Below are 98073 nucleotides of genomic sequence, written 5' to 3'. Positions count from 1 at the left end.
TCGCCGGGTGCCTCGGCCGCGGCCTGCGCCACCGACTGGCTCCAGGCCTTGCCCGGTCCGGCCTGGCTGCTCAGCGAGGACACCGGCGCCTCGACCCGCCTGACCGATTTCAACGACGCGGCCGCGCAGATGATGGGCGGCTCGGAGGCGCGGGGCCAGCTCTGGCGCGCCTGCGAGGAACGCCTGCCCGAGGAACTGCGCCAGGCACTGGCCCAGCCCGACCTGCAATCGGGCAGCGCCTGCGGCGCGTGGTGGCTGTGCCTCACGGCGCTGCCGCATGGCGGCGGCACGCTGCTGAGCCTGTGGCCGCAGGGCGCGGCGGAGACGGTGCCGGCGGCGCTGGCGATGCAGGCGGCGGAGCAGGCGCGGGCGGACCAGGCTTCGTTCAGCTACACCGTGTCGCATGACCTGCGCGCGCCGCTGCGCGTGGTCGAGGGTTTCACCCGCATCCTCAAGGAAGACTACGGCCGGCTGCTGGATCGCGCCGGCAACGACCACCTCGATCGCGTGCTGGGCGCGTCGGCGCGGATGCACAGCATGATCGACTCGCTGCTGGCCCTGTCCCACCTGTCCTCGCAGGCGCTGCGGCATGAGACGGTGGACCTGTCGCTGCTGGCCGGCCAGGTCGTGGAGGAACTGCGCCGCGCGTCGCCGGCGCGCGAGGTCGAGGTCGAGGTGCAGCCCGGCCTGCGCGTGCAGGGTGATCCGACGCTGCTGCGCATGGTCCTGGAGAACCTGCTGGGCAACGCCTGGAAGTACAGCGGCAAGCGCGAGCACGCGGTGATCCGCTTCGAGGCCGAGCAGCGCCAGGGCGAGCGCGTTTTCGCCGTCAGCGACAACGGCGCCGGCTTCGACATGCGTTTCGCGGACCGCCTGTTCGGCGTCTTCCAGCGTCTGCACAGCGCGAGCGACTTCCAGGGCACCGGCGTGGGCCTGGCCTCGGCGCGGCGCATCGTGCGGCGGCACGGCGGCGACATCTGGGCCGAGTCCGAGGTCGGGCAGGGCGCCCGCTTCTACTTCACGCTGCCGAACTGAATCGGGGCCGCGTCCAGCCGCCACTGGGCTGGCAGGCCGGATAAGCGACGAGGGACGAACGCTGACTGAGCGCCGGATGAGCGCCGCGCCGCGGTGCCAAGGTCCTCAGCTGCCGAGCGCGAGCTGTTCGACCGCCTCGACGACGCGGCGCGCCTGCTCGCCGAGTTCGATGCGCTGCTCCGCCGCCATGCGTTCCAGGCGCGCCAGCGCCTGCGCCCGGGTCAGCGAATAGCGGTGCATCAGCACGCCAAGCGCCATCGCCTCGACCACGGCCAGCGACGAGGCCGGCTCCAGCGCGGGCGCGGGTGGCGCGGTGTCGGCGCGGGCCGGCCGGTTGGCGAAGGCGGCCTCGACGGCGGGAACGATCTGGTGGATGTCCAGCGGCTTGACCAGGTAGGCGAGCGCACCCAGTTCCTTGACCTTGGCGACGGTGGCCTCGTCCGCGAAGGCCGAGAGGAACATGAAGGGCAGCTGCAGGTAGTCGCGCAGGTAGCCGGCCACGTCGAAGCCGGTCATGCCTTCCATGCGGATGTCGAGCAGGGCGAGGTCGGGGCGGTGCTGCCGGGCGATCAGGATGGCGTCGTCGCCGTTGTCGGCGTCCAGGACCTCATAGCCGGCCTGGGCCAGGCCATGCGTCAGGGTGGCGAGCACCAGCCGGTCGTCGTCCACGACCAGGATGCGGCCCTTGCCGCTCGCGCCCACGTCCTTGCTCACGCTGTCCACGCTGCTCCCGAATCCAAGGCATCCCCGAGGGGTGACCGCGGATTGTCACCGAAATGCCGCGTGCGCAGCCGCAGGGCGGCGGGAGCGGTTTCGGGTGGTCACACCCGTCGCGGGAGGATCGGTGTCCCATCCGCTGCGAGATGAGTGTCCGGAATCCGCTGGACGCATTTCGCCAGCGAGGCGACCGCGGACCGTGTCAGGCCATGCTCACGACAGCATTGTTCCCACTGGTCGAGCGCCGCCGCCTCCACCTGATCGATCAGCGCGTTCGCGGTGGTGACGTCTAGATCGAAGCTTGCGGCGGAGGAGAGCATGTTCTCGCGCGTCGACCATGCGCCATGGTCGCCGACGCCGAGCGCCTGCTGGCGAATCCGCGGCGGATGCAGGGCCGGAACAAGGTCGTAGGCGGGCGCAAGCCGAAAGGCATCGGGACGCTCTTCATCCGCCAGCATGCCGTGATTGCGATCATGATCGTCGCCATTGCCGATGACCGCGTTGAAGACCATCCGCCGGAACAGTTCGTGGCGATCGGCCGCGGAGCGTGCAGACAGTCGTCCGAGTTCGCGCGCGAGGCGTGGGTAGGAACCGAAGAAGCTGTAGCGCTGGCCCGATTCGCCATTGCTGAGCAGCGTGCGTGCGCTGAGGAAGGCATCACGTGACCACCCCCCCTCGCGCGGCGCGCGATCGAAACGGCGCACGAGCAGCACGTCGGCGTCGCCGACCGAGACCACTTCATGGGTGACCGCGTCGATGCCGCAGCGGCTCGCCAGCGTCAACGCGGCAGCTTCCAGCCGTGCCATCGGCACATCCGGCGAGTCGCGGCGCGACGGGAATTTCACGAGCCACTGCCAATGGCCGTCCGCGATCGTGATCTTCGGTCGAGCCCCGCCGAGGCCGGTGTTGGGCAACAACTGACGTTCAAGTTCAGGTGGCAAGGGGCGATGCCGTTCCAGCGCCGAGATCGCGCGACAAGCGTCTTCGAGCCAGGAGCGGTCCCAGGGTTCGAGCCACTCGGGCAACTGTTCGGGCGACCGGCTGAACGCGAGATGTCCGACATGGTCCTGCTGCGACTTCAGCAGATAGTCCACCGGCGATGCTTGTTGACCGTAGGCCCGATCAATGACGTAGCGGCCCCAGTCGTCTGGCGTGGCGTCGGCGATCGCGCCGAAGAACCCGCCAAGCGCGGAGGTCGTTTTGACTGAATCGTTGAGCGGCAACGCAATGGCGTCGATCGGCAGCGCGTCGGTCCGCTCCAGGTAGCGGCGGCCATAGACGAAAGTCCCTTGGGACGCACCATTGGCCACCAGCGCGTGGGTGAATCGACCGCACAAGGTGGGCTGTGTGTCGCCGGGAAGAAAGCACCAGACGAATGCAGACCTAGAAGTCATTGTCGACCGCCTTCTTCACGCGCACGCGTCGACCCTGGGTGCTGAGCTCCAAGGTGAGTCCCGTCTGATCGAGACCAGCGTCCGCGACGATGTCGATGGGCTCATTCAGACCAAGTGCCCAGAGCACCCGTAGATAGGCGCCAAAACCGGTTCCGAGATCGCCACGCTCGATGGCGGCAATCGACTTGATCGACAGGTCGGCTCGCGCCGAGAGATCTTCCAGGCGCCACCCCCGCCGAACGCGCGCTGCTCGTACGCGCGCGCCGAGCGCGCTTGCTTGAGCGATCAGCGCGTCGGGATAGGGCTTGGCGACAGTTCTCAAGGCGAGGCTCCTTCGAAGTCATCATAATCGAATCCTTAATTATGGATCTTATGAGGACTTAAAAGCCTTTTTAATGCCTATATTCGGTCACAAGGCCTCGAGAAGCTGCACCCCTGGCGGCCACAGGCTGAGTTCGCAGACCACCTGCTCGCCGTCCTGCGTCAGGCCCAGCAGCGCACTGCGCCGCGGCAGCAGCGCCCGCACCAGGCCCAGGCCGGAGACGCCGCCGCGCACCTGCGCCAGGTCGAAGCCCGGCGGCAGCCGGCCCGCGTTGATGATGCGCAGCACCACCTGTTCCGGGTCGAAGCGCAGTTCGCAACGCACCGGCGCCTCGCCGCCATGCTTCACCGCGTTGGTGAACAGCTCATTGAGCGTCAGCGCGATCGGGATGGCTTCCGCCTCGGGCAGGCCCCAGCGGTGCGACTGCTCGGCCATCGTGCCGGCGACCTCGACCTGGATCTCCCGGCCCGACATCCGCTGCACCGAGCCCATCACCGCCTCGACCACCTTGCGCAGGCGCAGCGGGCCCGACATGCCCACCTGCAGTCCGTAGACCTGCGCGATCGCCTGCACCTGGCCGACCGCCTCGTTGATCACCGCCTTGACCTCCGGGCGCCGCGCGGCGATCTGCTGCAGCAGGCCGGCCACGCCCTGGAGGTTGTTCTTGATCCGGTGGTGGACCTCCCGCACCAGCAGCTCGCGCTGCGCGATCGCCGCCTCCAGGCGAGCCGCTTCCTGCGCGCGCTGCTGCGTCACGTCGCTGGCGACCAGCAGCAGTTGCTCCGGCTCGAGCTCGCCGCTGGCGTCGTTGACGCCGGCCAGGTGCAGCAGCCGCGCATCCCAGATCCGCGCCTGGCCGCGCACCGTCAGCCGGTACTCGCGCTGCAGCACCTCGCTGCTCTGCAGCGCGAACTCCATGTCGGCGCGGATCGCCTCGGCCTCGTCGCCACTGCCGAAGAGCGCCTCCAGGCTCGCGCCCAGCAGTTCCTCCTCGGGCCGGCCGGCCAGTGCCGCGGCCGCCTGGTTGATCTGGCGCACCTGCAGCGTGCGGGCGTCGTGCAGGCTGATGGCGATCGGCGCGGCCTCGATGATCCGGTGCAGCGAGGCTTGCGCCTGCAGGCTCTGCGCCTCGGCCTGTCGGCGGCGCTCGATGTCGAGCAGCGCATAGGTCAGCTGCCGCGAACCGTCCGGTCCCACGGTCGCCACCGCATTGCCGACCACCCAGAACTCCCGGCCGTCGCGGGCGACGACCCGGCACTCGAAGGTTTCGGCCTGGCCCTCGGGCAGGTCGTCCAGGTAATGCGTCTGGCGGAACGGATGGTCGGGCGCCTCGGTCGCGACGCTGCTGATCGGTTGACCGGCGAATTCCGGCAGGTCGCCGCCGAACATGCGCCGCGCCGAGCGGTTCATCCACTCGATGCCCTGCCGCCCCACCGTCACGATGCCGACCAGCACCGAGTCCAGCACCGCGCGCTCGCGCTCGGTCTGCAGCTGCAACGACTGCTGCAGCAACTCGTTGCGGGCCTGGGCCTGCTGGTGGTCGGTGATGTCGACGGTCAGCACCGAGGTCGTCTTCTGGCCCGATGCCAGCTGGCCGATCTCCACCCGCGTCATCAGCCAGCGCAAGCCGTGCTCGGGATGCCGCACCGCATAGCGGGCCACCGTCGGCGTCGCCTGCTTGAGGGCGAGCTGCAGCTTCTCGTATTCGGCCCGCGAGTCGGGCTCGACCATCTCGCGGTTGACGCCTTGCAGCGTGGGCGCCGGCTTCGGGGTGTCCGCGCCGGGCGCGGGCGATGGCGGCGGCGCGCCGGTCCCCGGCCGCGACCAGCCGGCTTCGGGCTGGAAGGTCGCCAGGCCGACACCGGCCGTGTCCATCAGCGTCTGCAGTTGCTGCTGCGCAAGTTCCAGGTCCTGTTCGGCGCTGCGATCCTCCAGCATCACCAGCGTGCGCGGGCGCGACCACGGGCCGCTGAGCCGCCGCGCGCGCACCCGGATCCAGCGCCGGCGGTCGCCGGGCGGCGCCAGCAGCGCATTGCGATGCGACTCCTGGCCGGAGTCCGGCGCCTTGGCATGCAGCAGGTCACGCCACTCGGGCGGCAGCTCGTGCAGGCTGATCGGCATCTGCGGGCTCAGGCGCCGGCACAGCGCGCTGAACGCGGTGTTGAAGCGCAGCAGCAGGCCCTGGTCGTCATGCATCAGCGCGGGCAGCGGGCACAGATCGAGCCACTGGTCGATCTCCGATTGCATCCGCTCGGCGCGTTCCCGCGCGGCCAGCTCGGTGCTGTGATCCTGCAGCAGGGCCAGGCCCAGGCCGCCTTCGAGCAGATGAACCCACGCCTGGAGCAGGTGCTCGCGGCCCCGGTCGTCGACCAGGCGCAACTCCTGCGCCTTGCCGCTGGGCAGCAGCCGCTGGCCCTTCAGGGAGACCTCGCCCATCAGGCCTTGCAGCCGGGCGTTGGTCAGCAAGACCTGGCCCTTCGCGTCCAGCACGAAGGCGGGCCAGGGGCCGTCCCACAGGCCGGCCAGCAGATCGGGAAGCGCCAGCGCGCGCGCTGTCATCAGGGCGCGCAGGGCGTCGAGGTCCGGAGAGGCGAGGGGGAGTTGGGGCGACACGGGGCGAGTTTAGAAGACCCTCACTCCCGCCACCCCGCAGCAGCGATCACTCGAGCTGCGCCGCCTTGTGCAGCGCGCGCAGCACGGCGTGATTCACTTCGTCCGGACCGAGCATCAACGTGTCGATCGCCGCCCGGATGTCGAAGACCGATTCGTTCTCGATCGCCTGCACCAGGTCCAGGTAGCCCTTGTACGGGCCGGTCTGCTCGACCAGCGCCTGCCGCACGCGCTCGGGCACCGGGATCGACTGCAGCAGCTTCTCGAACGGCTGCTTCAGCATGTGGTCCAGCAGCGAGAACAGGCCGCAGATGAACATCTCGTCCCGGACCTCGGAATCGGTCATGCCCTTGGCCAGTTCCTCCATCACCAGGCCGCGGCGCAGCGCGCCGAACATCACCGGGCGCATCGCATGGTCCTTGCTGGCCGTGGCCAGCAGCAGCGCCAGCCAGCGGCGCAGCCGCGCATACCCCAGCAGCATGATCGCGTGACGGAAGGACGACACCTCCACCGACAGGCCGAAAGCGGCCGAATTCATGTAGCGCAGGAGCTTGAAGGCCAGGCTCGGATCGCGCTTGAGCGTCTGCTCCAGCCGTTCGACATCCTCGCCCTGGTCGACCCGCGACATCAGCTCCACGATCACCTGCAGGTCGGCCTGTCCGTCGTTGCGGGTGGCCGGGACGGCCGGGGCCTCGAACTCGCCATGCACCGTCCAGCCCAGCACGCCGGCGGCGCCGCCGTCCAGCGCCTGCTTGAAGTCGGCCGCGCTGCGCGCGCCCGAGACCAGCACCGACTTGCCGGCCGGCAGCGGACCGCCGCCCAGCTCCTGCAGGTCCAGCACCAGCTGCTTGAAGCCGGCCGCGTCCGAGCGGCCCTTGAGCAGCGCGCCCCGCACCTGCGCCTGCGCGGCCAGGTCGGCGTCCGACAGCAGGAAGGCCGGCACCTCGATCTTCATGTTGCCCGGCAGCGCCGCGGCCAGCAGGCCCTTGAGCAGTCCCTCGTGCGCGACGTTCAGCAGCACCGGCTTGGCCGGGAAGGCCTCGGCCAGCGCCGCCAGCAGCGCGCCCGCGTCGGGCGTCGCTTCAGGACGAAGCGCGAAGACCGTGACGCGGGTGGCCTCGATCTCGAGGGACTTGGAAACCAGGGGCGCGTACCCCAGGGCCACTTGGCCCAGCACGGCGTGTGTCGAGTTCATGCAGATCGGCGCATCAGGAGTTGATGTACTGGAACAGCGACATGCGCTGCACCATCGAGTAGGTCTTCAGCGCCGCATCGTAGCCCGTCTGCTGGTTCTGGAAGTCCGAAATGCCCTGCGTCATGTCCAGATCCTCTGCGGCAGATTGCTCAGCCTTGTTGTAAACCTTCAGCGTCTGCAGCCGCGACTCGGAACCGTCCAGGTTGTTCATCTGCTCGCCGACCTGGCTGCGCACATTGGCCAGGTTGCCCATGACCGCGTCCACGTCGCGCAGGTTCATCAGGTTGGTCTGGGTGATCTCGGGCGCGGTGCGGCCGGTCGTCTTGAGCGACTCGATGGTCCGGTCCAGCACCTCGAACAGCTTCAGGTCGGCCGTCGACGGCTTGACCGAGAAGGTGTCGCCGTCGGACGGCGTGCCGGCGACCGTCATCGCCATGCCGTCGAACTTGATGGTGTTCCCGCCGCTGTAGTTGTCGCTGGCGACCGGCACATGGCCCTGCGTCTCGTTGAAGACGGTGTAGGTCTGCGAGGGCGCGGTGCCGCTGATGACGATGCTGTAGCTGTCGCCGGTGACCAGCGCCGGGTCGGTGACGCGGCCGGAATCGATGTAGCCGGTCGACGCCTTGCCGGTCAGCGCGTTGGGCGCGGGGCCGGTCTCGAAGGTGCCGTTGCCGCTGCGCGCCTGCTCCCAGGCGGCGCGGCCGTCCACGCTCAGCGGGTAGTTCTCGAGGTTGCCGGTGGTGACGCTGCCCGAGATGCCCTCGAAGCCGACGCCGCCGCCGATGCGGGCGCCGTTGGCGTCGCGCTGGACCGGGTTGTCCAGGAAGGGCGTGCCGGAGGTGCCCTGGCCCGAGAACAGGTAGCCGCCGGCGCCGTCGGTGCGGTTGGCGATGGCCAGCAGCTGGTCGCGCAGGCCCTGGATCTTGGTGGCCAGGCCCTTGCGCTCGGGATCGCTGTAGCTGGCGTTGCCGGCGGCGACCAGCGTCTCGCGGATCTGCTGCATCAGCTCGTTGGCATCGCCCAGCGCGCTCTCGGCCAGCGTCATGCTGTTGCGGCTGGCCTCCAGCGCCCGCTGGCTGGCGTCGACCTGGCCGATCGAGGTGCGCGCGCGCTCGGCCCGCGCCGCGCCGGTGGGATCGTCGCTGGCCTTCTCGACGCGCTTGCCGCTGGTCAGGCGCTGCTGCGCCTCCTGCATCTCCTGCTGGCGGCGCTGCAAGGTCGCGATGCTGGCGTCGAACATGTTGTTGGTGGCGAGTCGCATGGCGGCGTCCTTCTGGAATCGGGTCGTGCGCCGCGTCAGCGGCCGACGACGCTCAGCAATTGGTCGAACAGGCTCTGCGCGGCCTGCAGCATCTTGGCGGCGGCCTGGTAGCCCTGCTGGAACTGCATCAGCTTGGCGGCCTCCTCGTCGAGGTTGACGCCGGCCTGGCTGGAACGCGTCTGCTCCGCCGAGGAGGCCACCGTGGTGGACACCTGGGCCAGGTAGTCCGCGCCCTGCACCCGCGAGCCGATGTCGGCGATCGCCGACGCATAGGCCTCGTTGACCGTCTGGCCGCGCGAGAGCTTGCCGTCGGCCTGCAGCTGCTTGCCCAGGAAGGGCTCGCTCTGCATCGCGACGAAGGCCTTGGCGTTGCCGTTGTTGGTCGAGACCACCTGGTCGGAGACCTGCAGCGCGATCTTGTCGCCCTCGCGCGGCACGCCGTTGAGGCTCAGCTCGAAGCCCAGGTCGACGCCGGCCGCCGGATCGTTGCCGATCTTGCCGCCGGCCTTCCAGGTGCCGCTGACGCTGGTGTTGTCCGACAGCGTGATCGTGTAGTTGATGCTGTTGTCGGGGTTGACGGTGCCGAACTGGACGGTCGCCGGCTGCTTGCTCTTGTCGAACCTGTCGTTGACCGCGTACAGCGCGTCGACAGTGGCCGTGCCCTTGTTGTTGACGTCGGTGGTCGCGATGATCGGCGAGGCCGCGGCCAGGCCCGCCGGATCGTCGAGCGAGCGCTTGAAGCTGGCCGCCGCATTGGCCACCGGCTCCAGCAGGAAGCTGTCGCCGGGCTGCATCGTGCCGGCGGTCGACAGGCTGATGCCGTAGGCCGCCTTGATCTGGTCGTTGCTCATGATCGTGGGCTGGCCGCCGGGCCGCACCGCGATCTGGTAGCTGTCGGGCGTGCCGGTCGGGTCCGGCGTGACGGTGAAGGAGAGCGCCGGCACCAGCGCGCCGTCGGTGACGGTGGCGCTGACGGTGGCGTCGCCGCGGTTGGTCGACGCGGGCCGCACCGCCGGATCGGCGATCGTGAACAGCGGGCCGCCGGCCTGCGCCTTCAGGTCCAGGCCCAGGCTCTGCTGCTCGTTGACGCGGGTGGCGACCGCGGTCGCCATCTGGCCGAGCAGGTTGCGGGCGTCCTGCAGGTGGGTGTTCTGGTAACGCAGCAGCGCCGTCAGCGAGCCGCCGGTCAGCGTGCTGTCGTCCAGCGCGCGGGTGCCGCTGGTGTCGCTGATGGAGAGCTGCGCGCGCGCGCCGTCGTAGGGATCGGGCGTGACCGAGAGCTGCTGCGCCTGTCCGCCCAGCACCAGCACCTGGCCGCCGCCGATGAACACGCCCATCGTGCCGTCGCGGGCATTGGGCACGGTGCTGACCTGCACATACTGGCTGAGCTGCGAGATCAGCTGGTCGCGCTTGTCCAGCAGGTCGTTGGGCGTGTGGCTGTTGCCGGAGGCGCGGGCGATCTGGTCGTTGGCGGCGGCGATCTGCCGGGCCAGTTCGTTGACCTGCTTGACGTCGGCGTTCATGTCGCTGACGACGCCGGCCTGCAGGTCGGCCAGCTGCTGGCCGGCGCTCTGGAAGCGCGAGGCGAGCGCCTGCGCCTTGCCCAGCACCACCTGGCGGGCGGACGGGTCGGACGGGCGGCTGGCCACGTCGACCAGCGCGTTCAGGAAGTCGTTGGCCGACTGGCCCAGGCCGTCCGCGCCGGTGGGGAAGAGCTTCTCCAGCTGCGCCAGCTGGGACTGCATGGTCGTGTCGGCGAAGGCCTGCGACTTGGCGGCCGCGGCCTCGCGGGTCAGGAACTCGTTGTGCGAGCGCGTGACCGTCTGCACGTTCACGCCCTTGCCGAAGTAGCCGGCGCCGGTGAACTGGCCCTCGGGCGTGGTCAGCACCACTTCCTGGCGCGAATAGCCCGCGGTGTTGGCGTTGGCGATGTTCTGGCCGATGGTCTGCAAGGCCGCCTGGTTGGCGAACATGGCACGCATGCCCAGCGACAGCAGCGGGGAGGTACTCATCTCGGGCTCCTCGTTCCTTCGTCCTCAGCGACGCGCGATCAGGCCAGCGCGCGCTGCACGCGCATCGTGGTGTTGATCGTGCGCGCCAGCTTGGTCGCGTACTCGGGGTCGGTGGCGTAGCCGGCCTTCTGCAGGCCTTTGGCGAAGCCCTCGGCGCTGCCGGTGTTGGCCTTGGCCACCACGTCGCGGTAGCGGTCGTTGTTGCCGATCAGCCGGGCGTAGTCCTTGAACGCTTCCTCGTAGCTGCCGTAGGCGCGGAACTTGGCCGTCACCTTCATCGGCTTGCCGTCGACGTACTCGGTGGTCTGCACCTCGGCGACCTTGCCGGTCCAGTTGGCGCCGGCCTTGATGCCGAAGACGTTGAAGCTGCTCGAGCCGTCCTTGTTCAGGATCTCGCGCTTGCCCCAGCCGGACTCGTGCGCGGCCTGGGCGATCATGAAGCTCGCCGGGATGCCGGTGGAGGCCTGCGCTGACTTGGCCGCGGCGTCATGCTTCAGGATGAAATCCTGCACATGCGGCTGCACGTTCTTGACCGCCAGCTGCGGCAGCTGCTGGACCTTGGCGGCGCCCTTGGCGGTCGGCAGCTCGCCGTCCTTGACGCCGAGCTGGCGCTGCAGATGGCGCTCGATCGCCTGGGACAGGCCGCCGGGCAGGCCGGTCATCTTGGCGGCGTACTGCTGGTCCAGCATCTCGCCGCCCATCTGGGTCGCCGAGTTGTCCATCATCCCGCTGCTCATCGTGGCCTGGCGCATGCTCTTCATCACTTCCTGCATGAAGAGGGCCTCGAACTGGCGTGCGGTCTCCTTGACCGCGGCCTTGGGGTCGCGCGACGCGGTGGACTTGAGCTGCTCGACGGAGCGGGTGTCCGACGACAGGCCGTTGACGCCCATGCCCAGGGCGGTGCTCAGCGGGGTGGAGAGCGCCATGTCAGATCACCTCCAGCTCGGCGTTCAGCGCGCCGGCCGTCTTCATCGCCTGGAGGATCGCCAGCAGGTCCTGCGGCGTGGCGCCCAGCGTGTTCAGCGCCTTGACGACGTCGTTCAGCCGCGCGCCCGCGGGCAGCTGGATCAGCGAGCCGGGGTCCTGCTTGATCGAGATGTCGGTCTTCTGGGTGACCGTGGTCTGGCCGCCGGAGAGCGCATTGGGCTGGCTGACCTGCGGGGTGCTGGAGATGGTCACCGCCAGGTTGCCGTGCGCGACCGCGCAGGGCTGCAGCGTCACCGCCTGGTTCATGACCACCGAGCCGGTGCGGGCATTGATCACGATGCGCGCGGCCGGGATCTCCTGGTCGAAGCTCAGGTTCTCCATGTCGGCCAGGAACGCGACCCGGGCGTCCGGCGTCAGCGGCGCGCGCACCTTGACGACGCGGCCGTCCAGCGCCATCGCCGTGCCTTCGCCCTTGGCCCGGTTGATGGCCTTGGCGACGGCGCGCGCGGTGCCGAAGTCGGCGGCATTCAGGTCCAGCTGCAGCCACTCGTTCTGCTGCAGCGGCGTGGGCACGCTGCGCTCGACCAGCGCGCCACCGGGAATGCGGCCGGCGCTCAGGTGGTTGATCTGGACCTTGGAGCCGCCCGCCGAGGCGCCGGCGCCGCCGACCACCAGGTTGCCCTGCGCGATCGCGTAGACCTGGCCGTCGGCACCGCGCAGCGGCGTGGCGATCAGCGTGCCGCCGCGCAGGCTCTTGGCATTGCCCATGGACGACACGACGACGTCCAGCGGCTGGCCGGGCTGCGCGAAGGGGGGGAGCTGGGTGGTGATCATCACCGCCGCGACGTTGCGCGGCTGCATGGTCACGCCGGGCGGCAGCAGGACGCCGAACTGCTGCAGCATCGCCGTCATGCTCTGGCCGGTGAAGGGGGCCTGCGTGGTCTGATCGCCGGTGCCGTCCAGGCCCACCACCAGGCCGTAGCCGGTCAGCGGGTTCGAACGCACGCCCTGGACCGCGGCGACTTCCTTGATGCGCGTCGCCTCGGCGGGCGTCGCGATCGCGAGCAGCGCCATCAGCGCGAGCAGGCCGGAAGCCAGCAGGCGAGGGGAGCGGGAGAAGAAGCGGGGAAGGGTGTTGGGGTACATCTCGGTCACACGGTTGGCAGACTCGTGTGACCGATTGTGGGGAAACTTAAATCGGCGAAAGGTTCAAGAAGAAGCGGGATAGCCAGCCAATTCCATGCGCGTCCGCCACGGCGCCGCGACCGCGCTGCTCGACCCGGACGTTGGCGATCGCGGTCGAGGCGACCGTGTTGCCCTGGCGGATCGATTGGGGATCGACCTGGCCGTAGAAGCGCAGCACGTCGACGTTGCTGTTGACCCCGACCTGCTTCTCGCCCGAGATCAGCAGGTGGCCGTTGGGCAGCACGCCGGTCACGACGGCGGTGATCGTGCCGGAGAAGTCGTTGGTGTTCTCGTTCGTGCCCTTGCCGGTGCTCTTGTTGGACGAGGAACCGGTCAACTCGGCGCGGCCGCCGCCGAAGGAGTTGGCCGCGATGCCGGGGATGGCGCTGACGCTGGCGCCGATCGCGCCGTTCTTGTCCAGCTCGCTGCTGGATTTCTGCGTGGCGCTGACCCGCTCGACGATCTGCACGGTGACGATGTCGCCGACCAGGCGGGCGCGGTGATCCTCGAACAAGGGGCGGTAGTTGGCGTTCTGGTAGATGGCGCCGTTGTTGGCCGAGGCCGGGATCGGCTCGGGCATCTTCACCACCGGCGCGGGCTGCATGTCGACCCGCGGCTGCGGATACATCGTGGAGCAGGCGCTGAGCGCGAGCGCCGCGGCCGGGACGGCCAGGCGCAGCACCGGGCGCAGCGCGGCGTGGAGGAAGTGGGGCGAGGGCAGGAACGAAGGCATGACAACTCCTAGGATCGCGGCATGTCGGGACGCCGGCCGCGGCACCACGAAGGTGCGCCGCGCGAGGCCGGCGGATCGCAAGGATCGGCCCCGCATCGTCACCCGGGCGGCGCGCGCCCGGTCGGTCGATCAGCGGGGCCGCGCCCGGTCAGATCTGCGACAGCTTCTGGAGCATCTGGTCGGTGGTCTGGATCGCCTTGGAATTCATCTCGTAGGCGCGCTGGGTCTGGATCATCTGCACCAGTTCCTCGACGACGTTCACGTTCGAGGTCTCGACGAAACCCTGCTGCACCGTGCCCAGGCTGTTCTGGCCCGGGGCGCCGGTCTGCGGCGTGCCCGAGGCGACCGTCTCGGCGTACAGGTTGCCGCCCAGCGACTCCAGGCCCGGCGGGTTGATGAAGTTGGCCAGCTGCAGCTGGCCCAGCGTCGTCGGCGTGGCGTTGGCCGCGGTGGTGACGCTGACCGTGCCGTCGGCGCCGATCGAGATCGACTTGGCGTCGGCCGGCACGATGATGCCGGGCAGCACCGTGTTGCCGTTGTTGGTCACGATCTGGCCGTTGGGATCGAGCTGGAAGCTGCCGTCCCGGGTGTAGGCGGTGGTGCCGTCGGGCATCTGCACCTGGAAGAAGCCGTTGCCCTTGACCGCCACGTCCAGCGAGTTGGACGTCTGCGTCAGGCTGCCCTGCGAGTGGCTGCGCGAGGTCGCCACCGCGCGGGCGCCCAGGCCGACCTGCATGCCGGTGGGCAGCGTGGTCTGCTCGGTGTTGTTGGCGCCGGGCTGGCGCAGCGTCTGGTACATCAGGTCCTCGAAGACGGCGTGCGACTTCTTGTAGCCGTTGGTCGAGACGTTGGCCAGGTTGTGGGAAATGACGTCCAGCTGGGTCTGCTGGGCTTCCATGCCGGTCTTGGCGGTCCAGAGCGAACGAAGCATCGGGGACTCCTGATTCCTGTGCGGTGCGGGCGGATCCGTTCAGCGAACGGGTCAGCTGTCGGACAGCAGCTTGGACGCTGCCTGGCCGTGGGTCTGGGCGATCGAGAGCATCTTCATCTGCTGCTCGAACTGGCGGGCGGCGGCGATCATGCCGACCATGGTCTCGACCGGGCTCACGTTGGAGCCCTCGAGCGCGCCCGACTGCAGCCGGGCATTGGGATCGGCCGGCAGCGGGTCGCCGCCGTCGGCGATGAACAGCCCGTCGTCGCGGCGGGTGAAGCGGCCGTCCTCGGTGACCAGCTTGATGCGGCCGATGTTGACCGGCCGCTGGCCGTCGGACTTGGCCACCACGGTGCCGTCGTCGCCGATCGAGATCGTCGAGTTGGGCGGCACGGTGATCGGGCCGCCGTCGCCCAGGACCTGCAGGCCGTTGCGCATGCGCAGCACGCCGTCCTGGTCGACGTCCATCGAGCCGGCGCGGGTGTAGGCCTCGGTGCCGTCCAGCGCCTGCACCGCCATCCAGGAGCGGCCCTTCATCGCGACGTCCAGGTTGCGGTCGGTCGTGGTGATCGGGCCGGCGCTCAGGTCGTGGCCGGTGGTGGTCTCCAGCGCGAAGGCGCGGGTGGAGGCGCCGTCGCCGCGGATGGGCACCGCGCGGAAGGCCTGCAGCTCGGCCCGGAAGCCGTTGCTGTTGGCGTTGGCGAGGTTGTTGGAGAGCACGTCCTGGCGCGACATCGCCGCCTGGGCGCCGCTCATCGACAGGTAGATCATGCGGTCCATCGGAACTCCTCAGCGATCGGCGGTGGGGTGGTGCGCGCCGGGATCAGCGCAGGTTGACCAGGGTCTGCAGGACCTGGTCCTGCGTCTTGATGGTCTGCGAGTTGGCCTGGTAGACGCGCTGCGCGGTCATCATGTTCACCAGCTCGGAGGTCAGGTCGACGTTGGACTCCTCCAGCGCGCCGGGGGTCAGCGAGCCGAGGTTGCCGTCGCCGGGCACGCCCACGACCGGGTCGCCCGACGAGTTGGTGCGCGCCCAGACGTTGCCGCCCAGCGGCTGCAGACCTTGCGGGTTGCGGAAGTTGGCCAGTTCGACCTGGCCGGCCGGCTTCGATTCACCGTTCGAGTAGCGGGCGGTGACGATGCCGTTGTCTTCCAGCTTGATGCCGACCAGCTGGCCCGGCGCATAGCCGTCCTGGGTCAGGTCGGTGACCGCGAAGTTGGAGCCGTTCTCGGTGGCCGAGCGCAGGTCGAAGCTGATGCCCTGCACCGACGGGTCGGACGGGTCGGCCGGCGGCGCCGGGATCGGCAGCGTCGGGGCGCCCTGGGCATTCACGCCGGCGGGGATCTTCAGGTTCAGGAACTCGCTCGGGCCGGGCGAGACCGGCTTGCCGCCGGTGGGCAGGAAGGTCATCTGCGTGAACGGCGTCAGCGGGTTGCCGCCGGGCTGGCCGTTGTCGGTGTCGATCGGGTTGCCCTGGGCGTCGTACTGGATCGCGCTGCCGTTGGCGGTCAGGTAGACGTTCCAGACGGTGTTGCCGTTGGCGTCGGCATTGTTGGCGCGCTGGAAGTACATCGTCAGCGCGGTCGGCTGGCCCTTGGCGTCGTACACCGTCATCGAGGTGGCGTTGTTGTACGTCGTCGGGTCGTTCAGCGTGATGCCGGTCTTGTCGATCTTGGGCGAATTCGGGTCGGCCGGATCGGTCAGGTCGTAGGCGGCGGTCGGGCCGGCGCGGGAGTCCAGGTTGAACTCCATCTTGATGTCGCTGGTCACCTTGGGGTCGATGCCGCCGGTGGGCAGCTTCAGGCCCTGCGCCAGGCCCGGCTGGATCACGCCGTTGGCATCGGCGGGATAGCCCATCAGCTTGAGCTGGTCGTTGTTGACGATGTTGCCTTCCTTGTCGACCTTGAACTGGCCGTTGCGGGTGTACACCGTCGGGCTCTTGCCGTCGGACACCTGGAAGAAGCCGGCGCCGTTGATCGCCAGGTCCATCGGGTTCTCGGTGATCGAGATGTTGCCCTGCGTGAACTGCTGGGCCACGGTCTGGAGCTGCACGCCGATGCCGACGTCGCTGGTGCCGGCGCCGTTGAGCGAGGCCGCGTACATGTCGGCGAACTCGGCCCGCGACGACTTGGCGCCGTAGGTCTGCGAGTTGGCGATGTTGTTGCCGATCACTTCCAGGTTCTTGCTGGAGGCGTTCAGTCCGGAGAGGCCTTGTTGGAAGCTCATGGGGATGTCCTTGGGCGATTCAGGCGGGTGATGCGGGGAGGCGGGCTGGGGGATGCTGGGATCAGCCCAGCGCGCGGACCTTGTCGTAGTCGACCAGGCCGGAATTCTTCAGTTCGAGTTGCAGCGTGGAGCCGCTCGTGTTCACGGCGCGCACCGTGTCGCGCATCAGGGTGGTGGCGGTGACCGCGGTGCCGCCGCTGGTGGCGGTGACGCGGTAGCTCAGGCCGGTGGTCTCGGCGGCCTTGGACGCGTCCCAGGTGTAGGACTGCATGCCGCTCTTCATCTTGCCCAGGTCCTGCGTCGAGATCACCGCGCCGGCGCCGTTGAGCACCTCCAGCTTGACGTTGTCGGCGGCGCTGCCCAGGTCGAAGTTGAGCGTGGCCTTGCCGTCGGCGACGCTGACCTTGTCGCCGGGCACGGTGACCTCGCGGCCGACCAGGCTGACGCTCTGCAGCGCCTGCATCTGGCCGAACTGGCTGGCCAGGCCCTGGATGCTGGAGTTCAGCGTGCTGACGCCGGTGACCGTCTGGATCTGCGCCATCTGCGTCGTGACCGCGGCGTTGTCCATCGGATTCATCGGGTCCTGGTTCTGCAGCTGGGCGACCAGCAGCTTCAGGAAGCGGTCCGAGGTTTCCTGTGCGCTGGTGCCGGTGGGGCTGCTGGCGGCCGTGTTCGACGCGGCGCCGGTCTTGGTGTTGGCGTTCAGGGCGGTGAAGTCCATGGGAGGCTTTCCGTGCGGGAGGTCAGGCGGGGCTCAGGCTGGGCGGCGCTCAGCCCTGGCCCATCTGCAGGGTCTTGAGCAGCAGCGACTTGGCGGTGCCCATGACCTCGAGGTTGTTCTGGTACGAGCGCGAGGCCGAGATCATGTTGACCATCTCCTCGACGCTGTTGACATTGCTGTAGGTGACGTAGCCGTCGGCGTCGGCCAGCTGATGGCTCGGATCGTGGACGCGGCGGCCGGGGGTCTGGTTCTCCTGGACGCCCACGACCTGCACGCCGACGTCGGTCTGGTCGTTGCCGTTCTGGGCCAGCACGCTCTGGAAGACGACCTGGCGTGCCTTGTACGCCTGGCCGTCCGGGCCGGCGACGGTGTCCGCATTGGCCATGTTGCTGGCCACCGCGTTCAGGCGCTGGCTCTGCGCGCTGACCGCGCTGCCGCTGATGTGGAAGATGTTGAACATCGACATGACGGTCTCCTGTCCTGCGCGATCAGGCCGCGTTCGGCGACTTCATCGCGTCCAGCATCGTGCGGATGCTGCCGTTGAGGAAGCGCAGCGAGGCCTCGTACTTCACGGTGTTGTCGGCGAAGCTGGCGCGCTCGCGGTCCATGTCGACGGTGTTGCTGTCCATGCTGGTCATGGCGCTCAGGCTGCTCTGCAGCGCGTTCTGGGTGCGCTGGGTCAGCGTCTGATTGGTGTTCGCGGCGGCGGCGGGGGAGGTGGCCTCGCGCAGCGCCTTGGCGAAATCCATGTCCTTGGACTGATAGCCCGGGGTGTCGGCGTTGGCGATGTTGCTGGCGAGCAGGCGCTGACGCTCCGCCCGCAGGGTCAGCGCCTGGGCCTGGAAGTTCATCGCATCGGACAGTCGGTTCAGCATGGTCATCTCCTTCGGGACGGGTCGGGTGGCGTCGGGACGCGGGCCCGGTTTGTCACGTTCGGGCATTGTGGGCAGCGGGTCGGAAAACATGAGCGCGATAAGACGGGTGATCTCGGCGCATTTCGAGGCCATCTGCGCGCCCCGGATCCGTACAGTTCCGTCCCATGCCGCACCCCTGCACCTCCTCTCACGCCCGCCACGCGCAGGCGCTGCCCGCCCTGCTGGCGGGGGCGCTGATGTCCGTCTGGCTGATGTTCGGACTGGTGGACGAGGCGGACGCCCAGACGGCCACGGCCCAGACGGCGGCGGTGCCCCTCAGCGAACCTTCCGGCCTGGGCGCGCTCGACGCGACGCTGGAGGACCGCCTGCAGGCGCTGGCCATGGCCGGCGCCCGCCAGGTCGCGCCGAACCAGGCCCGGGTCGAGGTGGAACTCGGCCGGCTGGACCCTCGCCTGCGCCTGGCGCCTTGCGCGCAGATCCAGCCCTACCTGCCGCCGGGCACCCGGATGTGGGGGCGGACCCGCCTGGGCCTGCGCTGCCTGGCTGGCGCCACCAAGTGGAATGTGACACTGCCGCTGACGATCAAGGTGTATGGACAGGCCTTCGTCGCCGCTTCCGACCTGCCGGCCGGGACGGTGCTGACTCAAGAACATCTGCGGCTGGCCGAAGTCGACATTGCCGGCGAGGCCGGCGCCATCTATACACAAGCGGAAGGCTGGCTCGGTCGTCCCCTGTCCCGGCCGGTCGCCGCAGGCGAGGCGCTGCGTTCGGCCGACCTGAAACTCCGCCAATGGGTGCAGCCGGGCGACCGGGTGCAGGTCATGGCAACCGGCAACGGCTACGCGGTCGCGGGCGAAGGCCAGGCGATGGGCGTGGGCCTGGAAGGCCAGGATGTCCGTGTACGTTTCGACAATGGCCGCATGGTCACGGCACGTACGATCGGTGAACGCAGGGTGGAGGTGGTACTGTGACGCCCTTCACCGAGCGATCTGTCGATTTTGTGAAGCTCGCCCCTCAAGTTCCGCCCAGACGGGTCGAAATACCCGGTACTGGAAGGGGTCCGGAAGTCCTCGGGCCCATGGAGATTTGCCATGAAGATCGGTAACAACGCTGACCTGAACGCCTACTCGAAAGTCGGCGGGACCACCGCCGGGACCCCCGACGCCGGTGCGGCCAAGGCTGGAAAGGCCGGCGCCGCCGTGTCCGGCGAAGGGTCCAAGGTCGAGCTGTCGAGCACCGCGAGCAGCCTGATCGCGGGCGCCGCCGCCGACGACGGCAGCTTCGACGCGGAGAAGGTGGCCCGCATCGCCAGCGCGATCGAGAAGGGTGAGTTCAAGATCAACGCCGATGCGATCGCCGACAAGCTGATCGCCAACGCGGCCGAGATGCTGGGCCGTACCCAGCCCTCGCACTGACTCGCTCAATCGTAAAAAGCTGAGCTGAAGCGACCAAAGACCAAGCTTTTCCGGTGACGCCATGACCGCCACGCCTTTGAACTCGACCCCCGTCGACCTGGAGCAGCCGCTGCAGGACGTCGAAAGCTGCCTCAACCTGCTGGGCGAGGCGCTGCATCGACGTGACTCCCAGGCGATCGAGCTCCATGCGGCGTCGCTGCATGCGGCCCTGGCGCGCGCGATCGAGCAATTCAGCGCCGCCGCGCGCACCGGCACCGTGCCGGCAGGCCTGCGGACCCGGTTGATGCAGGCCGGCGGCCGCGTCGCTGCCCAGCGCGAATCGCTGGCCCGGGCCACCGCGGCGCTGGACCGCGCCATCGACGTGCTGATGCCGGGGGAGCCGAGCGGCCTGTACGGCGCGTCCGGGAAGAACGAGCGCAAGTCGGCGCTGGGTGGGTCGATCCAGGCCTGAACCCCCGCGATTCCGATGACGAAGGCCACGCGGATGCGTGGCCTTTTTTCATGTCAGGTCGGCGTGCGGGTCGCCTTGCGCCGCAGGCAGTCCAGGTAGGCGTGACCGTCCGGCGGCAGGCCGCTGCGCTGCGAGGTCCAGATCATTTCGCCCAGGCATTCCATCGCCTCGTGATGAGCCTCGTGCAAGGACTGGCGGCGCGCCGCCAGCAGGTCCAGCGCCTGGCGCACACCCGTGGGCTGGTCGATCTGGTGCTGTTCGATCAGGCTGAGGTGCATGGACAGGTGCAGGAACGGATTCGTGCGGCCGTCCTCGACCGTGTAGACCGCCGCCAGCGCGGCGTCCTCGTCGGCCAGCTCGTCGTGGTACTCGGGATGCTGGGCGATCCAGTCCGAGGCGATCGCCTCCATCGGCGTCAGCGGCAGGCCGTCGCGCTGCTTGCGGTAGGTCTGGCAGAAGAAGCGCCGGACCTCGAGTTGGGAAGGGGCAAACATAGGGGCGCGATTGTCGCCGCAGGCCTCAGGCCTTGCCCGGCTGGGGCTGATCGGACGAGCCGGCCGGCACCGGCGCCGTGCCCGGCGCCAGGTGCGGCTCCTGCCAGGGATTGCGGCCCTTGCCCTCCGCCAGCGCCTTGCGCTCGGCGGCCAGGCGCTCCTCCAGCTGCTCGCGGCCGCGCTTGGACATCGCGATCAGCGTGTCCAGGTCGCCACGGTGCGGTCGCATCGCCTCGGTCTGCTCGACCGAGTGGCGTCGGAAGCGCCAGGCCATCTGCCGCGCCGCATGCGGTTCCCAGCCCAGCTGCTGCAGCACGCTGCGCCCGCTCATCAGCGCGGAGTCCAGCGTCTCGCGCTCGATCAGCTCGACCCCCAGCTCGCGCAGCGCGTAGTAGTGCTGGACATTGCGCGCCCGGGCCACGATGGTCAGGTGCGGGAAGTGCTGGCGCGCGATCTCGGCAATCTTGACGCTGTGGTTGAAGTCGTCGACCGCCAGCACCAGGACGTGCGCGCGCTCGGCGCCGGCGATGCGCAGCAGCTCCAGCCGCGTCGCGTCGCCCCAGAAGACGCGCCAGCCGAAGCGCCGCAGCGACTCGACGGTGTCGGCGTCATGGTCCAGCACCGTCGCCGAGATGCCGTTGGCGAACAGCATCCGTCCGACGATCTGCCCGTAGCGGCCGAAGCCCGCGATGATCACCTGCGAGTCCTGCGGCTCGGTGAGCTCGTGCGGCGACTTGCGCTCCACCTGCCCGGCGCGCCGCTGCGCCCAGGCCAGCAGCGCCGGCGTGAGGGCCAGCGACAGGGCCACCGCCGCCACCAGCACCGAGCGCTGCGCCGCATCCAGCAGCGTGGCCTGCTCGGCGAGCTGGAAGACGACGAAGCCGAACTCGCCGCCCTGCGCCAGCAGGATCACGAAGACCGCCCGCTCCGGCTTGGGCAGGCCCATCGCCCGGCCCAGCACCGCGAGCACCAGGCCCTTGCACAGCCACAGCGCGGCCAGCAGGCCCAGCACCGCGAAGGGCTTCTGCCACAGCACCGTCAGGTCCAGGCCCATGCCGACCGCGATGAAGAACATGCCCAGCAGCAGGCCCTTGAAGGGCTCCAGGTCGGCCTCGAGCGCGCGGCGGTACTCGCTCTCCGCCAGCAGCACGCCGGCGGCGAAGGCGCCCAGCGCCATCGACAGGCCGACCTTCTGCATCAGCATCGCCGCCGCCAGCACCAGCAGCAGCGAGGCGGCGGTGAAGATCTCCGGCGTGCCGCTGCGCGCGATCCAGCGCAGCAGCGGTCGCAGCAGCAGCCGGCCGCCGAGCACGATCAGCACCAGCGCGCCCAGCGCCAGCCAGATCCGTCCGCCCGAATGCCCGGCCGCCGGCCGGCCCTGGCTGGCCAGCAGGGGCACCAGCGCCAGCACCGGGATCGCGGCGATGTCCTGCAGCAGCGCCACGCTGATGACGCTCTGCCCGGCGCGCGTGCCGCCCAGGTTCTTCTCGCTGAGCACCGCCAGCGCCACCGCCGTCGACGACATCGCCAGGCCGAGCGCCGCGATGACCGCGGCATGCCAGTCGGCGTCCAGGAAGAAGGAGGGGATCAGCAGCAGCGTCGCGCAGCCCAGCATCTGGGCCGAGCCCCAGCCGAAGATCGGCCGGCGCATCGCCCACAGCCGCTTGGGCTCGAGCTCCAGACCGACCAGGAACATCATCAGCACCACGCCGAACTCGCCGATCTCCAGCACCGTCGCGGGCTGGTTGATCAGCCCGAGCACCTGGGGGCCGAGCAGCACGCCGGCGACCAGGTAGCCCAGGATCGACCCCAGCTTCAGCCCGCGTGCCAGCGGCACCGCGAGCACCGCGGCGCTCAGCAGCACGAGCGGCGTCAGCAGCCAGTTGCCGTGCGCGCCGTGCACGGCCGCCTCGGTGGCGGTCACGGCGGCGGAGGCGGCGCCCATCGCGGCGGAGGCCGCGGCCATCGGGGAGGCGACGTCCATCAGACCGGCGCTCCTTCCTCGCGCACCGGGCGCTCGTCGTCGGGCACCGCCTCCTGGGCGGGCTCGGGCTGGCGCTCGCACCATTCGGGCAACGCGCGCAGGCCCTCGACGAAGGCCTGCACATGGGCCTGAACCTGCTCCGCGCTCGCCTTCTGAGCGCCGTGCAGGACCAGTGGCGGCAGGAAGCGCATGCCGCACAGCGCGGCCGTCTGGGCATAGGGCAGCAGGAAGTCGCCGACCGGATGGCGGTTGTAGCCGTCGGTGCTGTAGGAATGCGTGCTGCCGCCGGCCGAGGTCACCAGCCACAGGTCCTTGCCGTGGAGCGCGTGGCCGGTCTGGCCATAGGCAAAGCCGACGCTCAGCACCTCGTCCACCCAGAGCTTCATCAGCGCCGGCATGCCGTACCAGTGCAGCGGATGCAGCCAGACCAGCAGCTCGGCGTCGCGCAGCGCCTCCTGCTCGGCATGGGTGTCGATCGCGTAATCGGGATAGAGCGCGTAGAGGTCGCGCACACGGACATTGGACAGACCGTGGGCCGCGGACAGCATCGCCCGCGTGACGCGGGAGTGGGCCAGGTCCGGGTGCGCGGCCAGGAGGAGGATGGACGGAGGAGCGCTCATGGCGGCGGATTTTGCGGTATCGCATAACATCCCGCGCACCTCATCGAGGAGAGGAGAGGCCATGCCGGTGATCCTGGTCGCCAACCCCAAGGGCGGCGTTGGCAAGAGCACGCTCGCGAGCAACCTCGCGGGCTTCCTGGCCCATCGCGGCCATGCGGTCATGCTGGGCGACATCGACCGGCAGCAGTCCTCGGCGCGCTGGCTGGCGCAGCGGCCCGCGGCGCTGCCGGCGATCCGCGGCTGGGAACTGGCGTCCGCCGAGCAGTTGCGCACTCCCAAGGGCGTGTCGCACGCGGTGCTCGATACCCCGGCCGGGCTCCACGGGAAGAAGCTGGCGCAGGCGCTCAAGGTGGCCGACCGGGTGCTCGTGCCGCTGCAACCCAGCCTCTTTGACATCCAGGCGACATACGACTTCGTCCGCGAGCTGCAAGATGCGGCCCGGGATCGCGACGGGTCGGCCGGCCGGCCCGAGATCGGCCTGGTGGCGATGCGGGTGCGCGAAGGGACGCTGTCGCAGCAGCAGCTGCACCAGTTCATCGAGCAGCTCAAGCTGCCGCTGCTGGCCGAACTGCGCGACACCCAGAACTATGTGCAGCTGGCCGCTCGCGGCTTGACGCTCTGGGACATCGCCCCGGGCCGCGTCGCCCGCGATCTGGCGCAGTGGCACGGGCTGTGCGCCTGGCTGGAGCGGCCGGTCAAGGACGGCAAGGACTGACGCCGGCGTCCGTCCCGCACCCGCCGGCGCCAATCACGTCGGAACGAGAGGAGACCCGGATGCGGATGTTCGAGAAGCTGGAAGACCTGGCGCCCCTGGTGGGGCAGGAGATCGGCGTGTCCGACTGGATCGCGGTGGACCAGCCCCGCATCCAGGCCTTCGCCGACGCGACCGAGGACCAGCAGTGGATCCACACCGACCCGGCCCGCGCGGCCGCCGGCCCCTTCGGCACGACGATCGCGCATGGCTTCCTGACGCTCAGCCTGTTGCCGCGCTTCTATGAGACCGCCTTTCGGGTGAGGGAAGTCAGGATGGGCATCAACTACGGCATGGACCGGGTCCGCTTCCCGGCGCCCGTGCCGGTGGACAGCCGGCTGCGGGGACGTTTCGTGCTCAAGCGGCTGGAGCCGATCGAGGGCGGGGTGCAGATGATGGTCGAGGTTACCGTGGAGCGGGAAGCCGGCGGCAAGCCGGTCTGCATCGCCGAATCGCTGACCCGGCAGTACCGCTGAGGGCTACTTGTCGCTGTCGGAGTCCGTGCGATGGGCGCCCGGAGGGTGGCATTTCCATCATTTCCGACGCGCGCTTTTTCGGCTGTCACACTCGGTGTGACCGTGTCACGGGCTGACACCCGAATGGGCGAATATAAAATTTACGGTTTGCCAATAGAACTTTCTACTGGTAGCGATGCCACCGTAAGGGGGAGTGCCGGCCCAGGAGGGCGCGCCTATGATCGCGCCCTAGTTCGAAAGTCATTCGGGACGGCGGGCCAGGAAGCCTGTCGCCGCAGTCCGACCATCCAAGGAGACACGCCCGTGAGGGTTCTGCTGATCGACGATCACCCGCTGATCCTGGCCGCGCTCCAGACTGTGATTCAAGGTCTGGGCGAAGACGTTCAGGTGCTGGGCGCCGACAGCGCGGCTCAAGCCCGCGACACGCTCAAGGCCCGCCAGGACTTCGACCTGGTGCTGCTGGACCTGAACCTGGGCGATGCCAGCGGCTTCGACGTGCTGGAGGAGTTCCGCTCCCAGTACCCGGCACTGCCCGTGGTGGTGATTTCCGCCTCGGACCGCGCCAGCGACGTGATCCGCGCGATCGACCAGGGCGCGATGGGATTCATCCCCAAGCGCACCAGCAACGACGTGCTGGCCCAGGCGCTCAAGCTGGTGATGTCGGGCGGCATCTACGTGCCGCCGATGTCGCTGGGTTCGGACAGCGCGCCGGAGCCGGAACCTGTGGCCGTCGCCGAGAGCGCGGCGCCCGGCAACTCGAGGTTGCATCAGGTCCAGGCGCTGGCCAGCCAGGCCGGCTACCAGACCACCGCCGGACTCGAGAGCCTGCAGCTGACGCCGCGCCAGACCGACGTGCTGGCGCTGCTGCTCCAGGGCAAGCCGAACAAGATCATCGCGCGCGAACTGGGCGTCTCGGTCGAGACGATCAAGGACCACGTCGCCGCGGTGCTGAAGGCGCTGGGTGTCAGTTCGCGCACGCAGGCGGTGTTGGCGGTGGGGCAGATGGTGCAGCGCCAGCCGAACGCGGCGTTCACGACCTTCCGCTGACAGCGGCACGACCGCTTCCTCTGCGCAACGCCGGGCTTGTCCCGGCGTTTTGCATGGGGGATCGGCGCGGAGCGCCGGTGGGGAGCGCGGCCCCGTCCCTCACCGTCCAGGCGCGTCGAGCCCGCAGTCGGAGATCCGGCGGAGGGTCAGCTCGGCGAGTAGGCCAGCCGCACGTAGATCGGCGCGAAGGCTTCGGCTTGCGTGATCTCGACCAGCCGCTCCCGCGCCAGTTCAAGCATCGCGATGAAGGACACCACCAGCACCTGCGAGCCCTTGTCCAGCTCGAACAGGTCCTCGAACTCGACGAAGCGCTGCCCCTGCAGCTTGCGCAGCAAGTGCGACATGTATTCACGCACCGACAGCTGCTCACGGGAGATCTTGTGGTGCTGGTTCAGTTTGGCGCGACGCATCAACTCGGCCCAGGCCGCGCGCAGGTCGTCGACGTTGACCTCCGGCAGCCTCGGTGCCAGCGACTGTTCGATGTGGATCTGCGCTCGCAGGAAGTCCCGGCCCAGCACCGGCATCTGGTCCAGCCGCAGCGCGGCCTGCTTCATCTGCTCGTATTCGAGCAGGCGCCGCACCAGCTCGGCCCGCGGGTCCTCGGGCTCGGCGCCGTCCTCGGTCTTCTTGGGCGGCAACAGCATCCGCGACTTGATCTCGATCAGCATCGCGGCCATCAGCAGGTATTCGCTGGCCAGCTCCAGGTTGTGCATGCGCAGCTGCTCGACGTAGCTCAGGTACTGCTTCGTCACCTCGGCCAGCGGGATGTCGAGGATGTTGAAGTTCTGCTTGCGGATCAGGTACAGCAGCAGGTCCAGCGGCCCCTGGAAGGCCTCGAGGAACACCTCCAGCGCGTCCGGCGGGATGTAGAGGTCCTGCGGCAGGGCGAACAGGGGCTCGCCATACAGCCGCGCGACGGCCACATGATCCACCGCCTCGGGCGTGGAAGCGTCGCCGCCCTGATCCGCCGGGGGCTCCGGCAGCGTCAGGGCGGTGTCCAACGGATCGTCAGCGTGGCTCACGCGGGGAACGACGCTCGGCGCTCAGGGGCGACGGACCGGTCCGGCGGATTACTCGGACTTGGTCTGGTAGACGTAGGGCTGCTGGGACACGCGGGCCTGGTTGTAGCCGGCCTGGGCCTGACGGTCCTGCTCACGGTCCCACAGCAGCGCGCGGCCGGCGCGTTGCTCGGCTTCCAGCGTGGGCTTCTTGGCCTTCAGCTCATTGATGAACTGCGTGGCTTCGGATTCGTATTTCTTCCAGAACAGCGGCATGGTCGTCTCTTGATCGGGGATTCGAAAACTTGGGCGGATTCTAGGCGCTCGGTCGCGGCGGACGCCGTGCTCAACGCACGCGCATGCCGGGCTGGGCGCCGGGGAAGGGCTCCAGCACGAAGATGCCAGGATGGGCCTTCTCGTCGGCATGGCTGGCGGCCAGCACCATGCCCTCGGACACGCCGAACTTCATCTTGCGCGGCGCCAGGTTCGCGACCATGACGGTGAGCTTGCCCTCGAGCTGCTCCGGCTGGTAGGCGCTGCGGATGCCGCTGAAGACATTGCGCAAGCGACCCTCGCCGGCGTCCAGCGTCAGGCGCAGCAGCTTGTCCGAGCCCTCGACCAGCTCGGCCTTGACGATCCTGGCGATGCGCAGGTCGACCTTGGCGAAGTCGTCGATCTTGATCTCCGGCGCGAGTTCCTCGCCGCCGGGCACGACCTGGGGCGGCGCGGGTGGCTCGAACAGCGCCTCGAGCAGCTTCGGGTCGACGCGCTGCATCAGGTGCTCGTAGCCGCCGATGCGGTGGTCGCCAAGCGTGCGGTCGGCGTCGGCGAAGCTCATCGGCGCCACCTGCAGGAAGGCCTCCACCTTGGCCACCAGCGCCGGCAGCACCGGCTTCAGGTAGATCGACAGCAGGCGGAAGGCCTCGATGCAGACGGTGCAGACATCCTGCAGCACCTGGTCCTTGCCCTCGAGCTTGGCCAGCTCCCAAGGCTTGTTCTGGTCCACGTACTCGTTGACGCGGTCGGCCAGCAGCATGATCTCGCGCAGCGCCTTGCCGAACTCGCGGGTCTCGTAGAGCTCGACGATCGTGCCCTTGTGCGCGCGCAGGCCGTCCAGCAGCGCCAGGCCCTCGACGCCGACGTCGGCCGACAGCTGGCCGCCGAAGCGCTTGGACAGGAAGCCCGCCGCGCGGCTGGCGATGTTGATGTACTTGCCGACCAGGTCCGCGTTGACGCGGGCGACGAAGTCGTCGGGATTGAAGTCGACGTCCTCGACCTTGCTGTTGAGCTTGGCCGCCAGGTAGTAGCGCAGCCACTCGGGATTCATGCCCAGCGACAGGTACTTCAGCGGATCCAGGCCGGTGCCGCGGCTCTTGGACATCTTCTCGCCGCCGTTGACGGTCAGGAAGCCATGCACGTACACATGGTTCGGCGTCTTGCGGCCGCTGAAATGCAGCATCGCCGGCCAGAACAGCGTGTGGAAGTAGGTGATGTCCTTGCCGATGAAGTGGATCTGCTCGGTCGATTCGTCCTTCACGAACGCGTCGAAGTCACGGCCGGTCTTGGCGAAGTAGTTCTTCAGCGAGGCCAGGTAGCCGATCGGCGCGTCCAGCCAGACGTAGAAGTACTTGCCCGGCGCGTCCGGGATCTCGATGCCGAAGTAGGGCGCGTCGCGGCTGATGTCCCAGTCGCCCAGGCCGCCGTTGCCGTCCTCGTCCTTGGCGAACCACTCCTTGATCTTGTTGAGCACTTCCGGCTGCAGCCGGCCGGGCGCCTGCGTCCACTGCTCGAGGAACTCGACGCAGCGCGGGTCGGACAGCTTGAAGAAGTAGTGCTCCGAGCTCTTCATCACCGGCGTCGCGCCGGTCAGCACCGAGAACGGGTTCTTCAGCTCGGTCGGTGTGTAGACCGCGCCGCAGACCTCGCAGGAGTCGCCGTACTGGTCCTTGGCGCCGCACTTCGGGCATTCGCCCTTGATGAAGCGGTCGGGCAGGAACATCGACTTCTGCGGATCGAAGAACTGCTCGATGGTCTTCACCGAGATCAGTTCGTTCGCGCGCAGCGCCTTGTAGATCTCCTTGGAGAGCTCGTGGTTCTCGGCGCCGTCGGTCGAGTGCCAGTTGTCGAAACTGATGTGGAAGCCATCCAGGTACTTCTGCCGGCCCGAGGCGATGTCGGCCACGAACTGCTGTGGGCTCTTCCCCGCCTTCTCCGCGGCGATCATGATCGGCGCGCCGTGCGCGTCGTCCGCGCAGACGAAGTGCACCTCGCTGCCCTGCATCCGCTGGAAGCGCACCCAGATGTCGGCCTGGGTGTACTCCATGATGTGGCCAATGTGGAAGTTCGCATTGGCGTAGGGAAGGGCGGTGGTGACGAAGAGCTTGCGTGTCATGGCGCGATGGGGGCGATGGTCCCGCCGGGCGCAGTCGGGCGAAATGCCCAATCGGCGGCGTCCGGGGGAACCGGCGATTTTAGGCGCCGGAAGCGCGGGCCGCGTAGCGCTGGGCGAGCCATGAGCACAAGATCAGCTGCAGCTGGTGATAGAACATGATCGGCAGGACGATCACGCCCACCGCCGGATGCGCGCCGAACAGCAGCTTGGCCATCGGCACGCCCGAGGCCAGCGTCTTTTTCGAGCCGCAGAAGACCGCGGCGATCTCGTCCTCCACCGGCAGTCCCATCGCGCGCGCCGCCAGGCGGCTCAGCAGGACCACCGTCGCCAGGAACAGCGCCGCGCCGAGCGCCGCCTTGACCAGCAGCTCCGCGCCGTGGTCGCGCCACAGGCCCGACGCGACCGAGTCGCTGAAGGCCGACAGCACCAGCAGGATGATCACCCAGCGGTCGACCAGCGAGATGCGGGACTTGTGCCGCGTGTAGAAGCCCAGCAGCAGCGGACGCAGCAACTGGCCGGCCACCAGCGGCAACAGCAGCAGCTGGGTCAGCTTCCAGACCGCCTCGCCGAACGGCAGCGTGGCGCCGCTGGTGCCCGCCATCACCGCCACCAGCAGCGGTGTGAGCACGATGCCCAGCAGGCTGGAGACGCTCGCATTGAAGATCGCGGCCGGCACGTTGCCCTTGGCCAGCACCGTCATCGCGACCGAGGACGAGATCGTCGACGGCAATGCGCATAGGTAGGCGAAGCCCAGCGCCAGGTCGGGCGGTAGCCAGCGGCCGAACAGTGCGGTGAAGCCCCACCACAGCAGCGGGAACAGCGCATAGGTGCTCAGTTGCACCAGCACATGGACGCGCCACTTGAGCGCGCCGTCACGGAGCGCGGCGGCGGACAGTCCCAGGCCGGTGAGGAAGAACACCAGCGCGACGCCCCAATTGCTGACGACCTCCAGCCGCAACCAGCCGCCGCTGCGACCCAGCTCGGGCCAGGCGCTGGCGAGCGCCACCGCGCCGACCAGCGCCAGCAGAAACCATTCCTTTCGGACCCAGGACCGGATGCCCATCGCCAACCTTTCGCCGGCGCGAACCGGCCTGTCGCCCCAGTGGGGAAAGCAGGGACTCTAGCGGGACCGCGCCTTGCCCAGCTGTCTTCGGGCTGGCGCGATGGCCGATTTCCCGGTCTGCCTGAACGCTGGCCGCCCGGGACGTCGGATTCGTGACGCACGTCGGTGCATCCATGACGGCAATCGCACGGCTCGTTCGGCGGGCGCGCGGCATTGCCTGGCGGACTTGTAACGGCGCGACGCCCGTCGGCCCCCACGACGACCCCACAGGCCCCTCCCTGGTGGGGTGCCGGACCTCGCTCGTCGGTTCAACGATCCCCGCTAACGCCTTGATTTCAAAGACCCCGAGAAACTATCCACCGAGGCTGTGGATAACTTTGTGGGAAACCTGCCGAGGATCGCTCTAAACCCTTGATCGACGGTCGCCTGAGGTTCCGTGCCTCTTTTCTGGGCAAGCCGAAACGGTCCATATGAATCAACGAGTTAGCGACGTCCCGCAGGTGCTGCCTGCTGCGGCGCAGCAGCCCGGTTCGGCGACGACCGAGAGCGCCTGTATGGGGATAAGTCAAGCCCCGCATCCACGATTTTTGGGTTGACAACACGCCGGTGACGCTGGAAGAGGCGACCCTCCCGTCTCCTTCGGCCTCCGCCGGAAGAGGGATCTGTCCCCGGCTCCTGTGGACAAGCATGTGTGTCTCCTGGCGACGGCGCTTGCAAGTGCTTGTCACGAGCAGTGTTCCGCTGCCTTGCCTGATATTGAGGCAGCGTCGACCGGATGTGACAGGCCGCTCCGCCGCGCATGACGGCGCCCGGACGTCCGCATGACGGCCTGGAGGTCGATGCGGCCTGGGCAGGCCCCTAAAAGGAGGTCCTCGGCGCACCGCTAAAATCCGCGACTTTGCAAACGCATCCCCCAAACTTTTCATGACGCAGGCAGTGGCGGGCAATCTGTCGGGGCGGTCGGCCGCCGGCAAGACTCCGGAACTTTTTGAACTGAAGAGCGCCTCGCTGAGCCTGCTCGCCCTCGTCCTGAAGACGGCCGACCCGGCCGCCCTCGACCAGGAACTGATCGCGAAGCTCAGCGATACGCCCGACGCCTTCCATCACGACCCCTTGCTGCTGGACCTGAGCCAGCTGCCGGCGATCGATCCGGTCGAGGCCGGGTCCGAGGCGACGGCCGAGACCGAGGGGGCGACCGCCATGGCGCACGAGGCCCAAGGCCAGTTGAGCCTGGACGACGGGGCGACCGAATCCCTCGCCGAATCCGCCACCGAATCCGCTGCCGATGTTCCGGCCGCCGCGCCCGTCGCGCGCGTGGACATCGCCGCGTTGCTGCCGCTGCTGCGCCGTCACCGGCTGCAGCCGGTCGGCGTGGTCGGCGCCAATGCGGCGGAACTGGCGCAGGCGGCCGAGTTGGGCCTGGCCGAGGCGCCCGACGAGCCGGTGCGCGCCGAGCGCGAACCGCGGGTCCAGAAGGTGGTGCAGCAGGTCGTCAAGGAAGTGGTGGTCGAGCGCCAGGTCGAAGTGCCGGTGCCCGCGCAGGCCGCGCCCACCGTCTACGTCGACAAGCCGCTGCGCTCCGGCCAGCAGGTCTATGCCAAGGGCGCCGACCTGGTCGTGCTGGCGGCGGTGAACCACGGCGCCGAGGTCATCGCCGACGGCAGCATCCACGTCTATGCGCCGCTGCGCGGCAAGGCGATCGCGGGCGCGCGGGGCAATGCGCAGGCGCGGATCTTCGCGCAGCAGCTCGAGGCCGAGTTGATCGCCATCGCCGGCATCTACCGCACCAGCGAGAACCCGTTGCCCGACAACGTCCGCGGAAAGGCGGCGCAGGTCCGGCTCGACGGCGAAAAACTGCTGATGGAGCCGCTGGGCGCATGAAGCATCCCGGGCGCCTGCCGCTTCCGATCCCCCCGATTTCCCCCGACATGGGCGGCGGTTGCCTCGACCGCCGCGCCGATGAAGCTTGAGCTGCGACGACAGCGACCGACACACTGAAAGGACCTCGACCCATGACCAAGATCGTTGTGGTGACTTCCGGCAAGGGCGGCGTGGGCAAGACCACGACCAGCGCCAGCTTCGCCACCGGCCTCGCGATGCGCGGCTACAAGACCGCGGTGATCGACTTCGACGTCGGCTTGCGCAACCTCGACCTGATCATGGGTTGCGAGCGCCGCGTGGTCTACGACCTGATCAACGTGATCAATGAGGAGGTCAAGCTCGGCCAGGCGCTGATCAAGGACAAGCAGCTGGACAAGCTGTTCATCCTCGCGGCCTCGCAGACGCGCGACAAGGATGCGCTCAAGCAGGAAGGCGTCGAGCGCGTGCTGGAAGAGCTCAAGGCGATGGAGTTCGACTACATCGTCTGCGACTCGCCGGCCGGCATCGAGACCGGCGCGCTGATGGCCATGCACTACGCCGACGAGGCGCTGGTGGTGACCAATCCCGAGGTCTCCTCGGTGCGCGACAGCGATCGCATCCTGGGCATGCTCAACAGCAAGACCAAGCGCGCGATCGAGGGCAAGGAGCCCGTCAAGGAACACCTGCTGATCACGCGCTACAACCCCAACCGGGTCGAAGGCGGGCAGATGCTGTCGCTGGAGGACATCCACGAGATCCTGCGCACGCCGCTGATCGGCGTGATCCCGGAGAGCGAGGTGGTGCTGCAGGCGTCCAACCAGGGCCTGCCGGCGATCCACATGAAGGGCACCGACGTGGCCGAGGCCTACGCCGACGTCATCGCGCGCTTCCTCGGCGAGGACAAGCCGATGCGCTTCGTCGAGGCCGTCAAGCCGGGCTTCTTCAAGCGCCTGTTCAGCCGCTGACATCCACCGGGAGAAACCATGGGATTCATGTCCTTCTTCCTGGGCGAGAAGAAAAGCACCGCCAGCGTCGCCAAGGAGCGCCTGCAGCTGATCCTCGCCCATGAACGCAATGGTCGCGGCGCGAGCCCCGACTACCTGCCGCAGCTGCAGCGCGAGCTGCTGGCGGTGATCTCGAAGTACGTCTCCATCAATCCGGACGACATCAAGGTCCACATGGAGCGGCAGGACGACCTCGAGGTGCTCGAGGTCAAGATCGAGCTGCCGGAGATCCGCAAGCCCTGAGCGCCTGCCGCTCGACCTGCATGCCCGGCGGCGTGGACCGCCCGCCCCGGGCGGGTGGCGCCGTCTGATCGGATCCCGGGCGGCGCCCGTCAGAGCCTGAAGACGGCGACCGCCTGGTGCAGCTGCGTGGCCTGTTGCTTGAGGCTCTCGGCGGCGGCGGCCGATTCCTCGACCAGCGCGGCGTTCTGCTGCGTCACCTGGTCCAGTTGCGCGATCGCGTCGCCGATCTGGTCGATGCCCTGGCTCTGCTCGGCGCTCGCCGCGCTGATCTCGGCGATCAGGTCGGAGACCCGCTTCACCTGCTCGACGATCTGACCCATCGTCTCGCCCGCCGAGCCCGCGAGTCGCGATCCCGCCTCGACCCGGGCGCCGCTGTCGCCAATCAGCCCCTTGATCTCCTTGGCCGCCGCCGCGCTGCGCTGCGCCAGCGCGCGCACCTCGCTGGCCACCACGGCGAAGCCGCGCCCTTGCTCGCCCGCCCGCGCGGCCTCGACCGCCGCATTCAGGGCCAGGATGTTGGTCTGGAAGGCGATGCCGTCGATCGTGCCGATGATGTCGGTGATCCGGCGCGAGCTCTCGTCGATCTGCCGCATCACCGCGACCACCTCCTGCACCGCCTGGCCGCCCTCGGCCGCCACGGTCGACGCGGTCTGCGCCAGCTGCGTCGCCGTGCGCGCGGTCTCGGCGTTCTGCTTCACCGTCGCGGTGAGCTGCTCCATCGACGCGGCGGTCTGCTCGAGGTTGGCCGCCTGCTGCTCGGTGCGCTGCGACAGGTCGGCATTGCCGGTGGCGATCTCGCCGGTGCCGGTGGCGATCGAGTCGCTGCTCAGGCGCACCTGGCCGACGATGCCGGTGAGGCTCTGGTTCATCCGCTGCAACGCGCCCAGCAGCTGTCCGGTCTCGTCGCGGCTGTCGGGCTGGATGTCGGAGCGCAGGTCGCCGCCGGCCACCGCCTCGGCGACCCTGACCGCCTGGGCCATCGGCTGGACGATCGCGCGGATCAGCAGCCACGCAGTGAACAGGCCCACCGCCGCGATGACGAGCGCGCCGATCGCCGCCTGCCACCGCAGCGACGCGCGCGCAGCCGCCGCAGCCTCCCGCGCGGTGGCGGCACGCGCCTCCTGCATCGCGACGAACTGGCCGATCGCGTCGAGGTAGAGCTTCACCGCCGGCGCGTACTCGTTCTGCACGATGCGGCTGGTGGCGCTCCAGTCGCCGGCGGCACCGGCCTCGCGCGCCTTCTTGCTCGCCGCCAGCAGGGCCTGGCCCAGTCCGACGATCTCCTTGAGCTTGGCCTGGTCTTCCGGCCGCTGCGCCTGAGCGGCGATCTGCTCGCGCAGCTTGGCCACCTCGGGCGCGTCGTTGGCGATGTTGGCCTTGAAGAGCTCGCCCACCGCCGGGTCGGAACTGATGGCGCTGGCCATGCTGCGCGCCACCGCTGTCTGCGTCATGCCTTGCCACTGGACCGATTTGCGGATGAGGTCCTGCGCGTCGTCGGTCGCCGCGGTCGCTTCGCTCGCGATCCGGTCGTTGCGCCAGAGGGTGAGCGAGCCCACCACGAGCATCGCCAGGATCAGCAGCACGATCGCGCCATTGATCTTGCTGGCCAGGGGGAGGTCGTTGAGCCGCATCGATGTCTCCTTGTCGTGAGCTTCCGGTTTTTCGATGTGAGGGCCTGGACGCGCCGATTCTCAGCACGGCGCCCGGCCGCTGCCAAGGCCCCCCGGGCCGCGCGGTGGTCCCGTGTAATCCCCTATGCCGGAATCGCCGCCGCGTCACTAGGGTGACGCGAGGCGTCCGGGGCCGTCGATAGACTGACTCGAACAGCCGAAATCAAGGCGCCCGTGCGCCGTCGGAGCGCGTCCCGCGCGACCGGCGGCCCCAGAGGCACCGGAACAATATCCAGGAGACGACATGGCACTGATGGGCCAGATGATGTCGATGCCGCTGCTGATCTCGTCGGTGATCCAGCACGCGGCGCGGCATTCCGGGGATACCGAGATCGTCAGCAAGCGGGTCGAGGGCGACCTGCATCGCACCACCTGGGCGGCGGTCGAGTTCCGGGCCCGCCAGCTCGCGCAGGCCTTCGCGCGGCTGGGCCTGGCGCCCGGGGACCGCGTCGGCACGCTGGCCTGGAACGGCCACCGCCACCTCGAGCTCTACTACGGCACCTCCGGCTCGGGCCTTGTCTGCCACACGATCAATCCACGCCTGTTCCCCGAGCAGATCGCCTGGATCGCCAACGACGCCGCCGACCGCGCCCTGTGCTTCGACCTGAGCTTCCTGCCGCTGGTCGAGAAGCTCGCGCCGCAGCTGGGCCAGGTCCGTCACTTCATCCTGATGACGGACCGCGCCCACATGCCGGCCGAGTCGTCGATCCCGAATTTGCGCTGCTACGAGGAGCTGGTCGACGCCGAGGATGGCCGCTATGTCTGGCCCGAGTTCGATGAGAACACGGCCTCCAGCATCTGCTACACGAGCGGCACGACCGGCCATCCCAAGGGCGCGGTCTACAGCCACCGCAGCTCGGTGCTGCATGCCTACGGCGCGGCGCTGCCCGACGCGATGGCCTGCTCGCGCCGCGACGTGATCCTGCCGGTGGTGCCGATGTTCCACGTCAATGCCTGGGGGCTGCCCTACAGCACCGCGCTGGTGGGCTGCAAGCTGGTGCTGCCGGGACCGCATCTGGACGGCAAGTCGCTGTACGAGCTCTTCGAGTCCGAGCAGGTGACCTTCAGCGCCGGCGTGCCGACGGTGTGGCTGGGGCTGCTGAACTACGTCGGCGCGAACGGGCTGAAGTTCTCGAGCTTCAAGCGCACGGTGATCGGCGGCTCGGCCTGCCCGCCGGCGATGCTGCGCACGCTGATGGACGACTACGGCGTGGAGGTGATCCATGCCTGGGGCATGACCGAGATGTCGCCGCTGGGCACGCTCTCGCGGCTCAGCAGCAAGCAGCTGAAGCTGCCCCGGGAGCAGCAGCGCCACCTGCTGGAGAAGCAGGGCAAGGCCATCTATGGCGTGGACATGGCGGTCGTCGACGATGCCGGCAAGGCCTTGCCCTGGGACGGCAGGACCTCGGGCAACCTGGTGGTTCGCGGACCGTGGGTGATCGAGGGCTACTTCGGCCACGCCGGCTCGCCGCTGATCCGCGTCACCGGCGAGGACGGCCGCGACGCCGGCCTCTGGTTCCCGACCGGCGACGTCGCCGCGATCGATGCCGACGGCTTCATGCAGATCACCGACCGCAGCAAGGACGTCATCAAGTCCGGCGGCGAATGGATCAGCTCGATCGACGTCGAGAACATCGCGATGGCGCATCCGGCGATCCATGAGGCCGCCGTCATCGCCGTGCCGCATCCGAAATGGGACGAGCGCCCGCTGCTCGTGGTCGTGCGCAAGCCCGGCGAGGCCGGCGCGGCGCTGACGCGCGAGTCGGTGCTCGGCTTCTACGAAGGCCGGATCGCCAAGTGGCAGGTGCCCGACGACGTCGTCTTCGTCGACGAGATCCCGCACACGGCCACCGGCAAGATGCTCAAGCTCAAGTTGCGCGAGCAGTTCAAGGACCACAAGCTGCCGGGCGGCTGAGCGCGACCGCGACGCGCCCCGTTCCGGCGATCCGACCCCAGGCCATCGAGCTGCCGAGCTTTTGCTCCACTGACCGCGGTGACGAGGCCGCCGCGATCGATCCGCTTCCGCAGGAGTTCCACCGTCCGCATTGCCCTTCACCGCAGTCCCCAGCAGTCCGTCGCACCACGCCGCTACCGATCGCCTTGCACACACAACCACATCAGGAGACAAGCATGAGCAAGCACAGCACGCGTTCGATCCCCTCGCTGGCCCGGCCCCTGGCCGTCGCCGCATTCGCCTTGACGGCCGCCGCCGGCGCCTACGCGCAGAAGGGCGAGACGGTGAAGATCGCCTGGATCGACCCGCTGTCCGGCCTGATGGCGCCGGTGGGTCAGAACCAGGTCAAGTCCTTCCAGTTCTTCGCCGAGAAATTCAACGCCAACAACCCGGCGGGGGTGAAGTTCGAGATCATCCCGATCGACAACAAGCTCAGCCCCGCCGAGTCGCTGAACGCGCTGAAGTCCGCGATCGACCAGGGCGTGCGCTACGTGACGCAGGGCAACGGCTCGGGCGCGGCGCTGGCGATCATCGACGCGGTCAACAAGCACAACGAGCGCAATCCCGGCAAGGAGGTCGTGTACCTCAACCACTCCGCCGTGGATCCGGACCTCACCAACAGCAAGTGCAGCTACTGGCACTTCCGCTTCGATGCCGACACCTCGATGAAGATGGAGGCGCTGACCACCTTCATGAAGGACCAGCCCGACATCAAGAAGGTCTACCTGCTCAACCAGAACTACGCGCACGGCCATCAGGTCGCCAAGTACGCGAAGGAGGGCCTGGCCAAGAAGCGGCCGGACGTGCAGATCGTCGGCGAGGACCTGCACCCGCTCGCGCAGGTGCGCGACTTCGCGCCCTACGTCGCCAAGATCAAGGCCAGCGGCGCGGATTCGGTGATCACCGGCAATTGGGGCTCGGACCTGGCGCTGCTGGTCAAGGCCGCCAACGAGGCGGGCTACACCGGCAAGTTCTACACCTACTACGCCGGCGTGACCGGCACGCCGACGGCGATGGGCGCGGCGGGCGCGGGCCGGGTGTACCAGATCTCGTACAACCACAACAGCCTGGGCGGCGAACCGGAGAAGTGGGCCAACGAATACAAGGCCAAGTTCAACGACGACTTCTACACCGGCAGCGTCATCCACATCTACACCGCGCTGAGCACGGCGATGGCCAAGGCCAAGAGCACCGACCCGGTGAAGGTCGCGGCGGCGCTGGAAGGGCTCAAGTTCAAGTCCTTCAACGGCGACGTCGAGATGCGCAAGACCGACCACCAGCTGCAGCAGACGCTGTTCCTCACCGTCTGGCAGAAGGCCGATGCCAAGCGGACCTACAGCGTCGAGAACACCGGCTACAACTTCGCCCCGGTGAAAACCTTCGATCCCTTCGTCAGCAGTACCCCCACCAGCTGCCAAATGAAGCGCCCGGGTTGACGCGTCTCGCTGCTGCGCGGGCCGATCTCGGGCCTGCAGTGCTCGCCGTACGGGTGTACGGCTCCGCGCTTCGGCCCGACCTCGGCCCGCTCGCGACGCGATCCGCGTCAACCCGGCTCGTTGAACGAGGATGATGTCTTGGAACAGATACTGATCAATCTGCTGAACGGGCTGTCCTCCGGGCTGCTGCTGTTCATGCTCAGCTCCGGCCTCACGCTGATCTTCAGCATGATGGGCGTGCTGAACTTCGCGCATGCGAGCTTCTACATGCTGGGCGCGTACTTCGCATATTCCATCGCCGGATGGATCGGGTTCTGGCCTGCGCTTTTCCTGGCACCGCTGCTGGTGGGCGGCTGCGGGGCGCTGTTCGAGCGCGGCGCGCTGCGGCGCGTGCACAAGTTCGGCCACGTGCCGGAGCTGCTGATCACCTTCGGGCTGTCCTACGTCGTGCTCGAGGTGGTGCAGCTGATCTGGGGCCGCACCGCGGTGCCGTTCTCCCCGCCGCCGTCGCTGCAGGGCGCCGCCTTCACCCTGGTACATGCGCCGGGCCAGGCGCTGGAACTGGCCTGGGGCGACGCGCCCGCCGCGATGTGCGCCGCCGCCAGCTGCTCCAAGTTCCCGCTCACCCGCGCCTTCATGATGGTGGTGGCGCTGTTCATGCTGCTGTCGCTCTGGCTGCTGCTGACCCGCACCCGCATCGGCCTGGTCATCCAGGCGGCGCTCACGCATCCGGAGATGGTCGAGTCCCTCGGCCACAACGTGCCGCGGGTGTTCATGCTGGTGTTCGGCAGCGGCTGCGCCCTGGCCGCGCTGGCTGGCGTCATCGGCGGCATCACCTTCGTCACCGAGCCCGCGATGGCGGTGATCGTCGGCTCGATCATCTTCGTGGTGGTCGTGGTCGGCGGCATCGGCTCGCTGGCCGGCGCCTTCGTCGCCTCCCTCGTCATCGGGCTGCTGCAGACGCTGCCGCTGACCGTCGACGTGTCGCTCGCGCAGGCCTTCCAGCTCGGCCCCGACACCTTCGGCTACCCGCTGCTCAAGCTCACCCTGGCGCAGGTCGCGCCCATCCTGCCCTACCTCCTGATGGTCCTCATCCTGATCTTCCGGCCCAAGGGCCTGCTCGGCACGCGGGAGGGCTGAACGATGTCCGCCGTCATCCCTCCTTCCTCGACCGCCGCGGCGGCGACCGTGGCGGTCACCACCGCGGTCAATGCCGCCATCGCCGCGAATGCCTCCAACACCACAAATGCGGACGCTCCCGCCAGCGGCACGGGTACCGGCCGCCCGCCGCGCGCCCGGCGCGGCGAGACCTACCACTTCAAGCCGCACAACGTCGGCCGCTGGCTGATCTGGGGCGGCTACGCGCTGGTGCTGCTGGTGGCACCGCTGCTGTGGACCAGCAGCCTGGCGCAGACCATGCTGTCGCAGATGGGCATCGCGATCATCGCGTGCCTGTCCTACAACCTGCTGCTGGGGCAGGGCGGCATGCTCAGCTTCGGCCACGCGGTCTACAGCGGATTGGGCGCCTACCTGGCGATCCACACGCTCAACGTCGTCGGCGCGGGCCAGCTCGCCCTGCCGGTCAGCCTGGTGCCGCTGGTCGGCGGCCTGGCGGGGCTCTTCTTCGCGGCGCTGTTCGGCTACGTGTCGACGAAGAAGTCGGGCACACCCTTCGCGATGATCACCCTGGGCCTGGGCGAGCTGATCTGGTCGATGTCGCTGATGCTGCCGGAGTTCTTCGGCGGCGAGGGCGGCGTCTCCTCCAACCGCGTCGTCGGCAAGGCGGTCTGGGGCATCAGCTTCGGGCCGCAGATCCAGGTGTACTACCTGATCGCGGTCTACGCCTTCGTCTGCACCGCGCTGCTGTACGCGCTCACCCGCACGCCGCTGGGCCGCATGCTCAACGCGGTGCGCGACAACCCCGAGCGCGTCGAGTTCATCGGCTACGACACGCAGTGGGTGCGCTTCCTGGCCTTCCTGATCGCGGGCTTCTTCGCCGGCGTGTCGGGCGGCCTGTCGGCGCTGAACTTCGAGATCGTCACCGCCGAGGTCGTCGGCGCGGCCCGCTCGGGCGCCTACCTGCTGTTCACCTTCCTGGGCGGCGCGACCTTCTTCTTCGGCCCCATCATCGGCGCGGTGCTGATGGTGGTGGCGCTGGTGCTGCTGTCGGAGCTGACCAAGGCCTGGCTGCTCTACCTGGGCCTGGTGTTCCTGTTCATGGTGATGTACGCGCCCGGCGGCATCGCCTCGCTGATCATGATGAACCTGCGCCTGGCCGCCTTCGGCAAGCTGCGCGCGCTGTGGCCGTCCTACCTGGGCCTGGCCGGCGCGGCGGCGACGATGCTGCTGGGCGGCTCGGCGATGGTGGAGATGCTCTATCACCTGCAGCTCAACGAGGCGCTCGGTCCGCAGATGAAGTACCTGGGCCTGGCGCTCGATGCGAAGAGCGTCGAGTCCTGGTTCGGCGCCGGCTTCGTGCTGCTGACCGGGCTGGGGCTCTTCGAGCTGCTGCGCCGCCAGTTCCGCGCCGAGTGGGACCGGGCGCAGGAGGAGATCGAGAAAGAGATCAAGCGGAGGGAAAGCCTGTGAGCACCGCCAACATCCCCTATGCGCTGGAGCTCAAGGCCGTCCGCAAGAGCTTCGGCAAGAGCGAGATCATCCGCGGCGCGGAGCTCGCGGTGAAGCCCGGCGAGCGCGTCGCGATCATCGGGCCCAACGGCGCGGGCAAGTCCACGCTGTTCAACCTGATCAGCGGCCGCTTCGCGCCCACCAGCGGCGAGATCCGGCTCTTCGGCGAGCGCATCGACCAGCTGCCGCCTTACCGGATCAACCGCCGCGGGTTGTCGCGCAGCTTCCAGGTGTCCAACCTGTTCACCCGACTGTCGGTGTTCGAGAACATCCGCTGCGCGCTGCTCTGGTCGATGGGCCACAAGTACGCGTTCTGGAAGTTCCTGGCCGGCATGGACGACGTCAACGACCGGGTCGAGGAACTGCTGGAGATGCTGCACCTGGACAAGAAGCGCGACGTGCCGGCGATCAACCTGACCTATGCCGAGGCGCGCGCACTGGAGATCGGCATCACCATCGCCGGCGGGGCCCAGGTGATCCTGCTGGACGAGCCCACCGCGGGCATGAGCAAGAGCGAGACCAGGCGCTTCATCCAGCTGATCCGCCAGGTCACCGAGGGCCGCACGCTGCTGACGGTGGAGCACGACATGGGCGTGGTCTTCGGCCTGGCCGACAAGATCGCGGTGCTGGTCTACGGCGAGGTGATCGCCTTCGACACGCCCGATGCGGTGCGCGCCAACAAGCGCGTGCAGGAGGCTTACCTCGGGTCGGTGCTGGCCGAATCGCAGGCCGCGGGAGCACATGCATGAGCGTCGCCCTCAACGACACCAACGTCGGCGCGATGCGCGCCGCCGCTGCCGGATCCGCGGCGGCCGCCGGCACGCGGGCGCTGCGGCTGGACAACGTCCATGCGTTCTACGGCAAGAGCCATGTGCTGCATGGCGTGACGATGGAGGTGCGTCCCGGCGAGATCGTCAGCCTGCTGGGGCGCAACGGCTCGGGGCGCTCGACGACGGTCAAGACCATCATGGGCCAGGTCGACGGCACCGGCTCGGTCGCCTGGGGCGGCCAGGAACTGCTCGGCCGCAAGGCCTACGAGATCGCGCATCGCGGCATCGGCTACGTGCCCGAGAACCGCGACATCTTCCCCAAGCTCACGGTGCACCAGAACCTGATGCTCGGCGAGAAGGGCCGGCGCAAGGGCGCCGCGCCGCGCTGGGGCTTCGACGACATGTACGCGATGTTCCCGCGCCTGAAGGAACGCCAGCACACCGAGGCCGGCGTGCTGTCCGGCGGCGAGCAGCAGATGCTGACCCTGTGCCGCACGCTGATGGGCGACCCCGACCTGATCATGATCGACGAGCCGACCGAGGGCCTGGCGCCCAAGATCGTCGAACTGGTGGCGGAGTACCTCAAGGAGCTCAAGCGTCGGGGCGTGTCGGTGCTGCTGGTCGAGCAGAAGCTGGCCATCGCGCTGGAGATCTCCGAGCGCTGCTATGTGATGGGCCATGGCCGCATCGTCTTCGAGGGCACGCCTGCCGACCTGCGCGCCAATGCCTATGTCCGCAAGGAGTGGCTGGAGGTCTGAGGCCGCCCGACGGTTACAGCTCTCACGGCGCCTTGTCGGATCGCTGACGGTCCGGTCACCGGCGGCGATGCGGCCCGCGATCCGGTGAAAAACACCCGCTTCTGGTGAAGCCTTCGCACGCGTGTCGCCCTACAGTGGCAGCGCGAATCACATGAGCGGGATCCATCCATGAACTTGGTGCAGCCTTGGATGCTGGCGGCCGGCGCGCTGGCCGGCGCGGGAGCGGGGGCGGCGATCGCGAGCGCGTGGTGGGGACGCAAGCTGCGGCTGGCCCGGGCGCTGATCGACCAGCTGCAGGCCTCGCGCCGGCAGATCGAGGAACAGGTCGGCCATGCGCGCCGGCAGATCGAGCAGCTGCAGATCGAGATGCTGGAGCTGCGCCTGACGATGGAGCACATGCGGCGCAAGTCGCAGTTCGCTGCGGGCCGCGCGGCGACCACGGACTGGGGCGAATCGATGCTGTCGCCGATGAGCGCGCAGGCGCCGCTGGCCGCGAGCGCCGTGGCCCCTTCAAGCCCGGCGGTCGTGGAAGCGACCGTCGTCCCGGCCGCCCGGTCCGCGAATGCCGAGCGCCTCGAGCGCGCCCGGGAACGGGTCGCCGCCGGGGGCTTCAGCCCCACCGAGCCGATGGAGCGGCCGATGGAGAGGCGGGCAATGCCGCTGATGTCCGCGCCGACGCTGGCGCCGGTCCCGTTCGGCTTCCTGCCGACGCAGCCCCATCCCGAACCCTGAGCCCGACATGCGGCTCCCCCCGACGTAGGTGCCCCGCGCGGCGTTGCCGCGTCCCCTGATCCGGGTGGCTTCCGGCGCCACAGCGGCCAGAGGTCGCACTACATTGGCCGCCAGGAAACAAGAACGGGGAGCCGGCCATGAGTGCGGTGCAGCCTTGGATGGTCGTCGTCGGGACGCTGGCCGGAGTGGCCGTCGGGGGCGCGCTGGCGAGCGCCTGGTGGTGGAGCCGGCTCAAGCGCGCCCGCCGCCTGATCGACCGCATCGAGTCCTCGCGGCTGCTGCTCAATGAGCAGACCACGCAGGCGCGCCGCCAGATCGAGCGCCTGCAGATGGAGCTAGGCGAACTGCGCATGGTCGCCGAGCGCCTGCGCCGCAAGGCGGCGCAGGCGGCCACGTCCGGCGAGTCGGCCGACGGCCCGGAATCAATCCTGCCGCTGGAGGCCGGCGCGCCGGTCAGCGGCCCCACGCCGCTGGCGGCTTTCCGTCCGATCGAGAAGCCGCGCGCCCCCGCGCCGACCGTCGCCAGCGTCGACGCGGCGCTGGAACGCGAGGCGCGCGCCCGCGAGCGCGTCGCCGAGGGCGGCTTCGCCCGCACCGAGATCCAGGACGAGGACGAGCCGCATTCCCGCGGCTTCATGCCCACCCAGCTCGACAAGCCCTTCTGAGCACGCGCCATCCGAGCCGACGCCGTCGCCTGCGCCACCTGCGCCACCTGCGCCACCTGCGCCACCTGCGCGACACCCAGCCTCCGCACTTCTCCCGTAGCGCCCTGTCACAGCAGAGACAAGCGGTGCGCGTCGGCGCTGCCTAGAATCGAACGATCGTTCTTTTCGTCCCGGTGTCCGAGGAAATCTTCGACCGGCGGCGAGGCGTTTCCCCCCACTGGAAGGAACACACATGGGTGCCAGCTACGAAGTCCGCGGCCAGGTCGCGGTGATCACGCTCAACAATCCGCCGGTCAACGGCCTGGGCCATGCCACGCGGCTGGCGGTCGCCGAGGGCATCGAGCAGGCCGAGAACGATCCCGCCATCAAGGCCGTCGTGATCACCGGTGCCGGCAAGGCCTTTTCCGGTGGCGCCGACATCCGCGAGTTCGGCTCGCCCAAGGCGCTGGCCGAGCCCAACCTGGGATCGCTGATCACCCGTGTCGAGGCCTGCACCAAGCCGGTCGTCGCCGCGATCCACAGCGTCGCCATGGGCGGTGGCCTGGAGCTGGCGCTCGGCTGCCATTACCGCGTGACCGCGCCCGGCGCCAAGATCGCGTTGCCGGAAGTGAAGCTGGGCCTGCTGCCCGGTGCCGGCGGCACGCAGCGTCTGCCGCGCGCGCTGGGCGTGGAGCCCGCGCTCAACATGATCGTCAGCGGCGAGCCGGTCAACAGCGAACTGCTGGCCCAGGTGCCTGGCCAGGTGCTGTTCCAGAAGCTGATCGACGGCGACCTGATCGACGGCGCCGTCCAGTTCGCGATGGAGATCGCCGACAAGCGCCCGCTGCCGCGCGTGCGCGACATCAAGGCCCAGCATCCCGAGGCGCAGGCCTTCTTCCAGTTCGCGCGCAACACTGTCGGCGCGATGTCCAAGAACTTCCCGGCGCCGCTGCAGTGCGTGGAGACGGTGGCCAATGCGGTCTCGATGAAATTCGAGGACGGCATGCGCGCCGAGCGCGAAGCCTTCCAGCAGCTGATGCTGACGCCCGAGTCCAAGGCGCTGCGCCACGCGTTCTTCGCCGAGCGCGCCGCCTCCAAGATTCCCGACGTCCCCGAGGACACGCCGCTGCGCAAGGTCGAGCGCGTGGCCATCATCGGCGCCGGCACGATGGGCGGCGGCATCGCGATGAACTTCCTCAACGCCGGCATCCCGGTGACGATCCTCGAGATGAAGCAGGAGGCGCTGGACCGCGGCGTCGCCACCATCCGCAAGAACTACGAGGCGCAGGTCAAGAAGGGCAAGCTCAAGGAGGACCGCTACGCGCAGCGCATGGCCCTGCTGGACACCACGCTGAACTACGGCGACATCGGCGGCGCCGACCTGGTCATCGAGGCGGTCTTCGAGGACATCGGCGTCAAGGAGCAGGTGTTCAAGCAGCTCGACGAGGTGATGAAGCCCGGCGCGATCCTGGCCAGCAACACCTCGACCCTGGACGTCGACAAGATCGCGGCCTTCACCAAGCGTCCGCAGGACGTCATCGGCACCCACTTCTTCAGCCCGGCCAACGTGATGAAGCTGCTGGAGGTGGTGCGCGGCGCGGCCACCGCCAAGGACGTGCTGGCCACGGTGATGGCGCTGGGCAAGAAGATCCGCAAGACCTGCGTGGTCTCGGGCGTGTGCGACGGCTTCATCGGCAACCGCATGATCGAGCAGTACAGCCGCCAGGCCGGCTTCCTGCTGGAGGAGGGCTGCACACCGCAGCAGGTGGACAAGGCCGTCGAGCGCTTCGGCTTCGCGATGGGACCGTTCCGCATGGGCGACCTGGCCGGCAACGACGTGGGCTGGTACATCCGCAAGCGCCGCTACCAGGAGAAGCCGGACCTGCGCTACTCCAGGACCGCCGACCTGCTGTGCGAGATGGGCCGCTTCGGCCAGAAGACGGGCGCGGGCTGGTACGACTACCAGCCGGGCAAGCGCGACGCGATCCCGTCCAAGACGGTGCTGGAGATGATCGACATGCACCGCTCGGCGCTGGGCATCACGCCGCGCAAGATCAGCGACGAGGAGATCGTGCATCGCCTGGTCTTCGCGCTGGTCAACGAGGGCGCCCGCATCCTCGAGGAAGGCATCGCGCTGCGCGCCTCCGACATCGACATGGTCTACCTGACCGGCTACGGCTTCCCGCTGTGGCGCGGCGGCCCGATGTGCTACGCCGACACGGTCGGCCTCTACAACGTCGTGCAGGCGATGAAGCGTTTCGCGCGCAACCCGCATGACGACGCGAAGTTCTGGGAACCGGCTCCGCTGCTCAAGCGCCTGGCCGACCAGGGCAAGGGCTTCAACGACTGACCCCGCGGACGCGAACAGGAGCAACAGAATGAGCAAGGCATTGATCGTTTCCACGGCCCGCACCCCGCTCGCCAAGAGCTGGAAGGGGTCCTTCAACATGACCCACGGCGCGACCTTGGGCGGCCATGTGGTCCGCGCCGCGCTGGAGCGCGCCGGCATCGAGGGCGGCGAGGTCGAGGACGTGCTGATGGGCTGCGCCACGCCGGAAGGCGCCACCGGCGGCAACATCGCGCGCCAGATCGCGCTGCGCGCCGGCCTGCCGGTGACCGTGTCCGGACAGACCATCAACCGGTTCTGCTCCAGCGGCCTGCAGACCATCGCGACCGCGTCGCAGCGCATCATCGCGGGCGAGGGCGAGGTGTTCGTGGCCGGCGGCGTGGAGAGCATCTCCTGCGTGCAGAACGAGGCCAACCGCCACATGGGCCATGAGAGCTGGCTGTCGGCGCACAAGCCGGAGATCTACTGGTCGATGCTGCAGACGGCCGAGAACGTCGCGCAGCGCTACAAGATCCCGAAGGAGCGGATGGACCGCTACGGCGCGGCCAGCCAGCAGAAGGCCTGCGCGGCGCAGGCCGAAGGGCTGTTCAACGCCGAGATCGTGCCGATCACGGTGATGGCCGGCGTGGCCGACAAGGTGCGCGGGATGATGACCAAGGAGGTCACCGTCTCCGTCGACGAGGGCCTGCGCGTCGGCACCACCTACGAGAGCATCAAGGACATCCGTACCGCGCTGCCCGGCGGCGTGGTGACGGCGGGCAACGCCAGCCAGTTCAGCGATGGCGCGGGCGCCTGCGCGATCGTCAGCGAGTCCTATGCGTCGAAGAAGGGCCTCCAGCCGCTGGGCCGCTTCCTGGGCTTCGCGGTCGCCGGCTGCGAGCCCGACGAAATGGGCATCGGCCCGGTCTTCGCCGTGCCCAAGGTGCTGGCGCGCCTGGGCCTGAAGGTCTCCGACATCGACCTGTGGGAGCTCAACGAGGCCTTCGCGGTGCAGGTGCTGTATTGCGCCGACAAGCTGGGCATCCCGATGGACCGGTTGAACGTCAATGGCGGCGCGATCGCGATCGGCCATCCCTACGGCGTGTCGGGCCAGCGCCTGACCGGCCATGCGCTGATCGAGGGCAAGCGCCGCGGCGCCAAGCGCGTCTGCGTGACGATGTGCATCGGCGGCGGCATGGGCGCGGCGGGGGTCTTCGAAGTGCTCTGACGAGCACCCCTACCGGCTGACGCCGGCCCCCTCAGGGGGCGAGCCCGAGGGTCCGGCAAAGCCGGGTCCCCTGGCGCCGCTTGATATGTCGGCGGGCTGCGCCCCGCCTCCTTCGTGAGGTGCTCATGCGCCAGACCCTGGACTTCCTGCTGTATCACTGGCTGAAGGTCGACCGACTCTCGGCGCGCGAGCGCTTCTCGGAGCACTCGCGGGAGACCTTCGACGCGGTGCTCGATACCTGCGAGCGGATCGCGCGTGAGAAGTTCGCGCCGTTCAACCGCCTGGCCGACACCGAGGAGCCCCGCTTCGACGGCGAGCGCGTCCATCTGCCGCAGGCGACGCATGAGGCGCTTGCCGCCTATGTGGAGTCGGGCATGCTGGCCGCCGCTCAGGACGCCGAGCATGGCGGACTGCAGCTGCCGTGCGTGATCGAGATGGCCGCCAACTGCTTCTTCAGCAAGGCGAGCGTCGCCATGGGCGGCTACGCGATGCTGACCAACGGCAATGCCAACCTGCTGATGGCGCACGGCACGCCGGTTCAGCGCGAGGTCTTCGCGATGAACGAGTTCTCCGGCCGCTGGTTCGGCACGATGTGCCTGTCGGAGCCGCAGGCGGGGTCGTCGCTGTCGGATGTCGCGACGCGCGCCGAGCCCGATGGCGCCGACTTCGAGGCCGATCCGCTCGGCCCCCGCTACCGCCTCACCGGCAACAAGATGTGGATCTCCGGCGGCGAGCACGAGATCACCGAGAACATCGTCCACCTGGTGCTGGCCAAGATCCCCGGGCCCGACGGCAAGCCGCTGCCGGGCACCAAGGGCATCTCGCTGTTCATCGTGCCCAAGCACCTGGTGGACACCGACGGGCGCCTCACCGGCGAGCGCAACGACGTGGCGCTCGCGGGGCTCAACCACAAGCTCGGCTACCGCGGCACGACCAACTGCCTGCTCAACTTCGGCGAGGGCCGCCAGTTGCCGGGCGGCCGGCCCGGCGCGATCGGCTACCTGGTCGGCAAGCCGGGCGAGGGCCTGCGCTGCATGTTCCACATGATGAACGAGGCCCGCATCGGCGTCGGCCTCGGCGCGGTGATGCTGGGCTATGCCGGCTACGAGGCCAGCCTGGACTACGCGCGCCAGCGTCCGCAAGGCCGGCCGATGACCGCGGCCGGCAAGGACGCGTCGCAGCCGCAGCGGCCGATCATCGAGCACGCCGACGTCAAGCGCATGCTGCTGGCGCAGAAGAGCTACGTCGAGGGCGGTCTGGCGCTGGAGCTGTTCTGCGCCCGCCTCGTCGACGAGCAGCACACCGGCACGCCGGAGGAGGCCGCCGCTGCCCGGCTGCTGCTGGACGTGCTGATCCCGATCGCCAAGAGCTGGCCCAGCGAGTGGTGCCTGGAGGCCAACTCGCTGGCGATCCAGGTGCTGGGCGGCTATGGCTACACCCGCGACTTCCCGGTGGAGCAGTACTGGCGCGACAACCGCCTGAACATGATCCACGAGGGCACGCATGGCATCCAGGCGCTGGACCTGCTCGGCCGCAAGGTGGTGATGGACGGCGGCCAGGCGCTGATGGCGCTGGCCGGGCGCATCAGTGACACCGCGCAGCGCGCCGGCCAGGTGCCGGGGCTGGCCGAGGCCGCCAACGAGCTCGGCGCGGCGCTGGCCGCGGTGGGAGGCGCGACCAAGAAGGCCTGGTCCACCGGCGAGCCGGAGGAGGCGCTGGCCAACGCGACGCCGTATCTGCAGGCCTTCGGCCACACCGTGCTGGCGTGGATCTGGCTGGAGGTGGTGCTGGCGCTGGAAGGCACCGACCTCGAGAGCGACTTCGCCCAGGGCAAGCGGGCCGCGCAGCGCTACTTCTTCGCCTACGAGCTGCCCAAGATCCATGCCTGGCTGGGCGTGGTGGCGCGGCGCGAGGCGCTCACGCGCGAGATGCGCGACGCCTGGTTCTGAGGCCGCGGGCGGCCGCGCGCGATCGACGACGACATCAACGACATCAAGGAGACGACGATGAGCAGCAAGGTGCAGGATCTCTTCGACCTGACCGGCCAGGTGGCCCTGGTGACCGGCGGATCGCGCGGGCTGGGCCTGCAGATCGCCGAGGCGCTGGGCGAGGCCGGCGCGACGCTGATGCTGAGCTCGCGCAAGGCGGCCGACCTGGAGGAGGCGGTGGCGCATCTGAAGGCGCGCGGCATCGCGGCGCAATGGATCGCCGCCGACGCCTCCGACGAGGCGCAGGCGCGCGGCATCGTCGAGCAGACGATCGCCCGGCTCGGCCAGATCGACATCCTGGTCAACAACGCCGGCGCCACCTGGGGCGCGCCGGCCGAGGACCATCCGGTCGAGGCCTGGGACAAGGTCATGGACCTGAACATCCGCAGCCTGTTCGTGATGAGCCAGGAGGTCGCGCGCCGCAGCATGATCCCGCGCAAGTCGGGCCGCATCATCAACGTGGCCTCGATCGCCGGCCTGGGCGGCAACAGCGGGATGATGAAGACCATCGCCTACAACACCAGCAAGGGCGCGGCGGTGAACTTCACCCGCGCGCTGGCCGGCGAGTGGGGCGTGCATGGCATCACCGTCAATGCGCTGGCGCCGGGCTTCTTCCCCAGCAAGATGACCAAGGGCCTGATGGCCGCGATCGGCGAGGACAAGCTCGCCGAGCACGCGCCGCTCAAGCGCATCGGCGATGATGAGGACCTCAAGGGCGCCGCCCTGCTGTTCGCGAGCCGCGCCGGGAAGCACATCACCGGGCAGATCCTCGCGGTCGATGGCGGCGTGTCCGCCGTCCATGGCAGCTGATTGGCTCCGCCCCCTACGCGCTTCGCGCGCCCCCCCACCGGGGGGCAGCCCGAGAGGATCGGCGGAGCCGGTCCTCCGGGCTCTGCTGGGTTGGGGGCGCGATGCCGATGGGGGCGCGAATGTTCCTGATTCGAGGTTGTTGTGACTGAAGAACCGCCGCTGAAATTTCCCGTCCACATCCCCTTCGTCCAGCAACTGGGCTTCGAGCTGGTGCGCATCGACGAGGGCGAGGCCGAGCTGCGGGTCGACATCCGCGAGCTGCACCTGAACTCCTGGGAAGTCGCGCACGGCGGCGTGCTGATGACGCTGCTGGACGTGGCCATGGCCCATGCGGCGCGCAGCGTGCACCGCGACCAGCCCGGCTTCGGGCCGGGCGTGGTGACGGTGGAGATGAAGACCAGCTTCATGCGCCCCGGCGAAGGCGCGCTGCGCGCGGTGGGCCGGCTGCTGCACCGCTCCACGACGATGGCCTTCTGCGACGGCTCGGTCTATGGCGAGGACGGCCGGCTGTGCGCGCACTCGACCGGCACCTTCAAGTACCTCAAGGCGCTGCCCGGCAAGGGCCGCAGCCTCAAGGCGCTGCAGCGCACCGAGGGCTGAGCGCCCGACGGCCTGACGGCGATTCCCGTTCAACCGACCCCTTCCGATTTCCCGCTCACGAGGAGAGACGCATGAGCACGATGAACCGCCAGATCCTGCTGGCCTCCCGCCCCACCGGCGAACCCGGCACCGACAACTTCAAGCTGGTCAGCACGCCGGTGCCGGCAGTGGCCGACGGCCAGGTGCTGGTGCGCAACCACTACCTCAGCCTCGACCCCTACATGCGCGGCCGCATGAACGAAGGCAAGAGCTATGCGACGCCGCAGCCGCTGAACGAGGTGATGATCGGCGGCACCGTCGGCGAGGTGGTCGAGTCCCGCAACGCCCACTTCGCGGTGGGCGACAAGGTCGTCGGCATGGGCGGCTGGCAGGAGTACCAGCTGGTCGACGCCAGCCAGCGCGGCGTGCTGCAGAAGGTGGACACGACGCATGTGCCGCTGTCGGCCTACCTGGGCGCGGTCGGCATGCCCGGCGTCACCGGCTGGTACGGCCTGGCGAAGATCATCGATCCGAAGCCGGGCGAGACCGTCGTCGTCAGCGCCGCCAGCGGCGCGGTGGGCGGCGCGGTCGGCCAGCTGGCCAAGGTGCGCGGTGCGCGCGCGGTCGGCATCGCCGGCGGCGCCGACAAGTGCCGCTACGTCGTCGAGGAACTCGGCTTCGACGCCTGCATCGACTACAAGCAGCATGGCGACGTGAAGTCGCTGTCCGCCGCGCTGAAGGCCGAGTGCCCGGACGGCATCGACGGCTACTTCGAGAACGTCGGCGGCATGATCCTGGACGCCGTGATGCACCGCGCCAACCCGTTCAGCCGCGTCGCCATGTGCGGCATGATCGCCGGCTACAACGGCGAGCCGATCCCGATGAGCGCGCCGCAGCTGATCCTGGTGAACCGGATGAAGATCGAGGGCTTCATCGTCTCCGAGCACATGGCGGTGTGGCCCGAGGCGCTCAAGGAGCTCGGCACGCTGGTGGCCACCGGCAAGCTCAAGTACCGCGAGAGCGTGGCGCAGGGCCTGGAGAGCGCGCCCGAGGCCTTCCTGGGCCTGCTCAAGGGTCGCAACTTCGGCAAGCAGCTGGTGAAGCTGATCTGATGACCGGCCCGCGCTGGATCTGCCAGTCCTTCGACGAGCTGGGCACGCGCGGCCTGTACCGCGCGCTGCGCCTGCGCGCGCAGGTGTTCGTCATCGAGCAGAGCTGCCTCTACCTGGATCCGGACGGGCTCGACGAGCACGCCTGGCACCTGCAGGGGCTCGGGCCGGGCGCCGATGGCGCCGAGGCGCTCCTGGCCTATGCACGTCTGCTGCCGCCGGAGATCGGCGACGGGAGCGCGCGCATCGGTCGCGTGATCACCGCGCCGACGGCGCGTGGCGGAGGCCTGGGCCGTGCGCTGATGAGCCAGGCGGTGCGCGAATGCGAGCGCCTCTGGCCGGGCCAGGCGATCGAGCTGGGCGCGCAGGCGCATCTGCGCGCGTTCTATGGCAGCTTCGGCTTCCACCCGATCTCGGAGGTCTACGACGAGGACGGGATTCCCCATGTCGACATGCGACGCGACGCCGCGGCGTGATGCGCCGCCGCCCCCCGACCCAGGAGTGTTCCCATGAGCGATCTGATCCTGCATCACTACAGCAGCTCCCCGTTCGCCGAGAAGGCGCGGCTGATGCTGGGCCTCAAGGGCCTGGCCTGGCGGTCAGTGACGGTGCCGATGATGCTGCCCAAGCCCGATGTGGTGGCGCTGACCGGCGGCTACCGCCGCACGCCCTTCCTCCAGGTCGGCGCCGACATCTACTGCGACACCGCGCTGATCGCCGAGGTGCTGGAAGCGCGGCAGCCGTCGCCCAGCCTGTTCCCCGCCGCGGTGGCAGGCCAGGCGCGCATGCTGGCGCAGTGGGCCGACACCGACCTGTTCTGGACCGCGCTGCCCTATGCGATGCAGCCGGCCGGTGCGACGGCGCTGTTCGCCGGGGCGCCGCCGGACATGCTCAAGCTCTTCGTCGCCGACCGCAAGGCGATGAGCGAGGGCATGCCGCAGGTGCGCGGCCGCGATGCCGGCGCCGCGCTGACGCAGTACCTCGACTGGCTGTCGCAGATGCTGGCCGACGGTCGGCCGTGGCTGCTCGGCGACGCGCCGTGCATCGCCGACCTGAGCGTCTATCACCCGCTTTGGTTCATCACCCGGACCGGGCCGCTGGCCGAGATCCTGGCGCCGCATGAGGCCCTGCGGGCCTGGATGGCGCGGGTGGCCGCGATCGGCCATGGCGAGCGGGCCGGCAAGCTCGACGGCGCGGAGGCGATCGAACTGGCCCGGGCCTCGCAGCCGCGGCCGGCGCAGGTCGAGCCGGGCCAGGGCTTCGAAGCCGGCGAGCCGGTGACCGTCACGCCGTATGACTACGCCCGCGATGCCGTCGCCGGCACGCTGGTCGGGCTGAGCTGCCGCACGGTGACGGTGGCGCGCGAGGACGGGCGCGCGGGCCGGGTGCATGTGCACTTCCCGCGCATCCGCTACACGCTGAAGCAGGCATAGCCCGTCGGCCCATGACGCGGCCGCCGCGCGGCGGCCCCACAACCATCCCGAAGGAGACAAGCGCATGAAGGACTACCAAGGCAAGACGGCGGTGATCACCGGCGCGGGCTCGGGCTTCGGCCTCGAGGTCGCGCGCCTGGCGGCCGCCCGCGGCATGAACCTGGTGCTGTGCGATGTGCAGCAGGACGCGCTGGACCAGGCGGCCGCCGAGTTCGCGGCCCATCCGGTGCTGGCGCGGCGCGTGGACGTCGCGAAGGCGGACCAGATGGAGGCGCTCGCCACCGCGGTGCAGGAGCGCTTCGGCGCGCCGAACTTCGTGTTCAACAACGCCGGCGTAGGCTCCGGCGGGCTGATCTGGGAGAACGCGCTGTCGGACTGGGAATGGGTCCTGGGCGTCAACCTGATGGGCGTGGTGCACGGCGTGCGCCTGTTCACCCCGATGATGCTGGCGGCCGCTGCCAAGGATCCGGCGTGGCAGGGGCACATCGTCAACACCGCGTCGATGGCCGGCATGCTGAACCCGCCCAACATGGGCGTCTACAACGTGTCCAAGCACGCGGTGGTGTCGCTCAGCGAGACGCTGTACCAGGACCTCGCGCTGGTGACCGACCAGGTGCGGGCATCGGTCCTGTGTCCGTACTTCGTGCCGACCGGCATCACGCAGAGTCATCGCAACCGCCCGGGCGAACTGGGCGCCGACAAGCCCACCCGCAGCCAGCTGATCTCGCAGGCGATGACCGACAAGGCGGTCAGCGCCGGCAAGCTGACGGCGGCGGACGTGGCGCGGATGGTGTTCGAGGCCATGGACGAGGAGCGCTTCTACATCTTCAGCCACCCGCAGGCGCTCAAGGCCGTGCAGACGCGGCTGGAGGACGTGATGCAGCTGCGCAACCCGACCGACCCGTTCCAGGACAAGCCGGAGATCGGCGCGCGGCTGCGGGAGTCGCTGCGCGGCTGAGGCGGGCCGGCCGCCGATCGTCCGGACGGCCCTGGCAGTTCTGACAGGTACCACCCCCGGATGCGGGAGCGCCGGGGTCCTGCGGCGCAGGGGGCGGGCCCACAATCCGCCCGTGGTCCCGCATTTCCTTCCCCGATGCCTGCCCGCGCTGCCGCGGCTGCTGCCCCTGCTGGCGGCGGTGGTTGCGGCGTGGCTGGCGCTGGCGGGGCAGGGCCATGCCGATCCGCGCGACTGGCTCACCGCCGAGGAACGCGCCTGGGTGGCGCAGCATCCGGTGCTGCGGGTGGGGGGCTCGGCGAGCTATGGTCCCTTCACCTATGTCGATGAGGACGGGCGCATCACCGGCCTGTCGCTGGACTATGCGCGGCGCCTGTCGGAGCTGACCGGTCTGCGCTTCGAGTTCCAGCCGCCGCAGACCTTCGCCGAGAACCTGGACGACCTCGCCAGCGGCGAGCTCGACTTGCAGATGTCGATGCGCGAGACGCCCGAGCGGGCGCAGCGCTTCGGCTTCACGCGCCCCTACATCACGGTGCCGGCGGTGCTGCTGCGGCGCGCCGGCACGAGCGGCGACCCGCTGCGGCCCGGCGAGTCGGTCGCGGTGGCGCGCGGTTACGCGGTGGTGGAGTTCCTGCGGGACCGCTACGCGACCAACCCCTTGCAGGTGGAGGTGGACGATCGCACCGTGCTGCGCCGGCTGGCCGGCGGCGAGGTCGGCGCGGCGGTGATGGACCTGGCCGGCGCGACCTACCTGATGCGGCGCGACGGCATCGGCAACCTGCGCGTGGTGGAGGACATCGGCTTCGCCTACGGGCTGGGCATCGGCTACCGGCGCGACTGGCCGATGCTGGGCCGCATCCTGGACAAGGCGCTGACGCGCATCGGCGACGACGAGCGGCAGGCGATCGCGGACCGCTGGATCACGCAGGACACCGCGGCGATGCGCTGGCAGCGCCGGGCGCTGTGGGGCGTGGGCATCGCGCTCGCGCTGGTGCTGCTGGGCCTGGGCCTCGCGCTGCTCTGGAACCGCGCGCTGCAGCGCCAGGTGCGGCTGCGCGGCGAACTGCTGCAGCGCGAACTCGGCGAGCGCATGCGGCTGCAGGATGCGGACCGGGCCCGCGAGCTGGCCGAGGTGACCAGCCGCACCAAGAGCGAGTTCCTGTCCCAGGCGAGCCATGAGCTGCGCACGCCGCTCAATGCGGTGCTGGGCTTCAGCCAGCTGCTGGCGCACGATCCGCAGCGGCCGCTGGACGAGACGCAGCGCGCGCGGCTCCGGCACATCGACGAGGCGGCCAAGCACCTGCTGGTGCTGATCGAGGACATGATGACGCTGTCGCGGGCGGAGGCGAACACGCTGACCGTGCAGTCGCTGCCCCTGCAGGCCGGGCCGCTGCTGCGGCGCGTGGTGGCACTGTCGCAGCCGGCGGCGCAGGCCGCGGGCGTGGACCTCCGGATCGGCCTGACGCCGGAGGAGGACAGCACGCTGCCGCTGGTCCAGGCCGATCCGATCCGGCTCGAGCAGGTGCTGCACAACCTGATCTCCAACGCGATCAAGTACAACCGGCGCGGCGGATGGGTCCAGGTGCACGCCAGCGCGGAGTCGCGCGGCTTCCGCATCGAGGTGGTAGACAACGGCATCGGCCTGAGCGTCGAGCAGCGCTCGCAGCTCTTCCAACCCTTCAACCGGCTCGGCCGCGAGGAGCAGCCCGGGCATGGCATCGGGCTGGTCATCTGCAAGCAGCTGATGGAGCGGATGGGCGGACGGATCCTGGTCGACAGCGAGAGCGGGCACGGGTCCCGGTTCACGCTGGAGCTGCCGGCGGTGGCCGGCACGGCCTGACAGCCCCATCGCCGCACCGCTGCGGTCTGGCACACTGCGCGCCCTGCGCAGTACCCTCCCGACCATGCCCAACACTTCCTCTCCCCGCCGCGCCATCGTCATCGGCGGCGGCCCCGCCGGCCTGATGGCCGCGGAACGCCTGGCGCGCGCCGGCATGTCCGTCGACCTCTACGACGCCATGGCGTCCGTCGGACGCAAGTTCCTGCTCGCGGGCAAGGGCGGTCTCAACCTGACCCACTCGGAATCACGGCCCGATTTCGACACCCGTTACTACGAACGCCAGGCCGACGTCGCCGCCTGGCTCGACCGCTTCGACGGCGAGGCGCTGCGGGCCTGGGCTCAGGCACTCGGCGTCGAGACCTTCGTCGGCAGCTCGGGGCGCGTCTTCCCCAAGGACCTGAAGGCCGCGCCGATGCTGCGCGCCTGGCTCTCGCGGCTGCGCGGGCAGGGCGTGCGCTTCCACATGCGACACCGCTGGCTCGGCTGGGACGAGGCCGGCGGCCTGCGCCTGCGCTCGCCGGACGGCGAGTCGACCGCGACCGCCGATGCGGTCGTGCTCGCGCTGGGCGGCGCCTCCTGGCCGCAGCTGGGATCGGACGGTCAATGGGTGCCGCTGCTGGCGCAGGCCGGCGCAGGCGTGGCGCCGCTGCGTGCGGCCAACTGCGGCTTCGATCTCGGCGCGCCGCGCGAGGGCGCCGGGCCCGGCTGGTCGCCGTTCTTCGTCGACCGCTTCGCGGGTCAGCCGGTCAAGCCGGTCGCGCTGAGCGCCGAGGGCCCGGACGGCCGACGCTTCTCGCGCCAGGGCGAGTTCGTGGTGACCGCGTCCGGCATCGAAGGCTCGCTGGTCTATGCCGCGTCCGCGCTGCTGCGCGAGCGCATCGTGCGGGACGGCGAGGCGCTCGTCCACCTCGACCTGCTGCCCGGCCGCGACGCGGCCTGGGTCGCGGAGCAGGTCGCCCATCCGCGCGGATCGCGCTCGATGTCCTCGCACCTGAAGAGCCGGCTGAACATCGAAGGCCTGAAGGCCGGCCTGCTGCACGAGGTGTTGACCAAGGAGGCCTATGCCGACGCGGCGACGCTCGCGCGCACGCTGAAGGCGCTGCCGCTGCGCCTGGTGGCGCCGCGCCCGGTGGCCGAGGCGATCAGCACCGCGGGCGGCGTGACGCTGGAATCACTGGACGAGCGGCTGATGCTGAAGTCCCGTCCCGGCGTGTTCGTCGCGGGCGAGATGCTCGACTGGGAAGCGCCGACCGGCGGCTACCTGCTGACCGCGTCGATGGCCAGCGGCGTCGTTGCGGGCGACGGCGCCGCCGCGTTCCTGTCGAGCCGGGATTGATCGTTCGCGGCTCCGGATGTGAGCCGCGAATGTCGACATGCGGCGCACGGGGCGCCGACTCCCCCGGTCGCCCGGTCGCCCGGGCCCTCGCGCGGCGCGGGCAGCGATGGGGCCGTCGGGGTCCTCCAACGAAGGTGCCGGCCCTTGGCCGGGCTCAGCCCGCCTTGTTCTTCAGCTTGCCCTTGGGCATCACGGCCGTGACCGGCGCGACCGGACGGTCGGAGGACGTCTCCCGGGGGGCGCCGGTGTCCTTCTTGGGCTTCTTGTTGGCCTTGTCGTTGCGTTGCTCGCCTTTTGGCATGTCGTGGGCTCCTTCTTCTGCGGTCGTTGTCGTTCTGCGATCGTCGCCGCGCATCCGAGTGCGTCGTGCGGCGGCGACCGGCGCACTCTACTACCGCCATGGCGCTTCCGCGCGGGCCGCGGTGGCGTCAGCGCTTTGCGTTACCCTCTGCGCTCGGCGCGACCCGCAGACGCGGGCTGTCCAGGCGCCGTCAGGGAGGATGGGATGGACGCAGCACAAGCGACGGGCGGACGCACCGTCCTGCTCGTCGATGACGACAGCGCGCATCGATACGCGCTGCGGCGTCGGCTGGAACTGGCCGGCTTCGCCGTCGTCGAGGCCGCCGACGGGACCGAGGCGCTGCGGCAGGCAACCGGCGTGGACGCGGTCATCCTCGACGTCCTGCTGCCCGACATCAGCGGCTATGAGGTCTGTCGCCAACTCCGCGCGCTGGAGTCCGGCGCGGCCGTGCCCATCGTGCTGGTGTCCGGCGTCTACATCGCCGAGGACGACCAGGTCCGTGGCCTGAAGGGCGGGGCGGATGCGTACCTGACACGACCGGTGGACGACGAGGTGCTGGTCGCCAACCTGCACGCGCTGCTGCGCCAGCACGACACGCTGCGGGCCTTGTCCGAGGCGCTCGAGCAGAAGCGGCGCGACGAGGAGCGGGCCCGCGACCTGTTCCTCGCGATCCTCGGCCACGACCTGCGCAATCCGCTCGACGCGATCGCCATGAGCAGCGAACTGCTGGCACGCGCGCCGGTCGCGGCATCGACGACCCAGAAGATGGCCGCCCGGATCACCGCCGCGGCCCGGCGCATGGCGCACATGCTGGACGACATCCAGGACTACGCGCGCAGCCAGCTCGACGCGGAGTTGCTGCTGCGACGGGCGCCACAGCGCCTGGGCGCGCTGGCCTTGGCCGCGATCGACGAGGTGCGGGGCGCCTATCCCGGCATCACCGTCGATGCCGTCCATGAGGCACCGGACGAGGGTTGGTGGGATGGCGACCGCCTGGCGCGGGTCATTGCCAATCTGCTGCGCAATGCGGTGGAGCATGGCGCCGTGGGGCGGCCCATCGTCGTGCGCACCGAGGCCAGGGGCGCGTGGCGCCACCTGTCGGTGCGCAACGAAGGGGCGCCGATCCCGGACGCGGTCCGGGCGCGGCTGTTCGAGCCGCTGGTGCGCGGCGGGGCGCAGGCGCCGGCCGCCGGCAACATGGGTCTGGGACTTTTCGTGTGCCGGGTGATCGTCGAGGCACACGGCGGGCGCATCGTCGTCGAGACCGGTGCCGCAGGCACCGAGTTCCGCATCGAGCTGCCCGCGCAGCCGTCCTGAGGCAGGACGGCGCGGTCCGCTCAGACGACGCGGATGTTCGAGGCTTGCGGGCCCTTGGGGCCGTCCTTCGGCTCGAACTCGACCTTCGCGCCTTCGGCGAGGGTGCGGAAGCCGCCGGAGCTCTGGATCTCGCTGTGATGGGCGAACAGGTCCTTGGAGCCGTCGGTCGGGGTGATGAAGCCGAAGCCCTTGTCGTCGCTGAACCACTTCACGGTGCCGGTCTTGGTCGTCATGGTGTTTCCTTTTTGAAGAAGATGGATGGGAATACCCGGCACGCGGGCGCGCGCCGGGACAGAAACACTCAAGAACCGTCAGCGGGGGGATGCTGGGCAGGCCGCGCGAAGGGTCCGGAAGGACCGACGGGGGCTGCGGAAGAAGACCTCTGAAGAAAGGCCTTGCGCGAATCTATCGCGGGACTCTAGCACGCGCGGCTGACGGCCGGCCGGTGCAAAGTCGCACCGGCCGGCCCGGCGTGCCGCGATCTCGCCCGATCCCGGCGGGACCACCGCAGGCTCGCTGCGGGCTCACTGCGGCCGGTAGGTCACCTTCAGCTGGTAGTTCCCGGCGGCGTAGCCATAGAGCAGCACGTAGACATCGCCGTTGGCCGTCATCGTGACGCTGCACCCCTCGGTCGAGCTCGAGCCGTCCGACTTGCAGGTGTAGGTGGAGGTCGTCGGCGCCGCGCCCTTGCGCACATACAGGTCGATGTCGCCGGTGCCGGTGGTGCTGGCTGCGAGCGCGCCGCCACTGGCCACCTTGAACGGTCCGAAGGTCCGGCTCTGGCCGCGCGTCAGGCTGCCGCTGAAGTTCTCGGTCTTGTCCACCGGCGGCGGCGTGCCCGGCCCGTCGCTGCCCAGCTCCACCGCATAGGCCGCGGCCATGCGCGCGAACTTCAGCGCATGGTCGGCCTGGCTCCCCATGTTGGCGTAGGTGTCGTTGGCGGTGTGGATGTAGGGGTTGGAACTGCTCATGCCGGCCTCGAAGGGCATGCTCGCGAAATAGCCCTTGGCATTCCACGACGCATGGTCCGAGCAGGCGTAGCCGCAGCGATCGGTCCCCACCCGCAGCGTCGGCAGGTAGGTCGCGATCAGGTTGGACAGGAAGGTGTTCTGCGCGCTGTCGGTGTAATCGCTGAACAGGTAGATGTCGTTGGCCGCGCCCTTGTAGTTGGTCATGTCCAGCTGCAGCACGCCCACCACGTTGACATTGGCCGCGGCGAAGCTGTTGGCGATCTCCTGCGAGCCGCGCAGGCCGACCTCCTCGGCCGCATAGGCCATGAACTTGAGGGTGCGGCGCGGCTTGTAGTTGGCCTGCACCAGCGCCCGCAGCACCTCGGTCAGGCTGGCCACGCCGGAGGCGTCGTCATCGGCGCCAGGCGCGCGCATGGTCTCGCCCGAGCCGCCGGACTGGTTGATCGAGTCCAGGTGCGCGCCCATCACGATGACCTCGCTGCCGTTGTCGGTGCCCTGGATCGTCGCGATCACCGACTTCTGCGCCCAGTTCGGATGGCTGAACTGCTCGACGGTGATGTCGGCGCGGCCACCCGCCAGCGTCGTCCATTTCTGCCGCAGCCAGTTCGACGCGGCGACGCCGCTGCTGCTGGTGTAGTAGCGGTTGGTGTTGGCGGACAGGTCGACGATGGTCTGCCCGATATTGCTGGCCTGCATCTGGGACAGGATCGGCGTCACGACCGATTGCTGGTCGATCACGTAGCTCGGGCGCGAGGCCACCAGCGCCGCGGCCAGCCGCTGCGCACCCACCGGTGTGCTGTGACGCTGCAGCGAGGCCAGGCCCGCTTCGCGCGTCGGGTGGTACATGTAGCCGCCGCAGCGCTTGAGCTCCTCGTGGATCGAGTGGCTCAGCGAGGCCAGCACGTCCTCGTCGACCTCGACCAGATGGAGGCCTTCGTTGCGCACCGCCCGCGCGGACGCGGAGGCGCTGGCGGCTGCCAGGGCCGAGCCGTCCTGCGCGGCATCGGCCTGGACGCTGGCGACCGCGCGCGCGGCCGGACGGTGCTTCTGCAACTGGGCCAGCGCGGCGTCGCCGAGGCTGATCCAGACTTTCTCGCCCGCATGGGCCGGGCTGAGCGCGGCCATGCCGACGCACAGCGCGCTGAGGATGAAGAACTGACGCATGGATGGTTTCTCCGGGAATGGCGAAGCCGGCGCGCCGCGGGAGGGCGGCGCGCCGGAGTCGGTTCAGGCGGGGATCAGTAGGTGGCGACCAGCGAGGTGCTCGTCACCGTCGAGTACGCGCTCAGCAGCACGTAGTAGGTGCCCGAGGTCGGCGACGAGAAGGTGATGGTCTCGGCATTGGTCGAGCCGATCGAGCGCTTGTCGTAGCTGGTGGTGGTCGGCGCGGAGCCGCGCTTGACGTACAGGTCGCCGTCGCCCGATCCGCCCGAGAGCTTGATCGTCAGCGTCGTGCGGCCCGCCGGCACGGCGATGCTGTACAGCTTGGTCGCGCCCTTGGCCAGCGAGATGCCGGTCACCGGCACGCCGCTGGTCAGCGGCGTCGCGGTCGGCGGCGGCGTGGTGCCGCTGCAGCTCACGCCCACGGTGGCGAAGGCCGCCGTCACGTCGGCCATCGCGTAGCCGCGGTCGGTGGCCGCCTTCTCCACGCCGCAGGCGCCCTGGTTGAAGGTGCTGTTGGCGGTCCAGTAGAGGCGGTTGGCGTCGACCATCACCTCGAAGGCCTTGCGGGTGTTCCAGCCCGGCTTGTTGGCCAGCAGGTAGAACGCGCGGTTGTAGACGCCGCTGGAGTAGTGCACGTCCATGCCGCTGCGGTAGTTGGACGCATGGCCGATGGAGCTGCCGTCGCGCGTCGGATCGTCGAAGTAGCGCAGCGCGCCGCTGCCCTTGAAGATCTGCGCGCCCACCAGCCAGTCGTTGCTGCCGTTGTTGCGGTAGTACTCGGCGGCTTCGCCGGCCATGTCGGAGAAGGCCTCGTTCATGCCGCCGGACTGGCCGGAGTACACCAGGCCCGAGTTCTGCTCGGTGAAGCCGTGGCTCACCTCGTGCGCCGACACGTCCAGCGAGACCAGCGGGTAGAAGGTCGTGCGACCGTCGCCGAAGCTCATCGCGGTGCCGTCCCAGAACGCGTTCTCGTAGTTGGTGCCGTAGTGGACCCGCATGTACAGGGTGCCGGTCAGCGGCCGGAGGTTGAACCAGTCCCGGTACATGTTGAAGATCACGTTGCCGAAGAAGTGGGCATCGTTCAGCGGCGAGTAGGCGCCGTTGATCTGCTTGTACTCGTTGCGCGAGCAGGTGAACTGGAAAGGCGTGTTGCTGGCGCTGGTGCTGCCGTTGAGGTTGACGGTGACCACGTTGCCGGAATTCATCTGGCAGGTGTCGGTGACCTGCAGCGCCGGGTAGTCGGTGCCGTACTCGTAGCGGCCGGTCTTGGTGTTGCCGCCGGGGCCGGTGGCGTCACGGTGGGCCAGGCCTTCCCAGCGCTCCAGCACCGCGCCGGTGGTGGCGTCGATCATGAAGTGCGGACGGCTGGGCTGCTGGCGGTCGTGGCGCATGAACGACACGAGGTAGAACAGCTGCGCCTTGCCGTTGGCATTGAGCCGGACGTACAGCCGGGACTGCTCGTTCTCGGTCAGCGTCGCGTTGACGGCGCCCTTGGCCTGGGCCAGCGCGCCCTGGGCGGTCAGGCCCGGCTGCACCGTGTTCAGGTCCTGCTGGATGTTGGTCAGCAGGCTGCCGGAATAGCGCGAGGTGCCGGCGTTGGTGTCGCGGTGCTCCACGACGCCTTCGCCCCAGACGGGCACGCCCTGGTGGTACTGCTGGTGACGGGTGACGACCTTGCCGCCGGGATAGGTCTGGCTGCGCACGGCCTGCAGGTCGCTGGCCGCGAGTCCCAGCGCGGTGCCCGCGTTCTGGGGAGCGCTCGACGCACGCATCGTGGTGTTGACCGGGGACTGGTCGTCGAGCAGGACGCGATCCGCCGCCAGGGCCTGGCAGGCGGCGGTAGCCGCGGCGGCCATGATGCTGACGCGCAGGAAACGCTGGATGAATGCCTGTGTCATATCGCCTCTTTCTTACGTGATGGATCGGTGAGATCTCCCGAAGAAATGGCCGGACTCGCTCGGGTGGGAACGGGACGGCCTCCTCTGTTCGCGGCCCGTGGTGAGGCCGTGCCAGATGTTCTTGGAGGTGCGGCTGGCGCCGCGTCCCGAGGTGTCGCCGGCTGCCTCGGAGCGCCCGAGGTCGTGGTGTTGAGGTGGTGGGTCCGGACGACTGCGCGAATGTAGGGGCTCCGGCGCCCGCGTCGGCCTGTCAGGCCTGACATCCGGTGTAACCCTTGAAACGAGGCGAATGGGCATGCCGATGGCTGGCGTGCGCGCGATAGGCGAGGATCGACCCGGCCGCGACCCCGATCCAGAGGACACGCCAGGAACCGGCGACCGCGAAGCCTTCCCAGGAGACGCCCACCATGTCGACCATGGACACGACCCCCACCGACCCCACTGCCTCCACCGTGGAGGCGCCGGCCGCCGGCTGGCGCACCCACGCGGTCACCAACCAGGTCGACGAACTGGTCGGCCACTCGCCGCTGGCGATCGACCCGGCGCTGCGCGAGGCGCTCGCGCGCGCCGGCGCCGACGCCTTCCTGCCCGGCCTGGCCGACTACGCGACCTGGCTGGGTCGTCCGGAGACCCAGGCCATCGCCGAGCGCATCAACCGGGTGACGCCGACGCTGGAGAGCTTCGACAAGCGCGGTCGCCGCATCGACCGCGTCGAGTTCGACGGCGGCTGGCATGCGCTGCTCGCGGCCTACCGGCAGGCGGACCTCGTCGCGATGCCGTTCCGGGACGAACGCCCTGGCCGCTGGGCCGCCTGGGCCGCCGGCTTCTACCTGCACGGGCAGATCGAGGCCGGCACCCTGTGCCCGGCGACGATGACCCAGGCCAGCATCCCGGTCCTGCGACGTGAGCCGGCGTTGTGGGCGGCGCTGCGCGATCAGCTCTTCAGCACCGCCTACGACGGCCGTGACGTGCCGATCGCGGACAAGCGCTCGATCTGGCTGGGCATGGGCATGACCGAGAAGCAGGGCGGCTCCGACGTGCGCGCCAACACGACCCGCGCCGAGCCGGTGGGTGCCGGCGGCCGCGGCGGCGAGTACCGGCTCACCGGGCACAAGTGGTTCTTCTCCGCGCCGATGTGCGACGCCCACCTGGTCGTGGCCAAGACGCCGGACGGCGCGCCGGGCTGCTTCTTCGTGCCGCGCTGGCGCCCGGACGGGAGCCGCAACGCGGTCCACGTCCAGCGCCTCAAGGAGAAGGTCGGCAACCGCAGCAACAGCAGCTCCGAGGTCGAGTTCCAGGACGCCCACGGTGTGCTGATCGGCGAGGAGGGGCGCGGCATCCCGACCATCATCGAGATGGCGACCCACACGCGGCTGAACTGCGTCGTCGGCAGTGCGGCGATGCTGCGCCAGGCGCTGGTGCAGGCCTTGCACTATGCGCGCCACCGCAGCGCCTTCGGCAAGCGCCTGGCGGCGCAGCCGCTGATGCGGGCGGTGCTGGTCGACCTGGCGCTGGAGAGCGAGGCGGCGATGCAACTGAGCCTGCGGCTGGCGCAGGCCTTCGAGCGCCAGGACGACCCGGGCGAGCGCACCTGGATGCGCCTGGTGACGCCGGCGGCGAAGTTCTGGGTCTGCAAGCGCGCCGTCGAGCTGACCGGCGAGGCGATGGAGGTGCTCGGCGGCAACGGCTACATCGACGACGGCGTCATGGGCCGGCTCTACCGCGAGGCGCCGGTCAACTCGATCTGGGAAGGCTCGGGCAACGTGATGTGCCTGGACGTGATGCGCGCCGTCGCCCGGGATCCGCAGGCCTTCCTCACGCTGCTGGACGCGCTCGAGGCCGATGTCGGCGAGGACCGCGCGCTGCGGGCCGAGGTCGCCGGCCTGCGGGCGATGCTCGCGACGCCGCCGGATCAGCTGGAAGCCCTGGGGCGCCGTTTCGCGTCCCGCCTCGTGCTGCTGGCGCAGGCCGCGCTGCTGCGCCGGCACGCGCCGGACTTCGTCGCCGACGCCTTCGTCGCGTCCCGCCTCGATCCGCAGTGGGGCGCCGTCGTCGGGGCCCTCGACACGCGCCGGACGGACATCGACGCGATCCTCCTGCGCGCCTTTCCCGCCTGAGCGCCGCGCAGCGCCCGTCCTCGTTGTCGTTGTCGTTGTCGTTGTCGTTGTCGTTGTCGTTGTCGTTGTCGTTGTCGTTCCCGCGTCGCGTCGATGCGGGCATCCCCTAAACTCGCGCGCTTTCGTTGCTCTCTCGGGCCTGTCGGCCCCGTCGCTGTTTTGGACAAGATCCTCCTCCAGATTGCCGCCGAGCTGAAGGTTCGCCCGGCCCAGGTCAACGCCGCCGTGGAGCTGCTCGACGGCGGGGCCACCGTCCCGTTCATCGCCCGCTATCGCAAGGAAGCGACGGACGGCCTCGACGACATCCAGCTGCGCGAGCTGGAAGCCCGGTTGAGCTACCTGCGCGAGCTCGAGGACCGCCGCGAGGCGGTGCTCAAGAGCATCGAGGAGCAGGGCAAGCTGACGCCGGAGTTGGCCGCCGCCATCGCCGCCGCGCCGACCAAGCAGGAGCTCGAGGACCTCTACCTCCCCTACAAGCAGAAGCGCCGCACCAAGGGCCTGATCGCCCGCGAGGCCGGCCTGGAGCCGCTCGCCGACAAGCTCTTCGCCGATCCGACGCTGGATCCGATGACCGAGGCGGCGGCCTTCCTCAATCCCGATGCCGGCTTTGCCGACGCCTTCGCGGTGCTCGACGGCGTGCGCGACCTGCTGTCCGAACGCTGGGCCGAGGACGCCGTGCTGATCGGCAAGCTGCGCGAATGGCTGTGGGAAGAGGGCCTGTTCAAGTCCAGGCTGATGGACGGCAAGGACGAGAACAACCCCGACATCTCGAAGTTCCGCGACTACTTCGACTACGCCGAGCCGATCCGCACCGTGCCCTCGCACCGGGCGCTGGCGGTCTTCCGTGGCCGCACGCAGGAGTTCCTCGACGCCAAGCTGGCGCTGGACGAAGAAGTGGTGCCGGGCCAGCCCTCGCTCGCCGAAGGCCGCATCGCGCGCCATCTCGGCTGGAGCCATGCGAAGCGCGCCGGCGACGAACTGATCCGCAAGACCGTCGCCTGGACCTGGAAGGTCAAGCTGTCGCTGAGCCTGGAGCGCGACCTGTTCGCCCGCCTGCGCGAGGAAGCCGAGAAGGTCGCCACCAAGGTCTTCGCCGAGAACCTGCGCGACCTGCTGCTGGCCGCCCCGGCCGGCAAGCGCGTCGTCATGGGCCTGGACCCGGGCATCCGCACCGGCGTCAAGGTGGCCGTCGTCAGCGACACGGGTCGGGTGCTGGACACCTCCACCGTCTACCCGCACGAGCCCAAGCGCGACTGGGAAGGCTCGATCCACACGCTGGGCCGCCTGTGCGCGACCCATGGCGTGAACCTGATCGCGATCGGCAACGGCACCGCCTCGCGCGAGACCGACAAGCTCGCCGCCGACCTGATCAAGCGGATCCAGTCGATGGCGCCCGGCACGGTGATCGAGAAGGTGGTGGTCAGCGAGGCCGGCGCCTCGGTGTACTCCGCCTCGGAATTCGCCTCGAAGGAACTGCCCGACCTGGACGTGTCTCTGCGCGGCGCGGTCTCGATCGCCCGTCGCCTGCAGGATCCGCTGGCGGAGCTGGTGAAGATCGATCCGAAGTCGATCGGCGTCGGCCAGTACCAGCACGACGTCAACCAGAGCGAACTGGCGCGCACGCTGGACGCGGTCGTCGAGGACTGCGTGAACTCGGTCGGCGTTGACCTCAACACCGCCTCGGCGCCGCTGCTGTCGCGCGTGTCCGGCCTGTCGGCCGGCGTGGCCGCCTCCATCGTCCGCTGGCGCGACGCCAACGGTGCCTTCCGCAACCGCCAGCAGCTGCTGGACGTCACCGGCCTGGGACCGAAGACCTTCGAGCAGGCGGCCGGCTTCCTGCGCATCCGGGACGGCGACAACCCGCTGGACGTCAGCGGCGTCCACCCCGAGACCTATCCGGTCATCGAGCGCATCCTGGCGCAGGTGCAGCGTCCGATCGCCGAGGTGATGGGCAAGTCCGACGTGATCCGTGCCCTCAAGCCGGAGGCCTTCGCCGACGAGCGCTTCGGCGCGATCACGGTCAAGGACATCCTGGGCGAGCTGGAGAAGCCGGGCCGCGATCCGCGCCCGGACTTCAAGGTCGCGCGCTTCAACGACGGCGTCGAGGACATCAAGGACCTGAAGGAGGGCATGGTGCTGGAGGGCACGGTGTCCAACGTCGCCCAGTTCGGCGCCTTCGTCGACCTCGGCGTCCACCAGGACGGGCTGGTCCACGTCAGCCAGCTGGCCAACAAGTTCGTCAACGACGCCCGCGAGGTCGTCAAGACCGGCGACATCGTCAAGGTGAAGGTGCTGGAGGTCGACCTGGCCCGCAAGCGGATCTCGCTGACGATGAAGCTGGACGCGCAGGCCCCGCGCGGCGGCGCCAAGCCGGACAACAGCTTCCGTCCGGCCGGCCGCAACGAGCGCCAGGGCGGCGGTCGGCCGCAGCAGGCGGCGCAGCCGCAGGGCGGCGCCATGGCCGCGGCGTTCGCCAAGCTCAAGCGCTGACCTCGGGGCGCTGTGCGCCCCGACCGTCCACGGCGTCGAATCGCGTTTGGTCCCACTTTTTTCGCGGCCGGTCGCACCTGAGGTGTCAGAACGGGCGGCGTGCAGCTACGCTGCGCGCCGTTTACCGTCAATGACAAAAGTCGACACATCGCCATCGTGTCGACACGAATCTCGGGAGCCCCCTTGAAGACCCACGCCATCGCCAGGGCCTGTGCCCTTGTCTGCCTGACCGTCGCCCTGCCCGCGGTGTCCGTCCGGGCCCAGGAAGCGCCCCCGGGCATGGGCAACGAGCCGGCCTCGGGCCGCCGCCTGGACCGCGTCGAGATCACCGGCCGCAACAACGATTCCGACCTGCGCCGTCGCGCGCCGGTCGCCAAGCAGGTCTACGGTCGGGAGGAGCTGGACCGGTACGGCGACACCAGCGTGGCCGACGTGCTCAAGCGGCTGCCCGGCGTCAACGTGGCCGACGGCGCGCCGCGCATGCGCGGGCTGGGCTCGGGCTACACGCTGATCCTGATCAACGGCGATCCGGCGCCGCCCGGCTTCAAGCTCGACCAGCTCGATCCGGCGCAGGTCGAGCGCATCGAGGTCACCAAGGGTCCCAGCGCCGACCAGAGCGCGCAGGCCGTGGCCGGCGCGATCAACATCATCCTGAAGGAGGCGCCGCGCGTGTCGCAGCGCGACCTGCGCCTGGGCGCCGGCTACAACATCAACCATCCGGTGCCGTCGGCCACCTTCACCTTCGGCGAGCGCTTCGGGCCGGTCTCGCTGTCGGTGCCGGTCTCCGCCTTCCAGTGGCTGCAGGAGATGCGGTCCTCCACCGAGCGCAACGGCACCGACCTGAACGACCAGCCGGTCGTCGCTTCCCAGCACGGCAAGATGCGCAACTGGGGCCATGCCTTCAACTCCGCGCCGCGCGCGACCTGGAAGATCAGCGACGACGAGAGCGTCTCGCTGCAGGGCTTCGCGCAGAAGGGCTGGTGGAACAACTCGGTGCGCCTGGAGCCGGACGGCCAGTACAAGACGCCGCGCCTGGACGACGACAGCGACAACCAGGGCGTCTGGCAGATGCTGCGCGCCAACCTGCAATGGAACAACCGCTTCAGCGAGACGCAGAAGTGGGAGCTCAAGGCCGGCGTGCAGGATGCGAAGAACCACATCGAGAACCACACGCTGAATCCGGTCACGCCGGTGGATGCGCTGGTCGACAGCCGCGACCGCAGCCTGACCCAGGCCGGCAAGTACAGCCAGATCCTGGGCGACGAGCACACGGTGACGCTGGGCTGGGACTTCGAGTTCCGCAAACGCGACGAGATCCGCGACACCACCGTCGCAGGCGGCGAGCAGCTGCCGGCGCTCAACGGCGAGAACTTCGGCGCGCGCATCCGCCGCCAGGCCTTCTTTATCCAGGACGAGTGGGAGATCAATCCGCAGTGGTCGACCTACTTCGGCCTGCGCCATGAGCGCATCGTCACCACCAGCCGCGGCGTCGCCACCGATGCGCGCAACAGCTCCAGCGTGCTGTCGCCGCTGTGGCACCTGACCTACAAGCTGGATCCGAAGGCGCGCGACATGATCCGCGCCAGCCTGACCCGCAGCTACAAGGCGCCGGAGCTGACGCAGATGCTGGGCCGCTACACGCTCAACAGCAAGTTCCCCGACCCGGCCCAGGCGAACGACGAGCTCAACCCCGACCGCGTCGGCAATCCCGGCCTCAAGCCGGAGCTCGCCACCGGACTGGACGTCGCCTACGAGAAATACCTGAGCGGCGGCAGCCTCTTCAGCGTCGGCCTGTTCCACCGCAACATCAGCCAGCTGATCCGCAACGTCGTCACGCTGGACCCGGCGAATGCGCTGGTGCCGGTGCCGCGCTACGTGATCCGTCCGACCAACTTCTCCAGCGCCACCACCAGCGGCATCGAGATGGAGCTCAAGGGCCGTGCCGGCGAGCTCTTCCCGTCGCTGTTCGAGCCCAGGCTGCCGCTGAACCTGCGCGGCTCGTTCAGCGTCTACCGCTCGCGGGTCAAGGCGGTCTCCGGACCGGACAACCGGCTGGACCAGCAGCAGCCCTGGACCGCCAACCTGGGCTTCGACTACCGCTTCAGCAGCGTGCCGGTCACCACCGGCGCCAACCTGAACTACACGCCGGTCTACACGGTGCGCCAGACCGACCGCCAGGAGGCCGAGTTCTCGCGCAACCGCGGCCTGGACGTCTTCGCCCAATGGATGGTCAGCCCCAAGACCTCGGTCCGCTTCTCGGCCAATAATCTCTTCCCGCTCGACGCGCGGGCCGAGACCACGCTGGCCAATGGCGACTACTACGCCACCGGCCGCAGTCTCAAGCCCTGGTTCCAGCTGAACCTGGAGATGAAGCTCTGAGCCTGAAGCGCAGGTGAGGAGCGACCGGCCGCGTCGGGCGTCTTTGCCCATGAAAGGACGAACCGCCCGATGCAGGCCTTGCAGATCCTCGCCGGACCCCGTGCGCGCCAACGGCTGCGCGACCATGGCCTGCGCGCCGCCGATGTGCGCGTCGTGCCCGGCGCGGCCGGCGGCCCGAAGGGGCTGATCCTCAGCGCGCTCGACGCGCACCTGTTCGGCGAGTTCCTGCCGTCCGGCGGCCAGGAGGTGCACCTGCTGGGCGCCTCGATCGGCGCCTGGCGCATGGCCACCGCCTGCCTGAGCCGCGACGCCGCCAGCACCCGCGCCGAGTTCGAGCGCCTGGCCCACGACTACGCCCACCAGGATTACGAGTCCGAGCCCGGCAAGCGCCCGAGCGCCGCGACGGTGACGCGGGCCTTCTCGCAGAAGCTGGCCGAGATCTTCGGCGGGCGCGAGGCCGAGGTGCTCGCCCATCCCCAGTTCCGGCTGCACGTGTTCACCTCGCGCGGGAAACATGTGCTCGGGCGGGAAGGGCGGCTGCGCACGCCGCTGGGCTACCTCGGCGCTTTCGCGGCCAATGCGATGTCGCGCCGCGCGATGGGCGCATGGCTGGAGCGGGTGGTGTTTTCCGACAGGCGCTCGCCGCTGCCGATGCCGCTCGCGGACTACCGCAGCCATCAGGTGGCGCTCGACGTTGGCAACCTGAAGTCCAGCCTGCTGGCGAGCTGCTCCATCCCGTTCTGGCTCCAGGCGGTGCACGACATCGAGGGCGCGCCGGCGGGTGCCTACTGGGATGGCGGCATCACCGATTACCACCTGCACTTGAATTACGCGGCGATGGTCGGCGATGGCATCGCGCTCTATCCGCATTTCCAGGCGAGCGTCATCCCGGGCTGGCTGGACAAGGCGCTCAAGCACCGGCACCGCACCAGCGCCTTCCTGGACAACGTCGTGCTGCTGACGCCCAACCCGGCGTGGGTCAAGACGCTGCCGGGCGGCAAGCTACCGGATCGCAACGACTTCCAGCGTTACCTGAACGACGTGCCGGGCCGCGCCCGCGACTGGCTGCGCGCGGTGCGCGAGGGCGAGCGTCTGCGCGACGAGTTCCGGGAAGCCTGCGCCCGTCCGACGCTCGACATCCAGGCGCTCTGAGCTACACTGCCGCCTTCATTTTCTTTTTCCAACAAGGACCGGGAAAGGCGAATCGGTTATGACACCGCGGACTACCACCTCCACTGCGAAGGTTTGAGCGGCCGCGGCTCGTCACGTCTTTTCCTCTGCTGTCCGGAAACAGTCAGCACCCCAGATCAAGCGCGGCAAGTGGCCGCGCTTTTTGTTTTCTGGAGTACCCGAACATGTCCCAAATTTCCATCCAACTGCCCGACGGTTCCAAGCGCGAGTTCCCGCAGCCGGTGACCGTCGCCGAAGTCGCGGCCTCGATCGGCACGGGCCTGGCCAAGGCCGCGCTGGCCGGCCGCATCGGCTCGGGCGAGAACGCCAGGCTCGTCGACACCAGCTTCCTGATCGACAAGGACACGCCGCTGGCGATCGTCACGGACAAGGATCCGGACGGGCTGGAGGTGATCCGCCATTCGACGGCCCACCTGCTGGCCTATGCGGTCAAGGAGCTGTTCCCCGACGCGCAGGTCACGATCGGCCCGGTCATCGAGCACGGCTTCTATTACGACTTCTCCTACAAGCGCCCGTTCACGCCCGAGGACCTGGCGGCGATCGAGGCCAAGATGGCGGAGCTCGCGAAGAAGGATGAAAAGGTCGTGCGCTCGGTGCTGCCGCGCGACGAGGCCGTCGCCTACTTCAAGGGCATCGGCGAGGCCTACAAGGCCGAGATCATCGCCAGCATTCCGGCGGGCGAGGACGTCTCGCTGTACGCCGAGGGCGGCTTCACCGACCTGTGCCGCGGCCCGCACGTGCCGTCCACGGGCAAGCTGAAGTTCTTCAAGCTGATGAAGGTGGCCGGCGCCTACTGGCGCGGCGACCACCGCAACGAGCAGCTGCAGCGCATCTACGGCACGGCCTGGGCGACGAAGGACGACCTGGCGAACTACCTCCGCATGCTGGAAGAGGCCGAGAAGCGCGACCACCGCAAGCTCGGCAAGGACCTGGAGCTGTTCCACATCGACGAGCACGCGCCCGGCGTGGTGTTCTGGCACCCGAAGGGCTGGACGATCTGGCAGGAGGTCGAGCAGTACATGCGCCGCGTGTACCGCGACAACGGCTACCAGGAGGTCAAGGGCCCGCAACTGCTGGACAAGACGCTGTGGGAGGCCACCGGCCACTGGGACAAGTACCGCGACAACATGTTCACGACGGAATCGGAGAAGCGCGACTACGCGCTCAAGCCGATGAACTGTCCCGGTCACATCCTGATCTTCAAGCACGGCATCAAGAGCTACCGCGACTTGCCGCTGCGCTTCGGCGAGTTCGGCCAGTGCCATCGCAACGAGCCCACCGGCGGCCTGCACGGCATCATGCGGGTGCGCGGCTTCACGCAGGACGACGGCCACATCTTCTGCACCGAAGACCAGATCCTGGCCGAGTGCGTGGCGTACACCGCACTGTTGCAGAAGGTCTACAAGGACTTCGGCTTCGACAACATCATCTACAAGGTCGCCACCCGTCCCGAGGCGCGGATCGGTTCCGACGAGGTATGGGACAAGGCCGAGTTCGCGCTGATGGAATCGCTGCGCGCCTCCGGCGTGGAGTTCATCATCGCCCCGGGCGACGGCGCCTTCTACGGTCCGAAGATCGAATACACGCTCAAGGACGCGATCGGCCGGCAGTGGCAGTGCGGCACGATGCAGGTGGACTTCTCGATGCCGGGGCGCCTGGGCGCCGAGTACGTCGGCGAGGACGGCGAGCGCAGGACGCCGGTCATGCTGCATCGCGCGATCGTCGGCAGCCTGGAGCGTTTCATCGGCATCCTGATCGAGCAGCATGCCGGCGCGCTGCCCGTCTGGCTGGCGCCGACGCAGGTCGTCGTGGCCAATATCACCGACGCCCAGGCGGACTACGTTTCCGACATTGTGAAATCGCTGCAAAAACAAGGGCTTAGGGTCCAGGCAGATTTGCGCAATGAAAAGATCACGTATAAAATCCGCGAGCATTCGCTGCAAAAAGTGCCGTTCATCCTCGTCGTCGGCGACAAGGAAAAGGCGAACGGTGCGGTTGCAGTGCGCGCCCGAGGCAACCAGGATCTGGGCGTGATGTCGCTGGAGGACTTCGTCTCGAAGCTCTCGACCGCCATCGCGGACAAGACCTGAGTCGGGCGCTTTTTGCGTTTATTGATCTCTTCGGACCCTTGCCAAGGCCCGTTTAAAGGTAACCACCATCGCTACTTTTGCTGACCGTCGCGCGATTCCGGAGCGCAAGCACCGCCTGAACCGCGAAATCACCGCTTCTGAAGTCCGTCTCAATGGCCCAGAGAACGAGCCGATCGGCATCGTCTCGATCCAGGAAGCGCTCCGGATGGCCGGTGACCTGGACGTCGATCTGGTCGAGATTGCTGCCACTGCGGTCCCGCCGGTCTGCCGGTTGATGGACTACGGCAAGTTCAAGTACCAGGAGCAGAAGCGCGCTGCGGAAGCCAAGTCCAAGCAGAAGGTCATCGAGGTCAAGGAAGTCAAGTTCCGTCCGGGCACGGACGAAGGCGACTACCAGATCAAGATGCGCAATCTGCGCCGCTTCATCGCGGAGGACGGCGACAAGGGCAAGGTCACGCTGCGCTACCGCGGCCGCGAGATCACCCACCAGGACATCGGCATGCGCATGCTGGAGCGCATCCGTGATGAACTGGCGGATGTGGCGGTCGTGGAGCACATGCCCAAGCTGGAAGGGCGCCAGATGATCATGGTGCTCGCGCCGAAGAAGCGCAGCTGATGCGCCGGGTCGACCTTCGGGTCGGCCCCTCACCCCGCAAGGGGTGCAAACAAAACCGGGCTGCGGCCCGGTTCTGTTTGCAAGGCGTTGTTCTTGCAAATCCAGCCTGTCGATCTGGTCGTCGACAGGTTCATTAGTCTCCTGCAGGCCAGGCAAGTACTCCGGAGACCCCGGAGTCGCCCGCAGGGACGTACATACAAGGAGCAGTCATGCCCAAGATGAAGACCAAGAGCAGCGCGAAAAAGCGTTTTCGCGTTCGTCCGGGTGGTACCGTCAAGCGCGGTCAGGCGTTCAAGCGCCACATCCTGACCAAGAAGACCACGAAGAACAAGCGCCACCTGCGTGGCTCTGCGACCGTGCATGAGACCAACATGGGCCACATCGCCGCGATGCTGCCCACCGCTGGTCTGTAATCCAGCAGTAGACAAGGAGATACAACATGCCTCGCGTCAAACGTGGTGTTACCGCACGTGCTCGTCACAAGAAGGTCCTGGCCCTGGCCAAGGGCTTCCGTGGTCGTCGCAAGAACGTCTTCCGCATCGCCAAGCAGGCGGTGATGAAGGCGGGCCAGTACGCCTACCGTGACCGCCGTGCCAAGAAGCGCGTGTTCCGCCAGCTGTGGATTGCCCGTATCAACGCGGCAAGCCGTGGCCTGGGTCTGAGCTACAGCAAGTTCGTGGCCGGCCTGAAGAAGGCCCAGATCGACATCGACCGCAAGGTCCTGGCCGATCTCGCTGTCAACGATCCTGCTGGTTTCGCCAGCATCTTCGCCAAGGTGAAGGCCGCTCTGGCTTAATTGCCAAGGTCCGCCTGCGGGTGCTCGCCCGCGGACGGACTGGCTGCTCCGGTGCTGCCGGAGCTGCCCTTTTCAAAGGCCGACACCCCGGTGTTCGGCCTTTTTTCATTCCGGCACGGTGGTGCGATGTTCGCCATTTCACCGTCGTGCCCTTCGATTTCCGCCAACGACGCCAGATGCCGCATCGGCGCCCCGCGATGAACGACCTCGATCAACTGCTGCAACAGGCCACCGGCGATTTCGCCGCCGCCAAGACTCCCGCTGACCTGGAGAATGCCAAGGCCCGCTTCCTGGGCAAGACCGGCCAGGTCACCGAGCTGATGAAGGGCATGGCCAGCCTGCCGGTCGAGGAGAAGAAGACCCGCGGCGCGCAGATCAACCAGCTCAAGCAGGGCATCGAGGCGGCGCTGACCGCGCGTCGCCAGGCGCTGGCCGACGCCGAGCTCGAGCAGCAGCTCAAGGCCGAGGCCCTGGACGTGACGCTGCCCGGCCGCCAGCGCGGCACCGGCGGCCTGCATCCGATCACGCGTGCGATGGAGCGCATCGAGGCGATCTTCGGCTCGATGGGTTTCGATGTCGCGGACGGCCCGGAGATCGAGAACGACTGGTTCAACTTCACCGCGCTGAACACGCCGGAGGATCATCCGGCGCGCTCGATGCACGACACCTTCTACATCGAAGGGGGTCATGTGTTGCGCACCCACACCAGCCCGATGCAGATCCGCTACGCGGTGCAGCACGTCAAGAAGCATCAGCACCTGATCGACGCCGGCCAGGCCATGCCGGAGATCCGCGTGATCGCACCGGGCCGCACCTACCGGGTCGACAGCGACGCGACGCACTCGCCGATGTTCCATCAGGTCGAGGGCCTGTGGGTCGGCGAGAACATCAGCTTCAAGGACCTCAAGTCCGTCTACGTGAACTTCATGCAGCAGTTCTTCGAGACGACGGACATGGAGATCCGCTTCCGCCCCAGCTACTTCCCGTTCACCGAGCCCAGCGCCGAGATCGACATGATGTTCGGCTCCGGTCCGCTCAAGGGCCGCTGGCTCGAAGTGTCGGGCTCCGGCCAGGTGCATCCGCAGGTGATCCGCAACATGGGCCTCGATCCCGAGCGCTACATCGGCTTCGCCTTCGGCTCGGGCATCGACCGCCTGGCCATGCTGCGCTACGGCGTCAATGACCTGCGCCTGTTCTTCGACGGCGACCTGCGCTTCCTGTCGCAGTTCAAGTAAGCCGCCCCGGTCGTCGCCTAGAGAGCAAGAGAGAAACACATGCAATTCCCTGAGAGCTGGCTGCGGGCCTTCTGCAATCCCGCGCTGAACACGCAAGAACTGGCTGAGCTGCTGACCATGTCCGGCCTGGAGGTGGAAGAGCTGCGCCCGGTGGCGCCGCCGTTCCACGGCATCGTCGTGGCCGAGATCGTCGAGGCCGTGCAGCACCCCGATGCCGATCGCCTGCGGGTGTGCAAGGTCAACGCCGGCGGCCCCGAGCTGCTGCAGATCGTCTGCGGCGCGCCCAATGCGCGCGTCGGCATCCGCGTGCCGCTCGCCACCATCGGTGCCGAACTGCCGCCGGGCGAGGACGGCAAGCCCTTCAAGATCGGCAAGGGCAAGCTGCGCGGCGTCGAGAGCTTCGGCATGCTGTGCTCGGCCCGCGAGCTGAAGCTGTCGGAGGATCATGGCGGCCTGCTGGAGCTGGCCGCCGATGCGCCGCTGGGTCAGAACATCCGCGAGCATCTGAATCTGGACGACACGCTGTTCACGCTGAAGCTGACGCCGAACCTGGCGCATGCGCTGAGCGTCTACGGCATCGCGCGCGAAGTGTCGGCCCTGACCGGCGCGCCGCTGATCGCGCCGGAGATCGTGCCCGCCGCGGTCGGCAATGACGCCAAGCTGCCGGTGCGCATCGAGGCCGCCGATCTGTGCGGCCGCTTCTCCGGACGCGTGATCCGCAACGTGGACACGACGGCCAGGACGCCGCAGTGGATGGTCGACCGCCTGGCCCGCTGCGGCCAGCGCTCGGTGTCTCCGCTGGTGGACATCTCCAACTATGTGATGTTCGAGCTGGGGCGTCCGTCCCACATCTTCGACCTCGACAAGATCCACGGCGAGCTGATCGTGCGCTGGGGCAAGCCGGGTGAGCAGCTCAAGCTGCTGAACGGCAACACCATCGAGGTCGACGAGACCGTCGGCGTGATCGCCGATCGCGAGCAGGTCGAGTCGCTGGCCGGCATCATGGGCGGCGACGCCACCGCCGTGTCCGACGACACCCGGAACATCTACGTCGAAGCGGCGTTCTGGTGGCCGAAGGCGGTGATGGGGCGCTCGCGCCGCTTCAACTTCTCGACCGACGCCGGCCACCGCTTCGAGCGTGGCGTCGATCCGGCCGGCACCGTCGAGCACATCGAGCGCATCACCCAGCTGATCCTGTCCATCTGCGGCGGCCCGGAAACGACGTGCGGCCCGATGGACGACCAGACCACGCAGTTGCCCGAGCGCAAGCCGGTCGCTTTGCGCGTCGAGCGCGCGGCCAAGGTGATCGGCATGCCGGTGACGCAGGCCGACTGCGAGGGCGTGTTCCAGCGCCTGGGCCTGGTCTTCACTTCCGCGCCGGGCGTGATCACGGTGACGCCGCCGTCGTTCCGCTTCGACCTGCAGATCGAGGAAGACCTGATCGAGGAGGTCATCCGCGTGCTGGGCTATCCGAAGCTGCCGTCGACGCCGCCGCTCGCGCCGGTCGTCGGCAAGGTGCGCACCGAATCGCGCCGCGCCACGCATGCGCTGCGTCATGCGATGGCGGGCCTGGGCTACTTCGAGACGATCAACTTCAGCTTCGTCGAGGCACGCTGGGAGCAGGAACTGGCCGGCAATGCCGACCCGATCCAGCTGCTGAATCCGATCGCCGCGCCGCTGGCGGTCATGCGCACGTCGCTGATGGGCTCGCTGGTGCAGGTGCTCCGCAACAACCTGGCGCGCAAGGCGCCGCGGGTGCGCGTGTTCGAGATCGGCCGCGTGTTCCTGCGCGACGCCTCGGTGCGGGAAAGCGACACCACGATCGCCGGCATCGCGCAGCCGATGCGCCTGTCCGGCCTGGCCTGGGGGCCGGCGGACCAGCAGCAGTGGGCGCAGAAGGATCGTGCCGTCGACTTCTTCGATGTGAAGGGCGACCTGGAGGCACTGTTCGCGCCGCGTGTGCTGGGCTTCGAGGCGACCGCCCATCCCGCCCTGCATCCGGGCCGCAGCGCCCGTGTGCTGCTGGATGGCGTCGAGATCGGCGTGATCGGCGAGCTGCATCCGAAGTGGCGCCAGGGCTACGAGCTGCCGTCGGCGCCGGTGCTGTTCGAGCTGTCGCTGGACGCGGTGCTGGCGCGCACGCTGCCGCAAGGCCAGGGCGTGCCGCGCCTGCAGGCGGTGCAACGCGATCTGGCGCTGATCGTCAATGAGCAGGTGACCTATGCCTCCCTCATGCGGGCGATCGAATCCAGCGGCGAAGCCCTGGTACGCTCGGCGCGTCTGTTCGACGTCTTCAAGCCGGCCCAGGCCACGGCCGAGTTGAAGGCGGGGGAACGCAGCATGGCCGTGCGCCTGGAGCTGCTCGATGACGAGAACACGCTGACCGACGAACGCATCGAGCAAGCGGTGGCGAAGGTGGTGGCGCAGCTGGGCGAACGCCTGGGCGCGCGACTGCGGGGCTGAGGTGAGGGGGAGGGGAGGATTCCAATGAGCGATGACGATCTGAAGGAGCAGGCGCGGGTGCTGCTCGGCAGCCTGGAGACGCCCACACTGACCAAGGCCGAGTTGGCGGAACTGCTGTTCGACAAGCTCGGCCTGAACAAGCGCGAGTCCAAGGACATGGTCGAGGCCTTCTTCGACATCATTCATCAGAGCCTCTCCAGCGGCCGCGAGGTGAAGCTGTCGGGCTTCGGCAACTTCAACATCCGGCGCAAGGCGCCCAGACCCGGCCGCAACCCGCGCACCGGCGAGGCGATCCCGATCAAGGCCCGCAACGTCGTGACGTTTCATGCGAGTCACAAATTGAAAGAAGCGGTCCAAGGCAACACGCCGACGGGCGGTGACTTCGAGTAGAGTCTGACCCTTCCCGCCGCCGCCGGAGCCGCTGATCCCCATGGACGTCCAGCTTCCCGCCATTCCCGCCAAGCGCTACTTCACCATCGGTGAGGTGAGCGAGCTGTGCGGCGTGAAGCCCTATGTCCTGCGTTACTGGGAACAGGAATTCACCCAGCTCAAGCCGATGAAGCGGCGGGGCAACCGGCGCTATTACCAGCACCATGAGGTGCTGCTCATCCGCCGCATCCGCGATCTGCTCTACGACCAGGGCTTCACGATCAGCGGCGCGCGCAACCAATTGACCGATGCCGGCAGCCATGCCGGCGCGAACGCGCAGGAGTTCCGCGCGGAAGCGCTCGCGTCGGCGCAGCTCGAGGCCTATCGCGATCATCGCGAAGCGTCGCGTGCGCTCGCCGCGGACTTCGCCGACGGCGCGGCGCACACCACGGTGTCGCTCGAGAAGCTGACGCTGGAACAGGTGCGCGATGAACTGTTGGCGATCAGAGAGAGTTTGCTTGCATGAGCCTCGGAATTGCGTATAGAATCTGAGGCTTCGTCGGGGTGTAGCGCAGCCTGGTAGCGCACTTGCATGGGGTGCAAGGGGTCGCGAGTTCGAATCCCGCCACCCCGACCATTAATAAGAAGAATCAGAAAGCCCGGTACCGCAAGGTGCCGGGCTTTTTGCTTTCCGGCGCCGCCTTCGGGCCTAGGCCCATCCAGGGCCGCAGCGCATTCACCCGCATCGCCACCAGCGCGGCGAGCAGGCATCCGAGCGCAGTGACCGCCACCAGCGTGAACGCTTCCAACGCCAGCGGCCAGTGCAGCGGCGCCAGCAGGTGACCGGCGATGACGGTCACCGTCTGGTGGACCAGGTAGAACGGGAACACCGCCAGCGTCAGCCAGCGCAGCATCGGCGAATCGCGGTCGGCCAGCCACTGCCGACCGAAGCCCATCACCGCCACGATCGGCAGCCATTGCTTGCCGGCGTTGAGCGCACGCAGGGCCATCAGCAGCGCATCGGGGAAATCGTCGCCATGGGCTTGGCGCCAGGCGCTTGTGGTCGCTTCCGAGAGCAACTGCACGACCACGTAGCCCAGCAGCGCCGCCCAGCGCCAGCGGCGTGCCGCTTCCCACGCACCGTGCCGGTCGTCGCGCGAGCCGAACAGCGCGAAGCCCAGCAGGAACATCACGCCGTAGACGCCGTGCTGGTAGACGTCGTGGAGCAGGTCGTGGGTGGTGGGGAAGCGCGTGAGCAGATGCTGGCGCAGCAGCGCGAAGACCAGCCACGGCACCCAGAGCAACCGGCCGCCGGCCACCAGCCGACCCCACGCCGGATGCGTGAACATCCGGCGCGCGTCGGGCAGCATCAGCCCCAGCAGCACCAGCACGGTGTAGGTCCAGAGATAGGGCAGGAACCACAGATGGTTCCAGGTGGGCAGCACCAGGCAATCGCTGCCGCGGCAGAAGCCGCGGTACGCCTGGAAATAGAGCTTCAGGAATTCCAGGTAGCTGCCGCCGTAGTGGGCCTTCTCGACGACCTCGAGGTAGGACTGCGGCGGCACGATCACGGCCATCCCGAACAGCAGCGGCAGCAGCAGGCGCTGGCTGCGCGTGGCGATCAACCGGCCAGGGCGGGCTGCACGTTCCGCCATCAAGGCGGTCGCCGCGCCCGAGATCACGAACAGCAGCGACATCCGCCAGGGGTTGAGCCACAGCATCCAGGCCTCGAGGGCCGGGATGAGCCGCGGCGACTTCACATGCCAGTCCCAGCTCACGTAGAACATGCCGGCGTGGTAGAGGATCAGCAGCGCGAAGGCGATCACGCGCAGCCAGTCCAGTTCGGTGAGGCGGGGCGTTCCGAGGGGCGAGCCGGTTCGGGGGAGGGCGGAGGGCGTGGCGTTCATGGCGGCCAGCATCGATGCCGGGCGCGGGCGCCGGGACGGAATGTGACGAGCCGCCCCCGCGCGGTGACGATTCGCCCCGTCCCAGGGGCGGCAGACCCTCGCCGCCACGACGCGCCCGCCTACACTGCGCCGCCATGACCGAGGACAAGTGGCTCCAGCTGTACCTGACCCATCGGCGCTGGGCGGAGCGCGGCGCATGGGCCTTCCTGCTGCTCGGCTCCGCGATCGGCAACACGATCACCACCAACCTCGACATCCGCCGCGCCGGTCTTGCCTTCGAGGTCTGGGAGCCCGCGGTCTGGGAGTTCTCCAGCGCCATCCTGTGGCTGATCCTGATCCCCTGGATCCTGCGCGCCGCCGACACCAGGCCGCTGCGCTGGGGCCTGCTGCGTCGCCATCTGCCGTGGCACCTGCTGTTCGCGTTGATCACCAGCCTGGCCCATGTGCTGGGCATGGTGGCGCTGCGCAAGCTGGCTTATGCGACGCAGGACGCACGCTACGACTTCGGCAACTGGCCGCTCGAACTGGCCTACGAGGCGCTCAAGGATGTCCGCAGCTATGCCTTCATCCTGCTGATCGCCGGCGCCTACCGCCTGTTCGTCTGGCGCTGGCAGGGCGAGGCCAGCGTGCCGGCACCGGCGCCCAGCGCCGAGCCCGCCCCCGCGCCCGTACCGGCCGCGCTGCCCGAGCGGCTGCTGGTGAAGAAGCTGGGCAAGGAATTCCTGTTGCCGATGGACGAGATCGAGTGGGTGCAGGCCTGCGGCAACTACGTCAACCTGCACCGCCAGTCCCACGACTACCCGCTGCGCAGCAGCCTGGGCGCCTTCGAGCAGCGCCTCGATCCGGCAGCGTTCGTGCGCGTGCATCGCAGCTACCTGGTGCGGCTGCGGTTGATCGAGGCCATCGAGCCCACCGAGTCCGGCGATGCCCACCTGCGCCTGCGCGACGGCAGCCGCGTGCCCTGCAGCCGCACCTATCTGGAGCGGCTGAGGCAGCGTCTTGTCTGACTGGGCGATCTCCTGTCCGCCGGGTTCACCGGACCGCCCTCGCGCGGCTATGCTCTGACCCCAATGGATGCCCCCCTGGATTCCCCCGCCGCCGCCGACCCGTCGCCGCGCCTGCTGCGCGAGCCCGGTGAAGGCGGCCGCGTGCGGGCGCGGCTGGAAGGCGACTGGACGCTGCTCGCGCTGCGCGAGCGGGTCGAGGCGCTGCGGGGCGAGCTCGGCGAAGTGCCGACCGCGAATGTGTCCTGGGACCTGAGCGCGGTGCGGCGGCTCGACCCGACCGGCGCGCTGCTGCTGTGGCAGGCCTGGGGGCGCCGCCAGCCGGAAGACCTGCGCTGGCCGCCGGCGCCGATGAAGGACATGTTCCAGGCGCTGTTCGCCCGCCTCGGCAGCAAGCAGGGCAAGCCGGCGCGACCGCCGCGGATCCAGAACGTCCGCCAGTTCGGACAAGGCCTGCTGAACCTGGCGAGCCACCTGCTCGACGCGGTGGCGCTGCTGGGGCAGGTCACCCGCGACCTCGGCACGCTGGTCCGCCATCCCAACCTGATCGCGTGGAAGGACATCTCCGCGCACCTCTACCGCAGCGGTGCGCAGGCGCTGGGCATCACCGCGCTGGTGGGCGTGCTGGTGGGCATCACCCTGTCCTACCTGACCGCCAAGCAGCTGCAGAGCTACGGCGCCGACATCTACGTCATCAACATCCTGGGCATCAGCGTCTGGCGCGAGCTGGGGCCGCTGCTGGCGGCCATCCTGGTGGCGGGCCGCAGCGGCTCGGCCATGACCGCGCAGCTCGGCGTGATGCGGGTGACGCAGGAACTGGACGCGCTGTCGGTGATGGGCATCTCCCACACCATCCGGCTGGTGCTGCCCAAGATGGCGGCGCTGGCACTGTCCTTGCCCCTGGTGATGACCTGGACCAGCTGCATGGTGCTGCTGGGCGGCATGGTCGCCGCGCGGGCGACGCTGGGCCTGGAGTACGTGCAGTTCCTGCAAGGCCTGCCGGCGGCGGTGCCGGTGGCCAACCTGTGGCTGGGGTTGTCCAAGTCGGCGGTGTTCGGCCTGATGATCGCGTTCGTCGCCTGTCACTTCGGGCTGCGGATCAAGCCCAACAGCGAAAGCCTGGGCACCGGCACCACCGATTCGGTGGTCAGCGCGATCACCGTGGTCATCATCGTGGACGCCATCTTCGCGGTGATGTTCTCCGACGTGGGATTGAAGCAATGAGCGACTGCATCGAAACCGGCCCGGCCGACGCGGTCGGCGAACTGGAAGTCCGGACCGGTGATCCGGTGATCGAGGTGCGCCACGTCGGCACGGTGCTCGGCGGCGTGCGCATCCACAAGGACCTGAACCTGGAGGTCAGCGCTGGCGAGGTGCTGGGCATCATCGGCGGCTCGGGCAGCGGCAAGACCACGCTGCTGCGCCTGATGCTGGGCCTGGAGCGGCCCAGCGAGGGCGAGGTGCTGGTCTTCGGCCAGAAGCTCGGCAAGTGCGAGGCGACCGACCTGGCGCGGGTGCGGCACCGCTGGGGCGTGCTGTTCCAGCAGGGCGCGCTGTTCTCGGCGCTGACCGTGTTCGACAACATCGCACTGCCGCTGCGCGAGCTCAAGAGCCTGCCCAAGGACCTGATCGCGGAACTGGTGATGACCAAGCTCCAGCAGGTGGGCCTGAAGCCGGAGGACGGCATCAAGATGCCGGCCGAGCTCTCGGGCGGCATGGTCAAGCGGGTGTCGCTGGCGCGCTCGCTGATCATGGATCCGCAGCTGCTGTTCCTGGACGAGCCGACGGCGGGCCTGGATCCGGCGAGCTCCAAGGGCTTCGTGCAGCTGATCGAGAGCCTCAAGCGCGAGATGGCGCTGACGGTGGTGATGGTCACTCACGACGTGGACACCCTGTTCGCGATCGCCGACCGCGTGGCGGTGCTCGCGGACCAGCGCCTGATCGCGCACGGGCCGCTGGAGCAGGTGGTGAACCAGCCGCATCCGTTCATCCGCAATTTCTTCCTCGGGCATGCGGAGCGCTGCGCCGGGGACAACCTGCGCAGCTACCGCGACGCGCTGCACCACCGGGACGAGCTGGCCGCCTGAACACGGCGGCGGGCCGGCATCCCCAGACAAGAGCAAAGGATTCGGGCGGGAACATGGAAAACAAGGCGCATGCATTGGCCACCGGGCTGTTCGTGCTGCTGCTGGGCGCGGCGCTGGTGGCCATCGTGCTGTGGTTCCGCGACGACCGCGGCGACACGCAGACCTTCACCGTCGTCGCCGCCTCGGGCGTGCCGGGGCTCAACGTCAAGGCACCGGTGAAGCTGCGCGGCGTGCAGGTCGGCAAGGTGGACTCGATCCGCTTCGACCCGGTGCAGCCGCGCCAGATCCTCGTCGACATCGAGGTCGACTCCGATGCGCCGATCGCGCCGGGCACCCAGGCCAAGCTCGGGTACCAGGGCATCACCGGGCTGTCCTTCATCGACCTGGACGACGGCAAGGAGCCGGTCGATCCCCGGCAGAGCGTGCTGCAGACCCGGCGCATTCCGCTGGCGCCCGGCTTCCTCGACCAGCTGCAGGATGTCGGCCCGAAGCTCGCGGCCAGCGCGCTGGCCACGATGGACCGGATCCAGAAGGTGCTCAGCGACAGCAACCAGCAGCAGCTGTCGCAGACGCTGGCCCATCTGAACGAGGCCTCGGGCGAGCTCAACGCGCTGGTCAAGGAACTGCGCCCGACCGCGCAGGCGCTGCCGGTGCTGGTGAAGAACACCGACGGACTGGTGGTCGCCGGCCGCAACACCCTGGGCAATGTGGACACGCTGGCGAAGCAGGGCGGCGCCCTGGTCGAGGAATACAAGGGCAAGGCGGCGGCGATCGACCAGCTGGGCGATGCGGCCGCGCAGCTGCAGCGCACGCTCCGGCGCGTGGAGCTGTCGCTGGTCGGCTCGGCGGACAAGCCGCGCCAGCGCGCGGTGCTGGACGACCTGTCGCAGGCCGCCCGGGCGCTGGAGCGCGCGGCGCAGAGCATCGGCGACCAGCCGCAAAGCCTGATCCTCGGGCCCCGGCCCGCTGAGCCCGGTCCCGGCGAATCGGGCTTCGAGGCGGGAGCGAAGAAATGATCGAACCGACAACACTACCCCGCACCGGCAGCGTGCGCCGCGCCTGGACGATCGGCGCCGCCGCGTTGGCCGTCCTGCTGATGAGCGCCTGCGGCAGCCGAGCACCGGCGCCGACGCAGATGGACCTTGGTCCCGCCGCGGCTTGGCCGGCCGGAGCGCCGCTGGCCAAGCGCGTCGAGCTGCAGGCGGTGACCGCGCCGGAGACGCTGCAGGGCACCGGCATCGCTTATCGGCTCGCGGACTCGGACCCGTATGCGCGGCGCGTGTACCGCGACTCCCGCTGGGCGGCGCCGTTGCCGGTGCTGGTGGCCACGCGGCTGCGTCAGCAGATCGCGCGGGCGCCGGTCGCGTCGAATGCTGATCCGCAAGTGGTGATCGGCGTCACGCTGGAACTGGAGGAAAGCCTGCAGAGCTTCTCCAGCGCGTCGCGCAGCGAGGTGCAGGTGCGGGTGATGGCGACGTCCGAGGACGGATCGCAACGCGCGTTCGACCGGACCGAGCCGGCGGGCGGCAATGCCGAGGGCGCCGTCAAGGCGACCGCGGCGGCCGTGGATGCCCTGGCGCCGGAGATCGCGACCTGGGCGGCGAGCCTGTCGCCTCGGCCCATTCCGTCACGCGGTCGCCGCTGAGCCTCGCGCAACCCCATCCGCGGGGCGGCAGGGCGCAGTCGGAGCACGCGCTCGTCGGCGCCCTGTTCCGCTTCGCGGGGGAAAGGCTCAGATGGCGGCGATGCCTCCGCCCAGGCGCTGCTGGCGCTGGCGGAGGAAGGCTTCGGCCATGCTGGACTCGGGCTGCAGGCGCTGCCCGATGTAGAGCTCCTGGCGGCGCTCGGTGATCTGGGCGCGCAGCCGGCTGGCCATGATGCCCAGCGGATCGAGCCCCTTCCGCTCGGCGCGCTCGATCGATTCGCCGAGCGCATGCATCGTGTGGTTCTTCAGCAGCGCCGTATGGGCCTGCACCACCCGCAGCCGGCCCTGCACCGCACGCTCGGCGCTGCGCAGCCATTCCATGACCGCGTCGGCATCGCCGCCACGCACCTTCACCAGACTCTCGCCGGCGGCCAGCAGCAGCGCCTCCAGGCGTCCGCGATCGCCGGCGGCGTAGGCCTCGTTGACCTCGGCCATCTTGCGCTCACGCCGGGCTCGCTCGTCCTCGTCCGGCGCGAGGTCCGGATGCAGCCGCTTCGCCGCGCGGCGGTAGAGCGTCTTGAGCGGCGGCGGACCGACCTGGACCAGGCCGCCCTCGGGCTCCGCCGGCAGCGGTGCGCCGGCGGGCAGCACCGGCAGGTGCGGCATCGCGGTGGCGCGGGGCGATTCAGGGGCGCGCGTGTCCAGTCCGTTGCGGGCCAGCGCGTCGTGCAGGTAGCGCATCGCGCAGTAGAGCTGCGATTCCAGCGCGTCCAGCTCCATGTAGAGCGGTCCCAGCGCGGCGACGTAGCGGTCGACGAAGCGCTGCATCCGCTGCCGGCATTCGGCGTACTCGGCTTCCTGCGAAGCCAGGAAGCGCTGAAGCTCGACCAGTTGCTCGCGGCGGCGTTCGAATTCGCGCGGCGTGATGGCCTGGCTGAGCATGTTGAGCGGGATCCCTGGACGATGGCGGTATGAGCGCAGATTCTGCCGCGAGCGCATGACCGGTCAAAGCGCAAACAGCCCCTCGCGGGGCTGTTTTTCTCAGCGTTTTCACGGGGGCGCGTGCGGCGCCCGCCGGGTCAGGGGGTGGAGGCCGCGCTGGCCGCTTCCATCGGACCGCTGGCGACCGCCTCGGGCACCGCCGCGGGCGTCGCGGTGTCCGCCGCCGGTGCGCTCGCCGCGGGCGGCACATGCGCGCCGGCCGCCGGTCCGCCGGCACCGACCGCCGGCAGCAGCGGCACGATCAGCAGCGCGACGATGTTGATGATCTTGATCAGCGGATTGACCGCCGGGCCGGCCGTGTCCTTGTAGGGGTCGCCGACGGTGTCGCCGGTCACCGCGGCCTTGTGGGCGTCGCTGCCCTTGCCGCCGTGATGGCCGTCCTCGATGTACTTCTTGGCGTTGTCCCAGGCGCCGCCGCCGGTGCACATCGAGATCGCCACGAAGAGCCCGGTGACGATGGTGCCCATCAGCAGGCCGCCGAGCGCGGCGGGGCCGAGCACCAGGCCGACGACGATCGGCACGATCACCGGCAGCAGCGAGGGCACGATCATCTCCTTGATCGCCGCCGCGGTCAGCATGTCCACCGCGCGGCCGTACTCGGGCTTGCCGGTGCCTTCCATGATGCCCTTGATGTCGCGGAACTGGCGACGGACCTCCTCGACCACCGAGCCCGCCGCGCGGCCCACCGCCTCCATCGCCATCGCGCCGAAGAGGTAGGGGATCAAGCCGCCGATGAACAGCCCCACGATCACCATGTGGTTGCTCAGGTCGAAGCTCACGCTCAGGCCCTGCTGCTCCAGCGCATGGGTGTAGTCGGCGAAGAGCACCAGCGCCGCCAGGCCCGCCGAGCCGATCGCGTAGCCCTTGGTCACCGCCTTGGTGGTGTTGCCGACGGCGTCCAGCGGATCGGTGATGTCGCGCACGCTGTCGGGCAGCTCGGCCATCTCGGCGATGCCGCCGGCGTTGTCGGTGATCGGCCCGTAGGCATCCAGCGCCACGACGATGCCGGCCATGCTCAGCATCGCCGTCGCCGCGATCGCGATGCCATACAGCCCCGCCAGCTTGAACGCGACCAGGATCGCGACGCAGACGAACAGCACCGGCCAGGCCGTCGAGCGCATCGACACGCCCAGCCCCGCGATGATGTTGGTGCCGTGACCGGTGGTCGATGCCTGGGCCACATGCTGGACCGGCTTGTAGTCGGTGCCGGTGTAGTACTCGGTGATCCACACCATCGCCGCGGTCAGCAGCAGGCCGACCAGGCAGGAGAAGAAGAGGGCGTTCGCGCCGATGGTCAGGCCGCCCGGCAGCGTCAGGTCCTGCGGGAACAGCGCGCGGGTGATGAACCAGAACGCGATCGCCGACAGCACGCCGGCGACCACCAGGCCCTTGTAGAGGGCCGGCATCACGTTCTTCATGCCGGGGCTGGCCTTGACGAAACCGCAGCCGATGATGGACGCGATGATCGACGCGCCGCCCAGCACCAGCGGATAGACCAGCGCGGCGATCGACATGCCGCCGAAGGTCAGCGCGCCCAGCGCCATCGTCGCGATCAGCGTGACCGCGTAGGTCTCGAACAGGTCGGCCGCCATGCCGGCGCAGTCGCCGACGTTGTCGCCCACGTTGTCGGCGATCACCGCCGGATTGCGCGGGTCATCCTCGGGGATGCCGGCCTCGACCTTGCCGACCAGGTCGGCGCCGACGTCCGCGCCCTTGGTGAAGATGCCGCCGCCCAGCCGCGCGAAGATCGAGATCAGCGACGAGCCGAAGGCCAGGCCCAGCAGCGGCTTGAGCGTCTGGCTGTCGGCGTGGGTGCCGTTCTGGCTGACCCACATGAAGAACAGGCCCACGCCCAGCAGGCCCAGCCCGACCACCAGCATCCCGGTGATCGCGCCGCCCTTGAAGGCGACATTGAGCGCCGGGGCCATGCCCTGCGTCGCCGCCTGCGCGGTGCGCACATTGGCGCGCACCGAGACGTTCATGCCGATGAAGCCGCAAGCCCCCGACAGCACCGCGCCGACCAGGAAACCGAGGGCGGTCTTCCAGTCGAGCGCCACGCCGATCAGCAGGCCCAGCACCACGCCGGCGATGGCGATGGTGCGGTACTGGCGCGCCAGGTAGGCGGCGGCGCCTTGCTGGATCGCCCCGGCGATCTCCTGCATGCGCGGATTGCCGGCATCCTGGCTCAGGATCCAGCTGCGTTGGATAAAGCCGTAGAGCACCGCCGCCAGCCCGCAGGCCAGCGCGAAGTACAGCGCCAAACTCGTCGACATGTGTTTGTCTCCTCTCGCTGATCGCCATCCTGTGAAGACGTTCCATCCAGCGGGCGCCGGGCCTGCGCGCACGCAACAGCAACAGTCCGTCGACCCATGCTAAGCCCGTGAATACCGCATGGCATGAGCGTTTACCAGCGGATCACGGGGCTTTGCAAGGCGGGTGTCAGGCTTTGCAAGTTGGCGGACTCAGGCACGGGGCAAGGACTGGCCCCGGGCACGGCCCATGCCCTGCCGGTAGGCTTTACGCGGGCCTCACCGGCTTCACCGGCTTGGCCGCGCCGTCACCGCTTGCGGCGGGCCTTGCGAGGATCGGGCGCCTGGGCGGCGCTCGGGCCGATGTAGCGACCGCGGGGACGGATCACCGAATCAACTTCGAGCTGCTCCATCGCATGCGCGAGCAGGCCGACGCTGCGCGCGATCGCGAAGACCGCGAACGCGGCGTCGGCGGGCAGCCGGTAGCGCGCGACCAGGGCCGCGAGCGCAACGTCCATCGACGGCGGCAGGCCGGTGAGCGCCACCACGCGCTCGATCAGGCGCGCGATCGCGGCCGGCGGCTTGAACTCGTCCATGAGCGCCGCGGCGCGCGGATCGCCGTCCGGATAGATGGGATGGCCGAAGCCGGGCAGTGGCATCGCGGCGGCGAGGTAGCGGTCCACCACCGCATCGGCGCCTTCGCGTTCCACCTCGTCGAACAGTGCGCGGACGCGTCCGGAGGCGTCGCCATGGAGCGGACCGGAGAAGGTGGTCAAGCCGGCGAGCAGGCAGGCCGGCAACGAGGCGCCGGTCGATGCGGTGATGCGGGCGGAAAACGCGGAGCTGGTGATCTCGTGGTCGGCGGCGAGCACCAGCGTCTTGCGCAGCAACGCGGCGACGGCCTTCGGCAGTCCCCAGCCGCGCGCGAGGCGCTCGTGCAGCGGCCGGCCGTCCTCCGCGGCGGCGCCGAAGGCGACCGCCAGGCGGCCCACCAGACCGGCGGCTTCGTCGACCAGCACGCGCGGCAAGCGACCGCGGGTCGAGTGCCCTGTCGCGGTCAGCGCGGCCAACTCGGCGAACGCTCGGGTACGGCCCACCGGCAGTGCGGACACCACGCCCAGCGCCGACGCAGCAGGCGATCCGGGCACGTCCACGGGACTCGGGAAGCCTGGCGCCTGCTCGAGGTTCCACAGCAGTTGCGCCGCGTCTTCCAGCGTCGCCGTTGCCGCGAGGTTCACGACGTCGACGCCGCGGTAGAAGGGCCGGCCGCCGGAGAAGGTCGAGATCGCCGTCGGCAGGCTCGGCTCGGCGCCGAACAGCGTCGTGGCCGCGAGCGTCTCGCGCGTACGACCGGTTTCCTTGCGCCGCAGCAGCGCCTTCACGTCCTCGGCGCGATAGAGGCTGCGGCGCGAGTCGCCGGGATCGGGGCTGACCCCGATCCGGCCGCGGCTGACGTAGGCGTAGATCGTCTGGGCGCGCACGTCGAGGGCCTTGCGGGCTTCGTCCAGGGTCATCCAGGGGGTCATGCGGGGTGGGGCGCGTCGTTGATGGCGTCAATGTAATCGTCAACATGAGGTGCGTCCACGCGCTCACGGAAGCCTGGCAGCCCCAGACTCATCGGAGATCTCGAATCGACTTGATCTTGATGATCAATATTGACGACGAGATGGAGGGCCCGCAGCATGGGTCCACGTCGACACCGACGAGGGGCGCCCAGAAATCCTCGCGATGCCAATCTCATGCCCACCCCGACGGAGACAACCGCATGACCCGCATGAACCCCGCGCGCCGACTGGCCGCTCTGACGCTCCTGAGTTCGGCCAGCCTGGCGTCGCTGGGCGCCTGGGCGCAGAGCCAGGCAGTCGCTGGCGGCGCATATCCGACCAAGCCGATCACGATCGTGGTCGGCTCCAGCCCTGGCAGCACCACCGACGGCCTGGCCCGTGCGATCGGCGCGGAGATCACCGCGGCCACCCACGTGCCGGTGGTGATCGAGAACAAGGCCGGCGCCAGCGGCGGCATTGCGGCCCAGACGGTGGCGCGTTCGGCGGCCGATGGCTACACGCTGTTCATCACCACCAACACGACCCAGGCCGCCAATCCGCACCTGTTCCGCAAGCTGGCCTACGACCCGGTGAAGGATTTCGCGCCGGTGGGCGCGCTGGTCAAGGGCTATCTGCTGCTGGTGACGCATCCGCGCGTGGCCGCCCGCAATGTCACCGAACTCAGCGCGATCGCGAAGCAGCAGGACTTGACCTTTGGCGCGGGCAGCTCGTCGGCGCGCGTCGCGGCGGAGCTGTTCCAGCAGATGACGAAGACCCAGCTCACCTATGTGCCGTACAAGGCCAACCCGCAGGCGATGGTCGATCTGGTCGGCGGGCAGGTGGACCTGATGATCGTCGACCTCACCACCAGCCTGCCGCAGGTCAAGGCCGGCAAGCTGAGGGCCCTGGGGGTGAGCAGCCCCCGGCGCTCCCCGCTGGTCCCGGACCTGCCGACGATCGCCGAGGCCGGCCTGCCCGGCTACGAGATCAGCTACTGGAACGCCGTATACGCGCCCGCCGGCACGCCCGCGCCGGTGATCGATCGCCTCAACGCCCTGATGCAGAAGGCCATGACCGCGGAGCCGGTCCGGCGCTTCGTCGAGCAGAACGGCATGGAACCGTTCACCTCCACGCCTGCCGAGCTGGCGAGCTTCCAGGCGGCCGAGTACCGGCGCTGGGGCGCCGTCATCAAGGCCGCCGGCATTCAGCCCGAATGACGCCCACCGCCCGGGCCTCCCGCGCCCGGCGAGGTCCCGCCGCCTCGCGCGTCCCCGTCCCGCTTCGCACCCGGTTCGCCATCCTGAAGAAAGCGCCATGAAACCGCACATCCTGCAACTGAATCCCATCCTCGTGCCGTCGATCAACGCGCGGCTGGACGAGCTGTACACGATGCATCGCCTGTTCGAGCAGGCGGATCCGGACGCCTACATCGCGACGCACGGCGCCGCGGTGCGCGGCGTGATCACCGGCGGGCACACGGGCATTTCGCGCGCGCTGATGGAGCGGCTGCCGGCCCTGGAAGTCGTCGCGGTGAACGGCGTCGGTACCGACGCGGTCGATCTGGCCTACGCCCGGTCGCGCGGCCTGCCGGTGACGGGCACCTTCGGCGCGCTGACCGAGGACGTCGCCGACATGGCGCTGGGCCTGCTGCTGGCGACCTGCCGCCACCTCGGCGCCGTCGACCGCTTCGTGCGCGGCGGCCTGTGGCCGAAGTTTCCGCAGCCGGGCGCGCTCCCGCTGGCCCGCCGCGTCAGCGGCATGCGGGTGGGCATCGTCGGGCTGGGGCGCGTCGGCCGCGCGGTGGCGGAGCGCGTCGGCGCCTTTGGCTGTCCGGTGCGCTACACCGACCTGAGGGAGATGCCCGGCGTGACCTGGGCCTTCGAGGCCGACCTGGTGCAGCTCGCCCGCGACAGCGACGCGCTGATCGTCTGCGCCGCCGCCGACCAGGCGCGCGACCTGATCGACGCGGCGGTGCTGGAGGCGCTGGGCCCGCGCGGCTTCCTGATCAACGTCGCGCGCGGCCGGCTGGTGAAGGAGGCGGACCTGGTCCGGGCGCTGCAGGAGCGGCGCATCGCCGGCGCCGGCCTGGACGTCTTCGCGGACGAGCCCAACGTGCCGCCAGCGCTGCTGGACATGGACAACGTCGTGCTGCAGGCCCATCGCGCCAGCGCCACCGAGGAGACGCGCGCGGCGATGGGTCGGATGGTGCTGGACAGCCTGGCGCAGGCGCTGGCCGGCGAGCGCCCGGTGCACAGCCTCACCACCTGAGCCTGGCGTGCCGGGACGCCCCAACCGGCGCGAGGCCCCGCCGTGATGGGGGTGGGCGTCAGGGCCGGTTCAGGCGACCCTCTAGAATTGCGGCTTTTCCGGATTCCCGGATTCACTCGCTGTCCACCACCATGAGCCTGCACAAAGTCACCCCCGGCGCGAAGGCGCCCGAGCAGTTCAACGTCGTCATCGAGATCCCGATGAACGCGGACCCGATCAAGTACGAGGTCGACAAGGAAAGCGGCGCGCTGTTCGTCGATCGCTTCATGACGACGGCCATGCACTACCCGTGCAACTACGGCTACATCCCGCAGACGCTGGCTGACGACGGCGATCCGGTGGACGTGCTGGTGATCACGCCGTTCCCGCTGACCCCCGGCGTGGTGGTGACCTGCCGCGCCATCGGCGTGCTGCAGATGGACGACGAAGCGGGCGGCGATGCCAAGCTGCTGGCCGTGCCGACGACCAAGATCCTGCCGATCTACGAGCACTGGACCAAGCCCGAGGACATCAACCAGATGCGCCTGAAGGCGATCCAGCACTTCTTCGAGCACTACAAGGACCTCGAGGCCGGCAAGTGGGTGAAGGTCAAGGGCTGGGAAGGTCCCGAGGCCGCCAAGAAGGAAATCACCGACGGCCTGGCCAACTACGCGAAGGCGCAGCAAGGCTGAGCCTCGCTCGCCGCGACGGCCGCCCGTCGCAGCGGTCCGCTGACGCCGATACAGGAAGCGCCCCGATGCCATCGGGGCGCTTTTTCATTGGGCGGCAACTGTGCGACCCGCTCGCGACCAGCCTGCGCCGCGCTCAGCCGCCGGAGGTCTTGAAAGGCTGATGCCGCTCCAGCTCGTCGATGTACTCGTCCATCGCCTCGCCCTCGCGCTGCAGGAAATCCGCGACCGCCTCCCGGAACTGCGGATGCGCGAGCCAGTGCGCCGAGTGCGTCGCCACCGGCATCAGCCCGCGCGCCATCTTGTGCTCGCCCTGCGCGCCGCCTTCGAAGCGTCGCCAGCCGTTCTCCAGGCACCAGGCCAGCGGCTGGTAGTAGCACGCGTCGAAGTGCAGGTGGGGGATGTAGCGCGTCGAGCCCCAGTAGCGTCCGTATGCCGCGCGCTGGGATTCGTCGATCGCCACCAGCGAGGCTGCGACGCGTTCACCCTGATCGTCGCGGGCGACGAACATCAGCCAATGCTCCGGCATGTCCGTCGCCATGCGCGCGAAGAAGTCGCGCGTCAGGTAGGGCTTGTTGCGGTGGGCCAGGTAGGTGAGCGTGTAGCACTCGTAGAAGAAGTCCCAGTCCGCGGTCGTGATCGCGGCGCCGCGCAGCGTCTCGAAACGGATGCCTGCCTCGGCGACCTTGCGCCGTTCCTGCTGGATCTTCTTGCGCTTCTCCCGCTGCAGCGTGGCGAGGTAGTCGGCGAAGGCCCGCGGCTCGCCGTCGCCGGTCCAGTGGAACTGCACCTGCTGCCGCGCCAGCCAGTCATCGCCGGTCAGCGCGCGCTGGTCCTGCTCGTCGCCGAAGAGCACATGCACCGACGACAGCTCCGAGCGCGCCGTCAGCGCCCGCAGCGCCTTCACCAGCCAGGCGCGCGCCGCCTCGTCGCGGGCCAGCAACCGGCTGCCGGGCACCGGTGTGAAGGGCACGGCGACCAGCAGCTTGGGGTAGTACGCGAGACCGTGGCGCTCGTAGGCATCGGCCCACGCCCAATCGAAGACGTATTCGCCGTACGAGTGGCCCTTGAGGTAGGCCGGGCAGGCGGCGATCAGCGTGTCGCCGTCCCAGACGCTGAGGAACTGCGCCTGCCAGCCCTTGCTCGCCACCGCCGAGCCGGACGCGTGCATCGCCTCGAGGTACTCGAGCTTCATGAAGGGCGATGGCCAGGCGGAGGCCGCGAGCAGCGCGTTCCATTGATCGCGGGGCAGGGCGGCAGGATCGTCGTCGACCCGGATCAGCGGCTGTACGGCATGCGGCGCCGAGGGCGCGTCGCGATCGGCGGCCGAGCCCGGCGCGGCCTCCGGATCCGGCCTGGCCACGGAGGAAGAAGGGGAAGCGGGCGGGGAGGAGGGCGAGGGCGGGGCGGTCATGCGCGGCAAATCTTAGGGGCAAGCTCAAAGCCCTCGCTTTGGTGGCAGGATGGCTCCCATGCAAGCGACGACGCCCTCCACCCCGACCGCGGCCGCCCACGCCAGGCCGTCCTTCGACAACCTCTACACCCACGATTTCGCCCGCGTCGCGGTCGGCGTGCCGTTGTGCCGCGTCGCCGATCCGGCCTTCAACGGCGAGCAGACGGCCCAACTGCTGCGCGAGGCGGCGGCCGACGGCGCCGTGGTGGCCGCCTTCCCGGAACTGGGCCTGGCCGCCTACACCAGTGACGACCTCTTCCATCAGCGCCCACTGCTCGATGGCTGTGAGGCCGCGCTGGCGCATCTGCTGGCGGTCTCGAAGGACCTGCCCACGGTGGCGATCGTCGGCCTGCCGCTGCGCATCGAGCACCGGCTGTTCAACTGCGCCGTCGTGTTCCAGCGCGGCCGTCTGCTGGCGGTGCTGCCCAAGACCTATCTGCCGAACTACGGCGAGTTCTACGAAGCGCGCCAGTTCAATGCCGCCGACGAGGCGATCTCGGAGGAGATCACGCTGCTCGGCCAGCGGGTGGCCTTCGGGACGCGCATCGTGATCGCCGCCAGCGACCTGCCGCTGCTGCGCCTGCACGTCGAGATCTGCGAGGACGTCTGGACGCCGATTCCGCCGTCCTCCTATGCGGCGCTCGCGGGCGCGACGGTGCTGGTCAACCTGTCGGCGTCCAACATCACGGTCGGCAAGTCGGGCTACCGGCACCAGTTGGTCGGCCAGCAGTCGGCCCGCTGCCTTGCGGCCTATGTCTACACCTCGGCTGGCGCTGGCGAGTCCAGCACCGACCTGGCCTGGGACGGTCAGGCGCTGGTCTACGAGAACGGCAGCTTCCTCGCCGAGAGCGAACGCTTCCAGCGCCGCTCGCAGCTGGTGGCGGCGGATGTCGACCTGGAGCGGCTGTCGCGCGAGCGCATGCGGCAGACCAGCTTCGGCGATTCGGTGCGGCACCACGCGCCGCTGCTGAAGGCATTCCGCACCGTCGAGTTCGAGTTCGGCCTGGACCGCGCGCAACCGCTGCCGCTGCGTCGCCGCGTCGAGCGCTTCCCGTATGTGCCCGCCGACCGCCAGCGCCGCGACGAGCGCTGCAACGAGGTCTTCCACATCCAGGTCCAGGCGCTGGTGCAGCGGCTGGTCTCGAGCGGCATCCACAAGCTGGTCATCGGCATCTCGGGCGGGCTGGACTCGACCCATGCGCTGCTGGTCGCCGCGCGCGCGATGGACCAGATGGGCTGGCCGCGGTCCAACATCCTGGGCGTCACCATGCCCGGATTCGCGACCGGCGACCGCACGCGCGACCAGGCGCTGCGCCTGATGCGGGAGATCGGCTGCGAGGCCCGCGAGATCGATATCCGCCCGAGTTGCGAGCAGATGCTCAAGGACCTCGGCCATCCGTACGCGAATGGCGAGCCGGTCTATGACGTGACCTTCGAGAACGTCCAGGCCGGCGAGCGCACCAGCCACCTGTTCCGACTGGCCAACCACACCGGCGCGCTGGTGCTGGGCACCGGCGATCTGAGCGAACTCGCGCTGGGCTGGTGCACCTACGGGGTGGGCGACCACATGTCGCACTACAACGTGAACGCCTCGGTGCCCAAGACGCTGATCCAGTACCTGGTGCGCTGGGTCGCGGAGACCGAGCAGCTCGGCCATGCCGGGCGCGACGTGCTGCTCGACATCCTTGGCACCGAGATCAGTCCGGAACTGGTGCCGCAGGAGGCCGCGGCGGAGGGCTCCTCCGGACTGCAGAGCACCGAGGACAGGATCGGTCGCTACGAGCTCCAGGACTTCAACCTGTTCTACACGATCCGCCACGGGTACTCGCCGACGAAGATCGCTTTCCTGGCGCGGCATGCGTGGGGCGACCGGACGCGCGGCGACTGGCCGGATGGCGAGCATGTGCGGCGCAACGAATACCCGCTGGCAGAGATCAAGCGGGTGCTGCGGATCTTCGTCAGCCGCTTCTTCCGCGGCAGCCAGTTCAAGCGCAGTTGCGTGCCCAATGCGCCCAAGGTGGGCAGCGGCGGATCGCTGTCGCCGCGCGGGGACTGGCGCGCGCCGAGCGATTCGGAGCCGGCGGTCTGGCTGGCGGACCTGGACCGCATCCCGGACTGACGGGGAGGGCGATGCCTCCCTTCTTCAACCGAGGGGGCCGTCCCAAAGGATCCGTGCTTAAATCACAGCCAGTCTTGCCTGCTAGAAACCCTCTCTCGGAGCCTCGTGATGAAACAGATCACCGCCATCATCAAACCGTTCAAGCTCGACGAAGTGCGTGAAGCGCTGGCCGAGGTCGGCGCCTCAGGCCTGACGGTCACCGAAGTGAAGGGCTTCGGCCGCCAGAAGGGGCATACCGAGCTGTATCGCGGCGCCGAGTACGTGGTCGACTTCCTGCCCAAGGTGAAGGTCGAGGTGGTGGTGAAGGACGACGAGGTCGATCGCTGCATCGACGCCATCCTGAAGGCCGCCAAGACCGGCAAGATCGGCGACGGCAAGATCTTCGTCACCGCTGTCGAGCAGGTCATCCGCATCCGCACCGGCGAACAGGACGAAGCGGCGGTCTGACCGTCCGGGCCGGTCCCGGGTCCATCGGATGCATGAACAAGGGCGAGGCGCCGATCGGCGTCCCGCCCTTGTTGCATTCGGCGCGGCGCAGTGACGAGCCTCAGCGCAGGTGTTGCCAGATCGCCGCCAGCCAGATCCCGCCGGCCAGCACCAGCGACAGCAGCACGGCGGCGCTGGCGATGTCCTTGGCGCGCTTGCTCAGCTCGTGGAGCTCGAAGGAGACGCGGTCGATCGCCGCCTCCACCGCCGAATTGAGCAGCTCGACGATCAGCACCAGGATCAGCGACCCCAGCAGCAGCGCGACCTGCACCCAGTCGCGGCCCAGCCAGAACGCGAGCGGCGTGCCGATGATCGTCAGCCAGGTTTCCTGCCGGAAGGCGCTTTCGCCGACGTAGGCGGCGCGCAGCCCGGCCCAGGAGTAGCCGGCGGCGTGCAGGATGCGGTCCAGGCCGGTACGGCCCTTGTGGGGATTGCTCATCGTCGGGAGGCGGAGGGGATCAGGAGTCGGCCGGCTGCGGCGCGGCGCGCTTGTTCGGGCGCGGCGGCGGCAGCTGCGTGATCAGGCGGGTGCCGCAGATCACGTCGTGCAGGAACTGTCGCTGCGGATGCAGCCGCGCCAGCAGCAGGTAGCCTGCGACGCCGGCGAACATCGCGCCGAAGATGGCGCCGGTGCTCTGGCTCAGTCCGAGCAGATGGACGCTCGCCAGCGCTGGCAGGAACCAGAGCCAGGCGGCGAGGTAGCGCGCGGTGGCGCGCGCCTGCGTGAGCGTTCGCCCCTGGGTGTCGACAACGCGCAGATGCCAGGCGCGCATGGCGACCGTCTGACCGCCCCGCGACCAGAACCAGATGAAGTAGATGCCCAGGATCAGGAATAGGAAGGCCTGCAGCCCGTGCGTACCGATCAGCGCGTTGCGCTGCTGGGTGAGCGTCGAGTACAGCCAGCCGGCGATGAAGACGACGCCGAACAGGACGACGCCCTCATAGATGAAGGACGCGAGGCGGCGCATCAGGCCGGGTGGCGCGTCGTCGTCGGCAACGGGTGCGGAAGTCATCCCGCCAGTTTAGCGGCTGGCTCCGGTGCGGCGAGGCAGCAGCGTGTGCGGGTCCAGCCCGGCTTCGCGGGGCGCGCGCAGGGGCCGGCCGG

At 69.2% G+C, this 98073-nt stretch carries 89 protein-coding genes and 1 tRNA gene; 53 read left to right on the top strand and 37 right to left on the bottom strand.

The genetic code is table 11. From position 1 onward, the window contains the following. A partial coding sequence (locus CS062_RS08370; RefSeq protein WP_233217978.1) for a PAS domain-containing sensor histidine kinase occupies positions 1-1035 on the top strand: 1035 nt, incomplete at its 5' end. Between the two features lie 105 nt (positions 1036-1140). On the opposite strand, the gene CS062_RS27260 is transcribed toward CS062_RS08370, so the two are convergent. The 16 genes from CS062_RS27260 to flgB all read right to left on the bottom strand — a co-directional run bounded on the left by CS062_RS27260 (position 1141) and on the right by flgB (position 18145). Further along, a complete protein-coding gene (locus tag CS062_RS27260; RefSeq protein WP_303645154.1) occupies positions 1141-1758 on the bottom strand; it encodes a response regulator in 618 nt (205 codons plus the stop codon). Positions 1759-1856: 98 nt separating this feature from the next. Then, positions 1857-3089, bottom strand: coding sequence for a type II toxin-antitoxin system HipA family toxin (locus CS062_RS08360; RefSeq protein ID WP_158238710.1), 1233 nt, complete (start codon positions 3087-3089; stop codon positions 1857-1859). A gap of 46 nt (positions 3090-3135) precedes the next feature. Beyond that, positions 3136-3468 (bottom strand): helix-turn-helix domain-containing protein, encoded by a 333-nt coding sequence (locus CS062_RS08355; protein ID WP_099861129.1) that lies wholly within the window; start codon positions 3466-3468, stop codon positions 3136-3138. A gap of 87 nt (positions 3469-3555) precedes the next feature. After that, entirely contained in the window at positions 3556-6081 is a 2526-nt protein-coding gene (locus CS062_RS08350; RefSeq protein WP_143742283.1) for a sensor histidine kinase, read from the bottom strand. A 46-nt stretch (positions 6082-6127) separates the two neighbouring features. Further along, positions 6128-7273 carry an EAL and HDOD domain-containing protein gene (locus tag CS062_RS08345; RefSeq protein ID WP_099861125.1) on the bottom strand — a complete coding sequence of 382 codons (1146 nt, stop codon included), beginning with the start codon at positions 7271-7273 and terminating at the stop codon, positions 6128-6130. Between the two features lie 13 nt (positions 7274-7286). After that, on the bottom strand, positions 7287-8534 hold the full coding sequence (flgL, locus tag CS062_RS08340; protein ID WP_099861123.1) for a flagellar hook-associated protein FlgL: 1248 nt from the start codon (positions 8532-8534) through the stop codon (positions 7287-7289). Between the two features lie 35 nt (positions 8535-8569). Further along, positions 8570-10546 carry a flagellar hook-associated protein FlgK gene (flgK, locus tag CS062_RS08335; RefSeq protein WP_099861121.1) on the bottom strand — a complete coding sequence of 659 codons (1977 nt, stop codon included), beginning with the start codon at positions 10544-10546 and terminating at the stop codon, positions 8570-8572. A 38-nt stretch (positions 10547-10584) separates the two neighbouring features. Next, positions 10585-11472: a flagellar assembly peptidoglycan hydrolase FlgJ gene (gene flgJ, locus CS062_RS08330; protein ID WP_099861120.1), complete on the bottom strand. Its 888-nt coding sequence runs from the start codon at positions 11470-11472 to the stop codon at positions 10585-10587. Between the two features lies 1 nt (position 11473). Then, positions 11474-12619, bottom strand: coding sequence for a flagellar basal body P-ring protein FlgI (locus CS062_RS08325; RefSeq protein WP_099861118.1), 1146 nt, complete (start codon positions 12617-12619; stop codon positions 11474-11476). A gap of 46 nt (positions 12620-12665) precedes the next feature. Then, positions 12666-13391 carry a flagellar basal body L-ring protein FlgH gene (locus CS062_RS08320; RefSeq protein ID WP_199174201.1) on the bottom strand — a complete coding sequence of 242 codons (726 nt, stop codon included), beginning with the start codon at positions 13389-13391 and terminating at the stop codon, positions 12666-12668. A gap of 148 nt (positions 13392-13539) precedes the next feature. Further along, entirely contained in the window at positions 13540-14322 is a 783-nt protein-coding gene (gene flgG / locus CS062_RS08315) for a flagellar basal-body rod protein FlgG (protein WP_099861116.1), read from the bottom strand. 51 nt (positions 14323-14373) lie between these two features. Continuing rightward, positions 14374-15102, bottom strand: a complete 729-nt coding sequence (gene flgF / locus CS062_RS08310; protein ID WP_099861114.1) for a flagellar basal-body rod protein FlgF — start codon at positions 15100-15102, stop codon at positions 14374-14376. 43 nt (positions 15103-15145) lie between these two features. Continuing rightward, entirely contained in the window at positions 15146-16549 is a 1404-nt protein-coding gene (gene flgE / locus CS062_RS08305; protein ID WP_091722507.1) for a flagellar hook protein FlgE, read from the bottom strand. A 61-nt stretch (positions 16550-16610) separates the two neighbouring features. Further along, on the bottom strand, positions 16611-17270 hold the full coding sequence (locus CS062_RS08300) for a flagellar hook assembly protein FlgD (RefSeq protein ID WP_099861112.1): 660 nt from the start codon (positions 17268-17270) through the stop codon (positions 16611-16613). 49 nt (positions 17271-17319) lie between these two features. Beyond that, complete coding sequence (gene flgC, locus CS062_RS08295) at positions 17320-17736, bottom strand: flagellar basal body rod protein FlgC (RefSeq protein WP_099861111.1); 417 nt, start codon at positions 17734-17736, stop codon at positions 17320-17322. A 22-nt stretch (positions 17737-17758) separates the two neighbouring features. Beyond that, entirely contained in the window at positions 17759-18145 is a 387-nt protein-coding gene (gene flgB / locus CS062_RS08290; protein WP_099861151.1) for a flagellar basal body rod protein FlgB, read from the bottom strand. A 164-nt stretch (positions 18146-18309) separates the two neighbouring features. Between flgB and flgA the strand changes: the two genes are divergently transcribed. From flgA to CS062_RS08275, 3 genes are all read left to right on the top strand, one after another. Further along, positions 18310-19116: a flagellar basal body P-ring formation chaperone FlgA gene (gene flgA / locus CS062_RS08285; RefSeq protein ID WP_099861110.1), complete on the top strand. Its 807-nt coding sequence runs from the start codon at positions 18310-18312 to the stop codon at positions 19114-19116. A 120-nt stretch (positions 19117-19236) separates the two neighbouring features. Next, positions 19237-19560, top strand: a complete 324-nt coding sequence (gene flgM / locus CS062_RS08280) for a flagellar biosynthesis anti-sigma factor FlgM (RefSeq protein ID WP_099861108.1) — start codon at positions 19237-19239, stop codon at positions 19558-19560. 61 nt (positions 19561-19621) lie between these two features. Continuing rightward, a complete protein-coding gene (locus CS062_RS08275) occupies positions 19622-20011 on the top strand; it encodes a hypothetical protein (protein WP_099861107.1) in 390 nt (129 codons plus the stop codon). A gap of 53 nt (positions 20012-20064) precedes the next feature. Here CS062_RS08275 and CS062_RS08270 read toward each other — a convergent pair whose 3' ends face one another. Genes CS062_RS08270 through kefF form a run of 3 tightly spaced genes read right to left on the bottom strand, consistent with a single transcriptional unit; the run spans position 20065 to position 23109 of the window. Next, on the bottom strand, positions 20065-20505 hold the full coding sequence (locus tag CS062_RS08270) for a DUF1841 family protein (RefSeq protein WP_099861105.1): 441 nt from the start codon (positions 20503-20505) through the stop codon (positions 20065-20067). A gap of 25 nt (positions 20506-20530) precedes the next feature. Further along, positions 20531-22489: a glutathione-regulated potassium-efflux system protein KefC gene (kefC, locus tag CS062_RS08265; RefSeq protein WP_233217977.1), complete on the bottom strand. Its 1959-nt coding sequence runs from the start codon at positions 22487-22489 to the stop codon at positions 20531-20533. Further along, a complete protein-coding gene (kefF, locus tag CS062_RS08260) occupies positions 22489-23109 on the bottom strand; it encodes a glutathione-regulated potassium-efflux system oxidoreductase KefF (protein ID WP_233217976.1) in 621 nt (206 codons plus the stop codon). The genes kefC and kefF overlap by 1 nt, the downstream gene beginning before the upstream one ends. Positions 23110-23170: 61 nt before the next feature. Here kefF and CS062_RS08255 point away from each other — a divergent pair, with 61 nt between their 5' ends. The 3 genes from CS062_RS08255 to CS062_RS08245 all read left to right on the top strand — a co-directional run bounded on the left by CS062_RS08255 (position 23171) and on the right by CS062_RS08245 (position 25383). After that, complete coding sequence (locus tag CS062_RS08255) at positions 23171-23824, top strand: ParA family protein (RefSeq protein WP_099861101.1); 654 nt, start codon at positions 23171-23173, stop codon at positions 23822-23824. Between the two features lie 59 nt (positions 23825-23883). Further along, a complete protein-coding gene (locus tag CS062_RS08250; RefSeq protein ID WP_099861099.1) occupies positions 23884-24336 on the top strand; it encodes a MaoC family dehydratase in 453 nt (150 codons plus the stop codon). Between the two features lie 303 nt (positions 24337-24639). Then, the gene (locus CS062_RS08245) at positions 24640-25383 is read left to right on the top strand and encodes a response regulator (protein ID WP_099861097.1); all 744 of its coding nucleotides are present in this window, start codon (positions 24640-24642) and stop codon (positions 25381-25383) included. 146 nt (positions 25384-25529) lie between these two features. On the opposite strand, the gene CS062_RS08240 is transcribed toward CS062_RS08245, so the two are convergent. From CS062_RS08240 to CS062_RS08225, 4 genes are all read right to left on the bottom strand, one after another. Continuing rightward, positions 25530-26384 carry a segregation and condensation protein A gene (locus tag CS062_RS08240; RefSeq protein WP_099861095.1) on the bottom strand — a complete coding sequence of 285 codons (855 nt, stop codon included), beginning with the start codon at positions 26382-26384 and terminating at the stop codon, positions 25530-25532. A 69-nt stretch (positions 26385-26453) separates the two neighbouring features. Then, the gene (locus CS062_RS08235) at positions 26454-26657 is read right to left on the bottom strand and encodes a DUF3460 family protein (protein ID WP_091722552.1); all 204 of its coding nucleotides are present in this window, start codon (positions 26655-26657) and stop codon (positions 26454-26456) included. 70 nt (positions 26658-26727) lie between these two features. Continuing rightward, positions 26728-28773, bottom strand: coding sequence for a methionine--tRNA ligase (gene metG, locus CS062_RS08230; RefSeq protein WP_099861093.1), 2046 nt, complete (start codon positions 28771-28773; stop codon positions 26728-26730). A gap of 79 nt (positions 28774-28852) precedes the next feature. Next, positions 28853-29836, bottom strand: a complete 984-nt coding sequence (locus tag CS062_RS08225; RefSeq protein WP_099861091.1) for a bile acid:sodium symporter family protein — start codon at positions 29834-29836, stop codon at positions 28853-28855. A 924-nt stretch (positions 29837-30760) separates the two neighbouring features. Between CS062_RS08225 and minC the strand changes: the two genes are divergently transcribed. The 3 genes from minC to minE all read left to right on the top strand — a co-directional run bounded on the left by minC (position 30761) and on the right by minE (position 32943). Then, a complete protein-coding gene (gene minC / locus CS062_RS08220) occupies positions 30761-31717 on the top strand; it encodes a septum site-determining protein MinC (RefSeq protein WP_099861090.1) in 957 nt (318 codons plus the stop codon). Between the two features lie 131 nt (positions 31718-31848). Then, complete coding sequence (minD, locus tag CS062_RS08215; protein ID WP_099861088.1) at positions 31849-32661, top strand: septum site-determining protein MinD; 813 nt, start codon at positions 31849-31851, stop codon at positions 32659-32661. Positions 32662-32679: 18 nt separating this feature from the next. Continuing rightward, a complete protein-coding gene (gene minE, locus CS062_RS08210; RefSeq protein WP_099861086.1) occupies positions 32680-32943 on the top strand; it encodes a cell division topological specificity factor MinE in 264 nt (87 codons plus the stop codon). 89 nt (positions 32944-33032) lie between these two features. On the opposite strand, the gene CS062_RS27255 is transcribed toward minE, so the two are convergent. Continuing rightward, positions 33033-34574, bottom strand: coding sequence for a methyl-accepting chemotaxis protein (locus CS062_RS27255; protein ID WP_199174200.1), 1542 nt, complete (start codon positions 34572-34574; stop codon positions 33033-33035). Between the two features lie 283 nt (positions 34575-34857). Here CS062_RS27255 and CS062_RS08200 point away from each other — a divergent pair, with 283 nt between their 5' ends. The 19 genes from CS062_RS08200 (at position 34858) to CS062_RS08110 (ending at position 57139) form a co-directional block, all read left to right on the top strand. Beyond that, a complete protein-coding gene (locus CS062_RS08200; protein WP_099861084.1) occupies positions 34858-36528 on the top strand; it encodes a 3-(methylthio)propionyl-CoA ligase in 1671 nt (556 codons plus the stop codon). 215 nt (positions 36529-36743) lie between these two features. Next, entirely contained in the window at positions 36744-38003 is a 1260-nt protein-coding gene (locus CS062_RS08195) for a branched-chain amino acid ABC transporter substrate-binding protein (RefSeq protein WP_099861082.1), read from the top strand. A 195-nt stretch (positions 38004-38198) separates the two neighbouring features. Then, positions 38199-39143: a branched-chain amino acid ABC transporter permease gene (locus CS062_RS08190; protein ID WP_233217979.1), complete on the top strand. Its 945-nt coding sequence runs from the start codon at positions 38199-38201 to the stop codon at positions 39141-39143. A 3-nt stretch (positions 39144-39146) separates the two neighbouring features. Then, positions 39147-40592, top strand: coding sequence for a branched-chain amino acid ABC transporter permease (locus CS062_RS08185; protein ID WP_099861078.1), 1446 nt, complete (start codon positions 39147-39149; stop codon positions 40590-40592). After that, positions 40589-41380, top strand: a complete 792-nt coding sequence (locus CS062_RS08180; RefSeq protein WP_233217975.1) for an ABC transporter ATP-binding protein — start codon at positions 40589-40591, stop codon at positions 41378-41380. Before CS062_RS08185 ends, CS062_RS08180 begins: the two co-directional genes overlap by 4 nt. A 32-nt stretch (positions 41381-41412) precedes the next feature. Continuing rightward, positions 41413-42159 carry an ABC transporter ATP-binding protein gene (locus CS062_RS08175; protein WP_099861144.1) on the top strand — a complete coding sequence of 249 codons (747 nt, stop codon included), beginning with the start codon at positions 41413-41415 and terminating at the stop codon, positions 42157-42159. 168 nt (positions 42160-42327) lie between these two features. Continuing rightward, positions 42328-42891, top strand: coding sequence for a hypothetical protein (locus CS062_RS08170; RefSeq protein ID WP_099861076.1), 564 nt, complete (start codon positions 42328-42330; stop codon positions 42889-42891). Positions 42892-43028: 137 nt separating this feature from the next. Then, complete coding sequence (locus CS062_RS08165; protein WP_143742282.1) at positions 43029-43556, top strand: hypothetical protein; 528 nt, start codon at positions 43029-43031, stop codon at positions 43554-43556. 232 nt (positions 43557-43788) lie between these two features. Next, positions 43789-45885 (top strand): 3-hydroxyacyl-CoA dehydrogenase NAD-binding domain-containing protein, encoded by a 2097-nt coding sequence (locus tag CS062_RS08160; RefSeq protein ID WP_099861073.1) that lies wholly within the window; start codon positions 43789-43791, stop codon positions 45883-45885. A 28-nt stretch (positions 45886-45913) separates the two neighbouring features. Continuing rightward, positions 45914-47089 carry an acetyl-CoA C-acyltransferase gene (locus tag CS062_RS08155; RefSeq protein WP_099861071.1) on the top strand — a complete coding sequence of 392 codons (1176 nt, stop codon included), beginning with the start codon at positions 45914-45916 and terminating at the stop codon, positions 47087-47089. A gap of 125 nt (positions 47090-47214) precedes the next feature. Beyond that, on the top strand, positions 47215-49038 hold the full coding sequence (locus tag CS062_RS08150) for an acyl-CoA dehydrogenase family protein (RefSeq protein ID WP_438270464.1): 1824 nt from the start codon (positions 47215-47217) through the stop codon (positions 49036-49038). 57 nt (positions 49039-49095) lie between these two features. After that, positions 49096-49887 (top strand): SDR family oxidoreductase, encoded by a 792-nt coding sequence (locus CS062_RS08145; protein WP_099861068.1) that lies wholly within the window; start codon positions 49096-49098, stop codon positions 49885-49887. A 141-nt stretch (positions 49888-50028) separates the two neighbouring features. Further along, positions 50029-50487 (top strand): PaaI family thioesterase, encoded by a 459-nt coding sequence (locus tag CS062_RS08140; RefSeq protein ID WP_233217974.1) that lies wholly within the window; start codon positions 50029-50031, stop codon positions 50485-50487. Between the two features lie 71 nt (positions 50488-50558). Continuing rightward, the gene (locus tag CS062_RS08135; protein ID WP_099861066.1) at positions 50559-51578 is read left to right on the top strand and encodes an NADP-dependent oxidoreductase; all 1020 of its coding nucleotides are present in this window, start codon (positions 50559-50561) and stop codon (positions 51576-51578) included. Next, on the top strand, positions 51578-52051 hold the full coding sequence (locus CS062_RS08130) for a GNAT family N-acetyltransferase (protein WP_099861065.1): 474 nt from the start codon (positions 51578-51580) through the stop codon (positions 52049-52051). Before CS062_RS08135 ends, CS062_RS08130 begins: the two co-directional genes overlap by 1 nt. Positions 52052-52084: 33 nt before the next feature. Next, positions 52085-53008, top strand: a complete 924-nt coding sequence (locus CS062_RS08125; RefSeq protein WP_099861064.1) for a glutathione S-transferase family protein — start codon at positions 52085-52087, stop codon at positions 53006-53008. Between the two features lie 64 nt (positions 53009-53072). Next, on the top strand, positions 53073-53966 hold the full coding sequence (locus tag CS062_RS08120) for an SDR family oxidoreductase (RefSeq protein ID WP_099861062.1): 894 nt from the start codon (positions 53073-53075) through the stop codon (positions 53964-53966). Positions 53967-54078: 112 nt separating this feature from the next. Continuing rightward, positions 54079-55803 carry an ATP-binding protein gene (locus CS062_RS08115; RefSeq protein WP_099861061.1) on the top strand — a complete coding sequence of 575 codons (1725 nt, stop codon included), beginning with the start codon at positions 54079-54081 and terminating at the stop codon, positions 55801-55803. Between the two features lie 64 nt (positions 55804-55867). Further along, positions 55868-57139: a BaiN/RdsA family NAD(P)/FAD-dependent oxidoreductase gene (locus CS062_RS08110; protein WP_099861059.1), complete on the top strand. Its 1272-nt coding sequence runs from the start codon at positions 55868-55870 to the stop codon at positions 57137-57139. Positions 57140-57293: 154 nt separating this feature from the next. Here the strand turns inward: CS062_RS08110 and CS062_RS26600 are convergent, their stop codons facing one another. Then, positions 57294-57440, bottom strand: coding sequence for a hypothetical protein (locus CS062_RS26600; RefSeq protein ID WP_186830486.1), 147 nt, complete (start codon positions 57438-57440; stop codon positions 57294-57296). Positions 57441-57644: 204 nt separating this feature from the next. Between CS062_RS26600 and CS062_RS08105 the strand changes: the two genes are divergently transcribed. Next, a complete protein-coding gene (locus tag CS062_RS08105) occupies positions 57645-58757 on the top strand; it encodes a hybrid sensor histidine kinase/response regulator (protein WP_099861058.1) in 1113 nt (370 codons plus the stop codon). Between the two features lie 20 nt (positions 58758-58777). Here the strand turns inward: CS062_RS08105 and CS062_RS08100 are convergent, their stop codons facing one another. The 4 genes from CS062_RS08100 to CS062_RS26135 form a co-directional block, all read right to left on the bottom strand. Beyond that, the gene (locus CS062_RS08100; RefSeq protein WP_099861056.1) at positions 58778-58990 is read right to left on the bottom strand and encodes a cold-shock protein; all 213 of its coding nucleotides are present in this window, start codon (positions 58988-58990) and stop codon (positions 58778-58780) included. Positions 58991-59281: 291 nt separating this feature from the next. Then, a complete protein-coding gene (locus tag CS062_RS08095; RefSeq protein WP_099861055.1) occupies positions 59282-60892 on the bottom strand; it encodes a M20/M25/M40 family metallo-hydrolase in 1611 nt (536 codons plus the stop codon). A gap of 74 nt (positions 60893-60966) precedes the next feature. Beyond that, positions 60967-62790 carry a M4 family metallopeptidase gene (locus CS062_RS08090; protein WP_233217973.1) on the bottom strand — a complete coding sequence of 608 codons (1824 nt, stop codon included), beginning with the start codon at positions 62788-62790 and terminating at the stop codon, positions 60967-60969. A gap of 250 nt (positions 62791-63040) precedes the next feature. Further along, complete coding sequence (locus CS062_RS26135; protein ID WP_158238709.1) at positions 63041-63208, bottom strand: hypothetical protein; 168 nt, start codon at positions 63206-63208, stop codon at positions 63041-63043. On the opposite strand from CS062_RS26135, the gene CS062_RS08085 reads away from it, so the two are divergent. From CS062_RS08085 to rplT, 8 genes are all read left to right on the top strand, one after another. Then, complete coding sequence (locus tag CS062_RS08085; RefSeq protein WP_099861138.1) at positions 63207-64907, top strand: acyl-CoA dehydrogenase family protein; 1701 nt, start codon at positions 63207-63209, stop codon at positions 64905-64907. The genes CS062_RS26135 and CS062_RS08085 overlap by 2 nt on opposite strands. Positions 64908-65066: 159 nt before the next feature. Further along, a complete protein-coding gene (locus CS062_RS08075; protein ID WP_233217972.1) occupies positions 65067-67397 on the top strand; it encodes a Tex family protein in 2331 nt (776 codons plus the stop codon). 183 nt (positions 67398-67580) lie between these two features. Next, the gene (locus tag CS062_RS08070; RefSeq protein WP_143742281.1) at positions 67581-69776 is read left to right on the top strand and encodes a TonB-dependent receptor plug domain-containing protein; all 2196 of its coding nucleotides are present in this window, start codon (positions 67581-67583) and stop codon (positions 69774-69776) included. A gap of 69 nt (positions 69777-69845) precedes the next feature. After that, complete coding sequence (locus CS062_RS08065; RefSeq protein ID WP_099861051.1) at positions 69846-70928, top strand: patatin-like phospholipase family protein; 1083 nt, start codon at positions 69846-69848, stop codon at positions 70926-70928. A 203-nt stretch (positions 70929-71131) separates the two neighbouring features. Continuing rightward, positions 71132-73057 carry a threonine--tRNA ligase gene (gene thrS, locus CS062_RS08060; RefSeq protein ID WP_099861050.1) on the top strand — a complete coding sequence of 642 codons (1926 nt, stop codon included), beginning with the start codon at positions 71132-71134 and terminating at the stop codon, positions 73055-73057. Positions 73058-73124: 67 nt separating this feature from the next. Beyond that, positions 73125-73673 (top strand): translation initiation factor IF-3, encoded by a 549-nt coding sequence (gene infC, locus CS062_RS08055; RefSeq protein WP_217648428.1) that lies wholly within the window; start codon positions 73125-73127, stop codon positions 73671-73673. 209 nt (positions 73674-73882) lie between these two features. Then, complete coding sequence (gene rpmI / locus CS062_RS08050) at positions 73883-74086, top strand: 50S ribosomal protein L35 (RefSeq protein WP_099861048.1); 204 nt, start codon at positions 73883-73885, stop codon at positions 74084-74086. A 26-nt stretch (positions 74087-74112) separates the two neighbouring features. Continuing rightward, positions 74113-74469 (top strand): 50S ribosomal protein L20, encoded by a 357-nt coding sequence (gene rplT / locus CS062_RS08045; protein WP_058934277.1) that lies wholly within the window; start codon positions 74113-74115, stop codon positions 74467-74469. Here the strand turns inward: rplT and CS062_RS25740 are convergent. After that, a complete protein-coding gene (locus CS062_RS25740; protein WP_143742280.1) occupies positions 74466-74693 on the bottom strand; it encodes a hypothetical protein in 228 nt (75 codons plus the stop codon). The genes rplT and CS062_RS25740 overlap by 4 nt on opposite strands. Here CS062_RS25740 and pheS point away from each other — a divergent pair. The 5 genes from pheS to CS062_RS08020 all read left to right on the top strand — a co-directional run bounded on the left by pheS (position 74667) and on the right by CS062_RS08020 (position 79173). Then, entirely contained in the window at positions 74667-75704 is a 1038-nt protein-coding gene (gene pheS / locus CS062_RS08040; RefSeq protein ID WP_099861136.1) for a phenylalanine--tRNA ligase subunit alpha, read from the top strand. The two genes, CS062_RS25740 and pheS, sit on opposite strands and share 27 nt — an antisense overlap. Before the next feature lie 39 nt (positions 75705-75743). Continuing rightward, complete coding sequence (gene pheT, locus CS062_RS08035; RefSeq protein ID WP_099861047.1) at positions 75744-78167, top strand: phenylalanine--tRNA ligase subunit beta; 2424 nt, start codon at positions 75744-75746, stop codon at positions 78165-78167. A gap of 24 nt (positions 78168-78191) precedes the next feature. Continuing rightward, complete coding sequence (locus tag CS062_RS08030) at positions 78192-78557, top strand: integration host factor subunit alpha (RefSeq protein ID WP_099861045.1); 366 nt, start codon at positions 78192-78194, stop codon at positions 78555-78557. Positions 78558-78597: 40 nt separating this feature from the next. Further along, complete coding sequence (locus tag CS062_RS08025) at positions 78598-79062, top strand: MerR family transcriptional regulator (RefSeq protein WP_099861044.1); 465 nt, start codon at positions 78598-78600, stop codon at positions 79060-79062. Between the two features lie 34 nt (positions 79063-79096). Then, a tRNA-Pro gene (locus CS062_RS08020) sits at positions 79097-79173 on the top strand. Positions 79174-79186: 13 nt separating this feature from the next. On the opposite strand, the gene CS062_RS08015 is transcribed toward CS062_RS08020, so the two are convergent. Next, the gene (locus CS062_RS08015) at positions 79187-80443 is read right to left on the bottom strand and encodes an acyltransferase family protein (protein ID WP_158238708.1); all 1257 of its coding nucleotides are present in this window, start codon (positions 80441-80443) and stop codon (positions 79187-79189) included. A gap of 134 nt (positions 80444-80577) precedes the next feature. Between CS062_RS08015 and CS062_RS08010 the strand changes: the two genes are divergently transcribed. The 5 genes from CS062_RS08010 (at position 80578) to CS062_RS07990 (ending at position 85179) form a co-directional block, all read left to right on the top strand. Continuing rightward, positions 80578-81450, top strand: coding sequence for a LytTR family DNA-binding domain-containing protein (locus tag CS062_RS08010; protein WP_158238707.1), 873 nt, complete (start codon positions 80578-80580; stop codon positions 81448-81450). A 63-nt stretch (positions 81451-81513) separates the two neighbouring features. Further along, on the top strand, positions 81514-82671 hold the full coding sequence (locus CS062_RS08005; protein ID WP_099861041.1) for an ABC transporter permease: 1158 nt from the start codon (positions 81514-81516) through the stop codon (positions 82669-82671). Beyond that, a complete protein-coding gene (locus CS062_RS08000; RefSeq protein WP_099861040.1) occupies positions 82668-83534 on the top strand; it encodes an ABC transporter ATP-binding protein in 867 nt (288 codons plus the stop codon). Before CS062_RS08005 ends, CS062_RS08000 begins: the two co-directional genes overlap by 4 nt. A gap of 53 nt (positions 83535-83587) precedes the next feature. Then, positions 83588-84550, top strand: coding sequence for an MlaD family protein (locus CS062_RS07995; RefSeq protein WP_099861038.1), 963 nt, complete (start codon positions 83588-83590; stop codon positions 84548-84550). Next, positions 84547-85179, top strand: a complete 633-nt coding sequence (locus tag CS062_RS07990; protein ID WP_099861036.1) for an ABC-type transport auxiliary lipoprotein family protein — start codon at positions 84547-84549, stop codon at positions 85177-85179. The genes CS062_RS07995 and CS062_RS07990 overlap by 4 nt, the downstream gene beginning before the upstream one ends. Before the next feature lie 87 nt (positions 85180-85266). Here the strand turns inward: CS062_RS07990 and CS062_RS07985 are convergent, their stop codons facing one another. The 3 genes from CS062_RS07985 to CS062_RS07975 all read right to left on the bottom strand — a co-directional run bounded on the left by CS062_RS07985 (position 85267) and on the right by CS062_RS07975 (position 89956). Then, positions 85267-86121, bottom strand: a complete 855-nt coding sequence (locus tag CS062_RS07985) for a J domain-containing protein (protein ID WP_099861035.1) — start codon at positions 86119-86121, stop codon at positions 85267-85269. 137 nt (positions 86122-86258) lie between these two features. Continuing rightward, on the bottom strand, positions 86259-88454 hold the full coding sequence (locus tag CS062_RS07980) for a sodium-translocating pyrophosphatase (protein WP_099861033.1): 2196 nt from the start codon (positions 88452-88454) through the stop codon (positions 86259-86261). 284 nt (positions 88455-88738) lie between these two features. After that, positions 88739-89956: a citrate synthase family protein gene (locus CS062_RS07975; protein ID WP_099861031.1), complete on the bottom strand. Its 1218-nt coding sequence runs from the start codon at positions 89954-89956 to the stop codon at positions 88739-88741. Between the two features lie 239 nt (positions 89957-90195). Here CS062_RS07975 and CS062_RS07970 point away from each other — a divergent pair, with 239 nt between their 5' ends. From CS062_RS07970 to ppa, 3 genes are all read left to right on the top strand, one after another. Then, entirely contained in the window at positions 90196-91191 is a 996-nt protein-coding gene (locus tag CS062_RS07970) for a Bug family tripartite tricarboxylate transporter substrate binding protein (RefSeq protein WP_438270463.1), read from the top strand. 97 nt (positions 91192-91288) lie between these two features. Then, positions 91289-92242 carry a 2-hydroxyacid dehydrogenase gene (locus tag CS062_RS07965; protein WP_099861029.1) on the top strand — a complete coding sequence of 318 codons (954 nt, stop codon included), beginning with the start codon at positions 91289-91291 and terminating at the stop codon, positions 92240-92242. A 131-nt stretch (positions 92243-92373) separates the two neighbouring features. Next, positions 92374-92913, top strand: coding sequence for an inorganic diphosphatase (ppa, locus tag CS062_RS07960; RefSeq protein ID WP_091722714.1), 540 nt, complete (start codon positions 92374-92376; stop codon positions 92911-92913). A gap of 133 nt (positions 92914-93046) precedes the next feature. Here ppa and CS062_RS07955 read toward each other — a convergent pair whose 3' ends face one another. Continuing rightward, positions 93047-94324 (bottom strand): GNAT family N-acetyltransferase, encoded by a 1278-nt coding sequence (locus CS062_RS07955; RefSeq protein WP_099861027.1) that lies wholly within the window; start codon positions 94322-94324, stop codon positions 93047-93049. 58 nt (positions 94325-94382) lie between these two features. Between CS062_RS07955 and CS062_RS07950 the strand changes: the two genes are divergently transcribed. After that, complete coding sequence (locus CS062_RS07950; protein WP_099861025.1) at positions 94383-96482, top strand: NAD(+) synthase; 2100 nt, start codon at positions 94383-94385, stop codon at positions 96480-96482. Between the two features lie 108 nt (positions 96483-96590). Further along, positions 96591-96929 carry a P-II family nitrogen regulator gene (locus CS062_RS07945; RefSeq protein WP_091722727.1) on the top strand — a complete coding sequence of 113 codons (339 nt, stop codon included), beginning with the start codon at positions 96591-96593 and terminating at the stop codon, positions 96927-96929. Between the two features lie 100 nt (positions 96930-97029). On the opposite strand, the gene CS062_RS07940 is transcribed toward CS062_RS07945, so the two are convergent. Together CS062_RS07940 and CS062_RS07935 are read right to left on the bottom strand one after the other, a co-directional pair. After that, complete coding sequence (locus CS062_RS07940) at positions 97030-97407, bottom strand: diacylglycerol kinase (protein WP_099861024.1); 378 nt, start codon at positions 97405-97407, stop codon at positions 97030-97032. Positions 97408-97426: 19 nt separating this feature from the next. Further along, positions 97427-97981 (bottom strand): RDD family protein, encoded by a 555-nt coding sequence (locus tag CS062_RS07935; protein WP_099861022.1) that lies wholly within the window; start codon positions 97979-97981, stop codon positions 97427-97429. Positions 97982-98073 lie beyond the last annotated feature (92 nt).

The organism is Roseateles chitinivorans, assembly GCF_002761755.1.
GTDB lineage: Bacteria > Pseudomonadota > Gammaproteobacteria > Burkholderiales > Burkholderiaceae_C > Roseateles > Roseateles chitinivorans.
The sequence above is the reverse complement of the archived record's forward strand: the minus strand, read 5'-3'. Positions and strand labels throughout refer to the sequence as shown.

Bases quoted from the DNA above. Each gene is read 5' to 3' on its own strand.
- CS062_RS08065 (WP_099861051.1), top strand. From the start codon at position 69,846: ATGCAGGCCTTGCAGATCCTCGCCGGACCCCGTGCGCGCCAACGGCTG.
- CS062_RS08270 (WP_099861105.1), bottom strand. From the start codon at position 20,505: ATGTTTGCCCCTTCCCAACTCGAGGTCCGGCGCTTCTTCTGCCAGACC.
- CS062_RS08015 (WP_158238708.1), bottom strand. From the start codon at position 80,443: ATGAACGCCACGCCCTCCGCCCTCCCCCGAACCGGCTCGCCCCTCGGA.
- CS062_RS07940 (WP_099861024.1), bottom strand. From the start codon at position 97,407: ATGAGCAATCCCCACAAGGGCCGTACCGGCCTGGACCGCATCCTGCAC.
- CS062_RS07985 (WP_099861035.1), bottom strand. From the start codon at position 86,121: ATGCTCAGCCAGGCCATCACGCCGCGCGAATTCGAACGCCGCCGCGAG.
- CS062_RS07975 (WP_099861031.1), bottom strand. From the start codon at position 89,956: ATGACCCCCTGGATGACCCTGGACGAAGCCCGCAAGGCCCTCGACGTG.
- CS062_RS08200 (WP_099861084.1), top strand. From the start codon at position 34,858: ATGGCACTGATGGGCCAGATGATGTCGATGCCGCTGCTGATCTCGTCG.
- flgC (WP_099861111.1), bottom strand. From the start codon at position 17,736: ATGTCGATGTTCAACATCTTCCACATCAGCGGCAGCGCGGTCAGCGCG.
- kefF (WP_233217976.1), bottom strand. From the start codon at position 23,109: ATGAGCGCTCCTCCGTCCATCCTCCTCCTGGCCGCGCACCCGGACCTG.
- minE (WP_099861086.1), top strand. From the start codon at position 32,680: ATGGGATTCATGTCCTTCTTCCTGGGCGAGAAGAAAAGCACCGCCAGC.
- pheT (WP_099861047.1), top strand. From the start codon at position 75,744: ATGCAATTCCCTGAGAGCTGGCTGCGGGCCTTCTGCAATCCCGCGCTG.
- CS062_RS08185 (WP_099861078.1), top strand. From the start codon at position 39,147: ATGTCCGCCGTCATCCCTCCTTCCTCGACCGCCGCGGCGGCGACCGTG.
- CS062_RS07995 (WP_099861038.1), top strand. From the start codon at position 83,588: ATGGAAAACAAGGCGCATGCATTGGCCACCGGGCTGTTCGTGCTGCTG.
- CS062_RS07955 (WP_099861027.1), bottom strand. From the start codon at position 94,324: ATGACCGCCCCGCCCTCGCCCTCCTCCCCGCCCGCTTCCCCTTCTTCC.
- CS062_RS08225 (WP_099861091.1), bottom strand. From the start codon at position 29,836: ATGGGCATCCGGTCCTGGGTCCGAAAGGAATGGTTTCTGCTGGCGCTG.
- CS062_RS08090 (WP_233217973.1), bottom strand. From the start codon at position 62,790: ATGACACAGGCATTCATCCAGCGTTTCCTGCGCGTCAGCATCATGGCC.
- CS062_RS08030 (WP_099861045.1), top strand. From the start codon at position 78,192: ATGAGCGATGACGATCTGAAGGAGCAGGCGCGGGTGCTGCTCGGCAGC.
- CS062_RS08170 (WP_099861076.1), top strand. From the start codon at position 42,328: ATGAACTTGGTGCAGCCTTGGATGCTGGCGGCCGGCGCGCTGGCCGGC.
- CS062_RS07970 (WP_438270463.1), top strand. From the start codon at position 90,196: ATGACCCGCATGAACCCCGCGCGCCGACTGGCCGCTCTGACGCTCCTG.
- rplT (WP_058934277.1), top strand. From the start codon at position 74,113: ATGCCTCGCGTCAAACGTGGTGTTACCGCACGTGCTCGTCACAAGAAG.
- flgB (WP_099861151.1), bottom strand. From the start codon at position 18,145: ATGCTGAACCGACTGTCCGATGCGATGAACTTCCAGGCCCAGGCGCTG.
- CS062_RS08110 (WP_099861059.1), top strand. From the start codon at position 55,868: ATGCCCAACACTTCCTCTCCCCGCCGCGCCATCGTCATCGGCGGCGGC.
- CS062_RS08160 (WP_099861073.1), top strand. From the start codon at position 43,789: ATGGGTGCCAGCTACGAAGTCCGCGGCCAGGTCGCGGTGATCACGCTC.
- CS062_RS08320 (WP_199174201.1), bottom strand. From the start codon at position 13,391: ATGCCTTCGTTCCTGCCCTCGCCCCACTTCCTCCACGCCGCGCTGCGC.
- flgM (WP_099861108.1), top strand. From the start codon at position 19,237: ATGAAGATCGGTAACAACGCTGACCTGAACGCCTACTCGAAAGTCGGC.
- CS062_RS08105 (WP_099861058.1), top strand. From the start codon at position 57,645: ATGGACGCAGCACAAGCGACGGGCGGACGCACCGTCCTGCTCGTCGAT.
- CS062_RS08005 (WP_099861041.1), top strand. From the start codon at position 81,514: ATGGATGCCCCCCTGGATTCCCCCGCCGCCGCCGACCCGTCGCCGCGC.
- flgG (WP_099861116.1), bottom strand. From the start codon at position 14,322: ATGCTTCGTTCGCTCTGGACCGCCAAGACCGGCATGGAAGCCCAGCAG.
- CS062_RS08120 (WP_099861062.1), top strand. From the start codon at position 53,073: ATGAAGGACTACCAAGGCAAGACGGCGGTGATCACCGGCGCGGGCTCG.
- CS062_RS26135 (WP_158238709.1), bottom strand. From the start codon at position 63,208: ATGGTCGACATGGTGGGCGTCTCCTGGGAAGGCTTCGCGGTCGCCGGT.
- CS062_RS26600 (WP_186830486.1), bottom strand. From the start codon at position 57,440: ATGCCAAAAGGCGAGCAACGCAACGACAAGGCCAACAAGAAGCCCAAG.
- CS062_RS08000 (WP_099861040.1), top strand. From the start codon at position 82,668: ATGAGCGACTGCATCGAAACCGGCCCGGCCGACGCGGTCGGCGAACTG.
- CS062_RS08100 (WP_099861056.1), bottom strand. From the start codon at position 58,990: ATGACGACCAAGACCGGCACCGTGAAGTGGTTCAGCGACGACAAGGGC.
- CS062_RS08135 (WP_099861066.1), top strand. From the start codon at position 50,559: ATGAGCACGATGAACCGCCAGATCCTGCTGGCCTCCCGCCCCACCGGC.
- CS062_RS08095 (WP_099861055.1), bottom strand. From the start codon at position 60,892: ATGCGTCAGTTCTTCATCCTCAGCGCGCTGTGCGTCGGCATGGCCGCG.
- CS062_RS08255 (WP_099861101.1), top strand. From the start codon at position 23,171: ATGCCGGTGATCCTGGTCGCCAACCCCAAGGGCGGCGTTGGCAAGAGC.
- CS062_RS08010 (WP_158238707.1), top strand. From the start codon at position 80,578: ATGACCGAGGACAAGTGGCTCCAGCTGTACCTGACCCATCGGCGCTGG.
- CS062_RS27255 (WP_199174200.1), bottom strand. From the start codon at position 34,574: ATGCGGCTCAACGACCTCCCCCTGGCCAGCAAGATCAATGGCGCGATC.
- CS062_RS07935 (WP_099861022.1), bottom strand. From the start codon at position 97,981: ATGACTTCCGCACCCGTTGCCGACGACGACGCGCCACCCGGCCTGATG.
- CS062_RS08195 (WP_099861082.1), top strand. From the start codon at position 36,744: ATGAGCAAGCACAGCACGCGTTCGATCCCCTCGCTGGCCCGGCCCCTG.
- minD (WP_099861088.1), top strand. From the start codon at position 31,849: ATGACCAAGATCGTTGTGGTGACTTCCGGCAAGGGCGGCGTGGGCAAG.
- CS062_RS07945 (WP_091722727.1), top strand. From the start codon at position 96,591: ATGAAACAGATCACCGCCATCATCAAACCGTTCAAGCTCGACGAAGTG.
- CS062_RS08250 (WP_099861099.1), top strand. From the start codon at position 23,884: ATGCGGATGTTCGAGAAGCTGGAAGACCTGGCGCCCCTGGTGGGGCAG.
- CS062_RS08145 (WP_099861068.1), top strand. From the start codon at position 49,096: ATGAGCAGCAAGGTGCAGGATCTCTTCGACCTGACCGGCCAGGTGGCC.
- CS062_RS08300 (WP_099861112.1), bottom strand. From the start codon at position 17,270: ATGGACTTCACCGCCCTGAACGCCAACACCAAGACCGGCGCCGCGTCG.
- CS062_RS08345 (WP_099861125.1), bottom strand. From the start codon at position 7,273: ATGAACTCGACACACGCCGTGCTGGGCCAAGTGGCCCTGGGGTACGCG.
- flgA (WP_099861110.1), top strand. From the start codon at position 18,310: ATGCCGCACCCCTGCACCTCCTCTCACGCCCGCCACGCGCAGGCGCTG.
- rpmI (WP_099861048.1), top strand. From the start codon at position 73,883: ATGCCCAAGATGAAGACCAAGAGCAGCGCGAAAAAGCGTTTTCGCGTT.
- CS062_RS08165 (WP_143742282.1), top strand. From the start codon at position 43,029: ATGAGTGCGGTGCAGCCTTGGATGGTCGTCGTCGGGACGCTGGCCGGA.
- pheS (WP_099861136.1), top strand. From the start codon at position 74,667: ATGAACGACCTCGATCAACTGCTGCAACAGGCCACCGGCGATTTCGCC.
- kefC (WP_233217977.1), bottom strand. From the start codon at position 22,489: ATGGACGTCGCCTCCCCGATGGCCGCGGCCTCCGCCGCGATGGGCGCC.
- metG (WP_099861093.1), bottom strand. From the start codon at position 28,773: ATGACACGCAAGCTCTTCGTCACCACCGCCCTTCCCTACGCCAATGCG.
- CS062_RS08275 (WP_099861107.1), top strand. From the start codon at position 19,622: ATGACCGCCACGCCTTTGAACTCGACCCCCGTCGACCTGGAGCAGCCG.
- flgK (WP_099861121.1), bottom strand. From the start codon at position 10,546: ATGAGTACCTCCCCGCTGCTGTCGCTGGGCATGCGTGCCATGTTCGCC.
- CS062_RS07980 (WP_099861033.1), bottom strand. From the start codon at position 88,454: ATGTCGACGAGTTTGGCGCTGTACTTCGCGCTGGCCTGCGGGCTGGCG.
- CS062_RS08130 (WP_099861065.1), top strand. From the start codon at position 51,578: ATGACCGGCCCGCGCTGGATCTGCCAGTCCTTCGACGAGCTGGGCACG.
- CS062_RS08155 (WP_099861071.1), top strand. From the start codon at position 45,914: ATGAGCAAGGCATTGATCGTTTCCACGGCCCGCACCCCGCTCGCCAAG.
- CS062_RS08235 (WP_091722552.1), bottom strand. From the start codon at position 26,657: ATGCCGCTGTTCTGGAAGAAATACGAATCCGAAGCCACGCAGTTCATC.
- flgL (WP_099861123.1), bottom strand. From the start codon at position 8,534: ATGCGACTCGCCACCAACAACATGTTCGACGCCAGCATCGCGACCTTG.
- CS062_RS08125 (WP_099861064.1), top strand. From the start codon at position 52,085: ATGAGCGATCTGATCCTGCATCACTACAGCAGCTCCCCGTTCGCCGAG.
- thrS (WP_099861050.1), top strand. From the start codon at position 71,132: ATGTCCCAAATTTCCATCCAACTGCCCGACGGTTCCAAGCGCGAGTTC.
- CS062_RS08190 (WP_233217979.1), top strand. From the start codon at position 38,199: ATGCTCAGCTCCGGCCTCACGCTGATCTTCAGCATGATGGGCGTGCTG.
- CS062_RS08025 (WP_099861044.1), top strand. From the start codon at position 78,598: ATGGACGTCCAGCTTCCCGCCATTCCCGCCAAGCGCTACTTCACCATC.
- flgE (WP_091722507.1), bottom strand. From the start codon at position 16,549: ATGAGCTTCCAACAAGGCCTCTCCGGACTGAACGCCTCCAGCAAGAAC.
- CS062_RS07965 (WP_099861029.1), top strand. From the start codon at position 91,289: ATGAAACCGCACATCCTGCAACTGAATCCCATCCTCGTGCCGTCGATC.
- minC (WP_099861090.1), top strand. From the start codon at position 30,761: ATGACGCAGGCAGTGGCGGGCAATCTGTCGGGGCGGTCGGCCGCCGGC.
- CS062_RS08325 (WP_099861118.1), bottom strand. From the start codon at position 12,619: ATGTACCCCAACACCCTTCCCCGCTTCTTCTCCCGCTCCCCTCGCCTG.
- CS062_RS08150 (WP_438270464.1), top strand. From the start codon at position 47,215: ATGCGCCAGACCCTGGACTTCCTGCTGTATCACTGGCTGAAGGTCGAC.
- CS062_RS07950 (WP_099861025.1), top strand. From the start codon at position 94,383: ATGCAAGCGACGACGCCCTCCACCCCGACCGCGGCCGCCCACGCCAGG.
- ppa (WP_091722714.1), top strand. From the start codon at position 92,374: ATGAGCCTGCACAAAGTCACCCCCGGCGCGAAGGCGCCCGAGCAGTTC.
- CS062_RS07990 (WP_099861036.1), top strand. From the start codon at position 84,547: ATGATCGAACCGACAACACTACCCCGCACCGGCAGCGTGCGCCGCGCC.
- flgF (WP_099861114.1), bottom strand. From the start codon at position 15,102: ATGGACCGCATGATCTACCTGTCGATGAGCGGCGCCCAGGCGGCGATG.
- CS062_RS08175 (WP_099861144.1), top strand. From the start codon at position 41,413: ATGCGCGCCGCCGCTGCCGGATCCGCGGCGGCCGCCGGCACGCGGGCG.
- flgJ (WP_099861120.1), bottom strand. From the start codon at position 11,472: ATGGCGCTCTCCACCCCGCTGAGCACCGCCCTGGGCATGGGCGTCAAC.
- CS062_RS08085 (WP_099861138.1), top strand. From the start codon at position 63,207: ATGGACACGACCCCCACCGACCCCACTGCCTCCACCGTGGAGGCGCCG.